85 protein-coding genes (1 of these 85 cut by a window edge) are annotated in these 90,151 nt (G+C 30.9%); 34 read left to right on the top strand and 51 right to left on the bottom strand.

What is annotated here, in order from left to right; all coding sequences use genetic code 11:
* The 3 genes from ACKTTR_RS06130 to ACKTTR_RS06120 all read right to left on the bottom strand — a co-directional run.
* The coding region (locus tag ACKTTR_RS06130) for a choice-of-anchor L domain-containing protein (protein ID WP_408026992.1) at window positions 1–3,297 on the bottom strand (3,297 nt) is incomplete at its 3' end.
* Between the two features lie 385 nt (window positions 3,298–3,682).
* Window positions 3,683–4,816 (bottom strand): cysteine desulfurase family protein, encoded by a 1,134-nt coding sequence (locus tag ACKTTR_RS06125; protein WP_408026991.1) that lies wholly within the window; start codon window positions 4,814–4,816, stop codon window positions 3,683–3,685.
* Window positions 4,817–4,863: 47 nt separating this feature from the next.
* Complete coding sequence (locus ACKTTR_RS06120; protein WP_408026990.1) at window positions 4,864–5,409, bottom strand: Smr/MutS family protein; 546 nt, start codon at window positions 5,407–5,409, stop codon at window positions 4,864–4,866.
* An 83-nt stretch (window positions 5,410–5,492) separates the two neighbouring features.
* Here ACKTTR_RS06120 and ACKTTR_RS06115 point away from each other — a divergent pair, with 83 nt between their 5' ends.
* Window positions 5,493–6,128, top strand: coding sequence for a low molecular weight phosphatase family protein (locus ACKTTR_RS06115; RefSeq protein WP_408026989.1), 636 nt, complete (start codon window positions 5,493–5,495; stop codon window positions 6,126–6,128).
* On the opposite strand, the gene ppk2 (ACKTTR_RS06110) is transcribed toward ACKTTR_RS06115, so the two are convergent.
* Both ppk2 (ACKTTR_RS06110) and ppk2 (ACKTTR_RS06105) read right to left on the bottom strand, forming a co-directional pair.
* A complete protein-coding gene (gene ppk2 / locus ACKTTR_RS06110; protein WP_099216466.1) occupies window positions 6,129–6,908 on the bottom strand; it encodes a polyphosphate kinase 2 in 780 nt (259 codons plus the stop codon).
* Between the two features lie 2 nt (window positions 6,909–6,910).
* Window positions 6,911–7,768: a polyphosphate kinase 2 gene (ppk2, locus tag ACKTTR_RS06105; RefSeq protein ID WP_408026988.1), complete on the bottom strand. Its 858-nt coding sequence runs from the start codon at window positions 7,766–7,768 to the stop codon at window positions 6,911–6,913.
* A gap of 68 nt (window positions 7,769–7,836) precedes the next feature.
* Here ppk2 (ACKTTR_RS06105) and ACKTTR_RS06100 point away from each other — a divergent pair, with 68 nt between their 5' ends.
* Window positions 7,837–8,781, top strand: coding sequence for a lipid A deacylase LpxR family protein (locus ACKTTR_RS06100; protein WP_408026987.1), 945 nt, complete (start codon window positions 7,837–7,839; stop codon window positions 8,779–8,781).
* 86 nt (window positions 8,782–8,867) lie between these two features.
* Entirely contained in the window at window positions 8,868–9,986 is a 1,119-nt protein-coding gene (dnaN, locus tag ACKTTR_RS06095; RefSeq protein ID WP_408026986.1) for a DNA polymerase III subunit beta, read from the top strand.
* Window positions 9,987–10,074: 88 nt separating this feature from the next.
* On the opposite strand, the gene ACKTTR_RS06090 is transcribed toward dnaN, so the two are convergent.
* On the bottom strand, window positions 10,075–11,040 hold the full coding sequence (locus ACKTTR_RS06090; RefSeq protein WP_408026985.1) for a hypothetical protein: 966 nt from the start codon (window positions 11,038–11,040) through the stop codon (window positions 10,075–10,077).
* Between the two features lie 346 nt (window positions 11,041–11,386).
* Between ACKTTR_RS06090 and ACKTTR_RS06085 the strand changes: the two genes are divergently transcribed.
* From ACKTTR_RS06085 to ACKTTR_RS06050, 8 genes are all read left to right on the top strand, one after another.
* A complete protein-coding gene (locus ACKTTR_RS06085) occupies window positions 11,387–12,151 on the top strand; it encodes a ParA family protein (RefSeq protein ID WP_125067900.1) in 765 nt (254 codons plus the stop codon).
* Window positions 12,152–12,160: 9 nt separating this feature from the next.
* Window positions 12,161–13,048, top strand: a complete 888-nt coding sequence (locus tag ACKTTR_RS06080; protein WP_047789667.1) for a ParB/RepB/Spo0J family partition protein — start codon at window positions 12,161–12,163, stop codon at window positions 13,046–13,048.
* Complete coding sequence (locus ACKTTR_RS06075; protein ID WP_408026984.1) at window positions 13,049–13,627, top strand: DUF5683 domain-containing protein; 579 nt, start codon at window positions 13,049–13,051, stop codon at window positions 13,625–13,627.
* A gap of 1 nt (window position 13,628) precedes the next feature.
* A complete protein-coding gene (gene dapB, locus ACKTTR_RS06070) occupies window positions 13,629–14,330 on the top strand; it encodes a 4-hydroxy-tetrahydrodipicolinate reductase (protein ID WP_408026983.1) in 702 nt (233 codons plus the stop codon).
* Between the two features lie 79 nt (window positions 14,331–14,409).
* A complete protein-coding gene (lepB, locus tag ACKTTR_RS06065; RefSeq protein ID WP_408026982.1) occupies window positions 14,410–15,993 on the top strand; it encodes a signal peptidase I in 1,584 nt (527 codons plus the stop codon).
* Entirely contained in the window at window positions 15,993–16,613 is a 621-nt protein-coding gene (locus ACKTTR_RS06060) for a WbqC family protein (RefSeq protein WP_408026981.1), read from the top strand. Before lepB ends, ACKTTR_RS06060 begins: the two co-directional genes overlap by 1 nt.
* Before the next feature lie 37 nt (window positions 16,614–16,650).
* Complete coding sequence (locus tag ACKTTR_RS06055; protein WP_408026980.1) at window positions 16,651–17,223, top strand: Crp/Fnr family transcriptional regulator; 573 nt, start codon at window positions 16,651–16,653, stop codon at window positions 17,221–17,223.
* 187 nt (window positions 17,224–17,410) lie between these two features.
* Entirely contained in the window at window positions 17,411–17,989 is a 579-nt protein-coding gene (locus tag ACKTTR_RS06050; protein WP_408026979.1) for a Crp/Fnr family transcriptional regulator, read from the top strand.
* A gap of 131 nt (window positions 17,990–18,120) precedes the next feature.
* Here ACKTTR_RS06050 and ACKTTR_RS06045 read toward each other — a convergent pair whose 3' ends face one another.
* Genes ACKTTR_RS06045 through ACKTTR_RS06020 form a run of 6 tightly spaced genes read right to left on the bottom strand, consistent with a single transcriptional unit; the run spans window position 18,121 to window position 24,812 of the window.
* Window positions 18,121–19,626: a lipopolysaccharide biosynthesis protein gene (locus ACKTTR_RS06045; RefSeq protein ID WP_408026978.1), complete on the bottom strand. Its 1,506-nt coding sequence runs from the start codon at window positions 19,624–19,626 to the stop codon at window positions 18,121–18,123.
* Window position 19,627: 1 nt separating this feature from the next.
* Window positions 19,628–20,713 carry a non-hydrolyzing UDP-N-acetylglucosamine 2-epimerase gene (gene wecB, locus ACKTTR_RS06040; RefSeq protein ID WP_408026977.1) on the bottom strand — a complete coding sequence of 362 codons (1,086 nt, stop codon included), beginning with the start codon at window positions 20,711–20,713 and terminating at the stop codon, window positions 19,628–19,630.
* Window positions 20,710–21,990, bottom strand: coding sequence for a glycosyltransferase family 4 protein (locus ACKTTR_RS06035; protein WP_408026976.1), 1,281 nt, complete (start codon window positions 21,988–21,990; stop codon window positions 20,710–20,712). The genes wecB (ACKTTR_RS06040) and ACKTTR_RS06035 overlap by 4 nt, the downstream gene beginning before the upstream one ends.
* 1 nt (window position 21,991) lies before the next feature.
* Window positions 21,992–23,206 carry a glycosyltransferase gene (locus ACKTTR_RS06030; protein ID WP_408026975.1) on the bottom strand — a complete coding sequence of 405 codons (1,215 nt, stop codon included), beginning with the start codon at window positions 23,204–23,206 and terminating at the stop codon, window positions 21,992–21,994.
* Complete coding sequence (gene wecB / locus ACKTTR_RS06025; protein ID WP_408026974.1) at window positions 23,203–24,291, bottom strand: non-hydrolyzing UDP-N-acetylglucosamine 2-epimerase; 1,089 nt, start codon at window positions 24,289–24,291, stop codon at window positions 23,203–23,205. Before wecB (ACKTTR_RS06025) ends, ACKTTR_RS06030 begins: the two co-directional genes overlap by 4 nt.
* On the bottom strand, window positions 24,288–24,812 hold the full coding sequence (locus ACKTTR_RS06020) for a methyltransferase domain-containing protein (protein ID WP_408026973.1): 525 nt from the start codon (window positions 24,810–24,812) through the stop codon (window positions 24,288–24,290). The genes wecB (ACKTTR_RS06025) and ACKTTR_RS06020 overlap by 4 nt, the downstream gene beginning before the upstream one ends.
* A 315-nt stretch (window positions 24,813–25,127) precedes the next feature.
* Between ACKTTR_RS06020 and ACKTTR_RS06015 the strand changes: the two genes are divergently transcribed.
* Window positions 25,128–26,843 carry a helix-turn-helix domain-containing protein gene (locus ACKTTR_RS06015; protein ID WP_408026972.1) on the top strand — a complete coding sequence of 572 codons (1,716 nt, stop codon included), beginning with the start codon at window positions 25,128–25,130 and terminating at the stop codon, window positions 26,841–26,843.
* Here the strand turns inward: ACKTTR_RS06015 and ACKTTR_RS06010 are convergent.
* Together ACKTTR_RS06010 and ACKTTR_RS06005 are read right to left on the bottom strand one after the other, a co-directional pair.
* The gene (locus tag ACKTTR_RS06010; protein WP_408026971.1) at window positions 26,840–29,233 is read right to left on the bottom strand and encodes a YfhO family protein; all 2,394 of its coding nucleotides are present in this window, start codon (window positions 29,231–29,233) and stop codon (window positions 26,840–26,842) included. The two genes, ACKTTR_RS06015 and ACKTTR_RS06010, sit on opposite strands and share 4 nt — an antisense overlap.
* Before the next feature lie 2 nt (window positions 29,234–29,235).
* A complete protein-coding gene (locus ACKTTR_RS06005; RefSeq protein WP_408026970.1) occupies window positions 29,236–29,517 on the bottom strand; it encodes a DUF4834 family protein in 282 nt (93 codons plus the stop codon).
* Window positions 29,518–29,658: 141 nt separating this feature from the next.
* On the opposite strand from ACKTTR_RS06005, the gene ACKTTR_RS06000 reads away from it, so the two are divergent.
* From ACKTTR_RS06000 to ACKTTR_RS05970, 7 genes are all read left to right on the top strand, one after another.
* Complete coding sequence (locus tag ACKTTR_RS06000; protein ID WP_408026969.1) at window positions 29,659–31,002, top strand: transporter; 1,344 nt, start codon at window positions 29,659–29,661, stop codon at window positions 31,000–31,002.
* Window positions 31,003–31,020: 18 nt separating this feature from the next.
* Window positions 31,021–32,139: a GTP cyclohydrolase gene (locus tag ACKTTR_RS05995; RefSeq protein WP_408026968.1), complete on the top strand. Its 1,119-nt coding sequence runs from the start codon at window positions 31,021–31,023 to the stop codon at window positions 32,137–32,139.
* On the top strand, window positions 32,139–32,849 hold the full coding sequence (locus tag ACKTTR_RS05990) for a 16S rRNA (uracil(1498)-N(3))-methyltransferase (protein WP_408026967.1): 711 nt from the start codon (window positions 32,139–32,141) through the stop codon (window positions 32,847–32,849). The genes ACKTTR_RS05995 and ACKTTR_RS05990 overlap by 1 nt, the downstream gene beginning before the upstream one ends.
* Window positions 32,850–32,995: 146 nt before the next feature.
* Window positions 32,996–34,060 carry a helix-turn-helix domain-containing protein gene (locus ACKTTR_RS05985; protein ID WP_408026966.1) on the top strand — a complete coding sequence of 355 codons (1,065 nt, stop codon included), beginning with the start codon at window positions 32,996–32,998 and terminating at the stop codon, window positions 34,058–34,060.
* 527 nt (window positions 34,061–34,587) lie between these two features.
* A complete protein-coding gene (locus ACKTTR_RS05980) occupies window positions 34,588–35,229 on the top strand; it encodes a DUF4159 domain-containing protein (RefSeq protein WP_408026965.1) in 642 nt (213 codons plus the stop codon).
* The gene (locus ACKTTR_RS05975) at window positions 35,213–36,124 is read left to right on the top strand and encodes a bile acid:sodium symporter family protein (protein WP_408026964.1); all 912 of its coding nucleotides are present in this window, start codon (window positions 35,213–35,215) and stop codon (window positions 36,122–36,124) included. Before ACKTTR_RS05980 ends, ACKTTR_RS05975 begins: the two co-directional genes overlap by 17 nt.
* Before the next feature lie 3 nt (window positions 36,125–36,127).
* Window positions 36,128–37,174 carry a 1-acyl-sn-glycerol-3-phosphate acyltransferase gene (locus tag ACKTTR_RS05970; RefSeq protein WP_408026963.1) on the top strand — a complete coding sequence of 349 codons (1,047 nt, stop codon included), beginning with the start codon at window positions 36,128–36,130 and terminating at the stop codon, window positions 37,172–37,174.
* On the opposite strand, the gene ACKTTR_RS05965 is transcribed toward ACKTTR_RS05970, so the two are convergent.
* The 4 genes from ACKTTR_RS05965 to ACKTTR_RS05950 form a co-directional block, all read right to left on the bottom strand.
* The gene (locus tag ACKTTR_RS05965; protein WP_408026962.1) at window positions 37,155–40,079 is read right to left on the bottom strand and encodes a glycoside hydrolase family 3 N-terminal domain-containing protein; all 2,925 of its coding nucleotides are present in this window, start codon (window positions 40,077–40,079) and stop codon (window positions 37,155–37,157) included. The two genes, ACKTTR_RS05970 and ACKTTR_RS05965, sit on opposite strands and share 20 nt — an antisense overlap.
* Window positions 40,080–40,153: 74 nt before the next feature.
* On the bottom strand, window positions 40,154–40,639 hold the full coding sequence (locus tag ACKTTR_RS05960) for an ABC transporter ATPase (protein ID WP_408026961.1): 486 nt from the start codon (window positions 40,637–40,639) through the stop codon (window positions 40,154–40,156).
* Window positions 40,640–40,712: 73 nt separating this feature from the next.
* On the bottom strand, window positions 40,713–41,540 hold the full coding sequence (locus ACKTTR_RS05955; protein WP_408026960.1) for an exonuclease domain-containing protein: 828 nt from the start codon (window positions 41,538–41,540) through the stop codon (window positions 40,713–40,715).
* A gap of 87 nt (window positions 41,541–41,627) precedes the next feature.
* Window positions 41,628–42,482 carry a PPK2 family polyphosphate kinase gene (locus tag ACKTTR_RS05950; protein WP_408026959.1) on the bottom strand — a complete coding sequence of 285 codons (855 nt, stop codon included), beginning with the start codon at window positions 42,480–42,482 and terminating at the stop codon, window positions 41,628–41,630.
* 139 nt (window positions 42,483–42,621) lie between these two features.
* Between ACKTTR_RS05950 and ACKTTR_RS05945 the strand changes: the two genes are divergently transcribed.
* From ACKTTR_RS05945 to ACKTTR_RS05935, 3 genes are all read left to right on the top strand, one after another.
* Complete coding sequence (locus ACKTTR_RS05945; protein ID WP_408026958.1) at window positions 42,622–43,164, top strand: flavodoxin family protein; 543 nt, start codon at window positions 42,622–42,624, stop codon at window positions 43,162–43,164.
* A 78-nt stretch (window positions 43,165–43,242) separates the two neighbouring features.
* The gene (locus ACKTTR_RS05940; protein ID WP_408026957.1) at window positions 43,243–43,521 is read left to right on the top strand and encodes a putative quinol monooxygenase; all 279 of its coding nucleotides are present in this window, start codon (window positions 43,243–43,245) and stop codon (window positions 43,519–43,521) included.
* A gap of 5 nt (window positions 43,522–43,526) precedes the next feature.
* Window positions 43,527–44,318 carry a helix-turn-helix domain-containing protein gene (locus ACKTTR_RS05935; protein WP_408026956.1) on the top strand — a complete coding sequence of 264 codons (792 nt, stop codon included), beginning with the start codon at window positions 43,527–43,529 and terminating at the stop codon, window positions 44,316–44,318.
* Here ACKTTR_RS05935 and ACKTTR_RS05930 read toward each other — a convergent pair.
* The 7 genes from ACKTTR_RS05930 to ACKTTR_RS05900 are packed head-to-tail and all read right to left on the bottom strand — an operon-like array spanning window position 44,315 to window position 48,115.
* Window positions 44,315–45,070 (bottom strand): LytR/AlgR family response regulator transcription factor, encoded by a 756-nt coding sequence (locus ACKTTR_RS05930; RefSeq protein WP_408026955.1) that lies wholly within the window; start codon window positions 45,068–45,070, stop codon window positions 44,315–44,317. The genes ACKTTR_RS05935 and ACKTTR_RS05930 overlap by 4 nt on opposite strands.
* A gap of 21 nt (window positions 45,071–45,091) precedes the next feature.
* A complete protein-coding gene (locus ACKTTR_RS05925; RefSeq protein WP_408026954.1) occupies window positions 45,092–45,400 on the bottom strand; it encodes a 2TM domain-containing protein in 309 nt (102 codons plus the stop codon).
* Window positions 45,384–45,725: a 2TM domain-containing protein gene (locus ACKTTR_RS05920; protein WP_377476293.1), complete on the bottom strand. Its 342-nt coding sequence runs from the start codon at window positions 45,723–45,725 to the stop codon at window positions 45,384–45,386. Before ACKTTR_RS05920 ends, ACKTTR_RS05925 begins: the two co-directional genes overlap by 17 nt.
* A gap of 1 nt (window position 45,726) precedes the next feature.
* Complete coding sequence (locus ACKTTR_RS05915) at window positions 45,727–46,014, bottom strand: 2TM domain-containing protein (RefSeq protein WP_408026953.1); 288 nt, start codon at window positions 46,012–46,014, stop codon at window positions 45,727–45,729.
* On the bottom strand, window positions 46,004–46,300 hold the full coding sequence (locus tag ACKTTR_RS05910) for a 2TM domain-containing protein (RefSeq protein WP_408026952.1): 297 nt from the start codon (window positions 46,298–46,300) through the stop codon (window positions 46,004–46,006). The genes ACKTTR_RS05915 and ACKTTR_RS05910 overlap by 11 nt, the downstream gene beginning before the upstream one ends.
* Before the next feature lies 1 nt (window position 46,301).
* Window positions 46,302–47,657 (bottom strand): 2TM domain-containing protein, encoded by a 1,356-nt coding sequence (locus ACKTTR_RS05905; protein ID WP_408026951.1) that lies wholly within the window; start codon window positions 47,655–47,657, stop codon window positions 46,302–46,304.
* A 41-nt stretch (window positions 47,658–47,698) separates the two neighbouring features.
* Entirely contained in the window at window positions 47,699–48,115 is a 417-nt protein-coding gene (locus tag ACKTTR_RS05900) for a DUF2141 domain-containing protein (RefSeq protein WP_408026950.1), read from the bottom strand.
* Between the two features lie 150 nt (window positions 48,116–48,265).
* Between ACKTTR_RS05900 and ACKTTR_RS05895 the strand changes: the two genes are divergently transcribed.
* From ACKTTR_RS05895 to ACKTTR_RS05885, 3 genes are all read left to right on the top strand, one after another.
* A complete protein-coding gene (locus ACKTTR_RS05895; protein ID WP_408026949.1) occupies window positions 48,266–48,760 on the top strand; it encodes an RNA polymerase sigma factor in 495 nt (164 codons plus the stop codon).
* Between the two features lie 6 nt (window positions 48,761–48,766).
* A complete protein-coding gene (locus tag ACKTTR_RS05890; RefSeq protein ID WP_408026948.1) occupies window positions 48,767–49,381 on the top strand; it encodes a hypothetical protein in 615 nt (204 codons plus the stop codon).
* Window positions 49,382–49,460: 79 nt separating this feature from the next.
* The gene (locus ACKTTR_RS05885) at window positions 49,461–49,943 is read left to right on the top strand and encodes a hypothetical protein (protein ID WP_408026947.1); all 483 of its coding nucleotides are present in this window, start codon (window positions 49,461–49,463) and stop codon (window positions 49,941–49,943) included.
* Here ACKTTR_RS05885 and ACKTTR_RS05880 read toward each other — a convergent pair.
* Window positions 49,940–50,962, bottom strand: coding sequence for a threonine aldolase family protein (locus ACKTTR_RS05880; protein WP_408026946.1), 1,023 nt, complete (start codon window positions 50,960–50,962; stop codon window positions 49,940–49,942). The genes ACKTTR_RS05885 and ACKTTR_RS05880 overlap by 4 nt on opposite strands.
* Window positions 50,963–50,998: 36 nt before the next feature.
* On the opposite strand from ACKTTR_RS05880, the gene prfB reads away from it, so the two are divergent.
* The 3 genes from prfB (at window position 50,999) to ACKTTR_RS05865 (ending at window position 55,400) form a co-directional block, all read left to right on the top strand.
* A complete protein-coding gene (gene prfB, locus ACKTTR_RS05875) occupies window positions 50,999–52,093 on the top strand; it encodes a peptide chain release factor 2 (protein WP_408026945.1) in 1,095 nt (364 codons plus the stop codon).
* Between the two features lie 19 nt (window positions 52,094–52,112).
* Complete coding sequence (gene arsC / locus ACKTTR_RS05870; RefSeq protein WP_408026944.1) at window positions 52,113–52,454, top strand: arsenate reductase (glutaredoxin); 342 nt, start codon at window positions 52,113–52,115, stop codon at window positions 52,452–52,454.
* Between the two features lie 117 nt (window positions 52,455–52,571).
* Window positions 52,572–55,400, top strand: coding sequence for a M16 family metallopeptidase (locus tag ACKTTR_RS05865; protein ID WP_408026943.1), 2,829 nt, complete (start codon window positions 52,572–52,574; stop codon window positions 55,398–55,400).
* Between the two features lie 49 nt (window positions 55,401–55,449).
* Here ACKTTR_RS05865 and ACKTTR_RS05860 read toward each other — a convergent pair whose 3' ends face one another.
* The 15 genes from ACKTTR_RS05860 to ACKTTR_RS05790 all read right to left on the bottom strand — a co-directional run bounded on the left by ACKTTR_RS05860 (window position 55,450) and on the right by ACKTTR_RS05790 (window position 75,846).
* Window positions 55,450–56,403, bottom strand: a complete 954-nt coding sequence (locus ACKTTR_RS05860; RefSeq protein WP_408026942.1) for a glycosyltransferase — start codon at window positions 56,401–56,403, stop codon at window positions 55,450–55,452.
* A 6-nt stretch (window positions 56,404–56,409) separates the two neighbouring features.
* On the bottom strand, window positions 56,410–57,183 hold the full coding sequence (locus ACKTTR_RS05855) for a DUF3050 domain-containing protein (RefSeq protein WP_408026941.1): 774 nt from the start codon (window positions 57,181–57,183) through the stop codon (window positions 56,410–56,412).
* A 71-nt stretch (window positions 57,184–57,254) separates the two neighbouring features.
* On the bottom strand, window positions 57,255–58,067 hold the full coding sequence (locus ACKTTR_RS05850) for an enoyl-ACP reductase FabI (RefSeq protein ID WP_408026940.1): 813 nt from the start codon (window positions 58,065–58,067) through the stop codon (window positions 57,255–57,257).
* A gap of 50 nt (window positions 58,068–58,117) precedes the next feature.
* Window positions 58,118–59,770, bottom strand: a complete 1,653-nt coding sequence (gene recN / locus ACKTTR_RS05845) for a DNA repair protein RecN (protein ID WP_408026939.1) — start codon at window positions 59,768–59,770, stop codon at window positions 58,118–58,120.
* 127 nt (window positions 59,771–59,897) lie between these two features.
* Window positions 59,898–60,788 (bottom strand): type IX secretion system protein PorD, encoded by an 891-nt coding sequence (gene porD, locus ACKTTR_RS05840; protein ID WP_408026938.1) that lies wholly within the window; start codon window positions 60,786–60,788, stop codon window positions 59,898–59,900.
* Window positions 60,781–61,992, bottom strand: a complete 1,212-nt coding sequence (gene coaBC / locus ACKTTR_RS05835) for a bifunctional phosphopantothenoylcysteine decarboxylase/phosphopantothenate--cysteine ligase CoaBC (protein WP_408026937.1) — start codon at window positions 61,990–61,992, stop codon at window positions 60,781–60,783. Before coaBC ends, porD begins: the two co-directional genes overlap by 8 nt.
* 1 nt (window position 61,993) lies before the next feature.
* Window positions 61,994–62,314: a DNA-directed RNA polymerase subunit omega gene (locus ACKTTR_RS05830; protein WP_408026936.1), complete on the bottom strand. Its 321-nt coding sequence runs from the start codon at window positions 62,312–62,314 to the stop codon at window positions 61,994–61,996.
* 3 nt (window positions 62,315–62,317) lie between these two features.
* The gene (locus tag ACKTTR_RS05825; RefSeq protein ID WP_408026935.1) at window positions 62,318–63,130 is read right to left on the bottom strand and encodes an outer membrane protein assembly factor BamD; all 813 of its coding nucleotides are present in this window, start codon (window positions 63,128–63,130) and stop codon (window positions 62,318–62,320) included.
* A gap of 131 nt (window positions 63,131–63,261) precedes the next feature.
* Entirely contained in the window at window positions 63,262–63,777 is a 516-nt protein-coding gene (locus ACKTTR_RS05820; RefSeq protein ID WP_099216412.1) for a ferritin, read from the bottom strand.
* Window positions 63,778–63,876: 99 nt separating this feature from the next.
* Window positions 63,877–64,752 carry a 4-hydroxy-tetrahydrodipicolinate synthase gene (gene dapA / locus ACKTTR_RS05815; protein ID WP_408026934.1) on the bottom strand — a complete coding sequence of 292 codons (876 nt, stop codon included), beginning with the start codon at window positions 64,750–64,752 and terminating at the stop codon, window positions 63,877–63,879.
* Window positions 64,752–65,264 (bottom strand): DUF6913 domain-containing protein, encoded by a 513-nt coding sequence (locus ACKTTR_RS05810; RefSeq protein WP_408026933.1) that lies wholly within the window; start codon window positions 65,262–65,264, stop codon window positions 64,752–64,754. The genes dapA and ACKTTR_RS05810 overlap by 1 nt, the downstream gene beginning before the upstream one ends.
* A gap of 29 nt (window positions 65,265–65,293) precedes the next feature.
* Complete coding sequence (locus tag ACKTTR_RS05805) at window positions 65,294–66,367, bottom strand: esterase-like activity of phytase family protein (protein WP_408026932.1); 1,074 nt, start codon at window positions 66,365–66,367, stop codon at window positions 65,294–65,296.
* Window positions 66,368–66,617: 250 nt separating this feature from the next.
* Window positions 66,618–66,992: a hypothetical protein gene (locus ACKTTR_RS05800; protein WP_408026931.1), complete on the bottom strand. Its 375-nt coding sequence runs from the start codon at window positions 66,990–66,992 to the stop codon at window positions 66,618–66,620.
* Between the two features lie 8 nt (window positions 66,993–67,000).
* On the bottom strand, window positions 67,001–72,379 hold the full coding sequence (locus ACKTTR_RS05795) for a DUF6443 domain-containing protein (RefSeq protein WP_408026930.1): 5,379 nt from the start codon (window positions 72,377–72,379) through the stop codon (window positions 67,001–67,003).
* 8 nt (window positions 72,380–72,387) lie between these two features.
* On the bottom strand, window positions 72,388–75,846 hold the full coding sequence (locus ACKTTR_RS05790) for an RHS repeat protein (protein ID WP_408026929.1): 3,459 nt from the start codon (window positions 75,844–75,846) through the stop codon (window positions 72,388–72,390).
* A 260-nt stretch (window positions 75,847–76,106) separates the two neighbouring features.
* On the opposite strand from ACKTTR_RS05790, the gene ACKTTR_RS05785 reads away from it, so the two are divergent.
* Complete coding sequence (locus ACKTTR_RS05785) at window positions 76,107–76,496, top strand: DoxX family protein (RefSeq protein WP_408026928.1); 390 nt, start codon at window positions 76,107–76,109, stop codon at window positions 76,494–76,496.
* A gap of 39 nt (window positions 76,497–76,535) precedes the next feature.
* Here the strand turns inward: ACKTTR_RS05785 and ACKTTR_RS05780 are convergent, their stop codons facing one another.
* The 7 genes from ACKTTR_RS05780 to ACKTTR_RS05750 all read right to left on the bottom strand — a co-directional run bounded on the left by ACKTTR_RS05780 (window position 76,536) and on the right by ACKTTR_RS05750 (window position 83,899).
* Window positions 76,536–76,994: a GyrI-like domain-containing protein gene (locus ACKTTR_RS05780; RefSeq protein WP_408026927.1), complete on the bottom strand. Its 459-nt coding sequence runs from the start codon at window positions 76,992–76,994 to the stop codon at window positions 76,536–76,538.
* A gap of 64 nt (window positions 76,995–77,058) precedes the next feature.
* Window positions 77,059–77,715: a lysoplasmalogenase gene (locus ACKTTR_RS05775; protein ID WP_408026926.1), complete on the bottom strand. Its 657-nt coding sequence runs from the start codon at window positions 77,713–77,715 to the stop codon at window positions 77,059–77,061.
* Between the two features lie 21 nt (window positions 77,716–77,736).
* Window positions 77,737–79,734 carry an NAD-dependent DNA ligase LigA gene (ligA, locus tag ACKTTR_RS05770; protein WP_408026925.1) on the bottom strand — a complete coding sequence of 666 codons (1,998 nt, stop codon included), beginning with the start codon at window positions 79,732–79,734 and terminating at the stop codon, window positions 77,737–77,739.
* Between the two features lie 4 nt (window positions 79,735–79,738).
* Window positions 79,739–80,302: a hypothetical protein gene (locus tag ACKTTR_RS05765; protein WP_408026924.1), complete on the bottom strand. Its 564-nt coding sequence runs from the start codon at window positions 80,300–80,302 to the stop codon at window positions 79,739–79,741.
* Window positions 80,303–80,435: 133 nt separating this feature from the next.
* The gene (locus ACKTTR_RS05760; RefSeq protein WP_408026923.1) at window positions 80,436–80,798 is read right to left on the bottom strand and encodes a hypothetical protein; all 363 of its coding nucleotides are present in this window, start codon (window positions 80,796–80,798) and stop codon (window positions 80,436–80,438) included.
* Between the two features lie 98 nt (window positions 80,799–80,896).
* Window positions 80,897–82,339 carry a glyceraldehyde-3-phosphate dehydrogenase gene (locus tag ACKTTR_RS05755; RefSeq protein ID WP_408026922.1) on the bottom strand — a complete coding sequence of 481 codons (1,443 nt, stop codon included), beginning with the start codon at window positions 82,337–82,339 and terminating at the stop codon, window positions 80,897–80,899.
* 171 nt (window positions 82,340–82,510) lie between these two features.
* On the bottom strand, window positions 82,511–83,899 hold the full coding sequence (locus ACKTTR_RS05750; RefSeq protein WP_408026921.1) for a trypsin-like peptidase domain-containing protein: 1,389 nt from the start codon (window positions 83,897–83,899) through the stop codon (window positions 82,511–82,513).
* A gap of 136 nt (window positions 83,900–84,035) precedes the next feature.
* Between ACKTTR_RS05750 and dapF the strand changes: the two genes are divergently transcribed.
* The 4 genes from dapF (at window position 84,036) to ACKTTR_RS05730 (ending at window position 87,146) form a co-directional block, all read left to right on the top strand.
* Entirely contained in the window at window positions 84,036–84,812 is a 777-nt protein-coding gene (gene dapF / locus ACKTTR_RS05745; protein WP_408026920.1) for a diaminopimelate epimerase, read from the top strand.
* Entirely contained in the window at window positions 84,812–85,336 is a 525-nt protein-coding gene (locus ACKTTR_RS05740; RefSeq protein ID WP_408026919.1) for a GNAT family N-acetyltransferase, read from the top strand. Before dapF ends, ACKTTR_RS05740 begins: the two co-directional genes overlap by 1 nt.
* Window positions 85,329–86,357 (top strand): endolytic transglycosylase MltG, encoded by a 1,029-nt coding sequence (gene mltG / locus ACKTTR_RS05735; protein WP_408026918.1) that lies wholly within the window; start codon window positions 85,329–85,331, stop codon window positions 86,355–86,357. Before ACKTTR_RS05740 ends, mltG begins: the two co-directional genes overlap by 8 nt.
* Before the next feature lie 168 nt (window positions 86,358–86,525).
* The gene (locus tag ACKTTR_RS05730; protein WP_408027001.1) at window positions 86,526–87,146 is read left to right on the top strand and encodes a peptidoglycan-binding protein LysM; all 621 of its coding nucleotides are present in this window, start codon (window positions 86,526–86,528) and stop codon (window positions 87,144–87,146) included.
* Window positions 87,147–87,195: 49 nt separating this feature from the next.
* Here the strand turns inward: ACKTTR_RS05730 and ACKTTR_RS05725 are convergent, their stop codons facing one another.
* Genes ACKTTR_RS05725 through dnaA form a run of 3 tightly spaced genes read right to left on the bottom strand, consistent with a single transcriptional unit; the run spans window position 87,196 to window position 89,819 of the window.
* Window positions 87,196–87,900: an SAM-dependent methyltransferase gene (locus ACKTTR_RS05725; RefSeq protein WP_408026917.1), complete on the bottom strand. Its 705-nt coding sequence runs from the start codon at window positions 87,898–87,900 to the stop codon at window positions 87,196–87,198.
* Between the two features lie 5 nt (window positions 87,901–87,905).
* On the bottom strand, window positions 87,906–88,358 hold the full coding sequence (locus ACKTTR_RS05720) for a low molecular weight protein-tyrosine-phosphatase (protein ID WP_408026916.1): 453 nt from the start codon (window positions 88,356–88,358) through the stop codon (window positions 87,906–87,908).
* 36 nt (window positions 88,359–88,394) lie between these two features.
* Window positions 88,395–89,819 (bottom strand): chromosomal replication initiator protein DnaA, encoded by a 1,425-nt coding sequence (gene dnaA, locus ACKTTR_RS05715; protein ID WP_047789195.1) that lies wholly within the window; start codon window positions 89,817–89,819, stop codon window positions 88,395–88,397.
* A gap of 172 nt (window positions 89,820–89,991) precedes the next feature.
* Here dnaA and ACKTTR_RS05710 point away from each other — a divergent pair, with 172 nt between their 5' ends.
* Window positions 89,992–90,151: the 5' end (the start) of an acyl-CoA thioesterase gene (locus ACKTTR_RS05710; RefSeq protein ID WP_408026915.1), read on the top strand. 260 nt of this gene lie beyond the right edge of the window; only the first 160 of its 420 coding nucleotides appear in the window; its start codon is at window positions 89,992–89,994; the stop codon falls past the right edge of the window.

Genomic DNA, 90,151 nt, shown 5'->3' with positions numbered 1-90,151 from the left:
TGTGCTTGATAAAGCATCGTTCGCATCTAATGTCTGGATTGGACTTGTCTCACACTCTGTTATATCTCCACTACTTACTGGTGCAGATGGTGCTGTGTTTACTATTACCTCTACCAGTTCTATTTCATAACAACCACTAACTGATGTTAATTTTATATAATAAGTCCCACTAGTAGCTATTGCATTGGGATCTGCTAGGGTATTGGTCGCTGCTGAATCTGTCCAATAGGTTAATGTACCCGATGTACTACTTCCATTGGCTCCATTAGTTATATCACTTGCTGTTAAATCTACTGTAGAAGGACTACATACTGCCTCTGGGTTAGTTATTATTAAGGTAGGTACAGCATCTGTATTAGCTGTAGCACTTGTACCTACACCTTGGCCTTGTGTATTATTACCTCCGTCAGCAGAACCTCCTGAATTAACTATACTTGGAACACCATCACTATCTACTCCTCCTGTTATTCTACCACCTGATAAGTCTGATATACTCACATTTTCATCTCCTTCTATAGCATCAAAACAACCATCTCCATCTGAATCAGTATCTAAATAATCTGGTTGGCTATCTCCGTCAGTATTAACACAAGTTGATACAATCGTAACTGTTCCACTAATTGAATCAAGGCCAGTCCCATTTTGATTTATAACACTAAAATTATTAGTTCCTGCTAGAAAAGATATTGAATTAAATGAAGATCCATCTCTTGTTTTCATTAACTCTAAAGAAGTAGATCCAGAAGTTCTTGTTCCATAAACACTAACTTTTCCAGATGAATCAATAATTACTCTAACTCTAGGTAAACCGTTTGTATTTGTTACCCATGGAGAACCTATTGCTGCCCCATCAGTAGCAAACTCTAAAAAAACCTCTCCTACACCAGCAGTACCTTCTAATTGGAGTATATTATTTGTGTTTAAATCATTTCCATTGACAGTAATTGATAATGAGTTATCTACTTGATCAAAATCAAATATTACATTATCTACCGAATCTTCTGAAAAGTTCGTAGTACTACCACCGTCTCCTCCTGTAATTCCCAAATTAGTAGTAGTTGCATTACATTCTACAGTATCTAATATACCATCATTATCATCGTCTAAATCACAATCATTCACTATATTATCTCCATCGGTATCTAAAAACCCTGATACAGAAGCAGTACAACATGCAGTACTATCTGAAGCATCAGTAACAGCTGCTGCTGTAGCTTGTCCACCTGAAGTTATTGTAGGAATCCCGTTAGAATCTACCCCGCCAGCAAATGCCCCTGATGATAATTGTGTGTAATTATATGAACCTGCTCCCTCTAAAGCATCATAACATCCATCATCATCTGAATCAGTATCTAAATAATCTGGAGTACCATCAAAATCTGTATCTAAATTTTCACATGCAAATAATATTAACTCTATTCCATCTGCACTCCCTCCATAGTTTTGAGAAAAACTCAAAGTAAATGTAGAAATTGTACCATAAATTTTTAATGATCCTGCAGCAGTTCCGTCAACATCGTTAGCCGTACTATCTCCACCCCATCCAGAACCTGTTACTCCAGCACCTCCGTCTGTTACTGTATTTGATGTTACAGAAAAATCTGATGTCCCTGCTAATTTAGACCAAGTGAGCCCTCCTTGTAATGTTACAAGGGCTGAATATTGCTCACCAGAACCTAATAAACCACCTATTCTATCCAAATGTATGGTTGGATTTTTTACTTCAACAGGGTTACCCAATGAATTTTCAAAACTTACTGTTAAATTTGTTCCAAAATCAAAAGTACCAGCTAAAGAAGTATCTCCTCCAAGAGTTTCAGACCAAAAGGGTTGATTATTGAAACTATCATTAGTAAAGCTATCTGCATCCGTAGTTGTAACTCTTGCTATAACTCCATTTCCATAATCATAAGTTGCTGTAGTTCCAGAAACTGTCCATGAGCCTGATTGTGAAGGTGTACACAAACCTTCATTTACATCTAAAATTCCATCATTATCATCATCCAAATCTACTTCATCAGCAATTCCATCTCCATCAGTATCTTCTAAAACAGTTACTATTACTATTGCTGAATCACAATTAGTAGAAGGTTCACAAACATTATATACCAATTCATAAACACCTGAAGCAACACCTGGAGCAACATTTACTTCACCTGTAGAAGTATTTAGTGTAATTCCTGGATTATCTGTACTAACCTGAACTAATTGAACATCTGAAACTGAAGGATTTGTTGACCCCGCTACTGAATCATTAACCAACACATTAGCAACAGCTACGCCTCCTGTTGTAGAAACCACTTGTCCTTCATCATTATCTGCTATGATAATAGGTACACCACCTACTCTTGTAATAAAAACACCTGAATCATATAAGTAATCACCTACATCGGCAATAGCTATCTTCATGTGATAAGTAATACCTGGTGTTAAATTTATATTTGTTGTAAATCTTTTGGTTATTCCATTAAACTCTACATGTACTGGGAAAGGACCTGGATTAGTATTTTGAGGGCCATCGTTATTTGGATCTGTATCATTATCTAAAACATGCCCATTATTTATGTATAATGAACTTTTAGTTAAATCTACAGCATAACCACTGTTTGAGAATCCTCTAAAACCTGCATTTACAAAATTAACTGCTACTGGATTTGTTGTACTAGGAACTTGAGCTAAATTCAAAGCTGGTTCTTCTGTACCATTATATGCTCCATTATTATTTGAATCTACACCTTCGGGGATAGAAGGATCTAAGTTATTTGGATCAGATACAAAAAAACCAAAAACATCATTAAAATATGAACCAACATAATCAGGATACTCTTCTGAACCAAATTGATACTCTAACAGAACCCCTGTATAATTTGGTAATGCTTCAAAATCAAACTCAAAAATTACTACATCTTGGTTTGCATCTACATTTAATTCTCTTAAATCAGCATCATTATACGTACCATAATTACCCGATGAATAACCTGTGTTACTATTAACATTAAATATACCATCAGTAGAGCTTACATTATTTGAAGTAGTAAAAGCAATTCCTCTATCAACCTCTAAGCTAGCCCCGTTTACCCCATTAGTAAAAAGAGCCATTTGAGCACCATTCCCATGGGTAATAACAGGATTCGTTATGATAACACCTACTGATTGTAACTCAGTTGCAATTTGTGAAGCTGTCGGACTTTGTGTAACACTGGCTTGTGCTAAAACTTCAAAACTAGTGAACGATAAAAATACTGCTAAAAATACTGCAAAGGCATTTTTACCTCTTTTAATGTAGTTTTTCCCCATATTAATACATTTTATATTATATATAATGTTACGCCCCAAAATTCTTCAAGGCTATTTATTTTTTTAATAAACAATACGGTGGGATATAAAAAACCCCACACAAAAAATGCTAAGTTGCTCTTTTACAACTTATTTCTTGTGGGGGGCTTCTAATTATTTTAAGTATGCAAAAGTAATCTATTTTTACTTTCACTAAAATATTAGACGTAAAATTAACAATTTAAGTCACATTATAGATAAAAAAAACATATAAATCGTAATCTATAAATAAAACCTATTAAGAATAACTCTCTAGAAATGCTTTTTAAAAACTTAATTTCTAATCAGAATAATTCTTTAACAAAGGAATAAAAAAACTCTTTAAAAACAAATAAAAAAGACTTTATTATTTTTTTAACACTTTTTTTAACTGATTAAGGACATAATCAACTTCATCGAATGTATTTAATATACTGAAAGAAAATCTTACAGATGTTTTCTTTTCTTCTTTTTCATCTAAAAACTCCTGTAACACGTGAGATCCTTTACTACTTCCACTTTGACAAGCACTACCTCCAGAAACAGCTACTCCAGACAGATCTAAATTAAATAACAACATTTTATCTTCAATAGGAAATCTTAAATTCACTATTGTATAACTTGTTTTTTCAATCGATTCTCCATTAATCTTAATATTAGGGGCTAGTTCTTTTACTTTTTCTACAAAATACTTTTTTAACCCTATAATATATTCCTCATCTTTACGTAAATCTTTGCAAGCAATAGTTAATGCTTTTTCCATTCCAATTATTGAGTGCACATTTTCAGTACTAGATCTTGCACCTTTTTCCTGCTCACCTCCATGTAACATCGGCTGTATTCCTATTCCCTTCCTAAAGTAAGCAAAACCTACTCCTTTAGGTCCGTGAAACTTATGTGCGCTTGCTGCAATAAAATCTATTTGTGTTTTTTGTAAGTCTAATGCATAATGCCCTATAGCTTGTACTGTATCTGAATGAAAATACGCTTCATGTTCTTTACATAATGTTACAACCTCCTCTATTGGTAGTAAATTACCTATTTCATTATTTACATACATTAAACTCACCAAAGTTTTTCTCTTTGATTTATTTAGCAAGTCCCCCAGACTCTCCATTGAAACAGCTCCTTCTTCATTTACCCTAACATAATCTAAAGTTATTTTATGTTTTTTCTCTAAAAATTGTACAGTATTTAAGACTGCATGGTGTTCTATTTTGGAGGTAATAATTCTTTCTACTCCTAAGTTTAAAACTGCATTAAATAAAATTAAGTTATCCGCTTCTGTTCCTCCAGCTGTAAAAATTATTTCACTAGAAGACACATTAAAATGTTTTGCTATATTTTTTCTAGCTGTTTCTACCGCAGCTTTAGCTTTTCTACCATATTGATGTGTGGAAGAAGGGTTTCCAAAATTGGTTTGCATTGATTGCTGAACAGCCTCAATAACTTCGGGCAACATAGGTGTTGTTGCAGCATTATCTAAATAAACAGATTTCATAGCACAAAAATAAGGTTTTCTTACTGATAGTTATGTTTTCAAAAAAATTATTGACTCTGGAAAATATATACTTCTGTAGCTCCTTGTCCATATTTTTGATAAGAAGCATCATAATACTTTACAGGGTAATTATTTAATAAATATTGTAATTCAGTTTTTAAAACTCCATCTCCTACTCCATGTATTAAAACTAGTTTTGATATTCTTTTAGATATGCAGTATTCTAACTTATGTTTTGCTGTATTAATTTGTAATGATAAAATATCATAATTATCCATTCCCCTTGTAGACTTCACCAACTTTTCAGCATGTAAATCCACTTCCATTACTACTTCATTTTTATCTTTTACAAAAGATGTTTTTTTCTTCTTTTCTTTGGTTTGGATCTTAGCTTTCAGCATTGGATTGTTAATATCAGAATACTTACTTAACTCATTTTGATCCACTTCAACTTTTACCAATTCTTTTCTAAGAAAACAATACTCCATTCCGTCCTCATCTTTAACAAAAACCTCTTCATTATTAATTTTTGTTACAACTCCTCTAATATCAGCATCAATTACTGCTACTTTATTACCGATTTCTAAACGCATCCTTAACCTTTATTTAACTAGCTAAAAAGGTATTAGCTTGTATTTTTGCAAATAATTACACTCTGCAAAAGAACTGCAAATAAATGATAAACACTAAGAATATTAATACAAAAATTTTCTTTGAGGAAGCAAGAAAAGAGTTAATCCTTACTGAAGAGCGAAAAGATTTATTACTTGAAATAGCTGATACTATTCTTGAAGAGTATCTTGATAGAGAGAAAATAAATTTAAACTTCATTTGTACTCATAATTCCCGTAGAAGTCAGTTTGCACAAGTGTGGAGCTTCTTTGCTATTGAGTATTTTAACTTAAGAAATATGTTTACCTATTCTGGCGGAACAGAAACTACTTCTTTCCATAGGAATACGGTTAAATGTTTACAAAAAACTGGTTTTATTTTTAGTGTTGTTGATTTTTCTCATCAAAACCCTAGATACTTGGTTTCTTTTAGCGGAACTAAAAAATCTATCTTGGGTTTTTCAAAATTATACGATCATCCTCAAAATAGTTATCCTTTTATTGCCATAACTACCTGTGATAATGCCGATAAAAACTGTCCATATATTCCAGATGCTATTGAGCGTTTTCATCTACCATATAACGACCCTAAAGCATCAGACAATACTGATTTAACTGAGGAAACGTACCTAGAAACGAGTAAACAGGTTGCTGGTGAACTCTTCTTTGTTTTTGAAAAAATTCATCAAAAACTATCTTAGTTATACCTCTATACTTTTATCATAAGGTATTCTTTCTAAAATGTAATTAATCACATTTATCCTTGCTATTGTTTTTCTATTTGCTCGAATAACTTTCCAAGGAGATATTTTTGTGTTTGTTTTTGAGAACATTGCCTTTTTGTACTCTGTATAATCATCCCAAAGCTCTTGGGCTTTTTCATCTACAGGTGTCATTTTCCATTGTTTTAACGGATTATTTTTTATATCATTAAATCGTTTGGCTTGTTCTTTCTTATTAATAGACATGTAAATTTTCACCAAACGAATTCCTGATTCTAAAATCATACGTTCAAAATCATTTACCTGATTCATAAAAATCTCATATTCTTCTTGTGTACAAAAACCATTAACAGGTTCAACTACAGCGCGATTATACCAGCTTCTATCAAAAAAGACAATTTCTCCTGCTTTAGGAAACTGCTCTACATATCGTTGAAAATACCACTGAGTTTTTTGATCTTCATTAGGTTTTGGAAGTGCCACTATTCTCATATGACGAGGGTTTATACGCTCTGTAATTCTACGTATTGCCCCACCTTTTCCAGCAGCATCTCTTCCTTCAAAAATTACAATTATTCGTTCATTTTCTTTTATTGCCCAAGCTTGCAAACGAATTATTTCTACTTGTAATTTTTTTAGTTTCCTTTCATAATCAACATATCGAATTGCTCTTTCTAAGTTAAAAGATTTCGATAATAAAGCTTTTAAGCCTCTAGTTGTATTTAATTTATTTACGTCTCTTTGAGTTAACTTTCCCATTCTTAATCTAAATGTTTTACTGAACGATAATAACGCATTACAATATTTGGATCTGGTGTTAAAACCGTCTGAGCCTCTTCTTTTCCGTCATAGTCAAACTGAGATAATACATGACGCATACACTCAACCCTTGCTTCTTTTTTATTATTCGTTTTTACTACTATCCACGGACTGTATGCTGTATGTGTTTTGCTGAACATTTCGTTTTTATAGTAACTATATCTATCCCATAATTCCTGCCCTCTTTTATCAACAGGACTGAACTTCCAACGTTTTAATGGGTTGTTATTTCGAGAATTAAAACGACGTAATTGTTCATCTTTTGAAATTGAAAGCCAAAATTTTATAACTACTACTCCATCTTCATATAACATATGTTCAAACTCTGGTACTTGAACCAAAAAATTCTGATACTGATCGTCATTACAGAATCCCATTACAGGCTCAACTACTGCTCTATTATACCAACTACGGTCAAAAAACACAATTTCTCCAGGGTTTGGCAATTCTTTAATATATCGCTGAAAATACCATTGCCCTTTTTCTACCTCTGTTGGTTTATTTAAAGCTACCAAACGTGTAGAACGCGGATTCATATGCTCCATAAAACGCCGAATACTTCCACCCTTTCCAGCAGCATCTCTTCCTTCAAAAATCACAGCTACTCGTTTTTTATTTTTAGCAATCCATTGTTGAAGCTTCACCAACTCTATTTGTAACTTCTTTAACTCTTCTTCATAATCTAATTTTATCTGAACTTTAGTAATAGAAATCCCCTTTTCTTTAATAATAGCCAACAACTCTTCATTTGTTGAAACACTTTCAAAATCTTCAATTGTTAATACAGGTTTTTCTTTCATAAGTTTATTAATTATTCTTGTTAATAATTTAACCAAGGGTATGCTAAAATAATACGATATTTACAGCTATGAAAAAAAATATACTACTTTTATTTATCTTACTTTCTCTTCCTTCATTCTCACAACGTAAATACGCTAAAGAGTTTAGTTTTATAAATGATAATGACTTATATACTTCTACTTACCAAGACCGATATTATACTAACGGAGCTTTTTTAACGTATCGTTTCTTAAGTAAAAATCAAGTTAAAAATGTAGCTAAAAAAATATATAAAATTCAATTGGGACATCATATGTATACCCCTTATAAAGCGATTGTAGAAACCGTTGAAGAACATGACCGTCCCTTTGCTGGTTATTTGTTTGGCAGCTTTGGTATAAACAAGTTTTACACAAATGAATCTATCTTAAAAACATCATTACAATTAGGTGTTATTGGTTCATCTGCTTTAAGTGAAGAACTACAAGGCGTTATTCATAAAATGTACGGTTTTAAAGAAGCCACAGGATGGGATTATCAAATAAAAGATGCATTTGCTCTAAATTTGAAGGTTGATTATATAAAAAAGATAACTAAAGACAATGTTTTTGATCTTAACTGGATAAATTCTGCTAGACTGGGTACTGTTTATACCGATTTATCTTCAGGTTTATTTACTCGTATTGGTTTTAAACCTTTAGAGAGTATTATTAATTCTATTGCTTTTCACGGAAATCTAAATAATCATAATACTAATTTTAAAAATAATGCTGAAGTATTTATATACTTGAAACCAGCACTACATTATGTTGCCTATGACGCAACTATTGAAGGAAGCTTCTTAACTGAAAAAAGCCCTGTTACGTTTGAAATAGAACCTTTTAAGTTCACAACGGAGTTTGGAATTCGTTTTACAAGCAATCGTTTTAACTTTGGATATGCCATTAACTATCATACTAAAAAACTCAAAAGTTCACGTGTTCCAAAAGGGAATTTTTATGGCACAATACAGTTAAATTATCAGTTTAATTAAGCTTATTGTACACTTACAAAAAAATAATTTTTAAAATCATCAAATTAAGATATATTTGTAAGTCTAATAAATAGAAAAATTACTAAATGAAATTTATCGTATCTAGCTCACAATTATTAAAACAACTACAAGTTTTAGGTGGGGTTATAAATAGCAATAACACGTTACCAATTTTAGATAACTTTTTATTTGAACTATCTGAAAACGAATTGAAAATATCAGCTTCCGACCTAGAGACAACCATGTCTTCAGTTATTGAAGTTGAAAGTACTGATACTGGAGCGATTGCTATAAATGCTCGTTTATTATTAGATACTTTAAAAACATTCCCTGAACAACCTCTTACATTTAAGGTTGAAGGAGATAACACTATTGAGATTATTTCTGAGCAAGGAAAATATGATATGGCATACTTTAGCGGTGATGAATTCCCTAAAGCCGTAGAATTACCTTCTCCTAGTAGTACTGAGATTCCTTCTCATATTTTAGCTACAGCTATTTCTAAAACTATTTTTGCTGCTGGTAATGATGATTTACGCCCAGTAATGAGCGGTGTATTTTTCCAATTTAACTCAAAAGAATTAACTTTTGTTGCTACTGACGCTCACAAATTAGTTAAATATACACGTACCGATATTACCGCTGATAAATCAGCTGAATTTATCATGCCTAAAAAGCCTTTAAACTTGTTAAAAGGAATTTTAGGAGGTTCAGAAAACAACGTTATTATTGAGTACAACGACACAAATGCTAAGTTCACTTTTGATAACGTAGTATTAATCTGCCGATTGATTGATGGGAAATACCCTAATTACGAAGCTGTTATACCAAAAGAGAATCCAAATAAATTAACTGTTGACAGAGCTTCTTTTTTAAACTCTGTACGCCGTGTATCTATTTTCTCTAGTAAGACTACACATCAAATTCGTTTGAAAATGGCAGGTACGGAGTTGAATATTTCTGCAGAAGATTTAGACTATTCTAATAAAGCCGACGAACGATTAAACTGTGATTACCAAGGAGACGATATGCAAATTGGATTCAACTCTCGTTTTTTAAGTGAAATGTTGAATAACCTAAATTCTAACGACGTTTTAATTGAAATGAGCTTACCAAATAGAGCTGGAATTTTAACTCCAATTGACGGAACTGAAGAAGGTGAATTAGTAACTATGCTTGTAATGCCAGTGATGTTAAACGGGTAAAAAACACATATATAAACTAAGAAAACCACATCTAATTAATTAAATGTGGTTTTTTTTATTTAATAACTTAAATTTTAAACTTCTGTTTCTAATAAATTAATGTAGTTGAAACAGTATTTGGAGTTGTACTATACCAATGTGCCCAGTGCTTCGTTTGACCTTCCTGAGGAACATAAACATTAGGTGCAATAGGAAAACCTACCGACCAGTCGTACACTTTGTTAGCTGAATTACAATAACAATATTTATGACCAGAAGCATTGAGCGTTACAGTTGGAAACCCAAAAGTTGAATAAACTTTATAACTTAACTCATACTCTAATCTGTTATCTGTTTTTACAGTTTTCCAATTTGACCACCATAAAAATTTCTTACGCTTTTGAACCTTCGTCTTAGCCCCTATAGAACTATAAAAAACCCAATATCCATTATACTGTCTGGCTTTCATCCTATAGTTACTATTGAAATAAGCATATGAAGTAGCTCCTTTTGCACTTACGTCATCTCTTTCTAACTTGTTGTTGTGCATATACACACTTAAGTCTTTGGTATACTCAATAGTTTTTCCTTTTTCTATTTCTACTTTACCTTCTTTGTAAGCTGATAAAAATTCGTTTATTTGACTTGAACTTCCTTCTGTGTATGTGTAAACAAATTCTCCATCAATTCTAAAGATCTTATCCTGAATTCCTATTTCACCGTCTTCGTTTAGTAACAACAACAACATGTCATCATTAGAACTTACTAGGGGAACCTCTTTTTCATTAATTCCTAACTTTTCTGCTTCATCTGTCTCTAAGTTATAAACTAATAATAATGGATTATACTTCCCTTCTTCTGACATTCTTCTTGCTTCATCTAATAGATCTGTTTCAGATTCATGATGCTGTGAAATAAACGCTTTTAATTCTTCAGCAGTTGTAAAACGCAACATATTAGAACCACTTTCTCTAGATAGCTCAATTTCTTTTATTTGAGTTTTTTCTTTTACCTCCTCTTCTTTGCAAGATATAATCATGATACTTAACATGATTACTGTAATAATTTTTTTCATGTAATAATTAAAGTTTATTTAGTTTTACCTACTCGTTCGCTTTTCGGTTGCCGCGATTAAGTTTAGCAGATTCTATAATCTACATACCCCATTCTTTTAACTAGTTAAAAAAGAATACTTCAAAAGTATGATTGAACCTTTAATGTAAAGAATGTTAAAAACTATACTTTAAGAGGGGAAAAAACCCAAAAAAAAAGAGGATTTAATTTTAGCTTATTAAAAATAAATATGAATTAATTCTTTTGATGAGTGGCAATTATGAACTTAATCATTTTTATTAACGTCTTTCTCTTTCAAAAATGATAAATAATTGTAAATTTACCTCTTTCAAACTTTATAAATTATAATGGGTAGAATTATTGCAATTGCAAATCAAAAAGGTGGCGTAGGTAAAACTACTACATCTGTAAACTTAGCTGCGGCTTTAGGTGTTTTAGAAAAAAAAGTATTGTTAATTGATGCTGATCCCCAAGCAAATGCTACTTCTGGTTTAGGTTTAGACGTTGAAAGTGTAGAAATTGGAACATATCAGGTTTTAGAACATACGATTCCTGCAAAGGACACTGTTTTAAAAACAGATTCTCCAAACGTTGACTTAATCCCTGCTCATATTGATTTAGTAGCCATTGAAATTGAATTGGTAGACAAGCAACAACGTGAGTACATGTTAAAAAAGGCCTTAGAAGATATTAAAGATGATTATGATTTTATTTTAATTGATTGTGCTCCTTCTTTAGGTTTAATAACCTTAAATTCTCTTGTAGCAGCTGACTCTGTTGTTATTCCTATTCAATGTGAATACTTTGCTTTAGAAGGTTTAGGAAAATTATTAAACACAATTAAGAGTGTTCAGAAAATACATAATCAAGAGTTAGAAATAGAAGGTTTATTATTAACCATGTTCGATTCTCGTTTACGTTTATCTAATCAAGTTGTAGATGAAGTACGTAAACACTTCAGTTCTATGGTTTTTGAAACAATAGTACATAGAAATATTCGTTTAAGTGAAGCACCAAGTTATGGCGAAAGTATAATTTCATACGATGCAACAAGTAAAGGTGCCGTAAATTACTTAAATTTGGCGAACGAAATTTTAACTAAAAACGCATAATTACTGTAAATGGCAAAAGCAACAAAAAAACAAGCTTTAGGTAGAGGTTTATCAGCATTATTAAAGGAAACTGCAGAAGTAAATTCAGCAGAAGACAAAAATGCAGATAAGTTAGTTGGAAATATTATTGAGATTGATATAAACTCAATAGACGTAAATCCATACCAACCTAGAACTTATTTTGATGAGGAAGCGTTGCGCGAATTAGCTAGTTCTATTAAAGAATTAGGAGTTATTCAGCCTATTACTGTACGTAAACTATCTAGTGACAAATTTCAATTAGTTTCTGGAGAGCGTCGTTTTAGAGCTTCTAAACTTATTGGTAACAAAACAGTTCCTGCTTACATTCGTTTAGCGAACGATCAGGAAATGTTAGAAATGGCGTTGGTTGAAAATATCCAACGTAAAAACTTAGACCCTATTGAAGTTGCTCTTTCTTATCAACGTTTAATTGATGAAATTCAACTTACTCAAGAAGAACTAAGTACTCGTGTAGGTAAAAAACGTTCAACGGTTACTAACTATTTACGTTTACTTAAGCTAGACCCTATTATTCAAACAGGAATGCGTGATGGTTTTATTTCAATGGGGCACGGTCGTGCATTGATTAATGTTGATAGTAACTCTGATCAATTAAACATTTATGAGAAAATTGTTCGTGATAAACTATCAGTACGTCAAACTGAAGAACTTGTAAAAAACTTAAAAGCTGGTAAGGTTGCAAAAACAGCAAAAAAGAAAGCTTTACCTAATTATATTTCCGAAAGTGTTAAGGATATTAGCGACTATTTTGGACATAAAATTGACGTTACAGTGAACAATCGTGGTAAAGGTAAAATTTCTATTCCTTTTCATTCTGAAGAAGACTTTAATCGTATTAAAAACTTACTAAAGTAATTGAACGTACGTATAATCATATTCGCTTTTTTTAGTCTTTTTTTGTTTCAAAATACTTTTGCTCAAAAAGATTCTATTGCCGTTAGAGCAAAACAACTTCAGTTAACTAGCGATAAATACAATCCTTTGTCACCTTCAAAAGCAGCCTTTTATTCGGCTATTTTTCCTGGAGGCGGACAAATTTATAATGGCAAATATTGGAAAGCTCCTATAGTATGGGCAGCAATGGGGGCCAGTGCTTATTTTTATATTGATAATAGTGATCAATATGATCGCTACCGAACAGCCTTTAAACTTCGTAAACAAGGAATAAAAGACGAATTTACTAGAGATGATGGAACTGTTCTTATTTCTACAGCGGGTTTAGAAAGTGCACAGAAAACTTTACGTAAAAACAGAGATTTATCATTGTTAACTGGTGTACTTTTATATGTTTTACAAATTGTTGAAGCTAGTGTTAATGCACATTTATTACAATTTGACACAGATGATAGTTTATCTGTAAAACCAGTAATAACTCCCGATCCTTTATTTATTGAAGCTCCAAAAGTTGGTCTAACACTAAAATATTCTTTTTAAGATGAAAATAGCCTTACTTGGTTATGGTAGAATGGGTAAAGAAATTGAAAAAATTGCTTTACAAAGAGGTCATGAAATTGTTATAAAAGCTTCTGGGAAAGAAGTGTATGATATAACAGAAGCTGATGTAGCAATAGACTTTAGTATTCCTTCTTCTGCATACGACAACATCAGTAATTGTATTAACAATAATATTCCTGTTATTTCAGGAACCACTGGTTGGTTAGATAAATACGAAGATATCGTTAATTTATGTAATGAAAAGAAAGGCGCATTTATTTATGCCTCTAACTTTAGCTTGGGTGTTAATGTTTTCTTTGAATTAAACAAACAACTTGCTAAAATGATGAGTACTTTAGAACAGTACAATATTTCTATTGAAGAGATTCATCATACTAAAAAATTAGATGCTCCAAGTGGTACTGCGATTACATTAGCAGAAGGTGTTATTGAAAACACTAACAAAAAAGCTTGGGAATTAGACGAAAAAACATCAGAAGAAAATATCCCTATTACAGCTATCAGAACTCCAGATGTTCCGGGTACCCACACCGTGACTTATAATTCTGAAATAGATACTATTGATATTAAACACACTGCTCATAATCGTCAAGGCTTTGCTTTGGGTGCTGTAATTGCTGCTGAGTGGTTAAATGATAAAACAGGTGTTTTTACTATGCGAGATGTGTTAAACTTAGGTTAATAACGTAACAAACAACTCTAAAAACACACAAATAATATTGAATTTTATTCCTTACAAGGAACTACAAAATATATAGATTATGACATTTACTGAATGGTTTTTATTCTTTTTATTCATACAAGTTGTTCATTTTTTAGGTACTTGGAAACTATACACTAAAGCTGGTAAAAAAGCTTGGGAAGCTGCTGTACCTGTTTACAATGCTATAGTGTTAATGCAAATAATAAATCGTCCAAAATGGTGGGTTATTTTATTGTTTATCCCTGTTGTAAACTTATTAATGTTTCCTATAATTTGGGTTGAAACTTGTAGAAGTTTTGGTTTTAACAAAAGACCTGACACTATTTTAGCTATTCTAACTTTAGGGTTATATATCTATTACATCAATTATTTTTCTGATGCAAAGCATATAGAAAATAGAAGTTTGAAACCTAGATCTCCTTTAGGTGAGTGGGTTAGCTCTATTTCTTTTGCTATTATTGCTGCTACTTTAGTGCATACTTATTTCATGCAACCATATACCATTCCTACATCATCATTAGAGAAAACTTTATTAGTTGGTGATTACTTATTTGTGAGTAAATTTCATTACGGTGCTCGTGTACCAATGACTACTATTGCAGCTCCTATGGCACATGATACAATTCCTGGATTGGGTATAAAATCATTTTTATCTGATGATAAGAACAAGGAAGGTTTATTAAACAAGCTTTCTTTACCTTATATGCGTATTCCTGGTTTTCAAAAAATTAAGCGTAATGATATTGTTGTTTTTAGCTGGCCTTCAGATTCACTTGCCACTATGTGGGGAGATAATTCTGGAAAATTTACCTATAAACCAATTGACAAACGTACTAACTATGTAAAACGTGCAGTAGGAATTCCTGGTGATAGCTTAGAAGTACGTGATGGTTATGTATTTATTAATGGAGAGAAAACTGTATTACCTGATAGAGCAAAGCCGCAATGGTACTTTTTTATTGATACTGATGGAGAAAAATTCAGTCAAGGGGCTATTTCTAGATATAATATTAGAGAAGGACAATTGATGCCCGATGGCAGATATGCTTTAAACTTAACAGATGAAGAAGCTGCTTTAATTGCTAAAAACCCTATTGTAAAAAGTATAGAAAAGCATATAACTCCAAAAGGAGCTTATGATAAATCTGTTTTCCCTCACGATCCAAAATATGCTTGGTCTGCTGATAATTTTGGACCAATATATATTCCTAAAAAGGGAGTTACTGTTGAATTAAACTCTAAAACAATTCCTTTTTATGAACAAATTATCCGAAGATATGAGAATAATAATTTAACCATTTTTGGAGACGACATTTACATCAATGGTAAGAAGGCAACAGAATATACTTTTAAGCAAGATTACTACTGGATGATGGGAGACAATCGTCAACGCTCATTAGACGCTAGAAATTGGGGATACGTACCTTTTGACCACGTAGTTGGTAAACCCGTAATGATTTGGTTAAGTTGGGATGCTAACGCACCTAATTTTATCGCTAAATTAAACTCTATTCGTTGGGATAGAATGTTTACAACTGTTGGCGGTAGCGGTAAACCAGTTTCTTATCTTTGGTTAGTTTTATTATTAATTGGAGGTTATATTGTGTATAGTTTTAGAAAAAGTAAAAAGAAGAAAGCATAATGTCACTTTTTATCCCTACGTACTTTGCTCCTATCTCACAGTATGCAGCAATCTATCAATCGGATGCTATTACTTTTGAAGTAGAAGATAATTATCAAAAACAAACCTATCGAAATCGTTGTTATATTTATGGAGCTAACGGTAAACTAGCCTTAAATATTCCTGTTAAACATAAAACAAAAGAGGGTAGAAAAAAAACAAAAGATACCTTAGTTGAAAATGATTTCCCATGGCAACAACAACATTTTAAATCATTACAATCAGCCTATCGTTCCTCTCCTTTTTTTGAGTTTTTTGAAGATGACTTACTAGCTATTTTCAATAAAAAATATACCTTTTTACAAGATCTGAATATTGACACTCATTTATTTGTTACAGATGCTCTACAAATTAAACAGCAATTTAACAAAACTACTAGTTACGAACTAAACCCTGAAAGCACAGATTTTAGAGCTCTAGCTATTGCTAAAAAAGGAATTGAAATAGAAATGGACACTTATATTCAAATGTTTGATGATAAATACGGATTTATACCTAATTTATCTATTTTAGATCTTTTGTTTATGGAAGGTGCTAATACTATTAGCTTTTTAGAAAAAATTAATGTAAATTTGAAATAGTCCCCTCTAATTATTTCATCCTTTCATTATTTTACTTATGGAGTTTTTTAGAGAGTTTTCCCAAAATTTCCACCCTTTATCTGAAGATGCTTTAAATAGAATTTTTAATATTCTATCTATTAAAAAGTTTCCTAAAAACTATGAACTAGTTTCTTTAGGCCAGAAGCCTACGAATATATATATCTTGAAAGAGGGCATTATAAGGTCATACAACATAGATATCAAAGGAAAAGAACACACCAAAACTCTTTACACACCAGTAATTACATCTGGTAACCTAGGTGCTTTGATTAAAAACGAGCCTTCTGAGTTAATTTACGAATGCTTAACTGACTGTGAAGTTTTGGAATGTGACTATCACGATTTTTACAAGCTCTCTTTACAACATCATGAAATTTCTATTTTCCACTATAAAATACTGCAAAACATATACATTAGAGAAGAATCAAAAATTTTAGAACTACAAATGTTGGACGCAACCCAGAGGTATAAAAAACTACAGGAAAACTATCCAAATATTGACAACCTTATTAATCAATATCATATAGCTTCATACCTTAACATTACTCCTGTTCAACTTAGTAGAATTAGAAATAGTTACAATTATTAACATATGTTAATGGCTATACTATAAAACTAATTTACATTTGTCACTGTAATTAACAAGTTACATACCCCTTAACATATTTCAGACCTAATTTCCCCTTAAAGTTAGGTCTGTCTTTTATTTTCAATAAGTAAAAGTTTTTTGTTAACTTAGTCTTTTACCCTCACTATTATCATATAACTTGTTAATTATGAATGATGATATAAAAAACTTTGTTCATCTATTTATTGACTTACCTGATTATTTAGTCTCTCTCTTTGAAGGTATAGTTACATATGTAGAATTGAAACCCAATGAAATATTTACTAAAGAAGGCGAATACTCAAATGACTTTTTCATAGTCAAAACAGGTATAATGAGATCCTATTTATTGAATGAAAAAGGAACAGAAACAACTAGAGCTTTTTTTATTTCTGGTGATATCTCTGGAGCAAACTCTGCAATGATGCAAAAAAGCCCTTCGGAAGTAAACTATCAAGCTTTAACTGAGGTAACTGGTTACAAAGGAGATTTTAACAAACTTATTGAGTTGACTTTAAAGTATAAAGAGTATAGTTTATTCTATATAAAAGCTCTTGAAAACGCTTATTTAAAGGCAGAGGAGTTACTCTTGGATATTTCTACACTTACTTCAACAGAAAGGTATATAGCTTTAAAAAAAAGGATCCCTGGTATTGACAAGCTAATTACACAACGTCACATTGCTTCATACCTAAACATTTCTCCTGTACAACTTAGCAGAATTAAAAAGAAACTAAATAATCAATAATTTTTTAACACAAATTAAGAGGTTGTTTATTTATTTTATATATATTTGTCGCCGAAGCATTTCCCCCTTTTTAATGTTTCATTCCCCCTTATTATTAAGAAAAGACTTGTTCCCTTTGTGTGCAGGTCTTTTTATTTTATATACCTTTTCACTAAATTATTTATCTGTTCAGAAATAGATAACTTTACTACTACGAAAACATAAACTGCAATAATTAATATACTTTTTAAAATAATGTTAACTATCGGGTGAATTGGAAAATTAAATAGATTGAACTCAGGTACTGAAAAGTCCCAAAAATTGAACCCTAAAAACATAATTAAGATAATAAGGGTCATTAAAAATGTTTTATTGGTAAAAGGAGTCATATTAAACTTTTCTTTAACAAACCATAGCTTAAAAGTGTTAAATACTATAATAGTTATAAGTGTAGCCAATGCCAACCCTTTTGTTCCCATCTCTAGATCATTAAAAAAGTAAATATTTAAAAAATACACCGAAATGGCCATTCCTAAGCCCACAGGTAGTGTTATACGGTAAAATTTAGAATTACTTATAATAGCACCATTGCTTCCTAATGACATTAAAAATAATTTTGCAGATGAAATCAATAATACGACTAATACTCCTTCTTCTCCATAGTTTTTATTAGGCATAAGTCTGAATAACTCTTCTACATTACAATTCACTAATACAAAAAACAATCCTCCAATCAATAATAAGTTTATGGAGCTTTTTTTATATAAGTTTTCTGTTTCTTTTGGGTTATTTTCATTAAGCGCCTTAGAAGTTAATGGTTGTAAAATTTGTCCCATTGCTCTACTTGGTGCTTCTATAAAAGTTCCTATAAATACAGCTACTGTATAATATGCAGCTGTAGCAAAACCTTCTTTTCCTGGTATCATTACTTTATCTATATCTAGTATAATAGCTCCTGCACTACCTGCTAAAATTATATAAAAAGTATATCGTAAAACTTCTTTAAAGTTATTTGGTAAACTGAATGCAAATTTTGGGGTATATAAACGAAAAGCATAAGTCATCATTAACAATACTCTAAATATGTATGCCACTGACATATATACTAAAAACTCTTCTTTTGTTATGAAATGAAAATAAACAGCAAAAAGTAAAATCATTACTGCTACTCTATTGTATAACTCTTTTAAAACATTCCCAAAAACTGATTGCATTTGTACTCTTGCCCAAGAATAGAACACTTCAAAGTAAGCACAAGCTACAGCTATTATATAAATGTAAATAGTATAGTCTTCAATTATTAGGTTATCATTAGATCCGCTTTCTACAACATAACTCATAATCCAGTTATGGAAAAAATTCCAAAAATATCCAATTGGAATTGCTATAAATAGAGGTAAGAAAATTACAGAGCTTAAGAATTTATCTTTTTCTACCTTTGAAGTATACCCTGAAAAAAATTTGATAATGGTAAAATGAACTCCGAAAGCTGTTACAGGCATAATCAAGTTTGAAGCTGAAAAAACATATGTTGCTAATCCATAATACTCATCCCCTAAAAATCGGGTATATAGTACTAGGGTATTAATACCTCCTATTAAAAACCCTAAGTAGATTATTAAAGTGTTTTTGAACGATTGTTTAAATACAATTCCCAATTTATTCTTTTATTAATTTTAGTATTGATTCATATATCTTTTCTCCTACATTCTCTCCATATAATGGTTCATTAAAACCTTTAGACTTCTTTAAGAACTGTTGAAAATGCTTTATTATTTTTTCTGAATTAGTTCCTGTTATAGTAGCATATCCGTTATCCACCAACTCTTTCCATTCAGTTTCCTCTCGAGCTATTACACAAAACTTTTTATTAAAAAAGGCTTCCTTTTGTAACCCTCCACTATCAGTAATGACCAAAGAACAATTTTTCAACAATTCTAACATTGAAAAATACCCAACAGGTTCTATAAAAGTAATATGCGGTTGTAATTTATATTTCTCTAACATCTTCTTTGTTCTCGGATGTAAAGGAAGTACTACTTGTTTTGTTTTATGAATCTCTTCTAAGGCTGAAAAAACATTAACCAACTTATTCTCATCATCTGTATTTTCTTGACGATGAATTGTTGCTAGTACAAACTCATTTTTCTCTAGACTTAAATCTTTAATAATAGTTGATTTTTCTTCTGATAATTTACTATAAAATTCTACAGCATCTTTCATGATATCACCATGCTTTTCTATCAAAATATCAAAATTATCAAACCCTTCATCCTTTAAGTTTGACACTGCTATTTCTGTCGGACAACTTAAAAGGTTTCCTATTCTATCAGTCAAAATACGGTTAATCTCTTCAGGCATCTGCATATTAAATGAACGTAAGCCCGCTTCAATATGCACCACTTTTATATGTAGTTTTTTAGCTGCTAAAGCCCCTGCTAGTGTTGAGTTTGTATCTCCATAAACAACAACTGCATCTGGTTTTTCAACTAGTAAAATATCTTCGATTTTTTCTAACATCTGCCCGGTCATAGCACCATGACTTAAGCCATTTATATTTAAATTGTATTTGGGTTTAGGTATTTGCATTTCATCAAAAAAAACAGCACTCATGTTAGCATCAAAATGTTGCCCTGTGTGTACTATTACTTCTTCTATTTCAGTATATTTTTGAATTACTCTGCTTAGCACAGCTCCTTTTACAAATTGAGGACGTGCTCCTAATATAGTTACTATTTTTTTCAAGAATTTACAACTTGTTTAAGTATCATAGATAATTGCTCTGTCAATTGTTTTCGATGATATTGTGCTATATTATTAGAAGCTATTTGTAAATCATCTTTTTTATATTGATAATACAATTGTTTTACTGTCTGTTTCATTTTAGCTTTATCATCAAAGTCAACAATTGTTCCTGCGTTGGTTTTTACTAAAATTTCTGCTAAATCACCATCAACAGGTCCCACTGCTAAGATAGGGCGTTTTGCTTGTAAATATTCAAAAATTTTACCTGTTATAATTCCTTTAGCACTTGGTACTTTATTAACTGCTAACAACAAAATTTGCGATGCTCTTTGATATTGTTGCACCTCGTTATGTGGAACGTATTCTATCTTAGTTATATTTTTAAACTGACATTTAGTTAAGCTGCTAGTTACTTCATCAGCTGTTTTTCCGATAAGTTTTATTTCTAAATCTTTAGCAAACTCTTTATTTTCTGAACTTAACTCAAATAAAGCTTCCCAGAGTATTTTTGGATTTCTATCAGCATTCATTAAACCAATGTGAGTGATTGAAAACTTTTTATCGAGTATTACGTTTGTTTCTGCATTCTCTTCCATGTCAAAACCATTAGTAATAACGTGAATATTATTAGAAAATTTTCCGTAGTTCTTTTTCATTGTTTTTCCTACCACTAATGTCGCATCAGCATATCTTAATACTTCCTGCTCCAATTGGTGATGTGCAGCTTTAGATTTTTGCGTGAGTGGTAGTTGATGAAAGTAATCTATATCTGTCCATGGGTCTCTGAAATCAGCTATCCATTTTACTCCTAGTTCTTTTTTTAGTTGCAACCCTATTAAATGTATACTGTGTGGTGGTCCAGTCGTTATAATTGCATCAATAGTATTTTCTTTTAGATACTTTTTGAGTTTTTTTACAGACGGTGTCACCCAAAATTTACGTGCATCTGGAATAAAATAATTCGCTCGAATATACTGCATCAATCTACCAATAAAACTTGGATTCGGATCTAAAAAACCAGCACTTGTTTTAGTTTCTTTCTTCTTAAAAATAGATAATAGGTTATTAGGTTCCCATATTGGATTTTTAATCACCTCTATTCCGTTTGGAATATCTTTTTCTAATGATGCATCTGTAATGGGGTATTTAGCCTCATCTACCGTAAAAATTACAGGTTCTATTTTAAAATCTCTTAAATATTTAACAAACTTTAACCATCGTTGTACTCCTGATCCACCTGCTGGAACCCAATAATATGTAATTATTAATACTTTCAAATTATGATATAGTATATAAACTATGTAACTTTTTACTTTCTTCTTCCCAATTTTCTCCTTTGTTCATAACAGCGTCAAAAGCGTTTGCTCTTTTTGAAGAGAGTTTATTTTCATTGTCATGAATCATTATAACCTTTTCAGCAAAATCATTAATATTATCCGCTTTAAAAACCACACCACAATCATACGTTTCCACGATTCGTTTTAACGGCTTACATGAACTCACCAATAATAAACTCTTACTCATCATTATTTGAAACAACTTATGAGGTATTGTATTATCTGTATGACCATTAGATTTATGAGGAATTATATTTACATTAGATTCTCTCATTATTGTTGAAACTTCATTAAACGGCCTATATCCTACAAACTTAACATATTGCTGCATATTAAACTCTTTGGTTATTTCTTGTAATTTATCTTCAACGTTTTTACTTCCTTTGCCTATTAAAAAAAGTTTTGCATTGGGGATTTCCTCTACTATTTTAGGCATAGCCTTGATTGCTGTATCAAGACCTCTGTGTGGACCTAATCCACCAACATAAGTTATTGAGAAGTTTTTGTTAGTAATAATGCTTTGTATTTCTGAACTTAAAAAATTTTCTACAAATTCTTTTTTCTCATAATTTGATACTACTACTAATTTTTGTGGTTCAATTTTAAAGTTAGAAATTAATTTTTGTTTCATTTCTTCTACAACACATACAACTACATCATATTCTTTACAATACTTTTCTTCTTTTTTTGACCAAAGATTAGGATTCATAAAAATCATATTCTTTAGTTTTATTATCGGATTTTTCTTCCAAGCAAACCACGTTTTTAAAGCTTCTGGGTAATTCTCGTGCAAGTCTAAGATTATTCTTTTCATTTTAGATTTAAAGAAGTATCCTGTTCCAGCTAAAGGCAAATCATGAACATGTAAAAATTGTATATTAAATTGTTTTAATGCTTTTTTTATTCCGAAGAAAAAAAGGAGGTTAATATTAAAAGTACTCTCAAAAATATCATGTAGTCCTTTTTTTGTATTTGTATAATTATTACCTATCCTAAAAACATCAACTCCATTTATTACTTCACGTTGAAGCTCATTTTTTTTTCGAGGACATATAACTACTACTTTTTTTCCATTTTCAACTAACGACTCTGCTTCTTTTCTAACTCGTATATCATTCGGATATGGAGCGTCAACAATCATACCTATGTAACTCATGATAAAAAGTCAAGACATTTTTTTAAGATTCTTTCAGTGGCTTTTCCATCCCATAAATATGGAACAGTCCCTTGTTTAAACGTGCTATTCTTAATAGCATCTAAAAGGCTTAAAATTTTCTCATTATCAAAAGACATTAATACATTCGTCCCTTCTGTAATTGTCACTGGGCGTTCGGTATTCTCACGAAGTGTAATACAAGGAATTTTTCTAAAAGTAGTTTCTTCTTGAATTCCTCCACTATCTGTAATTACACAAAAAGAATATTTTATTAGTTTTTGAAAAGCAAAATAATTTTGCGGCGGTATTACTTTTAAGTTATCAATCGAATCAAGAACTGACAATAAGTTATGGTTTATAAAACTATTCTTTGTTCTTGGATGCATAGAAAAAACAACTTTATGCTTTATGGTTAGCTCTTTTAGTAGACTAATAATTTTTTCTAAATCATTTTTGGCATCAACATTACTTGGTCTATGCATTGTAATAAGTATATAATTATTATACCCTATATTTTCTAATACCGTTGATCTTTCTATTTCAAAATCAAAACTAAGCAGAGTATCTATCATTGTATTACCAACATAAGCAATTTGATAGTCTTGTTTTCCTATCTCTTTTAGGTTTTTTATTCCACTATATTCAGTCACAAAACAAATATCTGATATTTCATCTGTTAAGATTCTATTAACTTCTTCAGGCATTTCTCTATCAAAACTTCGTAAACCACTTTCGATATGCCCTAACTTAACATTAAGCTTATTCGCTGTTATTGAAGCAGCTAAAGTAGAATTTACATCTCCTACAGACAATAACAAATCTGGTTTAAATTCATAAATAATTTCTTCAAGTTTAATCATTATTTCTCCTATTAAACTATTTGGACTTTTACCTATAATATTCAATAAATAATCTACTTCTATAGTAAACTGTTTTAAAAATATTTCAGACATCTTTTCATCATAATGTTGACCTGTATGAACTATTTTTAAATCTACATTCAATTGTTTAGCATACCTTTTAAATTGTGTTATTTTAACAAAATTTGGTCGTGTACCAACAACTATTAGGATTTTTTTACTCATTTTTTTGTTTTTTCTGCATAAACTGCATAATACCTAGATGTATATTTTCTTAGGATTGGTCTGATTCCAATCTGGTTAATCGGGCTTGTCCATTTTTCTTTATCAATGATAGTCCATCCTGCTTTTTCTAACAACCAATCATATTGCCAATCTTCAAATTCGTGGTAATGTCGATCCCACATATCAGTTTGGCTCCTATAAGCATTTGCAAACCATAATTTGAGTGGTACTGTAGTTATTATTTTAGGTGACTCTATTTCTCTAAGCACATTTAATGGGGCTAATAAATGCTCAAAAATTTCAAAGGCTGTTACAGCATCTACTCTATATTCTTTTACTATTTCGGGTAATAAATCTAAATCTTCTCCATTTGTATTATAAACCTTATAACCGCTTTCTTCCATTATCTCACTAAAAGGGTTTCTAACTCCCAAATCTAATATCGTAGCTGGTGCAGGAAGGTGTTTTTGTAGGAATTTAAGAGTATGTTCATATCTCTTTTTTGGCAACTTAGAATACATTGGTTTATTTTTAAGCAAATGTATTATTATTTTACCATTAAGCACAACTGAAGTAAGAATACGTTTTTTATACTTTTATAAAACATAAAAAAAGCGAAGAAATCATTTCCTCGCTTTTACCTTTATAATTTTCCATAGCAACCCGTACCTAGTTAATAGTACGTTTTACATACAACAAACATACTATTGTTCTATCCTAAAAAAAAGTATTATATACCGTATTTTATAAAAAGCATCAACAAAAATACTATATTTGATTTTTTAAGATTGCTTTTCGTAAAAAGCATAAATTCTCCTTTTGATTTTTATATAAAAATGACCAGATATCTACTTTTCATATTTATTATTCTTTCTTTTTCAAAGAAAAGTGTTTCTCAAACAAAGCTTTTAGACTCTATTTATATAAATAAACTGGATTACTACAAACACAATAATAGTGACAGTACTCTTTTTTATGTAAAAAAATTAAAGCTTTCTAAAAATGAGGTCACTATATTAAAAACGTTATCTGTAGAGGCTTATATCTATCACAGGCAAAAAAAATATAAAAAAGCAGAAAAAATAGCCCAACAACTTTTAGAATTATCCAATCACTACCTAAAAACTTCCAATCAAAAAGAAGTCGCATTAAATAAAAGAAAATCTTACTATGCAGGAAAGATATCTGCTCTCAATAGATTATTTTGGATAAAAAAGAATCAAGAGAATTATAAAAAAGCTTATGAATTTCTAGTTCAAATGCACAAAGTAAATGAAGAATACCCCGATAAGAAACATAACAAATATTTGAGATATAAACTGTCTATTAAAATTTCAAAGGCGATTATAAAGCAAGCGCTAAGCATGGAGTTTGAAGCTAAAAATATTTTATTGAACGCTTATAATGAGAGTAAATCTGAAGTTTTTGATGTTCTAAAGACTGATCCTTTTTTTTTACAACAAAAAGCTAACCTCTTAAACAAGTTAGGAAATATATACCTACTACTAAATAAAAATAAAAGTAAGACAATTTATATCGATTCAGCTTCATATTACTATGATGAAGCTTACAAAATAGCACAAGTATTTGCCCCTCCTCATAAAGACTCTGAGATAATTTATAATTTTAGGAAAACTGAGGTTTTAATGGCTAGAAAAGAATTTTCTAAAGCAGTTGATTTAATTAATAATTATAAAAACATAAGTAATGGATACCCTTATCTTCATAGAGAGTATTTTCAGAGAGCTGTTTGTTTTCACAACTTAAAAAATTCTGATTCTACTATTCACTACTCAAACAAGTTTTTAAAAAATCAAGAGAAATGTGAAACGAGTAAACTAATTACTATTTACGACATACTTTCTAAGGAATATAACAACTTAAATAAGTTAGACAGTGCTTACAAATACTCTAAACTTACTTTAGACCAATATAATTTAGCAAAAAACACTAAGGATAAAACATTTAACTTATTCTATAATAACAACTTTGAGCAAGCTCAACAACTCAATAAAACAATAGAAAAAAGAGAAGCTACAAAACAACGTAACCTTATTATTTCTTTTGCCATCTTACTACTAACTTTTTTCATTATCACTTTTTATCTCATAAGAAAAGAGAAAGAAAAGAAAAAAGAACTTATTTTAATAATGAATAAAAACAAACCTGTTGAAATAGAAAAAAAAGAATATAATATTGATGAATCCTTAGAAACTAAAATTCTTAACGAATTTAAGAATGTTACTAAAAACTTAGATTTTCTAAAACCTGAATTTTCAATCAACTATATTGCTGATAAATTAGATACCAACACTACTTATATTTCCTTTGTTTTTAACAAACATCATGAAGAGTCCTTCAAGCAGTATTGTACTAAACTTAAAATTAATTATGTGGTAGGAAAATTAAAGACAGATAAAACCTTTAGAAAATACTCTATACAAGCAATTGCTGAAGAAATAGGTTACACCAACGCATCTGCTTTTACAAGAGCATTTAAAAAACACATTGGTATAACTCCTTCTGCTTTCTTAAAAGGTATTGAAAACTAGTTCTTCTTCTTTTTTATAACAAACCAACCAATAGGTATTATTAGTAGTAAAGCATAACAAAGTAAAGACAACAAACTTCCTGTTTTAATTACTGTAGGCTCATATTTAAAAGTTATTTTATGTTTTCCTGCAGGGACTTCTATTCCTCTTAAAACATAGTTTACTCTATAATATGGCACACTTTCTCCATCAATATAAGCCTTCCATCCATCTTTGTAATATATTTCAGAAAACACAGCAAATTGTTTTGAAGTAGTACTTGCTTCGTATATCAATTCAGTAAGATCTTTCTTAACTAGATTAATGGTAGCAATTGAATCTTTTTGAAATACATCTGCTTTTACATTAAAATCCTCTGAGTTAATAACCGCCTCTGATTTAGTATTCAAACTATCTAATGTTATAATTTCTTCATTAGCTGAAGATACTTTTTTCAATGAGTTTACAAACCATGCATTTCCATTCGCCTCAGGATTTTCTTGAAATTGTTCATCACTAATAATAAAGTACTTGGTGTTTAACATATTTAGTACTTCCATATTATTTTTAGCTATTTGATAATCAAACAACTCTTGATAACGTTTCATTTTGGCAGCATGGTAACCTCCTATCGAATTGTGGAAATAAGAAGTTCTACCATCTTGCATAGGACTTACACTAAAATTAACTACTCGATAATTTCCTGTATCCTTTAAAATTTCTGTATCAGCCTTTGTTGCTGTAAATGGTTTTTGCACTCTTCTAGCTGAAGTAAAATCTTCCTTATTAACATAATTAGCGTCTATTGAGACTAAATCAAAAATCATCAATCCTCCCAATACAATTAACACAGGTACTTGCTTTAGTTTTCCTTTCAAATAAAACCACAACATTCCTGCAACAGCTAAAACCAATAAAAGAGAACGTAAACTATCGTTAAATAACATTGATTTCCTATCTGCAATTAAAGCATCGATTAATTCTGGAAGCTGCTGGTATTGTGCATCACGTGATCCTTCAAAAGCAAACAAACTAGATCCAAACAGTACGAATAATATAGAAATTCCTCCTACTATATAAAAAGCTTTTTTTACTGCATTTTCTTTTTCTTCGGAAGAATTCTCAGAAGAGAAAAATTCTTTTAATGCTAAAACACCTAATAACGGAACACATAATTCTGCTATTACTTGAATAGACGAAACTGCTCTAAATTTATTATATAAAGGTATATAATCAATAAAGAAATCAGTTATTATAGAGAAGTTTTTACCCCAACTTAATACAATTGAAAAAATGGCAGCTGCAACCAGCCAATGTTTTAATCGTCCTTTTACTAAGAAAATCCCTAAAAAGAATAAGAAAAAAACTATTGCACCAATATAAGCTGGCGCCTCAACTATAGGCTGTTTTCCCCAATAAGTTAACACTTGACTAGAATACTCTTTTGCTACACTTCTACCTGCATTTTGCTCTAAAACTTGATAAAAGTTTGAATCTTCTCCTAACTCTTCAACTGTTCCTCCTCCCATAAAACGAGGAATTATCAAATTAAATGTTTCTGCAATTCCATAACTATATTCTGTTATATACTCTTTATCTAACCCAGTAGACTTTTCTTTTGGTGTTCCATCAGGATTAATTGTTAGTTCTGATTTTCCTCTCGTACTATAATCTGCATATTCTTTCATTGCTAACAGTCTGGTAGAATTAGCTCCAATACCAATTAACATTGCTGCAACCAAAATAGCTGATTGTTTAAGGAACACAGGTAATGTTCTCGATTTGAAAGCTTCAACACCTTCAACAATTGCCAAAATCAACAAACAAAATCCTAAATAATAAGTCATTTGAGGATGGTTTGAATAAATTTCTAAAGCCATTGCTAAGGCTGTTAGAATAAACCCGAGTAAATATCGCTTTCTAAAAATATAAATTACTCCTGCAATCACCATTGGCATATAGCCTATAGCATGTGCTTTCGCGTTGTGTCCTGCGCCAAAGATAATTATCAGGTAGGTAGAAAACCCAAAGGACAAACTTCCTAAAATAGCTAGCTTCCAATCTACTTTTAAGGCAGTTAATAATAAGAAAAAACTTAAAAAATATAAGAAAAGATAATCGGCAGGTCTAGGTAAAAAACGGATTGCTTTATCAATATAACGTACAAAATCATTCGGATAGTAAGCACTTACCTGATAAGCTGGCATTCCACTAAAAGCATTATCTAGCCAATAAGGCTCTTCTCCTTTTTTAGCTCTATACTCCTTTACATCTTTTGACATCCCAATAAATTGAGTAATGTCACTTTGTTTGATTTGTTTTCCGCTTAAAACCGGATTAAAATACAATACAGATGCTATTGCAAAAACAATAATTGCTATTGCAAACGGTAAAAATTTCTTTAAGTTCATGGTTAGTCTATTTCTTCATAGTCAACGTACTCGCCAACAGAATTATTACTTTCTTTCGAATTACTTGGCTTTTTATCAATAACAGTTTTTCCTACTTCAACATCAGATGCTTGTTGTTGGTTTCTATACTGTTGTTCAGCTTTCTTTTGTACTTTGTCTACTGCTTTTTTTATTAGGTATGGTCCAAAAAGTTTCGCTAAAAACTTTATAGCATAATAAACTAACAGAATAATTAATATGGTTTTTAAAAAATTCACAGGTCCAGCTTCATTTAAATATGTCATCTTTTTTTCTTAAAATAAAAAAATCAATCAAAAATAACAATTTGAAGCAAAAGGAAGCGTTAAGAGTTTACAAAACTTATATTATATAGGTAATTGTATTTTTACGTATGTTTGTACAACCTGAAAATTTGGATTTATTATATGATTAAGAAACTTCTTATCCTTTTTGTTTTTTGTTCTATTTTAACTGCTAACGCGCAATATACACCTGTTATAAATTCAAATAAACCAGGTTTTTCTGAAAGCCCTTATAGTGTTGGTTCGGGTGTTTATCAATTTGAAACAAGTGTTTTTTATAGAAAAATGAATGCTACACCTACCTTCAGCAATCCTGAAGCTCTAGGTTTAAATTTATTTTTTAGAACTAGTTTTTTTTCTGAAAAGCTAGAATTCAACTTCAATACTTCTTTACAAAGAGATAAAATAGCATTTAAAAATATTTTTGAATCATCATATAATAAAACAGGGTTAAGTCAATTTAGTCTAGGAGCAAAATATATGATTTATGCTCCTAAATATGATGATAAGAGCAAAGAAATAAGAAGCTGGAAAAAAAGACATTCTTTCGACTGGAAAAGATGGATACCTCACATTGGTGTTTCGGCAGGCATTAATATTGGAAGTTTCTTAACCGATTATCATGAAAGAGGTGGCTTTAGCCCTAAAGTTGGTATTTTATTACAAAATGAGTTTTCAGACAAACTAAATGTAATTACTAATCTACATTATGATTATATTGGAACTGATTTTTCTCAATTTTCTTACATAGTAACAGGTACCTATAACTTTAATGATTATTGGTCTGGTTTTGCTGAAATACAGGGTATTTTTGAAGAGTATGAGAAAAAAACTAATATAGGCGCAGGTGCTGCCTATCTTTTTAGTGAGAACTTACAGTTTAATGCTTCTTTAAGAGCTAACTTACAACAAGATGAAATTGGAGTTTATAGTTCTTTAGGGGTATCATACAGACTCAATAGACACAAAGATGAGTTTGTTGAAATAGATGAGTTTGGAAACAAAATTGAGAAAGAAAAACCTGTTAAATACGACGAGAATAGAAATTTCTTTGGTCGAATGTTTAGTAAAGTAGGTAAATTATTTTCTAAAAAAGAGAAAAGAAAAGTTGATTTAGATAACGACTCAAGTAACGGAGAACTTTTAAATGAAAAGCCTAAGAGAGAACGTCAAGAATCTTTAGTTGATCTGATTGTTAAAGAAGACAAGAAGCAAAAGAAAAAAACAGCTAAAGAAGAAAGGAAGGCCGCAAAAAAAGCTAAAAAGAAAGCCGAAAAAGAAGCCAAACGCAAAGAAAAAGAACGCTTAAAGCTTGAGAAGAAGATTAAAGAAGAAGAAGAAAAAGAAGCCAAGCGTAAAGAAAAAGAGCGTTTAAAACTTGAAAAAGAGATAAAAAAGCTAGAAGAAGAAATCAAAAAAGAAGAACAAGAAGAGAAAGAGAAGGAAAAAGAAAAGGAGGATAATTAAAAGCCTTAAATTTGTAAAATGATTCAAATTAAAGAAATAACTACCAAAAAGGGAATGAAACAGTTTGTTAAGTTTCCTTTTTCTCTTTATAAAAACAATAAGTACTGGGTTCCTCCTATTATTAAGGATGAAATTGAAAGTTTTGATAAGAATAAAAATCCTGTTTTTGAATATGCCAACGCTCGCTTTTTCTTAGCCTTAAAAAACAATGAAATAGTTGGTAGAGTTGTAGCTATCATCAATTCTTACGAAATAGAAAAACAGCATATAAAAAAGATACGCTTTGGTTGGTTTGATGTTATTGATGATATAGAAGTATCTAAAGCGTTATTAAATAAAGTTGCAGAAATAGGTCGTGAAAACAACCTAGAATATATGGAAGGTCCTGTCGGTTTTAATAACTTGGATAAAACTGGAGTTCTTATAGAAGGTTTTGATTATATAGGTACCATGATTACTTGGTACAATCATCCGTACTATGCTAAACACTTAGAACAGTTAGGATTCACAAAAGAAAAAGAATATATTGAAAGTATATTCTCTTTTAGTAATGTCGATATTAAAAAATATGGAAAGGCTAGTAATATAATTAAAAGAAGGTATAACTTAACTCCTTTGAACTTTACTTCTACAGATAAAATAATGCCTTATGTAGATGAGATGTTTGATTTGTTTAGTAAGACTTATTCAAAGCTATCTACTTATGTACCTATTTCAAGTGCTCAAATAGCTTATTTTAAAAAGAAGTATATAAGCTTTATAAATCCTGAATATATAAAGTTTGTTGTTGATGAAAATCACAAATTAGTGGCATTTGCTATTGTAATGCCTTCTTTTTCTGAAGCTTTACAAAAAGCAAAAGGAAAGCTTTTCCCTTTTGGAATTTTTCACTTGCTAAATGCTCGAAAAAACTCAAAAGATGTTACTTTTTATTTAATTGGAGTTGATCCTGAATACCAAAACAAAGGAGTTACAGCTATTATTTTTGAGCAATTTCACCCCATATTTTTAGCTAAAGGAATTCAGAATTGTATTAGAACACCAGAACTTGAAGAAAACCAAGCAATTCATCAAATCTGGAAAGATTTTAGCCCTAAAATTCATAAAAGAAGAAGAACATACAAACTCGACTTATAATGCAACTTTTTTATAATTCAGATTTATTAATTACTTCAAAAGAAATTACTTTCAATAAAGATGAAAGTCGTCATATAATTCGTGTTTTACGAAAAAAAGAAGGAGATATATTACATATCGCTAATGGAAATGGTATCCTTTTTTTTGCTGAAATAATTATTGGAAATGATAAAAAGTGTATTGCCAAAATTATTAAGTATGAAGAAAAACCTCGTACAAGAGATTATTATTTACACGTAGCCATAGCACCTACAAAAAACAACGATCGCTTAGAGTGGTTTTTAGAAAAAGCTACAGAAATAGGTATTGATGAAATAACCCCTATTATTTGTAAAAACTCAGAAAGAAAAGTTGTAAAAACTGATCGTTTACAAAGAATTGTACAATCTGCAATGAAACAATCACTACAATTTACATTACCTAAACTTAACACTCCTACAAGCTTTTCTGACTTTATAAAAAACGATTTTTCAGAAGAAGTTTTTATTGCTCATTGTGAAGAACATACTGAAAAGAAGTTTTTAAAAAACATTGCTTCTCCAAAATCAAAATACACAATTCTTATTGGGCCTGAGGGAGATTTTTCTCATGAAGAAATCCAAGAGTCATTAAACAAGAAGTTTATCCCTATTTCCTTAGGAGAAAATAGACTTAGAACTGAAACAGCTGGTTTAAATGTAGTACAGAGTATAGCCTATTTACATCAGTAATTCATTTTTTGTATATTTAGCTACTCTTAAAGTTTTTTATTTTGACTACAGCAGATTTTTTTAATCTCTTTTTGTTAGTTAGTGCCGTTCACGGTTTCGCTTTTAGCATTATACTTTTCTGTTCTAAAAATGGACGGGAAAAAAGTATGATATACCTAAACTTATTAATACTTACTATATCATTAAATAACATACAATCTTGGGCTTTAGAAAAAGAGCTAGTTCAACATAAATTTGCTTTAGACTATATGCAAGTGCCTTGGCACTTTTTAGCAATGCCTTTTTTGTACATGTTTTTAATTCATTATTTAAACCTTGCTGAAAAGTCGTACAAAATATTAAAGATTATAATACCTCTTTTTTTAATTCTTGTTTTAGGTCAAATTAGTTTTGTTCTTTACTACAGTGATTCAGCATCTAGAGAATACCTAAATTTTATTTATGAACGATATACTTCTATTGAAGAGATTTTTAGTTTAGTTACTTCATTAAGTATTTTTGTTTACTCTTTTTACATTTTATACAAAAAAGAAAAACTGTTTCCTAAAATTCTATCCTTTGATAATCTTAGATGGATTTATACATTCTTCATTTTAACTTCAATTGGGTATGCTCTTTGGATTTTAGCTTTAATTGTTAAAGTAAAAATGAACTTTACCGGTTTTTTATTCTCTTATTATCCTTTAAGAGTTTATACTACCGTCTTAATTTATTGGTTAGGTTACCAAGGGTTAAAACAAATTCGTCTATTAAAAGAACGTGAAAGAATTAGAGAGTCTCTTCTAATTGATTTAAATGGTGACTTTAGTGTTGATACAATTAATTTGAACACTGAGAAGAACTTCTCTAAAAATCAAGTAGAAAAACAAAAAGAACAGTTTATAGAAATAGATAAGTTTATTAGATCTAAAAAGAAATATTTACTTAATAAATATACTCTACAGGATCTATCAAAAGACACAGAACTAAGTTCTAGTACACTTTCTCTTATCATTAACAATATTGCTAAAAAATCTTTTACAGATTACTTAAATGAAATGAGAATAGATTTAGCTAAAACACTTTTATTAGATCCCGACTATACTAGCTATACAATAACTTCTATAGGACTAGAGTCTGGATTCAATTCTAAATCTACATTCTATACAGTTTTCAAAAAGCATACTGGACACACTCCTGTTCAATTCAAAAGCTTATCACTAGCCGTTTAAAACTAAAAACCCACTTTCATTTTATAAAAAGACAGTTCGAAAACATCCAAAATGGACGTTTTCGAACCCCTAACTCCTTATTCTAGAGTATATTTACTTAGCGAAATTAAAAAATTAGTAATTGAAAATAGTTGAAGGGGTTTTCAATTTATAATTAAGATTTCTAATAAAATTATTGAGAATAAGCGTTCTCAATACGAAAAAGGAAAAGCTATAGCTTAAAAACACCAATATTAATATTGGTGTTTTTTACCTTTTACTTCCTAAATAAAACTTATTTATAAAACACTAGTAATCATGCTTTTTATAAAAAGTTGGTTTTAAAACACCTTTTTGGATGTAATTGAACCACAGATATAAAAGCTTACAATATTTTTATCACATAGAATAAAAAACGCTTTTTGAAAAATTAGGGGATTTTCAAGTTAAAAGCATAATTTATTTTTTAAGGGGAAAAAAACACCAACAAATTTGTTGGTGTTTTTTATTGTTGTTTCACTATATTGCTTTTAAATTCAAGTTAATTCATGAAAAACCTCACCCTGTTTTTTATTTTTCTAATAAGTCTAAATATTTCTTCTCAAGAAATAGCCGTTATACAATATAAAGGAGGTGGTGATTGGTATGCAAATCCTACAGCTTTACCTAATCTTGTAAAGTTTACCAACCTAAACACGAAAACACAAATTGATAAAGACATACAAAACATCACTCTTGACGACGAGACTATCTTTAACTATCCTATAGTTTTTATTACCGGACATGGTAATATTTTGTTTACAAATGATGAAATCTCAATACTAAGAAGTTACCTTATTTCTGGGGGCTTTTTACATGTATCAGATAATTACGGTCTTGATAAATACATACGAAGAGAATTAAAAAAAGTTTTTCCTGAATTACAACTTCAAGAAATCCCAAACAATCATCCCATTTATTATCAAACCTTTTCCTTTCCTAAAGGCTTGCCAAAAATTCACGAACATGATAAACAACCTCCCCAAGGGTTTGGTTTATTCTATAAAGGAAGACTTATAGTTTTTTATGATTACGAAAGTGATTTAAGCGATGGATGGGAAGATACCGCCGTACACAACAATCCAAAAGAAATTAGAACAAAAGCTTTACAAATGGGAGCCAACATAATAGAATATGCCTTTAAACATTAACACTTTACAAATTGACAGTATTAAGATTAATTTTGATACTGAAGCTTTATGGATGCTTAATGTGGCTCTAGCTATCATTATGTTTGGTATTGCTTTAGATATGAAGGTAGATGATTTTAAAAGACTTATTAAAAAACCTAAAATATTATTTGTCGGATTATTATCTCAGTTTATTTTACTTCCTTTTTTAACCTTTATTCTTATCAATATCATTAACCCATACCCTAGTTTTGCTTTAGGCATGATTATGATTGCTGCTTGCCCTGGAGGAAATGTTTCTAACTTTTTTAGTAAAATGGCAAAAGGTAACGCTGCTTTATCAGTTAGTTTAACAGCCTTTTCAACCATAATTTGTTTAGTAATGACTCCATTAAATTTACAATTATGGGGTAGTTTATATGAACCTACTAACGAGATTTTGAAAAGTGTTTCCTTAAATCCTTTTGAACTTTTTAAACTTGTTCTTCTTATTTTAGGAATTCCAATAGTTTTAGGAATGTTCGTTAATCACTACCATCATGAAATGGCTAAAAAAATCAATAAACTTTTACGTCCATTTTCTATTTTCTTTTTCCTTTTATTAATTGTAATAGCTCTTTATGATAACGCTGATGTTTTTAAAGACTATATACATCTAGTTTTATTTCTTGTAATATTTCATAACATTTATGCGTTTATTATAGGTTATGTAACAGCTAAATCTTTTAAATTAAACAAAAAGGACTCTAAAACTATTTCTATGGAAACAGGAATACAAAATGGTGGTTTAGGGTTACTTCTTATTTTTAGCTTTTTTGATGGCTTAGGAGGAATGGCTCTTCTTGCTGCGTTTTGGGGTGTTTGGGATATTTTTTCAGGAATGATGTTAGCTACTTACTGGGGAAGAAATAAATAATACATGAAAACACTTTTATATTACTTTTTTAAAGTTTTTGTAAAAACTGGCTTATTCTTTTACTCTAAAAAAACAACAATTGTTGGAGGTAAGCATATACCAAAAAAAGAAGCTGTAATTTTCACAGCTAATCACCCAAATGGCTTAATTGACCCCATACTTATAGCTACACATATAAAAAGGAGAACAAACTTTTTAGTACGTGCTGCTGTATTTAACAACCCTATTATTGCTAAATTTTTCAATTTACTTGGAATGATGCCCATTTATCGTATTAGAGATGGTGTACAACAGCTTAATAAAAATGAAGAAATTTTTAATAAGTGTCAGCTACTTTTAAAAAATAACAAAACTTTATTAATCTTTCCTGAAGGAACACACAAAAGAGACAGAGCTGTTAGACCACTTAGTAAAGGCTTTACAAGAATTATTTTTAAAACTTTAGATAATTTTCCTGACACTCGAATCAATATTGTTCCAGTAGGAATTACATATCAAAACGTATCTAGCTACCCTTCAAAAACTGCTATCCATTTTGGTTCTCCTATTTTGGCTAACGATTATTACGACAGACAAAACATAAATAAATCTGTAAAAAACATAAAAGAGCTTGTTTCAAATCAATTAGAAAACTTATCTGTTCATATAAAACAAAATGAAGATTATGAAACTACCTTATCTAATTTAAATAATGCTCTAGTAGATTTTACTAAAGTTGATGAAGTAAATACTCTCATAAGAAATAAAAAGGTACTTGCACAAAAAAAGCGTAGTATTAACTACGCTCTTCCTTTATTTTTATTAATCATTTTAAATAGCTTAGTTCCATATTCAATTTGGAAATTTCTAAGTAAAAAAATTGATGAAGTAGAGTTTATAGACACCTTTAGGTTTGGTGTAAATGCTATTTTATTTCCTTTCTTTTATTGTATACAAAGTTATATTATAGCTATGTTTTTTGGGTGGAAAATAGCTTTAGTATACTTTTTCACTTCCTTTTTACTTATTCTTTTATATACCAAACTATCACCTACTCCGCCATCAAAATAGCATCTTGAATATCTTGTTGAATTTTGGTACGTATATTACTTTTTACTAAACCATAATTTCTCATTGTAGGATAAATTCTGTTTGATAAAAACACATACACTACACCTGTTGCAGGGTCTGCCCAAGTATATGTCCCAGTAAAACCACTATGTCCAAAGCTTACATCCGACACACAACCACAAGTAGCCTTTACCTTAGGGTTTAATTGTGGTTTGTCAAAACCTAACCCTCTACGTACTTTTTTATTTTCGTAATAACGTTTATTAAACTTGTGTACTGTTTCTGGTTCTAAATACTTCTTTCCTCCATAAGAACCATCTTGCAAGAACATTTGCATAATTTTAGCTACATCATTTGCATTTGCAAACAAACCAGCATGTCCACCTACACCACCTAGCATAGCTGCTCCCATATCGTGAACATAACCATGAACTAACTGATGTCTAAAATAGTTATCTCTTTCTGTAGGAACTATTTCTTCTTTTGGAAACTTATTCAAAGGTAAATAGGTCATTCTATTAGCTCCAATAGATTGATAAAACTGCTCATCTACAAGTTTATTTAAGGGGCTTTTGTACTTTCTTTCTAAAATCTCTTTAAAAATATAGTAACCTAAGTCACTATACTTATACCCTATTCTTTTACGCTGTTCTGAATCTACTATCTGTTTATAAATTGAATCTTTATATTCTTTAGCTAAGTATAGGTTTTTAGCTACTTTTATACTAAACCTTGAAGTACGTTTTTTTCTATAAAATTTTGTAGAGTTTTCACCTGTTACACTATCTTTTGTGTGTAAATAAAATGGAATCCAAGAACGTAAACGTCCATAATGAGACAATACCTCTTTTAATAATAAAGTATCTTTATTTGACTTGCTATACCTTGGTAAAACATCCCCTAAATTTGAAAATAAACTAATTTTCCTTTCTTCTTCAGCTTTCATTATCATAGGTAATGATGCTAATATTTTGGTTAAAGAAGCTAAATCATAAATATCAGAATTTTTAACAGGTCGTTTTTTATCTAAAGTATGGTATCCAAAGCTTTTATTATAGATTACCTTTCCATCTTTAGCAACTAAAATTTGCCCTCCAGGAGACATTTTTTCTTGTAAAATTGTATCGATTCTTTTATCAATAATTGAAAGCTTTTCTGATGAAACTCCGGCTTCTTCTGGAATTGTATATTGCAATACACCTAACCCATCTAATAATAGTCCATGACCAGCCTTAAACTCATTTTTTATAGATACTGGTAACTTTCCTTTTAGATCGAAGGCACCAAAAAGGGCTTGTGCTGATAGCTCTTGAGCCAACTTACTATTTTGATATGACATTACAACTCCTTCTATGTTAGTAAAAGAAGGAACTTGAAGCAAACTATACGGACTAGCAAAAACATCTAAAATAACTTTATGATTCCTTGCTATTTCTTGTAGCCATACAAGATCTTTATTAGCAAACTTATACCCCTTCCAAGGGTTTTTATTTGATTTATGAAACCCTACAACTATAAGATTATACTTTTCTAACTTCTTGTTTAATACGCTTAAATGCTTATCAGAAACCTTATCTACTTTCGTATAATTTTTAAGCATTTCATAGAAGTCTGAGCCATTATCACTTCCCAAAGAAACATAAGCTACTTTTTTATCTTTAAGGTTTTTAATTGGTAAAATTCCTCCTTCATTTTTCAGAACTGTAATAGAATTTTTTATCAATTTACGGTGTAAAACCTCATCATAAGGACTATTTATATCTTTTACCACATTTTCTGTAGCAATAGACTTATACTTATTTAATCCTACTAAGTATTTTGCCTTTAAAATCTTTTTAACTGAGTGATTTAATCTCTCTTCCGTTAATTTTCCTTCTACAAGGGCTTTCTTAATCAACCTAATTGACCCTGGAACGTCTTGAGGAATTAACAATATATCGTTTCCTGCTAAAATTGCTGCTAAGTCAATTTCTGCTGGTGTTGAATAATTTGCAGCTCCTTTCATATTCAGTCCATCCGTAATAACTAACCCTTTAAATCCTAATTGGTCTTGTAACAAATTAGTTACAACACTTTTTGATAATGATGATGGTAATTTTGGATTCGTTTCTAAAGCTGGAATACTTAAGTGTGCTGTCATTACACTTCCTACTCCTGCTCCAAATATTTTTTTGAATGGATATAATTCTATTGAATCTAAGCGTTGTTTACTAAAATTAATTGTTGGTAATGTGTGATGTGAATCTGCTTCGGTATCTCCGTGCCCCGGAAAGTGTTTTGCATTTGCTAACACCCCTACTCCTTGCATTCCTTTAGTAAATGCTATTGATTTTTCTGCTACATTTTCTTTACTTTCTCCAAAAGAACGATTTCCTATAATAGGGTTATTAGGATTAGTATTTACATCTACTACTGGAGCGAAATTCATATGAATTCCTACTCGCTTACAGTGCTCTCCTATTCTTTTACCCACTTCCTGAAGTAAAACCGTATCTTGAACAGCTCCTAAGGTCATATTCCAAGGAAAACGATACGTGTTTTTCAAACGCATATCCAAGCCCCATTCACCATCAAAACCAACCATTAAAGGTATTTTTGCTAATTCTTGATATTTATTGTTTAAAACTACTTGTTTATCAGGTGTTCCTTGCATAAAAATAATATTTCCTACATGATATTTTGTAACCATATTTGAAATAAAATCTTCATGCTTTTTATCTTTATTTGAATATGCTTGTATCATAAACAGCTGTCCTATTTTTTCATCAAGTGACATGCTTTTCATGATACTATCTACCCAAATATTTTGCGTTATAGAGTCTTTAGCCAACAAAGGATCTACTTGTTGAGCTTGAATTATTTGTATAAAAACAAACGCTAATAACGTAAATACTTTTCTCTTCATATTATATCATACTTCTTTACAAACCTTACACTCCTGTAAGGTTTTAATACCTTCCTTTTAAATAAAATCAATAGTTATACCAAAAATCGTGCATGCCAACTTTTATTTGCTGGTACTTCCCATTTTTTTTCAAAATCTTCTTTAGTATTTACCATGTTATTAAAAACAACCGTTTCAGCTGTTATTTTTTGTTCTTTGGCAAAATTTTGAAATTCTGGGAGCTTTACGATATTAATATTATCTCCATCTTTAAAAGAAACATTCATTTTATCCATTAAATCTAATTCTAACTCCTTTTCTAACTCTTGAATAAAACGTACAGAAGCATCTATTGAACATCCTGAAACATTATTAAAATTCTCATCTACACCCAACACTAAAAACTGATTGTATTTAATAGTAAATGATCCTTTTAAATCGTCTCCATGACGTGTCCAATTATCAATAAAAAGCAATGCTTTTGCACTGATAAATTCTATTTCTTCTTGTGTAAATTCTCTATCTGATTGATACACCCAAACCCTTGAGTTTTGAGGTAGTTTTTTATATTCTGTAAACATTTTCTTGTGTTTGTTTTCGTAATATCTAAATTAAAGAACAACTAAGATAATTACTAAAAATAAATGTTAAAGATTACCTTAAATTAAATTTCTGTTGTAACGCTTGTAACTTTTCTTCATCGGTCATCGTGTTTTTTGGTGCCGACATTCTTTCTTTTATTTCTCGTAATACTTTCTTTGTATACAAAGGAAAATCGGCATTTTGGATCCATGCATTATACCCTGGATTTTCTTTTAACACCTCTTCAACTGTTCTTCCTTTATACTTTCCAAAAGAAAAGATTTCTTGATCTTCATCATTAAATAAAATAAAACCTGCAAAATCTGCTCTTTTTCCATGCATTGAAAACTCACTCAACGCTTCTACTGAGTTTTCCAAGTCCTCATATCTTTCAACCTGCGCTAATAAGATTTCATAAGTTGCGTTTGTATCCGCTTCTGCTCCATGGGCTCCTACTAACTCTTTCCCACAATAAAATTGATATCCAGCACTTAGTGTTCGTTGTTCTTTTTTATGAAAAATAGTTTGTACATCAACTGCTTTTCTATCATTCATGTTAAAATCAATTCCAGCTCTTAACAACTCTTCTGCTAGTAAAGGAATATCAAATCGGTTAGAATTAAATCCTGCTAAATCAGCATCACCTATCAACTCATTAATTTGCGGTGCTAATTCTTTAAAAGTTGGTTCTGTAACTACCTTTTCGTTTGTAATTCCGTGAATTTCTGAAGCTTCTTTTGGTATTTCTATTTCTGGGTTTACCAACCATGTTTTACTTTCTTTATTTCCATTAGGAAACACTTTTAAAATAGATATCTCAACTACTCTATCTTTAGCTATGTTTATCCCTGTTGTTTCTAAATCAAAAAATACGATTGGTTTTGTTAAGTTTAGTTTCATGTATATTGTTTCATGTAGTTTGAAAGTTCATAATATTTAAAAAGTTGGTATTTTTAAAATTCTTCCAACTTTATACTTTCTAACTCCTTATTCGTTATTTAATTCTTTTTTGAATTCATCTATTTGGTCTAACACTTTCTTTGGCAGTGTAGGCTCTTTAAAATTATATTTTTCTAGTTCCTCCTCAATAGTTTTTGCTACAATGTAACGTGCTGTTGGTTTATCATCAGCAGGTATTATATACCAAGGTGCATAATTTGTTGATGTTCTCTCCAACATATCTTCATAACACTCTTGATATTTATCCCATAACTTTCGCTCTTCTAAATCACCCGCAGAAAATTTCCAATTCTTTTCTTGTATATTTAAACGACGTAAAAGTCTATTTTTTTGTTCTTCTTTAGATACATTTAAAAAGAATTTTAAGATAATAGTTCCGTTTTCCGATATATGCTTTTCAAACTGATTGATACGTTCCATTCTACCATGATAAAATTCATCATTTAAATCATCAAGACTATTTACTGTAGGTATATTCTCAGCGAAAACATACTCTGGATGCACTCTAGTTACCAAAACATTTTCGTAATGTGTACGATTAAAAACTCCTATTTTTCCCTTCGCTGGTAATGCTATATAATGACGCCATAAAAAATCATGTTTTAACTCCAAATCTGTTGGTACTTTAAAACTGTGTACTACTACTCCACGCGCATTTACATCTTTAAAAACTTCGCGAATTAAACTGTCTTTACCAGCTGTATCCATTCCTTGTAAACACAACAAAACACTATACTTACCTTCTGCATACATAGTGTCTTGCAAATCACTAATCTTTTTTCTTGCTTTTTTTAGTTTTTTCTTAGCATTATCAACAATTTCTTTAGTAGAAAATTCATTTAACTTCCTTCTTTTAGAAAATTTGTAGGTATTTGTGTTCATCTGCTTTTTTTATAGCATAAAAGTACAAAAATATAGACTTCTTCTATTGATTTTTTCTTGGTTATTATCAATAATTACAATTAAATCTAAATTCTTTTTTTATATATTTTCTTGAGCTTTACTTCCAAATAAACAACAGATGAATAAAACAATTATTATACAAGCGAGCTCTAAAAGTACAGGAAATACCAACAAAGTGATTAATTACCTTAATAATAACAAGTCTTTTGACTTTGTTGACTTAAAAAAGAAGAACATTGGTGTATTTGAATACGATTTTACCAATGCTAATGATGATTTTATTCCGCTAATGGAAGAAATTATTCATAAATACGATACACTAATATTTGCTACTCCTGTATATTGGTATAGTATGAGCGCTACACTAAAAACATTTTTTGATAGACTTTCAGACTTATTACATTATAAAAAGGATTTAGGTAGACAGTTGCGAGGTAAAAACATGGCAATGATTAGTAACTCTGGTGTTAATGACCTTAGAGATGGTTTTGAAATGCCTTTTATTGAAAGTGCTAAATATTTAGGCATGAACTATCTTGGTAGTACTCATGCTTGGTTTACTGAAGACGGAAACGATATACATCCTGATGCAAAAGTTAAGATTAATGAATTTAGAAATATTTTAGTTACTAAAAATTTTAAGGATGTCTTAACCCGTTAGAATTTTAAGATGTCGTTTTTTTACAATTTATAAGAAACCTTTGACAGTACTTTTGAGTTTTAATTTTAATTCATCACAATGCAAAAAGTAATTATAGCTCAAATAGCAATTCAACAAGGAAAAGAAAACGATTTTTTGAAATTGGCATTAGAAATGGTAAAAACGAGTAACGCTGAAACTGGATGCATTACCTATCGATTACATAAAGACCTATTTAATGAAGATAATTATTTGTTTTATGAAGAGTATATTGATAGCAAAGCTGTAGATGCACATAATAACTCTACACATTTTCATCAATTTATAAAGGATATTACTCCTTTAATTACCAAAAAGCCAATTATAAACATTTATTAATCTAAATGAGTGTAAAACACTATAAACCATCAAAATACCTATCTCCTTATATTGATAGGTATTTTGTTTGTTCTCAAACCAAAAGTCTACCCTTAATTTTACCAGGCACTGGTTTAGAAGTGCTTTTTCATATTGGTACCCCTTTATCCATCGATAACAAAAAATTAGATGTTGCTCATGTTATTTGTCCGAGAGAAAAATTAATTTTTGATTCAGCTAACAATGTAAATTATATTGCTGTACGTTTTCATAGTGGTGGCTTTAGACATTTTACTTCTATTCCACATGCACAAATTGTTAATCAATATTTATCTGTAGAAGAAATATGGCAAAATGAAGGCAAAGAGCTTTTAGATATTCTTTTTTCATTACCTAGTGTGGAAGAAAAAATTAAATTAATTGATTTCTTTCTATGCAATCAATTAAAAAAACATCATTTTTCTGATATCGTTAATTGGGATTTAGTAATTAAAACTCTATACAAAAATTTTAATTCAATATCTCTTCATGAATTGGCACATCAAAGTAATTTAAGTTACCGTCAATTTGAACGTATTTTTAAACAAAAGTTTGGAGTCTCTCCTAAGAAATTTCAACGAATCACTAGATTACAAAAAACTGTCAAGCAAGTATTGCTATCAAGTAACAAACATTATTTATCTACTGCTTTAGATAACGGTTATTATGATCAGAGTCATTTTATACGAGAATTTCAAAGTTTTACAAAACTTAAACCTTCAGAATATTTTGTAACTAAAAACTTTGAAAACCATTTTTATTATAGACCTTTAAGCTAGTCAATCCAGTTTTTAAATTCTTTTACTCGTTCACGGCTTACAATTATTTCTGCTTCATCATAAGAATACAACTTTAACTGTAATCGAGAGTTTGTATAAGACACAATATCTTTGATGGTATTTATGTGTACTATAAATGTTCTATTAACTCTAAAAAACTGTTCCGGATCTAACTCTTCTTGCCAATACTCTAAAGAGTTATCTATTAAGTAGTTTCTATTAGAGTTTGTATGAATATAAGTGGCTTTATTTTCAGAATAAAAACATTCAATATCTTCTGTATTGATAATTTTTAAGTGCTGTCCGACCTTTATAGTAAATCGCTTTTTGTATTTTCTATCAACAGGATTAATCAACAACTTACGAATATCATCTATATTGACTTGTATATTACTTTGTAAAGGTTGATGTTCTTTAAACTTATCTACTGCTACTTTTAACTCGTCTTCATCTATTGGTTTTAAGAGATAATCAATAGAATTTAACTTGAATGCTTTTAATGCATACTCGTCATAAGCGGTTGTAAAAATAATAGCTGATTTTACAGTTACTTCTTCAAAAATTTCGAATGATAATCCGTCTGAAAGTTGAATATCTAAAAATATTAAATCGGGATGAGCATTATTTTGAAACCAGTTAATCGACTCTTCTACCGAGTGAAGCATTTGCTGAACCTCTATACCTAACTCGGCCAACATTCTACTTAATCTTCTTGCCGCTGGCTTTTCATCTTCAATAATTATAACATTCATGGTTTGGTTTATTTTTAGCAATTATTTGTTCATGTATTCTTTAATCTTACGCTCTTCCCACTTTTTAGAAAAAAGTTTTCCTTTTGCAAAAACATTAAACCCATGTAAAAATACAATAACTCCCCACCAAAAAAACAAATTATAGTTGTTTATATCTAAGAAAGCTTCCATAACTGATTCATCTCTATGAACAATATCTTTATATATTCTTCTTCCAATAAAAACTAAGTTTATTAGTATATAAACCACTAAATGGTTATAGAATCTTTTGATTTCATCTACTCTTTTTTGAGCTCTTATATATTGTTGTTCTCTATTTAAAGTTTCCATTTTCTTTCTTTTTTAATTCATCTAGATATTCTTGTATTTTACGTTGTTCCCAATCTTTATTAAAAAACATATTGGTTCCAAATACTCCTAACCAATGAAAAAAAACTCCAATCCCCCAAAAAAGCCAAGTAGCATACACCCCAAAATTGGTTATTGATTTTGTAAAAGTTAATTTATCTTCATTCATCAATCCCATAATAATTACGACTGAAATAAATATATTCACAATTACATACGATGCCAAATGCCAGTAAAATCCTTTTATTTTTTCTACTCTTTTTTTGGCTAATAAATATTTATGTTCTTCTTTATAGTCATTTTCCATACTAATCCTTTTTATTTAGGTATTCGTTTATCTTTTTCTCCTCCCAATCTTTTCCAAAACCTAATGCATTGACTCCAAAAACTAGCATCCAATGAATAAAAGTAACTAGTACTATTCCTATAACTGGAAACCAAAACCAGTGATAATAAGGTGAGAATTTTAAATTCACTAAAACAATAATAATTACTGAAATTATGTTTACTAAAACATGAGCATAAAACCCTTTAACCTGTTTTACTTTCTTTTTTGCTTCTAAATACTTTTTCTCTTCTGTATAATTATTTTCCATTGTTATTATTTTCTAAAAATTCTTTAATCTTACGTTCTTCCCAATCTTTCCCTAAACCTATTTTATCTATTCCGAAAATCCCAAACCAATGAAAAAACACACCTATTAACATTCCTATTATTGGGTAGTAAAACCAATGGTAACTAGGTACAAACTTTAAGTTTATAAAAATTAAAACTGGTATAATTAATAAGGTTACTATAAGATGAATGTAAAACCCTTTGATTTTTTCTACTTTCTTTTTTGCCTTTGCGTATTTGTATTCAATTCTATAATCTTTTTCCATTTTACTTATAGTTTTTATCATCATCCATCAATTCTTTAATCTTGCGTTCTTCCCAATTTTTCCCCAAGAATAAATTGTAATTATTTACTTCTAGGTAATGAAAAAACAACCCTATTCCCCAACCTATCATTGGAAACCAAAACCATTGGAACTTTGAATATGTTTTGAGATTTATAAATATTAAAAAAGGGATAACTATACAGTACGAAACTAAATTTTGATAAAACTCTTTTAGTTTTTCTACCTTTTCTACTGCTTTTACGTAATTACTGTTTTCTAGACTCTTTGTATCCATAATACTATTTTTTATATTAATTAACAGTGGTAAACACACTGTAAATGTTTTATTGTTATTAACTATTTGAACGTTTCTATCGGTTATTAAACCATAACGATCTGCTATATTTCTTAATCCTACTTTTGTACTTTTACCTATAGCCTCTTTCGGATTAATGTTATTTTGAATTTTTAAAAAACCATCTTCTTCAAAAATTTTTACTTCTAATGGTTTGGTAGATGAAACTACATTATGCTTCACTGCATTTTCTAATAATAATTGAAGAGATAATGGAACTATTTTTAAATCTGGGTTACTTACTTCTTCTGGTATATTAAATTGTACAGCTTCTTCAAAACGCATTTGTAATAATTCCATATACGTCTTAGCAAATTGTAATTCTTCTTGTATAGGTACTAATTCTTTATTTCGTTGCTCTAATACATACCTATATACTTTAGATAATTTTGTAGTAAATTTTTCTGCTTGCTTTGGATTTTCACTTATTAAAGAGGTTAATACATTTAAACTATTAAATAAAAAATGCGGATCTATCTGACTTTTTAAAGTTTCAAATTTTGCCGTTTCAGTTTTGGCTACTATTTCATGTTGTGTTGTTTCTTGTTTTACAGAGGCCTTCCAGTTTACCATAAAACCTTTTGCATGGAAAAACACAGCGATGGCTAATGAAAGTATGATTGCAAATAAATGCATCCATAAAAACTGACCTCTAAAAAAGTTATCTATGTTGTTATTAAAAATAACAAAGTATTGTACATAATGGATTAATAATACCGCCACTATAGTGTAGCTTATTGTTGTTATGATACCTGCCCAAACTCGTTGATTAGTTTGTGAAACCCAGTCCCATCTTTCACTTAAATAGTCATTAATAACTCCATTACCTAGTCCCAACACAAAAGAATACATTGCAGAAAACAAAAACACCAATCCGGCTTCTTTTATCGTAAATGCCTGATTTATTAAAGTAAAAACAACTCCAAAAATGATTGTTAATTTTAAGCAAATCCAAATATCATTTTTTAGGTTTTTAACTATTTTTTTTGATGATGCCTTCATTTGTATTGTTAGTTTACTCTTGGAAGTTATATATCTTTTTGCTAAAATTTAATATCGAAAGATACATTTTTATCCTCAACTAAGAATTTTGCTTCTTCAAATTGAGGAGGTCCAAAACGAGACAATTTATTGTTTGATGCTCCATAATCTTCCAAAGGCATTCCATTAGGCTCAAAATCCATTTTATTATTATTATTTGCGTCATGAAAACAAATTATAGCATACTCACCAGTTGGAATGTTTTCAAAAATCACAGTACTTTTTCCTTCTTTAATTACTGATTCTTTCGCTTGTAACGGTTCTTTTCTAAAATTCTCTTTAATATATAAAGCAAATTTTACTTTTCCTTTGTCAGAAGTGACATTCACAACTGTTGCTGTAACTGTTTTGTTTTGAGCTGAAACTGTTTTAACTGTAAATAAAACTGCTATAACAAAAATGTGTATTAAGATTTTCATTGTGTTATTTTTATGGTTAATTATGACACAAATATTCATTAGATGCTTTATTTCTAAAATAAAAATAAACTGAATTGTATTATTTTTAGGATGAGTTGTAACAATTTGTATTTTTGAGCTACTTATAACATAACAACTCTACTGAACTTAGTGAAAAAAGAATTAGAAAATAAATTTTTAACTGATTTCGAAGCCAATCAAAACATTGTGCATAAGGTATGTAGGATTTATACTACAAACCAAGAAGCACACAACGATTTGTTTCAAGAAATCACCATTCAGTTGTGGAAAAACTATAGTAAATTTAGAGGCGATGCAAAGTTTAGCACATGGATGTATAGAGTAGCGTTGAATACTGCTATTTCTTTATACAGAAAATCAACAAGAAGTATAAAAACACAAGATTTTACAGACTATTCTTTTAAAATTAAAGCAGAAGAGTATGATGATACTGAAGAAGTACAGTTAAAAGCTTTGTATGATGCTATTCGTAAGTTAAACGATATTGATAAAGCACTAATTTTTTTATATCTAGAAGATAAACCCTATAAAGAAATTTCTGAAACTTTAGGTATTAGTGAGGTAAATGCTCGTGTAAAAATGAATAGAGCTAAAGATAAATTAAAAAAAGTATTAAACCCATAGTTATAAATGGATTTAGATTTAGATAAATATAAAAAGGCTTGGGGTAATCAGTCAGAAGAAACTAACAAAGTTTCTAAGGTTGATATTTATAGAATGGCACATTCCAAGTCATCATCAATAGTAAAATGGATTTTTATTATTGGCCTTTTAGAGTTCGTCTTTTTGAATTCTCTATATTTTGTTTTTGATATGGAAGAAGCTTATAACGAGTACAAACAACTTGGACTTTATAACTTCATGATTTACTCACAATTTGTTCTTTATCCAATATTATTCTATTTTTTGATTAAGTTTTATTTAAACTATAAAAGTATATCGGTAGTCGATTCTACTAAGACTTTAATGAATAAAATTATTAAAACAAGAAAAACTGTAAAACACTACGTTTTATTTAACTTGCTATATGTGTTTATTTTTGGAATTATTGTTGCCATTGCAGCTTTAAAAACTCATCCAGAATTTAATTCTCAGCAAGTTTTAATTTCAATAATTGTTACTGTAATAACATTAATAATTATGCTTATAATTATATGGTGCTTTTATCAACTTTTATATGGAATTTTACTTAGAAAGCTCAACAAAAACTACAAAGAGTTAGCTAAACTTGAAGAGCTAAACTAAAAACACTAACTTTTTTGTAAACTTCTCTTAACATTTTATGATGACTATTCATTATATTAGCTGAGCTAACTATTTATTTATGAGAAGATTATTATTCTTAAGCTTTTTTCTTTATTCTGCCATAGCTTTCACTCAGGAGGATACTTTTTGGGATAATGTTCGCTTTGGAGGCGGAATTGGTTTTGGTTTTGGCTCTAACAACACTACTCTTTCCATATCCCCAGCTGCTGTATATGATTTTAATGATAGTTTTTCTCTAGGTATGGGTATAGGATACTCTTATAATAAAAACGATTCTTTCAAATCAAATATTATCAGTCCAAACATTTTTATTTTATATAGGCCCATTAGAGAAATAGAACTTTCTTCAGATCTACAACAAATGTATGTTCATAGAAAATCAGATTCATTCTCTGAGAAATATAATTATCCTGCACTAAACTTAGGATTTTCATATAGAATGGGTAATGTATCTTTAGGAGTACAGTATGATGTTCTATATGATAAAAATAAGAGCATATATGCTTCGGCTTTTTCTCCTATAGTAAGAGTTTTCTTTTAAAAAAACTCTCTTAATTCTTGTAATAATTTTTCATGCATCTCACTTGTATAATCTAAATGTGTTACTATACGAATTTTTCCTTCTCCCATTGAAATTAGTAATACTCCTTTATCTGCCATTTTTTTCATAAAATCATCTGGATTTATAGAATCTTCAACATAAAAAATAACAATATTTGTTTCTATAGGTTCAATTTTAGATACATACGAACATTTTTCTAAAACAGTTCCTATTTCTTTTGCTCTTTTGTGATCCTCAGCTAAACGTTCTACTTGATTGTCCAAAGCATAAATTCCTGCTGCGGCTAAAAAACCTGCTTGTCGCATTCCTCCTCCAAATAGTTTGCGTACTCGTAATGCCTTTTCCATATGAGCTTTACTTCCAACCAAAACAGAACCTACAGGAGCACCTAGTCCTTTTGATAAACAGATTGAAATCGTATCAAATAATTCTCCATACTGCTTAGGAGTTTCATTTTTAGCCACTAATGCATTAAATAAACGTGCTCCATCTAAATGATATGCTAAATCATTTGCTTTTGCTACTTTTTGAATCTTTTGTAGTTCTTCAAAATCCCAACAAGCTCCACCTCCTTTATTCGTTGTATTTTCAACACAAACTAACCTACTATACGGTGTGTGAATATCATTTCTCCCTCCTACAACACTTTCTAATTGTTCCGCAGTAAACATACCTCTGTTACCATCAATTAAACAAGAAGTTACCCCTGCATTAAAAGCAGCCCCTCCTCCTTCATAATTATATACATGTGCCCATTTATCACAAAACATTCTATCTCCTGGCTGTGTATGAATTTTTATCGCAGTTTGATTTGCCATGGTACCTGAGGGAAAAAACAATGCATCTTCCATTCCAAACATATCGGCTACTTTTTCTTGTAACAAATTAACTGTTGGATCTGCTTTAAAAACATCATCTCCTACTTTAGCGCTCATCATTGCTTCCAACATTCCTTGAGTTGGCTTTGTTACAGTATCACTTATTAAGTTTATTTCCATTTCTAACTACGATTTATAAAATGTATTTTTGCATTTATGATTACACACGAACAGCTTAAAAATATCGCTGAACGAATTGGCAAGTTAAAAGGATATTTAGAAATTGACAAGAAGTTAATTGAAATTTCAAATGAAGAAGAAAAAACTGCAAATCCTGACTTTTGGAACAATCCAAAAGAGGCTGAAGCTCTTATGAAGTCACTTCGATTTAAAAAGAAATGGGTAGAAGATTATAATACCGTTGTTTCTATGAACGACGACTTAGCCGTACTTTATGATTTTTACAAAGAGGGTGATGTTGATGAAAATGAGCTTTCGGCACAGTTTGAAAAAACAGCTACTTTTTTAGAAGATATTGAGTTTAAAAACATGCTTTCAGAAGAAGGTGATAGTTTAAGTGCTACGATACAAATTACAGCAGGTGCAGGTGGAACTGAAAGTTGCGACTGGGCAGAAATGTTAACTCGAATGTACACTATGTGGGCAGAAAAACAAAGTTACAAAATAAAGACCTTGAACTACCAAGAAGGTGATGTTGCTGGTATAAAAACAGTTACTTTAGAATTTGAAGGTGATTATGCTTTCGGATGGTTAAAAGGTGAAAATGGAGTGCATCGTTTGGTGCGTATTTCTCCTTTTGATAGCAATGCCAAACGTCATACTTCTTTTGCTTCTGTATATGTATACCCTGTAGCTGATGATTCCATCGAGATTGAAGTAAACCCAGCTGATATTGAAATTACCACAGCACGATCTAGTGGTGCTGGTGGACAAAATGTAAACAAAGTTGAAACTAAGGTTCAGCTCTTGCATAAACCTACAGGAATTCAAATTCAATGTTCTAACTCACGTTCACAGCACGATAATAGGGCTACCGCAATGCAAATGTTAAAATCGCAATTGTACGAAATTGAATTACAAAAACGTTTAGCTGCTCGTGATGAAATTGAAGCTAACAAGATGAAAAATGAATGGGGAAGCCAGATTCGTAATTACGTAATGCACCCATATAAGTTAGTTAAAGACGTACGTACCGCTCATGAAACAGGAAATGTAGATGCTGTTATGGATGGAAACATCAACCCATTTTTAAAAGCCTATTTAATGGCGATGGGGCAAAAAGAAGATTAATACAATAAAACTCTTAAAAATGATAAAAATATATCACAATCCACGTTGTTCTAAATCAAGACAAGGTTTAGAAATTTTAGAAAACTCTGGTAAAGAGTTTGAAACTGTAAAATATTTAGAAACTATTCCTTCTACTGAAGAGTTAAAAGAAGTTATTAGTCTATTAAATATTTCTCCAATCGATTTAGTTCGTAAAAATGAAAAAATTTGGAAAGAGGAGTATAAAGGAAAAGAATTATCAGATTCTGAAATCATTAAAGCAATGGTTGAAAATCCAAAATTAATCGAACGCCCTATAGTTATTAACGGAAATAAAGCTGTAGTGGGTAGACCGCCAGAAAATATAAAAGAAATTATTTAATTTTTTAAAGCTCTCAAGAAATTGGGAGCTTTTTTATTTTAACACAATTTAAATAACTAATTTTTTAGTTTATTAATAATTCACCGTAAATTGCCTACAAATTAAAATTCATATACTATGAAAAAAACATTATTAGGACTATCCCTGGCCTTCTTTATATCTACAGGGTATAGTCAAGCTTTAAAAGAAACACAACAAAAGCTACCCAAAAAAGGAAAAGTAAGTGCTATGAAAATCCCAACCGATCCTTCGGTTAAGATAGGAAAACTATCAAATGGGATGACCTACTACATCAAACAAAACCCAAAACCAGCTAACAAAGTAGAATTAAGATTAGTTGTAAATGCGGGTTCAATTTTAGAAGATGATGATCAATTAGGATTAGCTCACTTCATGGAACACATGAACTTTAATGGTACCAAAAACTTTAAAAAGAACGAACTAGTAGATTATCTACAATCTATCGGGGTTAAATTTGGTGCCCACTTAAACGCATACACTGGTTTTGATGAAACTGTATACATTTTACCTATTCCAAGTGACGATAAAGAAAAACTTGAAAAAGGTTTTCAAATTCTTGAAGATTGGGCACACGGTGCTCTTTTAGAAGGAAAAGATATTGATGAAGAACGTGGTGTAGTTTTAGAGGAATACCGTTCTCGTAGAGGAGCTGATAGCCGCATGTTAGAAAAATACTTACCAAAAGTAATGCATGGTTCTAAATATGCTGAAAGATTGCCTATTGGTACTAAAGAAAATTTAGAAAACTTTAAACATGAAAGTATTCGCCGTTTTCATAAAGATTGGTATCGTCCAGATTTAATGGCTGTAGTAGCTGTAGGTGATGTTAGTGTTGATGTGTTAGAAGAAAAAATCAAATCACACTTTAATAAAATACCTGCTGTTAAAAATCCTCGTAAAAGAGAAGTTTCTCCTTTAAAAAATCACAAGGAAACTTTCATCGCAATTGAAGCTGATAAAGAAGCTCCTTTTTCTAGTGTTCAATTAATGTACAAAGATTATGATGAGGCTACACCAGATGTTACTATTACTGATTATAGAAACTCAATTGTTAAATCATTATTTGCTCAGATGATTAACAATCGTTTAGATGAGTTACGTAATAGCGAAAAACCACCTTTTGTATACGGATTTAGTTATCATGGCGGAACTTGGGCTCGCGGTAAAGAAGCTTACCAATCAAGAGCTGGTGTAAGTGCTGACGGACAATTAAAAGGTTTGCAAGCTTTATTAGATGAAAGCGAGCGTGTTAAAAGATATGGTTTCCAACAAGGTGAATTAGATCGAGCAAAAATGAATGTTTCTGCTCGTATGGAAAAAGCGTTTAAAGACAAAGATAAAAGAGAATCTAGAAGAATAGTTGGCGAATATGTAAACAACTACTTAGAACAAGAGCCAATTCCTGGTATTGAATGGGAGTACAAAGCTCATCAAATGCTATTACCTTCGGTAAAACTAGAAGAAGTAAATAAGCTTATTGAAAGTTATTTACATGATGACAATCGTGTAGTTGTTATTACAGGACCTAAAAAAGTTGTTACTAAACAACAAGTTATTGATGCTTTAAACAATGTTAAAACAAAAGAGTTAAAACCTTATGAAGACAAAGCTGTTGCAGCTTCATTAATAACAAAACAACCAACACCTGGATCTATAGTAAACGTTACTGAAAATAAAAATTTAGGAACAAAAACTATGACCTTAAGTAATGGAGCAAAGGTTACCTATAAGAAAACCGATTTTAAAAATGATGAAGTATTATTTGAAGCTTTTAGCTTTGGAGGAACTTCTTTATACTCTGATAAAGAATTAAAAGCCACTTCTTTTGCTAACAGAGGACTTTCTGAAGCTGGAATTAATGGTTTTTCTAAAACAGATTTATCTAAAATGATGTCAGGTAAAATTGTTCGTGTTTCTCCTTATATTTCTGGATTAAGTGAAGGTTTTAGAGGTTCTGCAACTCCTAAAGACTTAGAAGAGTTATTCCAAATGGTGCATTTATACTTTACTTCTTTAAATAAAGATGAAAAAGCGTTTAACTCCTATGTAAATAAGCAAAAAAGCTTCTTAGGAAACCTATTAGCTAGTCCTAATTTCTTCTTCCAAAAAGAAATGAGTGAGTTTGTTTACGGAAAAGACCCTCGTTATACCGGGTTCCCTTCTCCTGAAAAATATGAGAATGCTGATTACAACTTAGCGTATAAAAAATACCAAGAACGTTTTGCTGACGCGGGTGATTTCAACTTCTATTTTGTTGGTAATGTTGACGAAAAGAAACTTGCTGAGTACGCAACTAAATATATTGCAGGTTTACCAGGGAAAAATTCAAATGAAACATATAAGGTTTCAGATTTCAGACCTTTATCTGGTTCTCATTCTAAAATAGTTACTAAAGGTAAAGATCCTAAAAGTAATGTTCGTATTACCTATCAAGGAAAAGCTAAATACAACAAAAAAGATGCTTTGGCTTTTAAAATCTTAGGTGAAGTTGTTGGAATTAAATTAACAGAAAAATTACGTGAGCAAGAAGGTGGTGTATACTCTTCAAGAACTCGTGGTAGCATTTCTAAAATGCCTTACGGGTGGTATAACTTTACGATTTCATACCCTTGTGCTCCTGAAAATGTTGAAAAACTAAAAAACATTTCTGTTGCTGAAGTTGCTTCTGTTGTTAAAAACGGACCAACTGAAGAAGATTTAATGAAAGCTCAAAAGGGAATGATTGCTGACTACAAAGAAGACCTTAAAAAGAATCGTTTTTGGTTAAATACTATTAAAAATGTAGATTATCAAAACAACGATGTTTCTGACATAGCCTCTTTTGAAGACAGAGTAAATTCTTTAACAAAAAAAGATATTCAGAAAGTAGCTAAGAAATATTTAACTAACGGATATATCTTAGGTATTTTAAATCCTGAAAAATAATTTTAAATAAATTATAACTAGTAAAAGCTCTCAAGAAATTGGGAGCTTTTTATTTTTTTAGAAACCTGGATTCAAGAAAACCAAGACCGTAACCATAAAACTGAGTGATGGTTGTAACAACACTCAACAAAGCTACTTTTAGATTTTTATTTTGTAGTAGAGAATCTAAAAAAATACAGGTAAAGTAAATTCCGTAAAAAGTTAAGAGCTGCCAGTACCAAAAAAATGCTGCTATGATCGCAAAATCAATCCCAATAATAAATAAACTCGGAAACCAATACGTTAATTTTGTCGTTTCTGGATATTTTTTATTCAATATAGGTCTTGCAGTACCAAAAGCAAACGTTTGCTTAAAAAACTGTTTTATTGTACTTCTACGTTTATGATATACAAACGCTTTATTTATTAACTGTGTTTCAAAACCGTTTTCCCATAAACGGAAAGTTAAATCGATATCTTCACCTACTTTGAGATTATCAAAACCTTTTGTCTTACTAAAAGCTATCTGCGATAGCCCTAAGTTAAAACTTCGAGGCTGAAACTTTCCTACAGCCTTTTTCTTTCCTCTAATGCCTCCTGTTGTTAGTACTGAAGTCATTGAATAATTTATTGCTTTTTGTAAAGCTGTAAAACTGGGATGTGCAGCATCTGGACCTCCAAAAGCATCCGTATAATTATATTCTAATGCTTTTTTTACTTCGGAAAGATACTGTGGCGGAACAATAACATCAGAATCTAAAATAATAAAATAGTTTCCTGATGCTCTTTCCATTCCATAATTACGGCTTGCTCCTGCTCCACTATTATCTTTATAAAAGTAATTTAGATTAAGTTTTGAAGTATATTTTTTTACTACTTCTTCGGATGAGTTTTCTGAACCATCTTCAATAATAAGCACCTCAAAGTCGTCTTGAAAATCTTGTTTTGTTAAGCTTTCTAACAACTCATCAATCTCTTGTGGTCGATTATAAACAGGTACTATTATTGAAAACTTCAAGTCCATTATAATTTAAACTCTTTGTTTAATTTGTTGAGCTATCCCATCCCAAAGTTGTATTCTTTTCTGTAAAGATTGCTTAGCATAAAACAACACATCATCCCATTTTTGTTGATCCTCTCCACACAACTCTTCTATCATTTGTAACGACAACGGTCCATGTTCATCACCATCGAGTTCTATATGCCTGTTTAAGTAATATGTAAGTTTACTATAAGAATTTCCTTCTTTCTCTTCAGTATTTTTAACTATCTCTAAAAACATATCTGGTATTACATCTTCTCTACCGAAGGTAAAGCTTGATGCAATAATATGTGGTTCTCCTGTTTTTATAACCTCAAAAGAAAAGTTTACAAAATCTTTTACTTCTGCAATAATTGAACAGTTTTGAATTGCTTGCTCAACAGATTTTCCATCAATAATTTCTGAAATAAAACTTGAAATTTGTGCAATATTAGCTCCAGCTTGACGCATCGCATCAATATACATTTCAAAGTGACTTTTAGGCTCTCCGAATTCATTAACATCAGTTTCTTCACCTAAAACAATTTCATTGATAAATCGAGCTGTTTTGGTATTCACAGCTGGTAACCAAGGTAAATTCACACAAGTAAGTTCTCGTTGTAACGCTTTTAACAACGACATAAAATCCCACACAGCAAACACATGCGATTCCATAAATAATTTTACATCATTTATATCATTTAACGAATTGTATAATTCATGTTCTTTTAGCTGCTGTCTTAACGGTGCTAACTCTTTTTCTATGTGTAAAATATTGCTCATTTTATAACTATCAATAAAAAATGCAAATCTAACGATTTGCATTTTATCTATATTCTATTTCACTAAAGATCTTACTCTTCAGTAAACCTTTCCATTACTGCATCACTTACTCCCATGTTAGAGAAACCTCCATCGTGGAATAAGTTTTGTAAGGTTACTTTCTTTGTTAAATCAGAGAATAATGAAATTGTATAATCAGCACATTCTAATGCTGTTGCATTTCCTAATGGCGACATTTTTTCAGCATAAGAAATAAATCCATCAAATCCTTTTACTCCTTGACCTGCTGTTGTTGGAGTTGGGGATTGAGAAATTGTGTTTACACGCACTTTATGATCTCTTCCGAAGAAATATCCAAAACTACGAGCGATACTCTCTAAATACGCTTTATTATCAGCCATATCGTTATAATCTGGAAATACACGTTGTGCTGCCATATAAGTTAATGCAACAATACTTCCCCACTCATTCATGGCTTGTTTGTTATATAAAACGTTCATTACTTTATGAAAAGATACTGCAGAAACATCCCATCCTTTTGTTGTAAAATCGTAATTCTGATCTGTATAGTGTTTTCCTTTACGTACATTTACTGACATACCGATAGAGTGTAAAACGAAATCGATTTTACCTCCTAAAATCTCCATAGACTTTTCAACTAAATTGTTTAAATCATCCATAGAAGTTGCGTCAGCAGGAATAATTTCTGATCCTGTCTTGGCTGCTAAGTCTTTAATACCTCCCATACGCATAGCGATTGGTGCGTTGGTTAATACAAACTCTGCTCCTTCTTCATGAGCACGTTCAGCAACTTTCCATGCAATAGAATTCTCATCTAATGCTCCAAAAATAATACCTTTTTTTCCTTTTAATAAATTATACATATTTAAAATATTTTAGTCTATCGTTGTTTGTTCTGAAAGCAAATATACTCTTAATTTAATAATTCTTTTGCATGAGTTAAAGCACTTTCAGAAACGTCTTTTCCACTTAACATCTCTGCTATTTCTCTAATACGTTCGTCTTCTGACAATAACTTTAAATTAGAGGTTGTTACTCCTTTTTCCTCTCCTTTGAACACTTTATAGTGCTGTACTCCTTTTGAAGCTATTTGAGGTAAATGTGTTATGGTTATTACCTGCATATGAGCACTCATATCTTGCATTATTTTTGCAATTTTATTAGATACTTCTCCTGAAACTCCAGTATCAATCTCATCAAAAATAATGGTAGGCAATTGTATGTTTTCTGATAATATTTTTTTAATCGATAACATAATTCGAGATAATTCTCCACCTGATGCTACCTTTTTCAATTCTCCAAAATTACCTCCTTTATTTGCTGAGAATAAAAATTGTAAATTGTCTTTTCCGTTTGATAAATATTCTTCAGATGATAGTAATTCAATAGCAAAACGAGCATTTGGCATTCCTAATTCTGACAAAAGATATTCTAATTCTTTTTTCAACTTCGGAATTATTTTATTTCTCGAAGTAGTAATCATCTTCGCTACTTCATCTAACTTTTTAGCTACATCTTTAATTTCACCTTCTTTTTGAGCCACTATTCCTCCAGCATCTTCAACCTGTGCTACTTTTTCTGCTAGCGACACATGAATTTCTTGCAATTCATTTATAGTTGATACTGAATGCTTTTTTTGAAGATTGTAAATAAGTTGCAACCTATCATTTAACTCTTCAATTTCATTCGGATTGAATTCAACTTCTTCATTTGCACTTTCTAACTCGGTAACTACATCATCTAACTCAATTTTCACACTTGTTACACGGTTGGCTAATTCTTCGTACTGTTTTGAAAAAGAACTAATTTTTTGCAGTTTACTCTCTAAAGAGTTTAGCAAAGTTTGAATACCTATTTCTTCATTAATAGAAATACCTAAAGATTCAGATAAATTCAACTTTATTTCTTCAATATTGTTTAATTTATCTAACTTTTCTTCTAAAACTTCTTGTTCTCCATCTTTTAAGTTAGCTTCTTCAAACTCATTAAACAAATGTAAATTGTACTCATACTGTTCTTTCGATTTCTCAGTTTCTTCTTGAAGTACTTTCAGCTCTTTTCGTAATTTGTTATACGTACGTAAACCTCTTTTATACGATGCTATTTTTGCTTGATTTTTTGCTAAGGCATCAATAACAGCAAACTGAAAAGATACATCTGATAATTGCAAAGTTTGATGCTGAGAATGAATATCAATTAGCTTTGTTTTTAAAGCATTTAATACCGATAAAGTTACTGGTGTATCATTAACAAAAGCCCTTGACTTACCAGAAGGCAAAATTTCTCTTCGAATGATTGTTTCTTGTTCATAATCGAGATCTAACTCTTCAAACAATTCTTGTAAAGCGTATCCTTCTACCGAAAATTGAGCTTCAATAACACATTTTTTTTCAGTGTCTTTTAATGAAGATAAATCAGCGCGATTACCCATTACTAGCCCTAAAGCTCCTAATAAAATGGATTTCCCCGCTCCTGTTTCACCTGTTATGATAGATAAACCGTTCGTAAAATCAATCGTTAACTTATTGATTAACGCATAATTATGTATAGATAATTGTGTAAGCAAATTCTATTCTTTTGTAAAGAATAAAAGTAAGGATTTTGAATGAATTAAGTCAAGCTAAAACAAAGGAAGTCTATTGATTTTTCAACAGCTTATAAACGTTACATTTAGGCCTTTAACAAGTCTAATTTTACTGTAAATTTTTCCACTTATCTTTATAAGTGGGAGCTATTTTATTTAAAACTGTTATCATTTGTGATTGATTTCTCGAAGTAACTCCATCAGAAAAAACATTTACTATTTCATCTCCTTTAGCGTCTAAGAAAACACGAATCATATAATTACCTATGGTAATATTATGCATCTTATCTAAGTCTAAAACACTTTTTTCAATAGCTTCTTTAGCTGAATTTTTATTATCAGCAAAGTTATCAAAACCGTTACGATGATAATTGTAATAAATGCTACGTAAAGTACTAAATTTAGAAGAAAGGAAATTATCTATCAAAGCAAAACGGTTTTGTTTCCCTACTTGATTTTGCCAACCAGATTCTCCATTAGATTGCGCTAACAACATAATATTTTCTGCTTGTTTTAAATAAGTCTCTCCTCCTTTTAAAGCAAAGGTATCTGCATCAACTCCTAATATTGTATACACATAGAAAGCAATTGTGGAGATTAAATTTGACTCGTAAACTGTTGGGTTATAAATCAACGGATCAAACTCATTGTAACGAAAGTTAAAGTTTGTATCATTAATATTTAAAACAGGAGTTGCATAGGTTGAGTTATATACGGGTCTTGTTGATTGTACTTGTAAAGTACCAGAAAAGTTACTTCCGTTTTGTTCGTTTATAATGATATTGAATGCGCAGTTAATTCGTTCTTGTTGCTTAAAGTTTCTATTCGTCCATTGTTTATCATTAATAAACTCTGTTAATGCTTTTTGTAACGTTTGATAAACTTGCTTGTTACTACTTTGTACTTTATCTGAATTGATAATTACAGTAGCATTCAACTCTTGCGAATAAGAAGAAAAAGTAACTGAAAGAAGAAAAACTATAAAGAAAAACTTACGCATTTAATTTTTGTATTATTTCGTTAACGATATCTTTTGATACTGCTGTTTTCGACTTTAAATCAAATGATTTTTCATTAAAATCAGCATCAATAATTGTAATTTTATTGGTGTCGGTTGCAAAACCAGCACCTTTATCACGTAACGAATTTAATACAATAAAATCTAAATTTTTGCGTGTAAGCTTACTTTTTGCGTTTTGTACCTCATCGTTCGTTTCTAATGCAAAACCAACTAACAACTGATTTCTCTTAATTTCTCCTAGAGATTTTAAGATATCTTTAGTAGGTTCTAACTCAATACTTAACGCTGCTTCTTTCTTTTTTATTTTTTGAGTAGCTACATTTTTTGGTCGATAGTCTGAAACTGCTGCCGATAACACAGCTATATCAACCTCAGCAAAATACTTATGACACGCTTCATACATATCTTGTGCTGACTTCACATCTATTCTATGAATAAATGAATGGTTTACTTGTTGATGAGAAGGTCCCGCTACTAAAAACACTTCTGCTCCTAAATTTGCCGCTGTTTTTGCAATTTCAAATCCCATTTTACCAGAGGAATGGTTTCCAATAAAACGAACAGGATCTATCGCTTCGTAGGTTGGACCTGCAGTAATTAGCATCTTTTTCCCACGAAGTGGTAGTTTAGATACAATATCTTTCTTTATAAAATCAACAATATCTTCTGGCTCAGCCATACGACCTTCTCCAACCAACCCGCTTGCTAATTCACCTGAAGTAGCAGGGATTAAGATATTCCCAAAACTTTGTAAGCTTTCTAAACTGTTTTTTGTTGATGGATGTTGATACATATCTAAGTCCATCGCAGGTGCAAAATATACTGGACATTTTGCTGATAAATAGGTTGCCAATAATAAATTATCGCAAGTACCATTTGTCATTTTAGACAAGGTATTTGCAGTAGCTGGTGCTATTAGCATTAAATCTGCCCACAAACCTAAATCTACATGATTATTCCACAATTCATTTTCATCTTCTTTATCATAAAAAGTAGAATGAACTGGATTTTTTGATAAGGTGGAAAGTGTAAGAGGTGTTATAAAATCTTTAGACGCAGGAGTCATAATTACTTTGACTTCTGCGCCCGATTTTATAAATAAGCGAACTAAGTTCGCTGTTTTGTATGCCGCTATACCGGCGGTAACACCAAGTAAAACTTTTTTACCGCTTAGTACAGACATATTATTTTGTCTCTGGAGTTCTATAATATACCTTACCGTTTAACCACTCTTCTACTGCAATAGCATGTGGTTTAGGTAAACGCTCATAAAATTTAGAAACCTCGATTTGCTCTTTGTTTTCAAAAACTTCTTCTAAACTATCATTGTAAGTAGCAAACTCATCTAACTTATCAACTAATTCCTTTTTTAAATCAGAATTAATTTGTGTAGCTCTCTTTGCTATGATAGAAATAGCTTCATAAATATTATGTGTTGGAGCCTCGATAGCTTCTTTGTTATAAGTTACGGTACTTAACGGCGCTTTCGTTTCTTTATAATCCATTTTTTAACTTTTAGCTAATTGTTCTTGTTCTTTGTTTAATGTTGCTAACATTTCGTTTGATTCTTCCATGAATTTTGATTCAGGAAAATTTCTTTTTAACTTATCGTACGCTTTAACTGCTTCTTTAATTCTTTCTGCTTTTCTACGTTGCGTACTTTTAATTGCAAAATCATGTGCTGCTTTTAAACGGTAGTACAAAGCTTCTTCTTTATACTTAGTTCCTAAATAATCTTCTAATAAATTATCAAAAGCAACGATTGCTGCTTTGTAATTTCTAGAATCATAGTCTGCAGTTTTATAATATGTTTTTGCTATCTCAAAAGATTTCTTTTCTAGTTTTGCTCTTAATTCGGCATGATACTTGTTAGCCTCTTCTATCTTATCTGAATCTGGATAATTATCCATAAACTTCTGAAAGGCTTCTAATGCTTTGTTTGTATCTGTTGGATCTAAACTAAAGCTTGGTGCTGCTTTGTAATAACTTAAAGCTGATAAAAAAGCAGCCTCTTCTCTTTTTGAACTTTTAGGGTAATTTCCTGTAAATCTATTAAAGTAATATCCTGCTAACCCGTAATTTTTCTCATTAAAGTTAGATTGAGAAACCATAAATTGAATACGCTCCATTTGAGGTTTACCTCTGTATGAAGGTGTTATTTTTTCGAACAAACGTAAAGCTTTACCGTACTTTTGAGCTTCGTACATTTTTACAGCCATTTTGTATTGTTCTTCTACAGTTCCTTTATTCAATACTTTTTGATATTCTCCACACGAAGAAAGTACTAAAAGCATTACAGCAATATACGCTAGATTTTTCATTTTTTGCATCTGGCAAAATTAGTGATTAATTATGGATTATTAAAACGATTTTTTATCTCATAAATGAGATTTACAAGAAACTACAAAATCTGTTATAATTTTTCCAAAGAACTCCTAAATGTTTGTTAATCTTATTGCTGAGCTCCAGCGGCAGATTGTGCTACTATTTGCTTTACATCGTTATCAAATAAATACAATCCTCCTTTATCATCTCCAATTAAGTTGATCTTATCTAAAATGTTGCGTGCCAATGCTTCTTCTTCTATTTGTTCAGATACATACCACTGTAAAAAGTTATGTGTTGCATAGTCTTTTTCTTGTAGCGTGATATGTACTAAATCATTTATCGATTTAGATACCATTACTTCATGATCAAACAATGTTTGGAACATATCTTTAAAAGATCCAAACTTTGCCGGTGGCTCTTTTAAGTCAGAAATATGTGCATGTCCACCACGTTCATTTACAAACTTTATTAATTTTAGCATGTGCATGCGCTCTTCATCTGAATGTGCATACATAAATTGTGCTACACCTTCAAACCCTTGAATTTCTGCCCAACATGCCATAGCTAAATATACTTGTGATGACTCTGCTTCTACTCTTATTTGATCATTTAATGCCTGTTCTATTACTTTTGATAACATATTTTCTGCTTTAAAATTACTCTTTATACAAAGATGCTAAAAAAAGACTACAATAACGAAATTGTAGCCTTCTGCATTCTTTATTTTTGTTTAGACAGCTTATAGATTATCTATAAAGTCTGATATTTTTGTTTGTAGTTCTTCTGAAGCTGTTACTAATGGTAAACGTACTTCATCTAAACAAATTCCTAATTTTTGCAATACCGCTTTAATTCCTGCTGGATTGTTTTCTTCAAAAATTAGACTTACTACATCCATTAGTTTATAGTGAAGTTCGTAAGCTTCTTTTGCTTTTCCTTCTAACCCTAATTGAATCATTTTTGAAAACTCTTTTGGTAATGCTTGCCCTATTACAGAAATAACTCCTGCTCCACCTGCTAAAGTTACTCCAACAGCCAAATCATCATCACCAGAAATCACTAAAAAGTCTTCAGGCTTATCTTTTAACAACTCATAATATTGTTGTTGGTTGTTTCCCGCTTCTTTTACTGCAACTATATTTTCAAAATCTCTTGCCAATCGTAACGTTGTTGCTGGCTCCATGTTTTTTGCTGTTCTACCAGGAACATTATACATAATAATTGGCTTAGGACTCGCTAAAGAAATTGCTTTGTAATGTTGATAGAATCCTTCTTGCGTTGGTTTGCTATAGTATGGAGCTACTGATAAAATTCCGTCTATTTCCGATAGATCTAAAGATTGTAATTCTTCAACAACTGTTTGTGTATTGTTTCCTCCAACTCCTAAAACTAAAGGTAAACGTCCTTTATTTTCTTCAGCAATTACTTTAATTATTTCAACTTTTTCTTCTTTAGTAATTGTTGCACTTTCTCCAGTAGTTCCATTTATTACTAAATAGTTTGTACCGTTTTCAATATTGTAATTTACTAACTTTTTAAGTGCTTCGAAGTCTACACTTAAATCTTCATTGAAAGGAGTTACTAAAGCTACTCCAGTTCCTACAAACTTTTGCATTATATTTTATTTAAAATCGTTAGGTATTTTTTTAATTCTTGATTTAAAACAGCTTCGTTAAAACTAGCATCAGATACTACTATATCGTACAATCTATCGTCAATTTCTGCAAAACCTGCTTTAAAATCTGCTTGTGACAACAAAGTTACCATATTCGTTAATAAGTTTGACGTTTTTGTATAGTTTATGAGTAGGTCATATTTGTTTTTAACGAAATCTTTTAAATTGTCGGATTTTAAACCCGCTTTGAAACCAAAATCTTTTTCGGTAAAAAACTCTGGAGAGGGTTCCTCCTTTTTTGAGTACTCTTTACAAACTAGTACTCTTATGTCTGTTTTTTGAAAAGGAAAAATGTTTGTTAAGTTGGCTATTACTACATTTACTAAAGCTTCATTATCTAGCAATATTGCTACACTTTTAACTTTGGTTTCTTTATGAGGAATATTCTCTTTTTTTACAACTAGTTTGTCGTATGCTTTCTGAATAGATTTCTTCTTTAGGGTACTTATCATCTGTAAAAATTACGAATAGCTAATTTATATTATTTCTCATCAATTTCTAATAATAAAAATTGATTTAACTGCTTTCCATACAACTGAAAGTTATCATCAGCTGCTAAGACTAACGATTTGTTTCCGTTTTGTAATATTGGACCAAAAGTAATTGCTTCAATATTGTCTATAATTCCGTCTGTTAATTGATTTTCAACAGTGCTAAAATCAAATAGCAACTCTTTTTTTAACGGTGTATATTTTTCGTTTTTCAAAGATTGTTTTTCTAGTGTATTTGTTGAAGTATTATCTATAGTTGCTTTAAAGATTCTAACTACATTTCCATGGCTCCCATAACCACTTTGATATGCTCTTTCAATTATAAAAAAATGATTTTTTTGATATTCTAAAATAGCAGTAGTTCCATTTAGATTTATTTTTCCTTTAGCTGGTTTATCAATTTTCTCTAATTGATATGCGAATTGTTTGGTCGCTTTTTTTGATTCATTATCAAAATACGTTATTCTAATAGGAGATTGTGTTTCATGAAATGTTGGTTCTTCTCCATCTGCTTCTAAAGGAGCTTCCATTGCTACCCAAAAACCTTTTCCATCAAAACTTTTTGAAGAACTTTCAAAAACACCATTATGTTTTGGTTTCGCTTTAGATGTTGCTTTGAAATAGTTAGGTATTTCTACCTCTTGTTTAAAGTTTCCTTTTGTGTCTATTTCAAATATACTTGGGTCTTTTTTATACTGAATAGATCCTTCACTTACTAAATTTATAGTTCCCTTATCTACAAAAATAGACTCTAAATCTAATACATTGCTTTTAGTAAACTGACTTATAGTATCGACTATAATAACATCTTCAAAGTTTACCGATTGTATCGAATCATTTTTAACAGTAATATCTCCTACTAAAATTCTTGGATTTGTAGCATCATCCACTACCATATAGTAATTGTTATTGTAATAATCAATTCCAGAAATTCCTCCAATAACTGTACTATCAATTTGCAATGAATCTTTAACTATATATTCATTTAAAAACTTAAGTGAAATGGCTTGTTTCTTACAAGCTACCAAACCTACAATCGATAAAGCAAGTGCTATTTTTTTCATACTTACAAAAATATTGTTTTTAGTTTATGTAAGCATAAACGGTTTTGGTTTTACTTGTTTTCTAGTAAAATCATTGTATTAATATCTAAGAACAAAAAAGATGAACCTAAGTCCATCTTCTTACTTGCTTTTAATACATGTAAAAGAATACTACACAAAAACTAAAACCACGTTTTAAACCTAGAGCGTGGCTCTTTTTAATCGTTTATAATCGTATTTTCAAATATACCCTAGTTTATTATATTATCATTTAATTCAATCCCTTTGTTTTTACAACTCTACAATCATCACATAGTCTTATTTCATTTAAATAACTAGTCTTAGGAATTGATTTTAAGTTTTTAGTAGACACTAAAACTTTTGTATAAAGAGTATCATTTTTGAAATTAACTGATTCAACTAATATTTTTGTAGTGTCGCAATAAACAGTTATACAGTTATCAATAAGAGGCTTATAACCATATCCATCAAGGTCCATTAAAACTAGCCTTGTTCCTGCTTCTTTATTATTAACATCATTTATTAATTTAAAATGATCTATTAAATTTTGTTTATCCCATTTTTCATCTAACCATCCACATGATTGTATAGATATTATTATTATTAAAACTATTATTTTTCTCATTTTTTTAGTTAATTATTTTCTCTCCCGATGTTTGATAAATATTGCCATACTGCTGTATGCTTTTTTGAAGGTAAACTTCTACTCCACATATATCTTTGATAAGTGTTTTTTAATGAATTACTTGAACCATCATTAGTTCTTATTTTATTATTTTTACCACTAACCTTATTGTCCGATAATGATTTTAAGGTTTTTGAGTCATAAACAGAAATAGTTATAGACTCCCCATCTGCATTGACTCTGACAGATATTGACATGCTACCAATGACATGCACTGGACTATTCCAATTACTTGGTTTATTCCAATTATTTTTTAGCCAATTTTTAATGTTTCCTGGAGAGTAAGAATATACATATCTTTCCCCTGGTTCAACTTTACCATCTCTAAATATATCATATATACCATTCCATATTCTTTCTTCAACTGGTGCCCATTTTTTTATATCATCAAGTGCTTTCCCACCAGCGATAACTGTATTTTCATTTCCTTTCCCAAAAACAAAATCAGATCCTACCTTATAAATATCATCAAGGTTCACAACATTCCCTACACTATTATTAGGGTTTCTATAACCACCATATGGGTTATCTGTAAAATCCATTTCTGGATTTACTTTTAAGTACTGACCCGCATAGATTTTGTCTATCTCTTTTATATGGTTCAATCTTTGTAAATCACTCATTGTAACACCGTATCTTTTTGAAATATCAGATAAAGTTTCTCCTTTTTTTATTTGATGAGTTACAGGGTCTCCAGGGCCTTTTGGAGCCATTCCATCTGGGTCAATAAAGAATATTGGATTATTAAAAGCATAATTAAATGGGGAATAACTTCTCATTTTCTCAGCAAGCGGGTCTAAACTCATCCATCTACCTAAGGCAGCATCATAGTTTCTTGCTCCAAAATCCATCCACTCCAATCCAAGTTCTTGGTTTAGTTCTTTCCCTCCAAAACCAAACTTCTGAGCAACACTATTTCCAATTGATGAAATATTACCATTATACCCTTTATGTTTTAAACCAAAAGGATAGTAATTATTTTCTTCTATAATCTCAGTACTAGGAGTAATTACGCCATCATTGTTGTTATCTATGTATGATAATTTTACATTCCCTAAATGGTCTTTGTATTGGTATACATAGTTAAAGGTACCATCATCATTTTTTACATATCCTTCTGGATGACTCAAAAACTGCAATGCTCCATTTTCATAAATAAAGTTTCCAGCATAATCGGTAGTAGTACCATCAGCTACCTTTTTTAACTTAGTACCAAAAGCATCATAAGTATACTTAATAGTACCTCCTGCTAAGGTTACATTTACAGGTAAGTTTAAATGATTGTACGTAATTGAAGTAATCCCCTTGTTAGCATCCGTTTTCATATTCCCATTGACATCGTAGGTATAATCGTTACCTGTATTGATACCATCTTTAAAACCGTACGTTTTATTTCCAGTATCTGCAACTCTTAGGAGTTTATTACCATTGTCGTAACTATACACTAGATTATCCATTACACCAAAACTTGTTGCTCCACTGTTCAAGTGCCCATTTCTTGCAAGTGTTAAGATATTTCCATTCTTATCGTAGGTAATTCCCGAAAGATTGTAATTTGAGTTTGGTGTTCCTACAGCACTGACTAATCTATTTAATGCATCAAATTCATACGAGTAAGACCTCGTACTAGTATCGGTGTTTAAGGTATTCCAAGAAGTTTCACTTATATTCCCATTATATAGGGGCGTAGCACCATTTTGAGGGTTGTTGTAGTTGATACTAAAATTAAACAAATCCTTATCATTTTTACCATCTTCGTTGATGTTTTTTAACCAACCGCGAACATTATACGCATAATCTACTTTTTGTAAACCTTTACTATTGTCTACAATTTTTAGGTTTTTGATTTGTCCCCCATTACTATACATAGTAATATCTCCTAATAAATTTCCAGATGAAGATTTTGAAGAGGTGTAAAATGTTCTTCCGTTCTTTTTGTAATGTATTTTACTACCAACCCTTTCAACTCTTAAAACATCACCAATGCTGTAAGATTCGTTTGCCGAGAAAGAAGTTTCAGGAGCTTCTTTAATCCTGATACTTGAATCAGTGTAAATATAGATACCAAAATCCATAGTATCGTGACTAGAATTTATATTTTGATCTGAAAGACCAATAATAAAAGATTTGTTATTTGTTAGAGGGATAAATTCTACATATCCATCATTAGCAAAACTTCCTAAGGTAGCTAATCCTTCGTTCCATCCATTAGTTCCTGTTTTTGTTATGGTATTATTACTGATATTAATGCCACTAGTTACATCTTTATACCCATCTTTTGTTCCGTTACCTGTAAGTTTTGCCTCTAACTGCCCTAACTCATCGTAATTGTTTTTTACAATTCTTTCAGAGGTTTGGTTGTTGATTTGTTGGGTTTGACTAATTAGCCTATCCATATGATCGTATTCAAATCGGTCTACGGTTACAATTGGAGCATTAGTTTCTTTAATATGTGTAGTTTTGGTTTCTAATACTTTACCAGAAAAATCTAGTTTACTTTCTACAATGTCTATAGTACCTAATTCATCGTTTTTAGAATACACATAAATAGGTCTAGCTTTTTTGTTGTAATAGGTAACTGCAGTGATCCAGTTGTTTGTGCCTAAAACTCTGACTTTAGACACCGTTGCTAAACCTTTAGTTCGACTAGTGGAGGTTATTCCGTAACTGGTAGTTACTGTTTGTCCTAAACCATCTGGTAAATCAATATACGTATCATAGTAGTTGATGGTATAAACACCTGTAACCGCATTAGGGATAGCAGATTTTGTATAATAAATATCCGCTCCTCCATAAGTTTGTTTTGAGGTTATTGTCTCAAATTGAGTGTAGTTTCCTGTAATAACCATATTTTGTAAATAAGGTCTAGTACCGTTATTTTCTGTATAGCCTGTATAAGCCACTCTTCCTAAGATATCATACTTTGTAATTAACCATCTATCATAGCTTAAATCTAAGTTATTTGATTTTCTCATCAGAGCATCTTGAGTAAGTACAGGCCTATCTAATTTATCATAAACAATATATTCCCAACCTTTACCTGGTATTTTCTTTTCTACGAGTCGGTTTTTGTTATCGTATACATATTGATAGCCTAAATTATCCAGTTTAGATTTTATTACAGCCAAAATATTTGTTGAAGCATCCATCATTGGAGGCAATACATAAGTTAAATTTCCAAAATCATCATATACATAGTAGGTATCGTGAGCTGTTTCAACTCCTTCTACTAAAGCATAGGTTCTTTTTAAAATTACTTGTCCTTGTTTGTTCTTAAACTCTTCTGTGGTGTGCAATTTACTTGAGCTACCATTATGATTCTCATCTTTAGTAACTGTTTTATACAACTCTCCTGCTATAAAATTTCCATTATTCACTGTGCTAAGTTCTAGAGTAGGAGTATAGGTGTTATCAGCAAAAGAGGTAGTTACATAGTAATTTTTAACCTCAGTAGCAATATTAGTATCATATACAAACTCAATTTCGTGTCCGTTCCCTAATTTCCAATCTTTTCCTGGAGCTGCTTGTTTTAGTACTCTATTAAGAGGTGAACCATCAAACTGCTTTTCTGAATAAGCATTTATATCAGGTAAGTTTACGCCTGTAAAATCATCACTATAATTTACTTGATAAAAACTTTTTGTAGCCGATGCAACATCACCTGTTATAATTGTTCCATTAGCACTTTCAACAGCATAGGGGAGGTATTCTTTAGTTTGGCGTCCAAATTCATCGTATTCTACATGAGTAACAATATCTTTAGGCTCTTCATTATTCGTTAAAATACCACCTGCTTGTATTGCTATACTTTGTTTAGCTCTTCCTAAACCATCAAAATAAGTTATACTTTCTAGTACATCTTTATTTTGCATTATTCCAGTAGGGTTTGTCATGGGTTCTTTATACGCTCTAGTAAACACATAGTTTTCGTTACTAAATACTGGAGGTGTGTAGCTACAACCATTGTTGGTACCTGCTTCATTTGGACAATTATCAGTATTGTTAGTAACATATCCTGCAGGCTTAACGCTGTAATATACACTATTGTTTGGGTCTCCAAATCCATCTCCATCAGCATCTAAGTAAAATGTTTGTGGCGCAATATTGGTAATATTTACGGTACTATCGTCATAATCATCATTATTAGTGGTGTATCCTGCAGGTTTAACGCTGTAATACACGCTATTGTTTGGATCTCCAAACCCATCATTATCGGCATCTAAGTAAAATGTTTGCGGTGCGATATTTGTGATGTTTGTAGTGCTATCATCATAATCATTATTGTTGCTCACATATCCACTAGGGGTTTCACAAGTGCTAATTGTATTATTAGCATCACCATAACCATCTCCATCTTGATCCGCATACCAAATAGAAGGAATGTTTATAGTATAACTAATAGTCTTTACATCACTCCAGCATTTTGTAGAGGTATTGTATGCTCTAAGATAATAAGTTGTTCCGCTAGTTCTGGTGATACTGATATTTGAATTAGAGATACTAGTTCCAGAACTACTACTTTGCCAATACCAAGTGATTCCAATAGGAGGAATACCTCTTGTTAGTACTGTATTACCACAGTTTTTTTTAATAGATGGAGTGTCAGGAGTATCTGGTTTGGTTTCATCAATTTGTCCATCACAATTGTTATCAACTCCATCACATATTTCAAGAGCTCCAGGTTTAATATTAGGATTGTTATCATTACAATCACCTTTTTTTTCAGAATAATAAAATGGCTCTCCGAGAGGGTCTGTAAAAAAAGGTTTCTCACAAGCTAAAACTCTCTCGCCACCATCACCAAAGCCATCATTATCGGCATCTCTATACCAATATTTTGGAAGACTTGCATCTGAGTCATTACAGTCACTAAAATTACTCACATACCCTAAAGGAACTGAACAGTCAAGAACTTTGTTAGTTTTGCTCCCATAACCATCTCCATCATTATCTCTATAATAATATCTAGGAAGTGAAGGATTACTATCATTACAATCTCCTCCTTTAGAAGTATAACCTGTTGGTTTCCTACAACTATAAATTTTATTATTTGGATTTCCTACCCCATCTCCATCATTATCTTTATACCAAACTTGTTCTGACGTAGCATTGGGATCACTATCATCACAATCTAAGTTATTAAAAACAAACCCATTAGGACGAGTTGCACTTCTATATGTTATTAAAGGATTTCCTAGTCCATCCCCATCAGCATCTCGATACCATATACTATCCTCATCTGTACCTATTGGAGTCGGTATTGTTTGAGAAAAAAGAATCCCAGAAAAAAAAAGAGAAACAATTATTAGTAATAAGTTTTTTTTCATAGCAAAAATTAGTTTTTGTAGTTGTACTTATGTTCTTTTAAAAGATTTCCGTCGGCATCTTTTATGAATTCTAATCGGTTAAAATCATCATATTCATAGTATATAGTTTGTCCTCGAGGGTCAGTAGTACTTGTTACTCCAACTAATGGATTGTAAGTAAAAGTGGTTACTTGAGCGTCAGATAATAATGGACAAAAATTATGATTTCTTAACTTATCTAACGATACTCTTAGACTATCTTCTGTAGTTACATCAATATCTTGATTAGAAGCGCTCTCTATTTCAGATATTATGGCACTAGGAATATCTGATAATGTAGCATTCTCAATTTTAGCTATAGGTCGAGTTTTGTTATACCCCCAAATATAAACAATATGCACTCCATCTTTCCTACTTACTTCTGTCGGATTTCCTTTAGAGCCATAAGAATGATATATAACTCGATCTTTTAATGTTTGTGCACCTTTAAAAGCTTGAATCTTATTAGGTAAATTCACCCCATCAAAATCACCGTACACTGTTTTTTGATGAAAAAGGAGTTCATCAGATTCAGTTATTCCGTTTTTGTTATAATCTTGATAGGTTAATGTTTCTATGGGTATATACCTATGAGTGGTTACCAATTCTTGTTCAGGTGTAGTTCGACTTACAATATCTTGTGGATAAATTGTTTCGTTAATAATAATATCCCCGTTACTTTTTGTTTGTTTTTTCTTACTTAATTGGTAATGTTTATCGTAATTATAGAAATAATTAGTAATAGTCTCCGTGCTTCCTGAATCAAAATAGCTGGTTTCAATAGTTTTATACAAATCAGAGGTTCCTCCTGTTAATTGAAATGCCTTATAATAATAAGCTTCATCTGGAACTACATAATCTCCGTTATCCCATTTTTTATTAAGTTCATCCTGTACGCTTGGTATTAAAAAATCTTCTGTAATTATTAACTTCCTTAAATCTCTTGCTAAAAGAACCTCAAACATTGGAAGTCTAAAGAGTGTTGAGTTTTTCACATATTGATAAGTATCAATGTTTAGATTATCTTTAAGCGGTAAATATGTTTGAGCAGAATAGAAAGTCGCATAAGAATCATAACCTTCTTGATTATTAGCATACAAAAACTCTTTTTCTATTTTTTTTATAAGCCTACCATTTTTCTCAAAAAATCTAGTCTCTAAATTAGCTCCTCTCAACCATTCATGATTATTAGGTATGTTATATGGATAGTTATACCCACTTCCTGTATCCCCAGTTACGAGGTATTCGTATTCAACTTTACCTGTATTATTTGTTTTACTTCCTAAATACTCTGTTACTAAAGAATAGCCTACGCTATTTCCTTGGTCTGTGCTTAATGGGCTCCCTGGCATATTTCCGTGTTGAAATAACATTAAAAAAGGAAGTCCCTCTCTATTATCATTTGACTTTTGTACATACCCAGGAAGGCCTAGAAGTTCGCCTGTAGAAATTCCATTTTCATTTTTATAAGAATATTCTTTAAACGATGCTAGCGAATTTTCTTTGTCATACATTTCTATTCTTTTTATGCGTTTACCTCCTCCATAAGTCTCACTATCACCTCCTCCATCTTCTTTTACTTCTTCATATCTCATTTCTATTGCAAAATCATACTGATCTTTCAGAAAAAGAGGCTCATCATTTTCATCCGTATTTCCTGGTAGAGGAAATGGTTTAAAATAAATGTATCCAGCATTCCTTGTAAACTTATCTCCAGGAAATACCCTCCCCGTTATAGATATTCCATCACTACTAATCCCTAAACCAAAGATGCAATCTGGTATTTTATTATCTTCTATACTTTCACAAAGTCCTGGGTCTTTATCACAGTCTACATTCATACCTGTGTCTATAACAAGATGTTTACAATGAAATTCAAATTGAGTATTAGGAGCTGGAATTTCAACCTTCAAAATTCTATATCCCCCTACCTCATCAAATACAAAATCTTTTTTTGTTATCTGTTTACTAACTGTAACTGTTTCCTTAAGAGGAGAAGTAACAATTGACTTACTTACATAACTAGTTTTAACAATATTATCTTCAAATACTAATACTTGACTTCCTCCTGTTGGATATTTAATTTTCTTTAACATCCCTGCAGATAAAAACGATGAGTTAACTTTTCTATCATCCGCAGTATTATTCTCATTAAAAAAAGTTAAAAATCTCCCATTGTTAGCTCCGTTATAATACCCCCATCCATCTTGTGAAGTTGAAAATCTACTAGGTAAAACACCAGAATTATATTCAAATTCATACAAAGGAATGCTTTTTCCTCCCTCTAAATTTACCTCTGTTAATTTAGTTAAAAACATACGCTTCTTCGACTTTGGATCCAACTGATCCAATAACTCAAGTTGATTATTAGTCGTTCCAAGTGTGTAAGCATGAGATAAGTCAAATCGTTTGATAACCTTACCCACATTATTAGTTAATAAGATGTTTTTTAGGTTAAACCCTCCTACAAGGTCTTCTCTTTCTGTTGTATTAGGTATAAAATGTAAACTCCCCGAACTAAACCTAATTTCTTTTACATGATATTGAATACTCTTCATCTTACTAAAGCTACTACGAACTCCATTTGTTACTACTTTATCTGGCCCTTTTCTATAAAAAGTAGATTCTTCGGGTTCATTAGGGTATATATATTCCACTTTTCCTCCTTCAGGAGTATGAATCTCCATTAATTGCCAAGCACTAGGATAAAAATCAATACCTTCTTCTTCTATAGTTAATGAACCATTAAGATAATTTTCACTCTTCACTACTCTATCATATGAAATAGCTATACGTTTTTTATCTTTAGATATCCCAAAATAAAAAATTGTTCCATTTGAATCAGTCACCTTAAAACCTAATAAATTAAATTGAGTATTTATATCAGGAGTTTTATAAATAGTTTCTATTTTAACATCTGCAAACTTTTGTAATAATGGTTGTCCATCATTATAGTCATAAATAAAACTTCCATTAACTCCTGAACTAGTACTAATCATAAATTTATCAGGTGTATAATCATAAGGATGTCCAACGGACATCGAACTCACCATCTTCTCTCTTTTTAATTTATTTATTAGAAAATCTTTGAAATCATCCATATTATCAAAATAGCCGTATGGAGCCTCATCTGCCTCCCCTCTAATCTGTCTTGAAATTGCTCCCCCATGGCTTAAAGCCCAGCCTAATCCTACTCTTGAAGCTACTTCTCCTATTTTAATACCTCTTGTATGATAATTCAATTCTATGGGGACAGTAATTCCTCGTTCTTGAATAGTAAAAATAGGAACAGAAATATTTGCTGTTCCTGTATACTTACTTACAGGAATTTCAGAGAATTTGGCTAGTGAAATAGCCTCTGGTGTGGGTGGTATAATGCTAGGAATTTCTTGTGCATACCCCCATACACAAAACAGCATTATAAAAATGCTTAATGTAATTTTTTTCATAAAAAATAAGTGTGATTAATTAGCAATTTCCTTTTTTGGGAGAGCAAAACTACACTTTTTACCATAAAAAATAAACTATGGATCAAACATTAAGAGAAACATTTAAAAGAAATGTATTTAACACACTAAACAAGAATAAATTACAAAAACTAATTTCTCTCCTTATATAGCAACTCCATTTACAACCTCTCAAAACTATTATTATTAGTTCATGTAAGCATTAAAAATTGTAACGTCTAATCAAGTAGATTTAATTAATCATGAAAAAGTATATTCTTTTATTTTTAAAGTTGACAGCTGCCTTTATAATGCTTCAAACACTGTTTTTTAAATTTACTGGAGCTCAAGAAAGTATTAATTTATTCACTAAAATAGCTGGAGATAATGAAGCTTATATGCGAATAGGTACAGGTGTTTTTGAATTAATTGCTTCTATACTTTTATTTATCCCTAAAAAAACTTGGCTAGGTGCCTTGCTAACTATTGGTTTAATGGGTGGAGCAATTATGAGCCACTTAACTATTTTAGGTATTGAACATAACGAAGACGGTGGTACTTTGTTTATAAGTGCTATCGTAACCTTTATCTCTGGAGTGATTCTATTGATTTTTAATAGAAAAAATATACCTTTTGTTGGAGATAAAAATTGATTTAAATTAGAAAGAGCAGTTTTAAAACTGCCCTTTTAGTTAATTTACTCCTATAAATATTTCTACTTCTGTATTTGTTGGGTCTGATGCTTTTACTCCATATACCTCATAATCTGAAGTATAAGCTCTATTTATATCTTCATTCCAAATTTCTAACCATTTGTTATAGACAATATTCTCAGTTAAGCTTCCTTTTGCTACATATGTTTTATAGTTTGGTGCTTCTATTTTTTTACTCATAAACCCTTCTGGGATATTACCTATTTCACTTACCTTACAACCGATGATTGTTGTGTATGGCTTGGTATAATCTGATTCATAATCCGTATACACAGCGTATACTTCATTTGAAAGTTTATTGGGTATTTGTTCAGCTATATTTTCTGACATAAATCGCTGCCATAAAGCAGGTATGTCTTTTGCAGCTTGTTGATTCTCGTTAGTAGTTCTTACTGAAATTCCTACCACGTAAAACGGTTTATTTTGTCCTGTACTCATCTTTTGTTTTTTTTATTTTCAACAAAAATAAAACCTCATTATGTCAACCCTATGTCAGTAGTTTTTAATTTTCTTTAGCTATGATTGCTTTAACAATTAAGTATTGAGAAACGATATACAGGATGATTATAGCAATATCAAACAACTTTTTAGGTGTATAAAAGTTATTTAATGCTATAAGGCTATCAGAAGCGATAAACAAAATAGCTCCTAATAACAACCATGAATTAGCTGTGTTTTTTTGCTGACGATAATTTAGTAATGCCGCTGTTCCAAATGTTGAAATAGCTATTCCATACACCAATACAGGTAGTAACATCTCACCTAAATTATTATAAATTAAACCTAAGAGCCCCACAAATAACAATACAAAAGGAATTGCTGACGTTAGTATTTTAACTACTGAGTCTTTATACAAAAAGCTTGTCGTTATTTTAATATAAACAACATGTGCTACCAAAAACGAAGCTAAACCAAACACAAAAAAGCTTGTTTTATCTAGCAGGAAAACATCACCCCAAAACGAAAAAAACAAGGCTGATAACAACCAGAAACTAGGCTTATTTACCGATACCAAATACACTACCGCTAGTGATGTCATTAGTAAAGGTTTAAAAATCATTTCTATGTTTTTTGTTTGTGTTATTACTGCATATACGTCAGCAATAGCAATCAATAAAAAAACGATGGAAGCTAGAATTATTTTAGTTTGTTTGGTCATGTTTTCCTTTTTAATTAAAAATTAGGCTATCATATCAATAAAATCTTGTTCCGAGATAATTGGAATTCCTAAACTTTCTGCTTTGGTAAGTTTACTTGGTCCCATATTATCACCTGCTACAATATAGGTAGTTTTTTTAGAAATTGAACTCGACACTTTTCCTCCGTTGTCTTCAATCGCTTTTTTGAGTTCGCTTCTACTCATTTGATGAAAAACTCCTGAAACTACAAAGACTTTCCCTGCCAACTTATCAGTCTGCCCTTCTAAACTTTCTGCTGAAACTTCTAGTTGAACTCCATGTAATTTTAATCGGTTTACCAATTCAATATTCCCTAAATCGTTCGAAAAATCAATAATACTTTGTGCTATTCTATCTCCAATTTCGTCAACCGCAATTAGTGTTTCAAAATCAGCATTCATTAAATTATCGATTGACTTAAAATGTTTTGCTAGTTTTTTTGCTACAGTTTCACCTACAAAACGGATTCCTAGTGCAAACAACACTTTTTCAAACGGAATTTCTTTTGACTTTTCAATTCCTTCAATCATGTTTTGCGCTGACTTTTCTGCCATTCTTTCTAACGGAATAACTTGTTCTACCGTTAAGTCATATAAATCCGCATAGTTTTTAATCAACCCTTCTTTACGCAATAAATCAACAGTTTCTCCTCCTAAACCATCAATATCCATGGCTTTTCTACTAATAAAATGCTTGATTCTACCTGTAATTTGCGGTGCACATCCAAATTCATTTGGGCAATAATGTTTTGCGTCTCCTTCAGTTCTTACCAACTCTGTATGACATTCAGGACAGTTAATTGCATATTGTGTAGGAACAGAATCTTCTGGTCGTTTTGTTAAATCAACACCTACTATCTTCGGAATAATTTCTCCTCCTTTTTCTACAAAAACAGTGTCTCCTACTCGTACATCTAACTTTGCTATTTGGTCTGCGTTATGTAATGATGCTCTTTTTACAATCGTTCCAGCTAATTGTACAGGTTCTAAGTTTGCTACCGGTGTAATTGCTCCAGTTCTACCTACTTGATACGTGATTTCATTTAATACTGTAGAAACTTGTTCCGCTTTAAATTTATAAGCAATTGCCCAACGAGGTGCTTTTGAAGTATATCCTAGTTCGTCTTGTTGCTGAAACGAATTTACTTTTACCACTACTCCATCCGTTTCGTAAGGTAACGTATGACGTTTAACATCCCACTCGTTTACAAAATCTAACACCTCCTCAATCGACTTAGCTAAAACAATGGTGTCTGGAATTTTAAACCCAACTTTTCTGGCAGCTTCTAAACTTTCAAAATGCGAAGCATATTTACGTTCTCTAGTTACTAACTGATACAATAAGCAATCAAGTGGTCGTTTTGCTACTTCTGCACTATCTTGCAACTTCAAGCTCCCACTAGCTGTATTACGCGGGTTTCGATATGGTTCTTCATCATTCGCAATACGTTCTTCATTCATTTTATTAAATCCGTCTAACGGTAAAATGATTTCTCCTCGCATTTCAAAATCTCTCACAAAATCACTATTTGGCAATAGTGGAATGGATTTTATTGTACGAATATTGGTTGTTACATTATCTCCTTGAAAACCATCTCCACGAGTAACTGCTTTTACAAACTCACCATTCTCATAAGTAAGGTTTATTGAAGCTCCATCGTATTTTAACTCACACGTATATTCAACTTCATCGGTTCCTAAATTTTTTTGAACACGCTTTTCCCAATCTAACAGGTCTTCTTTAGAGTACGAATTGTCTAATGAATACATTCTATGCTTGTGAGTAACGGTTTCAAAGTTTTTAGTAACTTCTCCTCCTACTCGTTGCGTTGGTGAATTTGGATCAAAATATTCTGGATTTTCGTCTTCTAGTTGTTGAAGCTCTTTTAACTTAATATCAAACTCATAATCGGAAATAGTTGGTGCATCCAACACGTAATAACTATGATTATGTTTGTGTAACTCTTCTCTTAATTGTTGTATCTTCTCCTGAACTGTCATTAAATTATTTTCTAACGGTACCTGTAAAATGATTTATTTTCGAATTGATTGGATTTCCTGATGCTCTTCTGAATGAAGCTAACTGACCTGCATGCCAAATAGCATCTGCTATTGGACCATTAATTGCATTCCATAATGGAAACTCTTTTTCTCCAAAGATTATTTTGAATTGTGACACATCATCACTTTCTCTTAGAATATCACTGGCTTGCTTTAAGTTTTCTAAGGTTGTTTTTCGTTTTTCAACAAATGTCATTCCTGACTTTGCTTCTTTATGAGGAACTTTTAACGCTGCATTTTTAATTACTTGCGATAAACTTAACACATGATCTATTGTTTCTCCTGTAGTTTTTGCTTCTGCACTTGGTTTATATTCTAAATCCCTTTCTGTTAAACCTTCGGTTGCCCAATAATAGCGAAAACCTAATCCATCTATCATTCTACTAATTACAGATCCTGTAGTAAATTCTTTGGATTCTTTTGGTATTTCGTAGTAAGGTAATTTAGATTGTGCATTTGTTATTATTGCTGTAAATAGCAATAGCATAGGTGTAAGTACTGCCTTCATTTAATTTTATTTTTTGACGCTAATTTAAGGAAAAGATTTATGAGTAGTATATGTAAAATAACGCCTAATAAAAATAAAAAAACCGAGGCAATCCCTTACCTCGGTCGTTAAAAAACAAACTATGAATGATAGTTTATTTTTTTAACCACATAGTATAGATGGTTTCTTTATTTCTTGCTGAAACTAATAACATTGTTTCGCTAATTTTTTCAATTTTTAAATTTTCTTCAAAGCTTTCATTATCAAACTCAAGTTCCTTTGCTCCCGCTATTAATTTCCAAGTCCCGCTTTCTTCCTTATTACTCATCATCACCTGATATCTCCCATCTGGACTTAACTCTAACCAATTCTTACCATCAGAAAATTCAAATTTTTCGTCTCCAATTTTCATTGAATCTACAAACCATTTACCAGAAACTAGTGTTTTTAATTCTTGAGAATAGCTTAGTGAAGTCGTACCAAGCATTAAGAATAGTAATATTATTACTCTTTTCATTGAGGGGACATTGTTAAGGGGTTACTCTTAGTCAAATATAACAAAAAAGCCGAAGCAAATCAATGCTTCGGCTTTTTTTATCTGTTTTTAACTTTATTTTAATAATAAGTGTAACGACGTACTTTAGCAATATGCTTTGCTAAACGCATTACTTGGTGTGAATAACCGTACTCATTATCATACCATACATAGATAACGATAGTATCTCCGTCTGCAATTGTTGCCTTACTATCAAAAATAGATGGTGCTGTTGTTCCTACAATATCAGAAGACACTAATTCATTACTTAATGAGTATTGAATTTGCTCTACTAAATCTCCTTCTAGCGCATACTGCTTCATAATAGCATTTACAGACTCAACTGTTGCTTGAGTATTTAATTGTAAGTTTAAGATAGCTAACGATCCGTTAGGTACTGGTACACGAATAGCACTTGAAGTTAACTTACCTGCTAATGCTGGTAATGCTTTTGCTACTGCTTTTCCTGCTCCTGTTTCGGTAATCACCATGTTCAACGCAGCAGCTCTACCTCTACGGTATTTCTTATGCATGTTATCAACCAAGTTTTGGTCATTCGTGTATGCATGAATTGTTTCTAAGTGTCCTTTTTTAATTCCAAAGTTATCTTCTAACACTTTTAATACTGGTGTAATAGCATTGGTAGTACATGAAGCTGCTGAGAAAATATCGATATTATCAGGATTATTTTCTTCATGATTTACTCCATGAACAATATTTGGCACCCCTGCACCTGGAGCAGTTAATAATACTTTACTAGCTCCTTTTGCTTTTAAATGACGACTTAATGCTTCTTCATCTCTAAAAGCACCTGTGTTATCAATAATTAACGCATCGTTAATTCCGTATTGCGTATAATCAATATCTTCTGGTTGTGCAGCAGAAATCATGTGAACAGTTGTACCGTTAATGATTAAAGCGTTGTTATCAGCATCTACCTGAACTGTTCCTAAGAAATCTCCGTGTACAGAATCTACACTTAATAAAGAAGCTCTTTTTTCTAATACTGTTTGATCTATTTTACCACGAGTTACTACAGCTCTTAATCGTAATTGAGAACCTTTTCCCATTTTACTGCTCAACTCACGAGCTAATAAACGACCAATACGTCCAAAACCATATAATACTACATCTTTTGGTTGAATATTTTCTGCTTCAGTAGCGTCTTTTAATTGCTCTTTTACAAAAGCTATTTTATCTGCCGATGCATCATCTTGTAAATGATATTCGTACGCTAATTTACCAATATCTAATTTTGATGGTGGTAAATCAATTGATTGAATTGCTTTAGCTATTTCTAAAGCATCTTCTATTGTTATTGGCTTCGCTACAAACTCTTTAGCGTAATCGATTAAGTTTAAAACCTCACTAGCTCTTTTATCTACTAATGGGTTTCTAAATAATACTAACTCGATAGATTTATCGTACCATAAATCGTTAACGATATTAATAAACTCAACCGTAGCTCTTCGAACTTGCGCTTGATTTACTACTTCTTTTTCGTAATTTGTTATTGTTGACATAGTTGTGTGTTAACTAAAAATTAAAAAATTTGTGCAAAAATAGGTATTTCTTCTTTATTTTTTATTGGTTTTACAAAAGAAAAAAGCCCTATTAAAACGATTTTAACAAGGCAAGGCTTTTTATTTTAAGATGTATAGTTTATTCTTCTAGGAAACTTTTTATACATTAATTTAGTATCTAAACCTTTCTATTTGACCCGATGGACTAATCATCTCCAATAAAAGCCTATTTCCACTTCCATACATACTATCTAACATGGTAACAGCTTCTTTTGCTGAGCTAACTTTCTTCCCATTAACTTTGGTTAAGATGTACCCTTTCCCAACTTCGAACTGTTTGAATGCTATATTTTGTGTTCTTTTAATCTTAGCTCCTCCTTCTATTTTAAACTTCTTTCTATCTTCTTTAGTAAGGTCTTCAAACTCGGTTTGTAAAACTTTACTTACTGGTAATTTTATAAGTTTAGTTAACTTAACAACTTTAGTTAATTCTTCTCCATCCCTATCAATTGTTACATTCACATATTCTCCAGGTCTTTTTGCCGTTAACTGTCCTTTTAAATCAGAAAACTTAGAAATCTTTACATTATTTACTTTCGTTATGATATCCCCTTCTTCTAAACCGGCTTTTTTAGCACCTCCTTCTTCTAAAACTTCTCCTATTTTTACTCCTTCAATATTTACTGCTTCAATATCCACATTAATTCCTAAAACAGCTTGTTGCACCATTCCAAACTCTAGTAAATCATCCACCACTTTTTTAGCAATATTTGACGGTACTGCAAACGAATACCCAATAAAAGAACCTGTTCTCGAAGAAATAGCTGTATTTATCCCTATCAACTCTCCTCTTGTATTTACTAAGGCTCCTCCACTATTTCCTGGGTTTACAGCTGCGTCTGTCTGGATAAATGAGTCAATATTAGTATTTCCATCTAAGTCACGTCCTTTTGCACTTACAATACCTGCAGTAACCGTAGATGTTAGGTTATACGGGTTCCCTACTGCTAACACCCATTCTCCTACTTTAATATTATCAGAATTCCCAAAAGGTAAATTAGGCAATTCAAAGTCAGCCTCTACTTTTAACAAAGCTATATCATTACTTTTATCTGCTCCGATTAAAGTTGCCTTTAACTTTTTTTGATTATTCAATGTAATTTCAATATCACTTGCTCCTTCAATTACATGATTATTAGTTACAATATACCCGTCAGGAGAAATAATTACGCCACTTCCTGTACCTACTTGTTGGTACTTTCTTGTTCCACTTCCTCTACCATAAAATAATTCTGCTAACGGGTTTTGTTGTGTTCTTATTGATGTATTTTTAACATGCACCACTGCATGTACTGTTTTATCTGCTGCTTCCGTAAAGTCGGTTGGTGTTGATGTTGAGTTTATTATTGTCGGCGTGTAACTTGCCTTTACAGTTTGCATTGTTGGTTCTACCGCTTTCTCTAAAATCACTTGCGGTTCTTCTATCAATGTTTTATATCCTGCAAGTGCTATTGCGCCTCCTAAAATCGCAATTCCTAAAGTTCCAATAATTTTCTTCATATGCTTACAAAATTTTATACTCCAAATATACAATTTTAACATTTCAAGTAAATGTGTTTAACTTCTATTTAACTGATTTTAACCGCTATTTAACAATCCTCTTTACTTCATAAAATATGTATCTTTGTCCTTTATTATGGATTTAGAATTTTACAAATACCAAGGAACTGGTAACGATTTTATCATGATTGATAATCGTTCAAAAACCTTTCCAAAAAATAAAACTGACATAATTGCAAAATTATGCGATAGACACTTCGGTATTGGTGCCGATGGTCTTATATTACTTGAAGAAGATGATACTACCGATTTTAAAATGGTATATTATAACTCTGATGGTAATGAAAGTACTATGTGTGGTAATGGTGGACGTTGTATTGTAGCTTTTGCACATAAACTTGGACTTTTCGAAACCGAAACCACTTTTATAGCCATTGATGGACTGCATCATGCTTCTATTTTTAACAACCTTGTTTCTTTACAAATGATTGATGTTAACAGGGTGAATATTTTTGACAAGTACGTTTTTACCAATACAGGATCGCCACATCATGTTCAATTGGTAAACAACCTTGCTAATTATGATGTGTTTTCAAATGGAAAAAAAATCAGGAATGAAATTTATGGTACCGAAGGTAGTAATGTTAATTTTGTAGAACAAATAACAAATAACACTTTTAAGGTACGCACCTACGAGCGTGGTGTAGAAAATGAGACTTTAGCCTGCGGAACAGGTGTTACTGCCGTTGCTATAGCCATGCATGCAACTAAAAAAACAAACAGTTCATCCATAACCTTGCCTGTTGAAGGCGGAGAGTTAGAAGTTTCTTTTGAAGAACAAGACGGAATCTATTGCAATGTGTTTTTAAAGGGACCTGCTACATTTGTATTTAAGGGTAAAATAAATATTTAGTGCACACGTTAACTGGAACACATATCAAGTTAAGAGCCTTAGAGCCTGAAGATTTAGAGTTTTTATTTCAAATTGAAAACAATGAGTCTTTTTGGGAAGTGAGCCATACACAGGCTCCTTTTTCTAAGTTTTTACTGAAACAATATTTAGAAAACACTCATTTAGATATTTATGAAGCTAAACAATTACGATTAGTTATTGATGATAAAGTGACTGGTAAATCTATTGGGATGATAGATTTGTTCGATTTTAACCCGCAACATAAAAGAGCTGGTATCGGAATTTTAATTCACCCTGACTTTCAACAGAAAGGATTTGCTTCTGAAGCTTTACAGTTACTAATAAAGTATTGCTTTACACATTTGCATTTACATCAATTATATGCAAATATTACTAATGACAACACCAGTAGCTTACATCTTTTTGAAAAACAAAATTTTAAGCAAATTGGTATTAAAAAAGATTGGATATTTCATAACGGAACATATAAAGACGAACTATTATTTCAATTAATAAATGAATAAAAAAATTATCTTAGGAGGTATTGCTGCTATTTTTTTAATTGGCGGAATCATTGGTTTTAACTACTATCAAAAAATCTTTGGTAAGACTGTTACTAAAGATGGCGCTATCTATATAGGCTCTAACGCTTCTTTTATGGATGTCAAAAAACAACTTTCTGAGTTTGTTAAACATCCTGAAAATTTTGTTTGGGTTGCTGAAAAGAAAAAATTCACCAAACCTAAAGGTGGAAAATATTTATTGAAAAAAGGGATGAACATGAATGATGTTGTAAACCTTTTACGTAGCGGAAATCAAACACCAATTACTCTATCATTCAATAATCAAGATACCTTAGAAAAGTTAGCAGGTAGAATTGCTGAACAAATTGAAGCAGATTCAATTGCTCTTTTACAAGCAATGACTAATTCCAACTTTTTATCAACTAACAATTTCACTGAAAAATCAGCTTTAGGAATGTACATTCCGAATAGCTATCAGTTTTATTGGAATACTTCCGCTGAAAATTTCCGTGATAAAATGCTGCGCGAATACAATCGTTTTTGGACTTCTGCTAGGTTAGAAAAGGCTAAAAAACTGAACCTTTCAAAAGAAGAGGTAATTACATTAGCTTCTATTGTTCAAAAAGAAACAGCTAAAAAAATAGAGCGACCTATTGTTGCCGGTTTATACTTAAATAGATTAAAAGATAATTGGCCTTTACAAGCTGACCCAACAGTTATATACGCTATTAAAGAAGTTAAAGGACAAGATTTTGTTGTAAAAAGAGTTTTAAACAAAGATTTAGTAATAGACTCTCCATACAATACTTATAAAAACACAGGGCTCCCTCCTACTTTGATTGCAATGCCAGATATTTCATCTATTGACGCTGTTTTAAACCATCAAAAACACAATTATTACTACATGTGTGCTAGTATTGATAAAATTGGTTTTCATGAATTTGCTAACTCTTTAGCACAACATAATAGAAATGCTGTAAAATACCAACAGTGGATAAATCAACAAGGAATTAAAAGATAAATTAACAAAATTTTATTCTTACCTATTTCATTAAAATATTATCAAAAAACTAATAAAAGGTTGTTATTTTTGTTTTTTACCTAAAAAAAACACCGGAAAATAACTTAATCACTAATAGTTAAAAGACTGTAAATTATTGATTCATAGTCTGTTATAAAAAATTACCGTATCTTTGCAACGCTAAACAGAAAGTATTTAATTATCAGACATTTAGTATTAGTATTTTTAGGATTTGTATTATTAACCAGTTTTACAGAGACTACAGCTAAAAAAGAAAAAACTACTACAACAACGCCAATACCAATTCATAAGGTAAAAAAGGTAAACATTCCTTTTTTATTAAATGATTTTGTAGGATTTAAAGAAGCCTTAGCTTTTAAAGAGTCACAAGGTAGGTACAGAGTAGTTAACACACTTGGATATTTAGGGAAGTACCAATTTGGTAAAGAAACCCTAAAGAGATTTAGAATTTACAACACCACTCATTTTCTTAAAAACCCAGAATTACAAGAACGCACATTTGTTGCTTATTGTAAGTTAAACAAATGGATTTTAAGAAAAGACATTAAGAGAAGTGTTGGTAAAACCATTAATGGAGTTAAAATAACCGAATCTGGTATTTTAGCAGCAGCACACTTAAGTGGTGCCGGTAATGTGAAAAAGTTCTTACGTTCAAATGGATCTATCCGTTTTAACGATGCCTATGGAACCTCTATACAATCATACCTTAAAAAGTTTGCTGGTTATGATGTTTCTAACATCAAAGCCAACAAAAAACCAACGGTTTAACTAATAAGAAAATATTAAAAAAAAGCATCGATTTAATCGATGCTTTTTTTTATTTATGAATTATAAAAATTGCTGGTCGCTTGTGTAGGTCTGTCTTAACATGCTTCCATTCTTTTACTGTTAGTGTTTTAATGTATTCTGTTGGAAGTGTAATATCACACGCCACACAAACTCTTGTATCAGGTGACAAGGTAGCACGTAAATCATCTAACATTTTTTCATTTCTATAAGGAGTCTCAATAAAAAGTTGAGACTGATTCTTTTCTTTTGAAAGCTTTTCCAAGTCCTTAATTGCTCTTTTTCTATCTGATTTATCAATAGGTAAATATCCGTTAAACGCAAAACTCTGTCCATTCATACCAGACGCCATAATTGCTAATAAAATAGATGAAGGCCCCACTAACGGAACTACTTGAATTCCTTTTTGATGCGCCAACTTTACAATACTTGCACCTGGATCTGCCACTGCTGGTACTCCTGCTTCAGAAAGTAAACCTACTGATATTCCTTTTTCACAAGCATCCAAATAATTCTTAGTTTCTAAATCATCAGAATACTTATCCAACAACATCAACTCCAATGAAGGTTGTGATTTTGTTGGTGTAATTCTTTTAATGAATCTTCGAGCAGACTTTTCGTTCTCAACAATAAAATAATCTAATTGTTCTACCACTTTTTTTACTGATAATGGCATCACCTCTAATGGTTCAGTATCACCTAACGTTGTAGGAATTAAGTATAATTTACCTTTCATTATTTTTATTCTAATTTTGAAGCTATAATTTCACACGCTTCATCTAACATTTTATATACATTTTCAAAACCTTGATCTCCTCCATAGTAAGGATCTGGAACATTCCTGTTTTCATCAGGATACAATTCGTTCAAAATCATCCTTACTTTTTCATGCTGTTCTTCATTTTCAGACAAAGCTACAATATCAGCATAATTACTCTGATCCATCGCAAAAATCATGTCAAACTTATCAAAATCAGTTTTTCTAAACTTTCTTGAACGTTGATTGGTAATATCTATTCCATATTTTCTAGCTACTTCAATAGAGCGTCCATCAGGTAATTCACCTACATGATACCCCGCAGTACCGGCAGAATCTACTATAAAACTTTCTGGTGGTAACTTAGATTTTAAAATCCCCTCAGCAAGAGGAGATCTACAAATGTTACCTAAACAAACCATTAATATTTTTTTCATACCCATAAAAAAACCTCACTTAGTGAGGTTCGTTATTTATAAAGTTAACTTTTTTGTTAAATCTTCTACATACTTTTTAAACTGCTTATCAGTTTCAGTCAAATTATCTACAGTTTTACACGCATGTAACACCGTAGCATGATCTCTTTTACCTATTTGACTTCCAATACTTGCTAACGACGACTTTGTCATACGTTTCGCAAAATACATAGCTAACTGACGTGCTTGTACAATGTGACGTTTACGTGTTTTTGATTGTAAAGTTGCTACATCCATATCAAAGTATTTTGATACTACTTTTTGAATATAATCAATAGATAATTCCTTTTTCGTATTCTTTACAAACTTATCTACAATCTGCTTAGCCAACTCAATTGTAAATTCTTTTCTATTAAAAGAAGCTTGAGCTATCATTGAGATTATCACTCCTTCTAACTCACGAACATTCGATTTGATATTCTTTGCAATATACTCAACGATTTCTTCTGGCATCTCAACACCATCTCTATACAATTTGTTTTGTAAAATAGAAATTCTTGTCTCGTAATCAGGCGCTTGTAACTCAGCAGATAATCCCCATTTAAAACGAGACAATAATCGTTGTTCAATATCTTGCATATCAACAGGCGCTTTATCCGAAGTTAAAATAACCTGTTTACCATTTTGATGTAAATGGTTAAAAATATGGAAGAACACATCTTGAGTACCAGCTTTTCCTGATAAAAATTGCACATCATCTATAATCAACACGTCAATCATTTGATAGAAATGGATAAAATCATTTCTGGTATTTGATTTTACCGAATCAATGAACTGTTGTGTGAATTTTTCAGAAGATATGTACAATACCGTTTTATCTGGATATTTATCTTTAATCTCAACACCAATAGCATGAGCTAAGTGTGTTTTTCCTAATCCAACTCCACCATATATTAATAATGGATTGAACGAAGTTCCGCCTGGTTTATTTGCTACAGCCATACCTGCAGAACGTGCCAACCTATTAGAATCTCCTTCTACAAAATTCACGAAATTGTAGTTTGGATTGAGTTGAGATTCTATCTTCACTTTTTGTAACCCAGGAATAACAAATGGATTTTTCAATTCTCGTTTTGATTCCAACGGAACTGTTACCTTTTGCGGTTTTAAAGGATTACGGTTTGAACTAGGTATTTTTACTGTCTGAGGGCTATTACTACTGTACGTATTCTCCATACGTACATCGTAAATTAGTTTAGCATCATTTCCTAACTGACGAACCAAAGCTACTCTTAACAGTTTTATGTAATGCTCTTCTAACCACTCATAAAAAAATTTACTTGGTACTTGAACTGTCAAAGCCTCCCCTGCCAATTTAATAGGCTTTATAGGCTCAAACCAAGTCTTATATGCCTGTGGTTTAATGTTATCTTTGATAAAAGACAAGCATTCCATCCAAACTGAATCGGCTGTTTTAGTCATATTGGTAAAAGACAATTTTAGTTGTTAATTTTTATTCAGGTTTAGGGGACACCAAACATGAAAGTCTGGGCGAACAAAAGTGTGAATAAATTTTAGTATAAAAAAATCAAATCACTATTGACTTTTATTTTTTTTTTGCGTATCGTTAATGCAATTAAAATAAAAAAAACTTTTGCAAAAACATTACACATCTATACGTGTTCGGTATGCTGAAACTGATCAAATGGGAGTAGTTTATCACGGAAACTACGCACAATTTTTTGAGATTGGTCGTACCGAATGGCTACGTTCTCTGGGCGTTACTTACAAATATATGGAAAAAACAGGAATCA

The organism is Tenacibaculum litoreum, assembly GCF_964513915.1.
Lineage (GTDB): Bacteria > Bacteroidota > Bacteroidia > Flavobacteriales > Flavobacteriaceae > Polaribacter > Polaribacter litoreum.
This window is presented reverse-complemented; position numbering and strand designations above follow the sequence as displayed.

Excerpts from the sequence above, each read along its gene's own strand:
- ACKTTR_RS06125 (WP_408026991.1), bottom strand. The coding sequence starts at position 4,816 with ATGAAATCTGTTTATTTAGATAATGCTGCAACAACACCTATGTTGCCC.
- ACKTTR_RS06120 (WP_408026990.1), bottom strand. The coding sequence starts at position 5,409 with ATGCGTTTAGAAATCGGTAATAAAGTAGCAGTAATTGATGCTGATATT.
- ACKTTR_RS06115 (WP_408026989.1), top strand. The coding sequence starts at position 5,493 with ATGATAAACACTAAGAATATTAATACAAAAATTTTCTTTGAGGAAGCA.
- ppk2 (WP_099216466.1), bottom strand. The coding sequence starts at position 6,908 with ATGGGAAAGTTAACTCAAAGAGACGTAAATAAATTAAATACAACTAGA.
- ppk2 (WP_408026988.1), bottom strand. The coding sequence starts at position 7,768 with ATGAAAGAAAAACCTGTATTAACAATTGAAGATTTTGAAAGTGTTTCA.
- ACKTTR_RS06100 (WP_408026987.1), top strand. The coding sequence starts at position 7,837 with ATGAAAAAAAATATACTACTTTTATTTATCTTACTTTCTCTTCCTTCA.
- dnaN (WP_408026986.1), top strand. The coding sequence starts at position 8,868 with ATGAAATTTATCGTATCTAGCTCACAATTATTAAAACAACTACAAGTT.
- ACKTTR_RS06090 (WP_408026985.1), bottom strand. The coding sequence starts at position 11,040 with ATGAAAAAAATTATTACAGTAATCATGTTAAGTATCATGATTATATCT.
- ACKTTR_RS06085 (WP_125067900.1), top strand. The coding sequence starts at position 11,387 with ATGGGTAGAATTATTGCAATTGCAAATCAAAAAGGTGGCGTAGGTAAA.
- ACKTTR_RS06080 (WP_047789667.1), top strand. The coding sequence starts at position 12,161 with ATGGCAAAAGCAACAAAAAAACAAGCTTTAGGTAGAGGTTTATCAGCA.
- dapB (WP_408026983.1), top strand. The coding sequence starts at position 13,629 with ATGAAAATAGCCTTACTTGGTTATGGTAGAATGGGTAAAGAAATTGAA.
- lepB (WP_408026982.1), top strand. The coding sequence starts at position 14,410 with ATGACATTTACTGAATGGTTTTTATTCTTTTTATTCATACAAGTTGTT.
- ACKTTR_RS06060 (WP_408026981.1), top strand. The coding sequence starts at position 15,993 with ATGTCACTTTTTATCCCTACGTACTTTGCTCCTATCTCACAGTATGCA.
- ACKTTR_RS06055 (WP_408026980.1), top strand. The coding sequence starts at position 16,651 with ATGGAGTTTTTTAGAGAGTTTTCCCAAAATTTCCACCCTTTATCTGAA.
- ACKTTR_RS06050 (WP_408026979.1), top strand. The coding sequence starts at position 17,411 with ATGAATGATGATATAAAAAACTTTGTTCATCTATTTATTGACTTACCT.
- ACKTTR_RS06030 (WP_408026975.1), bottom strand. The coding sequence starts at position 23,206 with ATGAGTTACATAGGTATGATTGTTGACGCTCCATATCCGAATGATATA.
- wecB (WP_408026974.1), bottom strand. The coding sequence starts at position 24,291 with ATGAGTAAAAAAATCCTAATAGTTGTTGGTACACGACCAAATTTTGTT.
- ACKTTR_RS06020 (WP_408026973.1), bottom strand. The coding sequence starts at position 24,812 with ATGTATTCTAAGTTGCCAAAAAAGAGATATGAACATACTCTTAAATTC.
- ACKTTR_RS06015 (WP_408026972.1), top strand. The coding sequence starts at position 25,128 with ATGACCAGATATCTACTTTTCATATTTATTATTCTTTCTTTTTCAAAG.
- ACKTTR_RS06010 (WP_408026971.1), bottom strand. The coding sequence starts at position 29,233 with ATGAACTTAAAGAAATTTTTACCGTTTGCAATAGCAATTATTGTTTTT.
- ACKTTR_RS06005 (WP_408026970.1), bottom strand. The coding sequence starts at position 29,517 with ATGACATATTTAAATGAAGCTGGACCTGTGAATTTTTTAAAAACCATA.
- ACKTTR_RS06000 (WP_408026969.1), top strand. The coding sequence starts at position 29,659 with ATGATTAAGAAACTTCTTATCCTTTTTGTTTTTTGTTCTATTTTAACT.
- ACKTTR_RS05995 (WP_408026968.1), top strand. The coding sequence starts at position 31,021 with ATGATTCAAATTAAAGAAATAACTACCAAAAAGGGAATGAAACAGTTT.
- ACKTTR_RS05990 (WP_408026967.1), top strand. The coding sequence starts at position 32,139 with ATGCAACTTTTTTATAATTCAGATTTATTAATTACTTCAAAAGAAATT.
- ACKTTR_RS05985 (WP_408026966.1), top strand. The coding sequence starts at position 32,996 with ATGATATACCTAAACTTATTAATACTTACTATATCATTAAATAACATA.
- ACKTTR_RS05980 (WP_408026965.1), top strand. The coding sequence starts at position 34,588 with ATGAAAAACCTCACCCTGTTTTTTATTTTTCTAATAAGTCTAAATATT.
- ACKTTR_RS05975 (WP_408026964.1), top strand. The coding sequence starts at position 35,213 with ATGCCTTTAAACATTAACACTTTACAAATTGACAGTATTAAGATTAAT.
- ACKTTR_RS05970 (WP_408026963.1), top strand. The coding sequence starts at position 36,128 with ATGAAAACACTTTTATATTACTTTTTTAAAGTTTTTGTAAAAACTGGC.
- ACKTTR_RS05965 (WP_408026962.1), bottom strand. The coding sequence starts at position 40,079 with ATGAAGAGAAAAGTATTTACGTTATTAGCGTTTGTTTTTATACAAATA.
- ACKTTR_RS05960 (WP_408026961.1), bottom strand. The coding sequence starts at position 40,639 with ATGTTTACAGAATATAAAAAACTACCTCAAAACTCAAGGGTTTGGGTG.
- ACKTTR_RS05955 (WP_408026960.1), bottom strand. The coding sequence starts at position 41,540 with ATGAAACTAAACTTAACAAAACCAATCGTATTTTTTGATTTAGAAACA.
- ACKTTR_RS05950 (WP_408026959.1), bottom strand. The coding sequence starts at position 42,482 with ATGAACACAAATACCTACAAATTTTCTAAAAGAAGGAAGTTAAATGAA.
- ACKTTR_RS05945 (WP_408026958.1), top strand. The coding sequence starts at position 42,622 with ATGAATAAAACAATTATTATACAAGCGAGCTCTAAAAGTACAGGAAAT.
- ACKTTR_RS05940 (WP_408026957.1), top strand. The coding sequence starts at position 43,243 with ATGCAAAAAGTAATTATAGCTCAAATAGCAATTCAACAAGGAAAAGAA.
- ACKTTR_RS05935 (WP_408026956.1), top strand. The coding sequence starts at position 43,527 with ATGAGTGTAAAACACTATAAACCATCAAAATACCTATCTCCTTATATT.
- ACKTTR_RS05930 (WP_408026955.1), bottom strand. The coding sequence starts at position 45,070 with ATGAATGTTATAATTATTGAAGATGAAAAGCCAGCGGCAAGAAGATTA.
- ACKTTR_RS05925 (WP_408026954.1), bottom strand. The coding sequence starts at position 45,400 with ATGGAAACTTTAAATAGAGAACAACAATATATAAGAGCTCAAAAAAGA.
- ACKTTR_RS05920 (WP_377476293.1), bottom strand. The coding sequence starts at position 45,725 with ATGGAAAATGACTATAAAGAAGAACATAAATATTTATTAGCCAAAAAA.
- ACKTTR_RS05915 (WP_408026953.1), bottom strand. The coding sequence starts at position 46,014 with ATGGAAAATAATTATACAGAAGAGAAAAAGTATTTAGAAGCAAAAAAG.
- ACKTTR_RS05910 (WP_408026952.1), bottom strand. The coding sequence starts at position 46,300 with ATGGAAAAAGATTATAGAATTGAATACAAATACGCAAAGGCAAAAAAG.
- ACKTTR_RS05905 (WP_408026951.1), bottom strand. The coding sequence starts at position 47,657 with ATGAAGGCATCATCAAAAAAAATAGTTAAAAACCTAAAAAATGATATT.
- ACKTTR_RS05900 (WP_408026950.1), bottom strand. The coding sequence starts at position 48,115 with ATGAAAATCTTAATACACATTTTTGTTATAGCAGTTTTATTTACAGTT.
- ACKTTR_RS05890 (WP_408026948.1), top strand. The coding sequence starts at position 48,767 with ATGGATTTAGATTTAGATAAATATAAAAAGGCTTGGGGTAATCAGTCA.
- ACKTTR_RS05885 (WP_408026947.1), top strand. The coding sequence starts at position 49,461 with ATGAGAAGATTATTATTCTTAAGCTTTTTTCTTTATTCTGCCATAGCT.
- ACKTTR_RS05880 (WP_408026946.1), bottom strand. The coding sequence starts at position 50,962 with ATGGAAATAAACTTAATAAGTGATACTGTAACAAAGCCAACTCAAGGA.
- prfB (WP_408026945.1), top strand. The coding sequence starts at position 50,999 with ATGATTACACACGAACAGCTTAAAAATATCGCTGAACGAATTGGCAAG.
- arsC (WP_408026944.1), top strand. The coding sequence starts at position 52,113 with ATGATAAAAATATATCACAATCCACGTTGTTCTAAATCAAGACAAGGT.
- ACKTTR_RS05865 (WP_408026943.1), top strand. The coding sequence starts at position 52,572 with ATGAAAAAAACATTATTAGGACTATCCCTGGCCTTCTTTATATCTACA.
- ACKTTR_RS05860 (WP_408026942.1), bottom strand. The coding sequence starts at position 56,403 with ATGGACTTGAAGTTTTCAATAATAGTACCTGTTTATAATCGACCACAA.
- ACKTTR_RS05855 (WP_408026941.1), bottom strand. The coding sequence starts at position 57,183 with ATGAGCAATATTTTACACATAGAAAAAGAGTTAGCACCGTTAAGACAG.
- ACKTTR_RS05850 (WP_408026940.1), bottom strand. The coding sequence starts at position 58,067 with ATGTATAATTTATTAAAAGGAAAAAAAGGTATTATTTTTGGAGCATTA.
- porD (WP_408026938.1), bottom strand. The coding sequence starts at position 60,788 with ATGCGTAAGTTTTTCTTTATAGTTTTTCTTCTTTCAGTTACTTTTTCT.
- coaBC (WP_408026937.1), bottom strand. The coding sequence starts at position 61,992 with ATGTCTGTACTAAGCGGTAAAAAAGTTTTACTTGGTGTTACCGCCGGT.
- ACKTTR_RS05830 (WP_408026936.1), bottom strand. The coding sequence starts at position 62,314 with ATGGATTATAAAGAAACGAAAGCGCCGTTAAGTACCGTAACTTATAAC.
- ACKTTR_RS05825 (WP_408026935.1), bottom strand. The coding sequence starts at position 63,130 with ATGAAAAATCTAGCGTATATTGCTGTAATGCTTTTAGTACTTTCTTCG.
- ACKTTR_RS05820 (WP_099216412.1), bottom strand. The coding sequence starts at position 63,777 with ATGTTATCAAAAGTAATAGAACAGGCATTAAATGATCAAATAAGAGTA.
- dapA (WP_408026934.1), bottom strand. The coding sequence starts at position 64,752 with ATGCAAAAGTTTGTAGGAACTGGAGTAGCTTTAGTAACTCCTTTCAAT.
- ACKTTR_RS05810 (WP_408026933.1), bottom strand. The coding sequence starts at position 65,264 with ATGATAAGTACCCTAAAGAAGAAATCTATTCAGAAAGCATACGACAAA.
- ACKTTR_RS05805 (WP_408026932.1), bottom strand. The coding sequence starts at position 66,367 with ATGAAAAAAATAGCACTTGCTTTATCGATTGTAGGTTTGGTAGCTTGT.
- ACKTTR_RS05800 (WP_408026931.1), bottom strand. The coding sequence starts at position 66,992 with ATGAGAAAAATAATAGTTTTAATAATAATAATATCTATACAATCATGT.
- ACKTTR_RS05795 (WP_408026930.1), bottom strand. The coding sequence starts at position 72,379 with ATGAAAAAAAACTTATTACTAATAATTGTTTCTCTTTTTTTTTCTGGG.
- ACKTTR_RS05790 (WP_408026929.1), bottom strand. The coding sequence starts at position 75,846 with ATGAAAAAAATTACATTAAGCATTTTTATAATGCTGTTTTGTGTATGG.
- ACKTTR_RS05785 (WP_408026928.1), top strand. The coding sequence starts at position 76,107 with ATGAAAAAGTATATTCTTTTATTTTTAAAGTTGACAGCTGCCTTTATA.
- ACKTTR_RS05780 (WP_408026927.1), bottom strand. The coding sequence starts at position 76,994 with ATGAGTACAGGACAAAATAAACCGTTTTACGTGGTAGGAATTTCAGTA.
- ACKTTR_RS05775 (WP_408026926.1), bottom strand. The coding sequence starts at position 77,715 with ATGACCAAACAAACTAAAATAATTCTAGCTTCCATCGTTTTTTTATTG.
- ligA (WP_408026925.1), bottom strand. The coding sequence starts at position 79,734 with ATGACAGTTCAGGAGAAGATACAACAATTAAGAGAAGAGTTACACAAA.
- ACKTTR_RS05765 (WP_408026924.1), bottom strand. The coding sequence starts at position 80,302 with ATGAAGGCAGTACTTACACCTATGCTATTGCTATTTACAGCAATAATA.
- ACKTTR_RS05760 (WP_408026923.1), bottom strand. The coding sequence starts at position 80,798 with ATGAAAAGAGTAATAATATTACTATTCTTAATGCTTGGTACGACTTCA.
- ACKTTR_RS05755 (WP_408026922.1), bottom strand. The coding sequence starts at position 82,339 with ATGTCAACAATAACAAATTACGAAAAAGAAGTAGTAAATCAAGCGCAA.
- ACKTTR_RS05750 (WP_408026921.1), bottom strand. The coding sequence starts at position 83,899 with ATGAAGAAAATTATTGGAACTTTAGGAATTGCGATTTTAGGAGGCGCA.
- dapF (WP_408026920.1), top strand. The coding sequence starts at position 84,036 with ATGGATTTAGAATTTTACAAATACCAAGGAACTGGTAACGATTTTATC.
- mltG (WP_408026918.1), top strand. The coding sequence starts at position 85,329 with ATGAATAAAAAAATTATCTTAGGAGGTATTGCTGCTATTTTTTTAATT.
- ACKTTR_RS05725 (WP_408026917.1), bottom strand. The coding sequence starts at position 87,900 with ATGAAAGGTAAATTATACTTAATTCCTACAACGTTAGGTGATACTGAA.
- ACKTTR_RS05720 (WP_408026916.1), bottom strand. The coding sequence starts at position 88,358 with ATGAAAAAAATATTAATGGTTTGTTTAGGTAACATTTGTAGATCTCCT.
- dnaA (WP_047789195.1), bottom strand. The coding sequence starts at position 89,819 with ATGACTAAAACAGCCGATTCAGTTTGGATGGAATGCTTGTCTTTTATC.